We start from the raw sequence: 98,961 nt of genomic DNA, 5'->3' as shown, positions 1-98,961 counted from the left end.
CACGTCAGACGGGTAATGCCGAATTTAAAGTGGCAGATTTACTGCGCGACCAGGCGATGATCCCGGAAGTTCAGCGCCTGGCGCGACATATTCATGAACGTTACCCACAGCAGGCAAAAGCCCTGATAGAACGCTGGATGCCAGAGACTGAACGTTACTCGAATGCGTAAAAGGCGGCGGTGAGAAGACCGCCGTTTCAGGTTGATCTACCTTCCTGCCGGATGCGGCGTGAGCGCCTTATCCGGCCTACAGAAACTTACGAACTCAATAAATTGTGAATCAATATGTAGGCCTGATAAGCGAAGCTCATCAGGCATTTGTCTTTGTTGAAGCGGCGCTTACACCGCCGCTTCATCGGTTACCCCGCAAAAATCGGCAACATCAAATACAGCTTAATCACCAGGGCGTTAACGATATCGATAAAGAACGCACCGACCATCGGCACGACCAGGAACGCCATATGCGACGGGCCAAAGCGTTCAGTAATCGCCTGCATGTTGGCGATTGCGGTTGGTGTTGCACCAAGACCAAAGCCGCAGTGACCCGCAGCCAGCACCGCCGCATCGTAGTTTTTGCCCATCATGCGCCAGGTGACGAAGATGGCATACAACGCCATGAAAATGGTCTGTACCACCAGTATCGCCAGCATCGGCAGCGCCAGCGAAGCCAGCTCCCACAGCTTCAGGCCCATCAGCGCCATCGCCAGGAACAACGACAGACTTACGTTACCCAGCACCGATACCGCACGTTCAAAGACGCGATAAAAGCCCATCATTGACAGACCGTTGCTCAGAATCACGCCTACAAACAGCACACAAACAAAGGTTGGTAATTCAAAAGCAGTGCCAGCCAAAAGTTGCGCAACAATTTTCCCCACCGTCAGGCAGATAGCAATTAGCGCGATGGTTTCAATCAGTACCAGCGAAGTGATCATGCGTCCTACATCTGGCTTTTCGAACGCCGTCGGGACTTCCTGATCATCCGGAATACCGTTCGGTGTAGTGGAGTGTTTCACCAGATAACGCGCCACCGGGCCACCAATCAGCCCGCCCAGCACCAGACCGAACGTTGCACAGGCCATTGCGACTTCCGTCGCATTAGTAAAGCCGTAACGTTCAATGAACAATTTACTCCACGCCGCGCCAGTCCCATGACCGCCAGAAAGCGTAATAGACCCAGCTAACAGCCCCATCAGCGGATCAAGACCTAACAGACTGGCCATACCAATACCGATGGCGTTTTGCATCACCAACAGGCCAACAACCACAATCAGGAAAATACCCACCACACGGCCACCGGCACGTAAGCTGGCAATGTTGGCGTTCAGACCGATGGTGGCAAAGAAAGCCAGCATCAACGGATCGCGCAGGGACATATCAAAATTGACTTCCCAGCCCATGGTTTTTTTCAGCACCAGCAGCGCCAGCGCCACCAGCAAACCACCCGCAACAGGTTCCGGTATGGTGTATTTCTTCAAAAAGGAGACAGAGTGAACTAATTTGCGCCCGAGCAGCAACGTCAACGTTGCTGCAACAAGCGTTGCTAAAGTGTCGAGATGAAACATAGATAGCTCCTTTGTATCCGCACCACTCTTTCATACTCGTCATACTGCATCGCACATGTACTGTAAGGTGCACTATGACGAGTTTCGAGTCATGCTTTCCCGGTTCGAATTCTTAGCTGAAAATAAAAAAATGGCATGGATTTTAAGCAGAAAACAACCAAAAGTTATATAAAAAAGTGCATTTATCGCATTTAAATATTTAGAAGAATGCATAGCAAACGTTTGCTTTTGCCCTTCGGTCAGCTAAAATGCCCGCTTTGCTACCACGGGATTGTTTTCGATGTCTGTTTCCACTCTCGAGTCAGAAAATGCGCAACCGGTTGCGCAGACTCAAAACAGCGAACTGATTTATCGTCTTGAAGATCGTCCACCGCTTGCTCAAACTCTGTTTGCCGCCTGTCAGCACCTGCTGGCGATGTTTGTCGCGGTGATCACCCCTGCGCTTCTCATCTGCCAGGCGCTAGGTTTACCGGCACAGGACACACAACACATTATTAGTATGTCGCTGTTTGCCTCCGGTGTGGCATCGATTATTCAGATTAAAGCCTGGGGGCCGGTAGGTTCCGGGTTGTTGTCGATTCAGGGGACCAGTTTCAACTTCGTTGCCCCGCTGATTATGGGCGGCACGGCGCTGAAGACCGGTGGTGCTGATGTTCCCACCATGATGGCGGCACTGTTCGGTACGCTGATGTTAGCAAGCTGCACGGAGATGGTGATCTCTCGAGTTCTGCATCTGGCGCGCCGCATTATTACGCCGCTGGTTTCTGGCGTCGTGGTGATGATTATCGGCCTGTCACTAATTCAGGTTGGGTTAACGTCCATTGGTGGCGGCTATGCGGCCATGAGCGACAACACCTTTGGCGCACCGAAAAACCTGCTGCTGGCGGGTGTGGTCTTAGCCTTAATTATCCTGCTTAACCGCCAACGTAACCCTTACTTACGCGTGGCCTCGCTGGTGATTGCGATGGCGGCCGGATATGCGCTGGCGTGGTTTATGGGTATGTTGCCAGAAAGCAACGAACCGATGACGCAAGAACTGATTATGGTACCAACGCCGCTCTATTACGGTCTTGGTATTGAATGGAGCCTACTGCTGCCGCTGATGCTGGTCTTTATGATCACCTCACTGGAAACCATTGGCGATATCACCGCGACCTCTGACGTTTCCGAACAGCCGGTTTCCGGCCCGCTGTACATGAAACGTCTGAAAGGCGGCGTGCTGGCAAACGGCCTGAACTCGTTTGTCTCGGCAGTATTTAACACCTTCCCGAACTCCTGCTTCGGACAGAACAACGGTGTAATTCAGTTAACGGGTGTTGCCAGCCGTTATGTCGGTTTGTGGTGGCGCTGATGTTGATCGTGCTGGGCCTGTTCCCGGCAGTGAGTGGTTTCGTGCAACACATCCCAGAGCCAGTTCTGGGCGGCGCTACGCTTGTGATGTTTGGCACCATCGCCGCATCCGGTGTACGCATCGTTTCCCGGGAGCCGCTGAACCGTCGGGCAATTCTGATTATTGCACTGTCGCTGGCCGTCGGTCTTGGCGTTTCTCAGCAGCCGCTGATTTTGCAATTTGCCCCTGACTGGCTGAAAAACCTGCTCTCTTCAGGTATTGCCGCTGGCGGTATTACTGCCATTGTGCTGAACCTGATTTTCCCGCCGGAAAAACCGTAATTCACTTAGCGGCGGTAAGTTTCTTTACCGCCGCAGCGCCCCTCTTTCACCATTCCCGCCTTGAGGAATGCGCGTAAATCGTGCATAACTCCCTTATGTGTATTTCGCGGGATGGAAGACTATGAAATTTATTGGGAAGCTGCTTCTCTACATTTTCGTCGCGCTACTCGTAGTGATAACTGGCCTCTATTTTCTTCTGCAAACCCGTTGGGGTGCGGAGCATATCAGCGCATGGATTTCCGAAAATAGCGACTACCATTTGGTCTTCGGGGCAATGGATCACCGCTTTTCCGCGCCGTCTCATATCATACTGGAGAACGTCACGTTTGGTCGTGATGGACAGCCCGCTACCCTGGTGGCAAAAAGTGTTGATATCGCCTTGAGTAGTCGGCAACTGACCGAACCGCGCCATGTCGATTCCATTCTGCTGGAAAACGGGACGCTGAATCTCACCGACCAGACCGCCCCGCTACCGTTCAAAGCCGATCGCCTGCAACTGCGCGATATGGCATTTAATAGCCCAAATAGCGAGTGGAAATTAAGTGCTCAGCGGGTAAATGGCGGCGTCATTCCGTGGTCGCCAGAAGCCGGTAAAGTGTTGGGAACGAAAGCGCAGATTCAGTTCAGTGCTGGCTCCCTGTCGCTCAATGATGTTCCTGCCACCAATGTGTTGGTTGAAGGCAGTATTGATAACGATCGCGTTACGCTGACCAATCTGGGTGCCGATATCGCGCGCGGTACATTAACCGGAAACGCGCAGCGTAACGCCGACGGTAGCTGGCAGGTGGAAAACCTGCGCATGGCGGATATCCGTCTGCAAAGCGAAAAATCGCTGACTGATTTCTTTGCACCATTGCGCTCTGTGCCTTCGTTACAGATTGGTCGCCTGGAAGTGATAGATGCTCGCCTGCAAGGCCCGGACTGGGCGGTGACCGATCTCGATCTCAGCTTACGCAACATGACCTTCAGTAAAGATGACTGGCAGACACAGGAAGGAAAGCTGTCGATGAATGCCAGCGAGTTTATTTATGGTTCGCTGCATTTGTTTGACCCGATTATGAACGCAGAATTTTCCCCGCAGGGCGTGGCGCTGCGCCAGTTTACCAGCCGTTGGGAAGGTGGCATGGTGAGAACGTCAGGAAACTGGCAACGCGACGGGAAAACGCTGATCCTCGATGATGCGGCAATTGTCGGGCTGGAATATACCCTGCCAAAAAACTGGCAACAGTTATGGAGGGAAACAACACCCGGCTGGTTAAACAGTCTGCAACTGAAGAGATTTAGCGCCAGCCGCAACCTGATCATTGATATCGACCCTGACTTCCATGGCAACTCACCGCGCTCGATGGCTATGGCGCGAATCTGACACTGGTTGCCAATCACCAATGGGGCGTCTGGAGTGGCACAGCGAATCTGAATGCCGCCGCCGCGACGTTCAATCGTGTTGATGTTCGCCGTCCGTCGCTGGCACTGGCCGCCAACAGCAGCACGGTGAATATCAGCGAACTTAGCGCGTTTACCGAGAAAGGCATTCTGGAAGCCACTGCCAGTGTTTCGCAAACGCCGCAGCGCCAGACTCATATCAGCCTGAATGGACGCGGTGTGCCGGTGAATATTTTGCAACAGTGGGGATGGCCTGAATTACCGTTGACTGGCGACGGCAATATTCAGCTCACCGCCAGCGGCAATATTCAGGCTGATGCACCGCTAAAACCCACGGTTAACGGGCAACTCCATGCTGTGAACGCTGAAAAGCAGCAGGTAACCCAAACCATGAATGCTGGCGTAGTTTCCAGTGGCGAAGTTACGTCAACGGAGCCAGTGCAGTAAAAATCAATCTCACCGGGTACGACACAGCCGTACCCGGCATTTTTTCAATAAATAACAAACAGTAGAGTATCCAATTACCATGTTCGTTCCCGCTCATTGCACGGCGTAAACCATCCTTAAGAATACGGATAGTGCTATTTTTTGTTATCAACTTACGTTTCTTTTTTCTGGGAGCGCGGTTGTGCCAAAGTGTAACTTATGGATTTGCCGAGAGTTTCTGTGAATAGGATCATGGCAAGGCGAAACGAAGCGGAAAAAAGTGTGATGGGGGATGTGATAAGGCGAGGAAGTAGCTATAATGCGCCCCGCCTCCATGTAGCAATCGAGGCGCGGAAGATCGTCGTCTCCGGTGAGGCGGCTGGACTTCAAATCCAGTTGGGGCCGCCAGCGGTCCCGGGCAGGTTCGACTCCTGTGATCTTCCGCCAAAATGCCTCTTCTGACGTTCACCAATCCCTTGTAATACCGTTTAAAGCAGATAATTTCTTCCGTTCATGATTCAACCTGCTTTACCGAAGTTGTTCTTAATATTTATTACAGCGGAAGCGAGATGTCAGACAAACGCTTAACCCAATCCCCGACAGGCGAATTTAACGAATCAACAGCAGGCAGGAGAGATCGTCCCCGGCATTGATCATGTCGATCGCTTTATCCATCCGCTGGTTAATCGTTGACGAATGCAAGGTTTTCTCGGCAAGGCTCGCCACAATTTTCAGTACCGTTGCCTCATCCAGAGTTGCTTCCAGCGATGTCAGACTCAACAAATGCTTAATATAGAAATAGTCGAGAATTAAACGGTAAACCTGGCGCATGACCGTTGAGAAATCAGCATCCGGAAAATGGCAGTGGTATATTTTGTAGGTCAGTAAATTGCGCAATACATGCGGAGCACTGAGGATAGAATCCTGGCAAAGCTGCTGCCACTGTTTATTCAGGACAGCAAACTTGTCAGCCAGAACCTGCTTATCCGGGCTGTTTGCTACGTCTAAATACACCGCCATCTTTCGATGCGCGTCAGCAATAATACGATCCCTGCTGCTCTTATTCGCGACAAGCGACCCCAATACCGTCAGCGCACGCACCTTCAATCCCACCGACTCCGTAGGCGTTGATTGGCTCATCAGGCTAATACCTGCCGCCAGCTCGCTTAATAGCTCCTGATGGTACTGTTCAGCCTGCGCAAAATGGTTGTGCAGATCGAACTCAATGCGCTGCAGGTAAACCATAAACTGTGCCAACGCCATCAGGTTTTCTTCAACGTTCAACGATGGCGCCTGCAGGAGGTGCCAGGCAAAGAGATGCACAATCTGGTGGATCTGATTAACCGGCTGCCTGGCGGTGAAGGTGTTTTTCGCCTTCGCCAACAGATCATCCTGTTCGTGCACTAACATGCTGTCGGCATCAAACAATACCAGTCGGGCTACTTCTGGACATGAGAGCACCATCGAATGGCGAGTTGTATCGGCGTAGTACTTTTTGCTACGTGGATAAGTAGAACAGGTTTCTGAAAGTGCTTTTTCTCCCAGATCGCGATGGACCAGGCAGAATTTATTTTCATCGAGAAACGGACACTGACCCTGCGCGTCCAGTTTGATTATCGAATAGCGGCTTTTACCATTTCTCACCCGTAATAAATTCTCTTTCGCCAACAGGGCAATTTTCGGGTGTTGTTCGTTGAGGTAAGTATGATGGGTTTTCTTGTCGATGTGTATCTGCCATCCCTGACAGCAGGAAATCAGGCAGCTGGGGCCGACGCAGGCAAACTTCTTCACAAACTCGGGGGTTACTACTTTATGGATTTGCATAACATTCATCGCGTTTAAAAAGCGAACAGTAGCACGCTGTCAGAACAAAATGATAACGTCATAACCTGACGGTTTAACAAGTATTTCACTCGTTTCATAAATGCTCGCCCCATCAAATGACGGGTTTACCTGAAGGGGTCATTCTCACCATTTTTGCTATCATGCCTGCATACATAAACGACAAAACAGTATGCAGAGGGAAAAATGGGTTCCACCAGAAAGGGGATGATAAACGTTCTGATTGCCGCCGTATTATGGGGAAGTTCAGGCGTTTGCGCGCAATACATCATGGAACAAAGTCAGATGTCATCGCAGTTTCTGACCATGACGCGACTGATATTTGCCGGATTTATTCTACTGACGCTCTCTTTTGTCCACGGCGATAAAGTCTTCTCAATCATTAAGAATCATAAAGATGCCATCAGCCTGCTTATTTTTTCCATTGTTGGCGCCCTGACCGTCCAGCTAACTTTCTTACTGACGATTGAAAAATCCAATGCAGCTACAGCAACGGTGCTGCAATTTTTATCACCAACGATTATCGTGGCCTGGTTCTCACTGGTACGAAAATCGCGCCCCGGTATTCTGGTATTTACCGCGATTTTGACCTCCCTGATAGGCACATTTTTGCTGGTCACCCACGGTAATCCAACATCGTTGTCGATCTCTCCTGCTGCGCTGTTCTGGGGGGTTGCTTCAGCCTTTGCTGCTGCATTCTATACGACATACCCCTCAACGCTCATTGCCCGTTACGGCACGCTGCCCGTCGTCGGCTGGAGTATGCTCATTGGTGGGCTGGTCCTGCTGCCCTTTTATGCCGGGCAAGGAACAAATTTCGTGGTTAATGGCAGCCTGATTCTGGCTTTTTTCTATCTGGTGGTAATTGGAACTTCGCTGACCTTTAGTCTGTATCTGAAAGGCGCACAGTTAATTGGCGGGCCGAAAGCCAGTATTTTGAGTTGTGCAGAACCATTAAGTAGCGCACTGCTCTCTTTGCTGTTGCTGGGGATCACCTTCACATTACCAGATTGGCTGGGAACGCTGCTGATTCTGTCATCGGTGATTTTGATTTCAATGGATTCCCGCCGCCGCGCCAGAAAAATGTAATCGTCCGGCGCGGTACGGTTGATCATTACCAGCCAGGCACCGCGCCACCGTTAAAGAGGGTTTCTGCCGCTTTAGCAACTTCTGGTGACTGATAAGATTGCAGAAACTCCTTCACGTTTTCTGCATCCTTATTATCTTCCCGCGCCACCAGAATGTTCACATACGGTGAATTTTTATCTTCAATAAATACGCTGTCGTGCACCGGAGAAAGTCCTGTTTGCTGGATGTAAGTGGTGCTGATAATCGCTACATCCACTTTCGGGTCGTCCAGTACACGTGGCAACTGTGCCCCTTCCAGCTCCATTATCTGCAAATGGCGTGGATTCTCAGTAATATCCAACGCCGTTGGCAGTAAACCTTTCCCCTCTTTTAAGGTAATAAGTTTCTCTTTTTGCAACAGTAACAGCGCACGCCCCAGATTGGTCGGATCATTCGGAATCGCTACTGTCGCTCCTTCTTTTAGCTGATCGACTGTTTTAATTTTTTTCGAATAGCCAGCCATGGGGAAGACAAAGGTATTTCCTACCGCCACCAGTTTGTAACCGTGCGCCTGATTATCCTGTTCAAGGAAAGGACGATGCTGGAAGACATTGGCATCCAGTTCACCCTGATTAGTTGCATCGTTCGGCAACAACGAACCACTAAATCCAACCAATTCAACTTCAAGGCCATACTTCTCTTTGGCCACTTTTTTAGCGACTTCTGCCACATCCTGTTCGGCACCGTTAATGACGCCAACTTTAATGTGTTTTGCATCGCTGTTTTGCTGGTCGCAGCCTGCCAGCAGGATCCCCGCCAGAAATAATGCTGCCCCTGTCCGTAGATGATGTGTTGTCAGTTTCATTTTTTTATCCTTTTATTAATGATTACCTGACTATAGCGGTAAGGTCGCTGCGGTTTAAAAAACGAAACGCTATCGATAAGAATAAAAAGGAATAAAAGTGGAATATAAGGTCTGGCACTTCTTACTGACCACGCAAGCGCGTTTCGTACAGCATGATGAGAGCGATGAAAGCAAACTACACTTATGCTTCATTTGATACACATTTGTAAAAGGTTGAATCCATGAAACCAACGACACTACTGCTTATTTTCACTTTTTCTCGCTATGCCAGGCATCGTATACGCCGAGTCGCCTTTTAGCTCACTGCAGTCCGCAAAAGAGAAAAATACGGTATTAGAGGATTTGCGGAAAATTTGCACCCCGAAGGCATCGTTGTCAGATGAAGCGTGGGAAAAGTTAATGTTGTCAGATGAAAACAATAAACAACATATACGCGAGGCCATCGTGGCGATGGAACGTAATAATCAGAGCAATTATTGGGAAGCGTTGGGTAAGGTAGAATGCCCGGATATGTAAGAACGGCAACAACCACTGACCAACGCTTCTTTACCTGACATCAGGATTTCTTCATTTTCACCTTGGCAGTAACCAACAATGCAGTCAGCAACATCAATGTGCCGGACAACATCAGCGGCGAAGTCAGACCAATGTTATCCAACGCATAACCGCCGATTGCCGCACCGCAGGTATTGGCAAGCTGAATAACGGCCACCTGAATAGACCCAGCCTTTTCTGCCTGATCGGCCAATGAGCGAGTGATCCACGTTGACCAGCCAACGGGAATTAAAGCAAAGGTCAGCCCCCAGATAATCGCCACACCGGTAGCAACAATTTTATCGCTTCCCCACAGTGTCAGTACCAGCGCGCTCAGGGCGAGCACAAACGGTGCGCCCGCTAAGGCCAGTTTCACCGAACGTTTGAGAATGAACGACGAAAGCGATGTCCCAACAAAACTGGCGATACCAAAACTCAACAGCACCAGCGTTAAGCCATCAACGCCGAATCCCGCCAGATTCATATACACTGGGCGAATATAAGTAAAAAAAGCAAACTGCCCGGCAAAGGACATAAAGATGGCGATCATCCCGGCCATCACCCCCGGACGCTGCAACAGGCGAAAGGTATTTTGTTTCTGATGTGACGGTTCGCCAGGCAGAGAAGGCAATGATTTGATAATCCAGATAATACACAGCACGCCCATCACCGCCGCCGCATTAAAGACATTGCGCCAACCGATAAGCTCGCCTAAAAAACTGCCCAATGGCGCGGCAATTACCAGCGTAATGGACACCGCGCCGAAGATCACCGACAACGCCTTCGGCACCGTACGAGGCGGTACCAGGCGCATGGTCAGCGACGCCGACATCGCCCAGAATCCGCCCAGTGCCAGCCCCAGACAGGCGCGACCGATTAACAGCAGACTGAATGAGTTGGCAAAGGAAACCAGTAAGCAGGAAAGCGTCAGCAAAATGGCGAACAGAATGACAACGTAGCGGCGGTCAGTGGCCTGAATGGTCTGGGTAATAAACAAACTGGCAAACATCGCCACAAAAGCGGTTACGGTCACCGATTGCCCGGCACCCCCTTCCGAAATGCCTAAATCGTGCGCCATCGGCGTCAACAAACTGACGGGCAAAAACTCAACGATAATCAGACAGGCGACGCAAAACGCCACCGAGAAAACGGCTGACCAGTTCGGTCGGGTAATGGCGTCCGCGCCGCGGTTTTCTGCAATAAATTCACTCATGGTGTTACCCGTGGCATGTTTCAGGGGAAAAGCCGACCAGTCTAACATTGAAATGTGTGATGCATTTAACGTTTTTTGCAACTTTTACGATGTTGTGGGAAAAATTCGAGGCTGCTCGAGGAAATAAAAATCATATGGCAAGGTGATATGCATTGACGCGATTTCGTTGGAAACAAGGGATAAAGTATCGCACTTAGTGATATGCTTTAATAACAGGACATCAACGATATGCGTGTGTTTAAAACCAAATGGTTTGCAAGGGAAGCCAAGTCTCATGCAATAACAGATGAAGAGTTATGCCGGGCCATTTTAGAAACAGATCAGGGTAAAGCTGATGCGCTTGGTGGTGGCGTTTTTAAAAAGCGCCTTCACCAAAATCGTGAGCGTGCGATTATTCTGGCGAAAGGGGGTAGCAATTGGTTTTACACGTTTTTATATGCAAAACAGGATATGTCGAACATCAATAGTCAGGAACTGTCTGGATTTCGTGAACTCGCAAAGCATTATGCCTTCCTGACGAAAGCCCAACTGACAGCAATGATTAACAGTAAAGAACTGACAGAGATCTGCTATGACTGCAAAAACTAAATTCAAAAGCCCTGCATTTGAGGCCATTCACAGCGCGGCTGCTGGATTGTCCAGTGTTGATGCCATTTCTGCCGAAACAATGCGTACTTTTGACAAAGCCTGCCTGTCCAGCGTGCCAGACTTACAACCTGTTGAGATAAAAGCACTACGGGAAAAATTAAAAGTGAGTCAACCCGTCTTCGCTCACTATCTCAATACCAGCGTTTCAACTGTACAAAAATGGGAAAGTGGCGCTAAACGCCCCAGCGGCATGTCATTAAAACTACTTAGTATTGTGCAAAAACACGGGCTAGAGGTGCTGCTGTAAATAGAACGTAGAGAATGCGTCCGTCTACTGTCAGATCCGATAGCGGATGCGGCGTGAACGCCTTATCCGTACTCGGTCTGTAGGCCTGATAAGACGCGCCAGCGTCGCATCAGGCAAAGCGGTTTTAATGCAGCCAGTAAACGCCCTCAGCAGGCTGAAAAAAACGCGTTGTAGCGCATCTGGAATGCATTAATCTCCTGCATTTCAGGCTCTATTTCGCGCAGAAAACCCAGCGCCAGCCTGACCTGAGCATCGGTAATCGGCACGGCAAGGCGGGCTTTTTGTAAAATCCGATGCCATTGCAGCAGGTTCTGTTCGCTGCCATCGACAATGACAACCTGCCAGATAAGCAACACCTGCACGGCATTTTGCAGGTGCGACTCATCCGGGCGATGCAGATAACGTAAAAATTCGTCACCGGCTGACTTTCCCATTTGATCAACCATTGACTCAACGGGTACAACATCAATATTCAGCCGATCGCTGAGGCGGCGAATCGCTTTTCTGGCCCCGGATGTCAGCACCCGAAAACCAACCACAAACACCACCGCCAGCGTAGCGAGCATTATCCAGATCATGAGTTCTCCTGCGTAACCGGCACTCATGATATCTGGAAACGCTTATCAGATACTAATCCACCAGGATGATTTTCAGCGCAAACAATGCCGCTACAACCACCACACACAGATTCAGATCGCGCCAGCGACCCGTACACACTTTCATGATGCAGTAAGACATAAAGCCAAGCGCAATCCCTTCAGTGATCGAGAACGTAAAGGGCATCATCACCGTGGTGATAAATGCGGGTACCGATTCGGTAAAATCATCCCAGTTAACGCGTGCCAGGCTCGATGTCATCAATACGCCAACGAAGATTAAGGCCCCGGCGGTGGCGTAAGGTGGAACCATCGCCACCAGCGGTGAGAAGAACATAACCAGCAGGAACATAACGCCAACAACAACCGCAGTCAGCCCCGTGCGACCGCCGACCGCCACGCCAGAAGTACTTTCAATATAGGCGGTAACAGAGGAAGTTCCGATAAACGCGCCAGCCACCGAACTCACGCTATCAACATATAGCGCCTTATTCATGTTAGGGAATTTACCGTTACTATCTATTAAGCCAGCTTTATCAGTTACACCAATTAATGTTCCTGATGAATCAAATAGGTTGATCAACATAAAGGAGAAAATGATACCGGCAAGCTCAAGCGATAATGCCCCGCTCAAATCAACCTCGCCAATAACACCGCTAATATCAGGTGGAATAGAATAGATTCCGCTGAAATGAACATCTCCGAAAAATAATCCACAGCAGGAAGTGACGACGATAGAAACCAACACCGCCGCATGAAAATTACGCGATGACAACACGGTTATAATAAAAAACCCTAAAATACCTAACAACACGCCGTGGGAACTTAAATCACCAATCATCACCAGCGTGTCTTTATTGGCGACAATAACACCGGTATTTTTTAATCCCATTAAGGCAATAAATAGCCCGATACCACTGGTGATACCAATACGTAAACTTAACGGAATGTTGGAGATCATCCAGTAACGGATACGAAAAAGAGTCAGCAAAAATAGCCCAATTGCGCCCCAGAAAATAGCGCCCATTCCCGTCTGCCAGGTGATACCCATCGCCCCCACCACCACGAAGGCGAAAAACGCATTCAGCCCCATCGCAGGCGCCAGCGCGACGGGAAGATTAGCAAAAACTCCCATCGCAATACTGCCAATGCCCGCAATCAAACAGGTAGTAACAAACACCACCTTTGGGTCCATTTGCGCTGCGCCAAGAATTTGTGGGTTAACAAAAACGATGTACACCATAGTTAAAAAAGTAGTCATACCCGCAATCAATTCTGTGCGAACGGTTGTCCCGTGTTGCGGTAGTTTAAATAATCGCGAAAGCGTCCCTGATTCATTACTCACGTAATCGGTATTGTCATTATTCATTTTTTTGTCCATTGGAGGAGATTTAATCCTTTGCTTTTGTAAAACAAATGACAACAACGGTTCAGTGATAATTATCACATTTCAATTGCACATTAATGGATATTCTTTAATAATCTCGCGACGTTTCTTTATGATAAATAATAATCAAATTGATAAAATCAAAATGAGAAAAAATATGAACAATTCTATTAGCCATAAATTTCATCACATTAGTCGGGTAGAATACCAGGAATTGTTAGCCGTTTCCCGTGGCGAAGCCGCTGCCGATTATATTATTGATAATGTCTCTATTCTGGATCTGATCAATGGCGGAGAAATTCCCGGCCCAATCGTGATTAAAGGACGTTACATTGCCGGTGTCGGCGCAGAATACGCTGATGCTCCGGCTTCGCGCCGAATTGACGCCCACGGCGCAACGGCAGTACCGGGGTTTATTGATGCTCACCTGCATATTGAATCCAGCATGATGACCCCAGTCACCTTTGAAACCGCCACTCTGCCACGCGGCCTGACGACTGTTATTTGCGATCCTCATGAAATCGTCAACGTGATGGGCGAAGCCGGGTTTGCCTGGTTTGCTCGCTGTGCCGAACAGGCAAAGCAAAACCAGTATTTGCAGGTCAGCTCTTGCGTACCCGCCCTGGAAGGCTGCGATGTTAACGGTGCCAGTTTTACCCTCGAACAGATGCTCGCCTGGCGCGACCATCCGCAGGTTACCGGCCTTGCAGAAATGATGGACTACCCTGGCGTAATTAGCGGACAAAACGCGCTGCTCGATAAACTGGACGCCTTTCGCCATCTGACTCTGGATGGTCACTGCCCCGGTCTAAGCGGTAAAGAACTTAACGCCTATATTGCCGCGGGTATTGAAAACTGCCACGAAAGTTATCAGCTGGAAGAAGGCCGTCGGAAATTACAACTCGGCATGTCGTTGATGATCCGCGAAGGGTCCGCTGCCCGCAATCTCAACGCGCTGGCTCCGTTGATCACCGAATTTAACAGCCCACAGTGCATGCTTTGTACTGATGACCGTAACCCGTGGGAAATCGCTCACGAAGGGCATATCGACGCCTTAATTCGCCGCCTGATTGAACAACACAATGTGCCGCTGCATGTGGCATATCGCGTCGCCAGCTGGTCGACGGCACGCCATTTTGGTCTGAATCACCTCGGTTTACTGGCTCCCGGCAAGCAGGCCGACATTGTCCTGTTAAGTGACGCGCGTAAAGTCACAGTGCAACAGGTACTGGTGAAAGGCGAACCGATTGACGCACAAACCTTACAGGCAGAAGAGTCGGCGAGACTGGCACAATCCGCCCCGCCATATGGCAATACCATTGATCGCCAGCCAGTTTCCGCCAGCGACTTTGCCCTGCAATTTACCCCCGGAAAACGCTATCGCGTCATTGATGTCATCCATAACGAACTGATCACGCACTCCCGCTCCAGCGTCTACAGCGAAAATGGTTTTGATCGCGATGATGTGTGCTTTATTGCCGTACTTGAGCGTTACGGGCAACGTCTGGCTCCGGCCTGTGGTTTGCTCGGCGGCTTTGGCCTGAATGAAGGCGCGCTGGCGGCGACAGTCAGCCATGACAGCCATAATATTGTGGTGATCGGTCGTAGCGCAGAAGAGATGGCGCTGGCGGTCAATCAGGTGATTCAGGATGGCGGCGGGCTGTGCGTGGTCCGTAACGGCCAGGTACAGAGTCATCTGCCGTTGCCCATTGCCGGGCTGATGAGTACCGACACGGCGCAGTCGCTGGCAGAGCAAATTGACGCGTTAAAAGTCGCTGCCCGTGAATGTGGTCCGTTACCCGACGAACCGTTTATTCAGATGGCGTTTCTTTCCCTGCCGGTGATCCCCGCATTGAAACTGACCAGTCAGGGGCTATTTGATGGCGAGAAGTTTGCCTTCACCACCCTGGAAGTCACGGAATAATAAAAAAAAGCCCGGCGTCATGCCGGGCAAAAGTCACCAGTTACGTTTATGCCACTGTCAACTGCTGAATTTTTTTCTCGCGGCGGATTTTTCGTTCTTCCATCACCGCGACTATCGCCATCAGGCAGATACAGCCAATAGCGGCGATATCCAGTGCGGCGAAGGTGCCAGCCCAGCCGGTGAGGCCGAACACTGGCGTACCATCGGCAATCATTCCCAGACCTAATTTGGCAAAGCTGTCACCAATCAGGTAGGCGAAAGTGCCTTTAATCCCATCGGCAGCGCCGATCGCTTTTTTCGGTACGAAGCCAACAGCCGCCACGCCAATCAACAGTTGCGGACCAAATACCAGGAAACCTAATGCAAAGAGAGAAGCCAGATAGATATATTGGTTGCTGGCGTGTTGATACACACCAAGCGTGGCGATAATCAGCGCCAGTGCAACACACGCCACCAGGCCACGGCGCCCGTTCGCCAGGTCAGAGAGCCAGCCCCACAGCAGCGTGCCAACCAGAGCACCGGCTTCAAACAGCGTAAAGCCCTGAATCGCCACCGATTTAGAAAGTTTCAGTTCCTGAAAAGCGTACACGGTTGACCACTGGTCGATACCAATGCGTACCACGTACAGGAAGATGTTGGCGAAGCACAGCAGCCAGATCACTTTGTTTTTCAAAACATATTCGACAAAGATCTGCCACTTGGTCATGTCGGTGGATTCCGTCTCTTTGTCCTCTTCGCTGATCTCTTCACCGAATAGTTCTTCAGCTTTGCCAAGACCATACGCTTCAGGGGAGTCGCTGCCGTAACGCAGACCGATAAAACCGACAATCAACGCGATAATCGACGGGAAGATAAACATGCCGATCACGTGACCGTCGAACAGGTAATTTGCGCCGAATAGCGCCACACCCGCCGCCCCCGCGCCGCCGAGGTTGTGGGAAATGTTCCAGAAACCGAGGAAGGTCCCGCGCTTACGACGCGGCGTCCATTTGGTAATCGTGGAGTAACTGCACGAACCGCCGGTACTCTGGAAAAAGCCGCTTAAGGCGTAGAAGGCAATCATCAGGAACAGGCTAACCGAGCCGCTGCCCATGCTGGCGCTGAAGCCCAGCATACAAATAGCAGACAGGATCAGCATGAACGGCAGGAATTGTTTGGTATTTTTGCCGTCGGCGTAGTAGGAAACCAGCGTTTTACCCACGCCGTAAGTGATGGAGAAGCCCAGGCCAATCATCCCCAGCTGCGTCATGCTCAACCCGTAGGTCGAGATCATGTCATTCTGTGCGATGTTGAAGTTCTTGCGAATCAGGTACATCGTCAGGTAGCCAATAAAGACCACCAGATAGGATTGCATGAACGGTTTGAACCACATTTTGCGCCGCACTTCGAGCGGAAGATCCAGGGTCGGCTTGCGAACCTGGTTTAAGAAAGCCAGCATGGGTTACTCCTGATTTCCCTTCATACTTCAGGCCGCAGGTGCCTTAGCTGCTCGCGCTCCTGCAACTTGAATTATTTGGGGAAAGAATTAACGAATGATGGCATTGTAAAAACCTGCAGCAAATCAGGCTTGAGATAGCGTCCAGGCAAAACCAGGAAAATTTCTTAGTTTTGCCGGATATGAGGTAGAAAAGTGAGATGCATCACGCTTCGCGTGGAGCCTGGGCGTTCAAAAAGGGCAGTAACAACAGTGCCGAGACCCCGGCGGCAATGGCGATAACCACGAAAAACCACTCCAGTGCCAGGTATCCAGCACTTTCGCCAGCGGCCAACCGGCAAGCGACGCCCCCAGATAAGCAAACAAGCCGACAAACCCCGTCGCCGCACCTGCCGCCTCTTTGTGGGAACACTCTGCCGCTGCCATACCGATTAACATCTGCGGGCCAAAGACAAAAAACCAATGGTGAAGAAGCAGGTTGCCTGCATCACGTAGCTGGCAAATGGCATCAACCACAGCGAGCCGACGGAAAGCAAAATCCCCGCAGCAAAAATCAAATTCATCGGCCCACGGTTGCCGTTAAACAGTTTGTCCGAGCCCCAACCTGCAACCAGCGCACCGATAAACCCACCCAGTTCAAACATCGTTACTGCCGTATTCGCCGTGACCAGATCGACGCCCAGCGTCTCGGACATATACAGGTTGCCCCAGTCATTGATCGCCGCACGAACCACATAGACCAGCACATAACAGAACGAAAGCAGCCAGATATACGGATTCAGCAACACATATTTGGTGAGGATCTCTTTACGCGTCAGCCCCGCCCCTTCTTGTTGTTGGGCGATTTCCAGCGCATCGTGCCGCCATTCTCCGACCGCCGGTAAACCTAACGCCTGCGGGCGATCGCGCAGCCGCCAACAAAGAAAAATCCCCACGACTATCGCCATACAACCGGCAATCATCATCCCGGCACGCCAGCCATAATGCACTGCAGCAGCGGCCATCACGATGGGGATCAATGCGCCGCCGACGTTATGCGCCGTATTCCATAGCGCCCACCAACCGCCGCGCTCGGTACGAGAATACCAGGCAGTCAACAGACGCGCACAAACCGGCGAACCCCAGCCCTGGAAAAAGGCGTTCAGCACCCACAGCACGGCAAACGCCCACAACGAGGTGGAGAAGCCAAACAGAATGTTGATGATGCCAGTGGCGATAAGCCCAATCCCCATAAAATAACGGGCATTAGAGCGGTCACTGACAATGCCGGAGACAAATTTCGATACGCCGTAGGTAATGTAAAACAGCGTTGCTAACAGGCCGATGTCGCTACGACTGAGCACGCCGTTGGCAAGGATTTCTGGTACGGCGGCGTTAAAACTTTTACGCGTGAAGTAAAACAGCGCATAGCCCAGCCAGATGGTCAGCAAAATATGCCGACGCCAGTAGCGGTAGCGAGCATCAATTTCACTTTTATCGCTGATCAGCGGTGCGTCGGCAGGCGCTTTCAGAAACGGCAACATCATCAAGCCTTAAACATAACGTTGAGGTAGAGAGACACTGACACGCGTGCCGTGCAGGCAGGAGATGGTCAAGGTGCCGCCCAGCGCGGTGACGCGCTCGCGCATTCCGGTGAGGCCAAAACCTTGCTGCCCGGAACCTGGCGGCAGACCACTACCATCGTCTTCAATCACCAGCATTAAACGCTCATCCTGCTGCCAGCCTTGCAGGATAACCGCACTGGCATCTGCATGTTTCACAATGTTGTTCAGCCCCTCCTGACAGATACGAAATAGGGTTACGCGCTGGTTCTCACTTAGCGCTGATTCATCTATCCGCCATTCGAGATGACTGACAATGCCGCGCCCTTCCAGCTCCATTTCCCGCATCAATGAACGGATGGCCTGCTCCAGGGTCAGATCATCCAACTGGCGCGGACGTAACCGCCCTAACAAGCGGCGAACCGCGTCGTAAACGCCCAGCGACAGTTGTTCGATGAGCTGTCCGCTCTGTTTCACACTGGCGTTATCCGCCGCCAGCCGCTGGACAATGCCAGCCTGAGTACGAATGGCAGTGATGGTCTGGCCGATATCATCGTGCAGTTCACGCGCTACGTCGCGACGCACACTCTCTTCGGTTTCAAGCAACCGCTCGGCAAGATGTTGATTACGCGCCAGTTCCTTTTGCAGCGACTGGTTAAGTTCACGCAACCGCTGGATGCCTGCGCCCAGTAACAGGCCAGTGAGGCTTTGCACCAGCAGCGAAAGCAATAAATCGACCGGATGATCGCGCCAGGTTTGACTGGCGATCAGCGCGATGGCGTTCATCAGCGTCGCAATCAGCGCCCCTTGCCAGCCATAGTGCCAGGCCAGGGCGATAATCGGCAGCGCCAGACAAAACGGGGTAAAGCGCGAAAGTTCGTTCGGCAGCCCCAGTTGCAACCACAGGCTGATAACAAACAACAGCAAATACCAGACCAGATGCCGCCCACGCCAGTTGATCGGCTGGGAAACCAGCGATGGCCCCAGCGGCAGCCAGGTGTTATTCGCCAGATAGTGCCAGAACACCAGGCAAATGGGGGCCAGCGTCAGGCCGCCGGTTAAGGTCATCAGTAGGGCGTTCCAGGGCTCGTTTCCGTACCCATGCCAAAGCCAGGGTGACGACTGTAATAACGCCGCCGCCGTCAGTGCCGCGCCCTGTAACAGCAACGTGCGCCAGTCGCGCTGGTGGCGATAACGGGAAATCAACGCCACAGGAAGTAACGTCAGCAAACTACCGATCATCAATAACGGTTCATGCGTTAACCCAACCGCCTGCGTCAGCCAGTAAATCAGCAGCCATTCTGCGCCCATCAGCACCAGCCAGTATCTGCGCGGGCATTGCAACATCAGCCCCAGTCGCAGACCGAACGGAAACAGCAATACCGCCAGATCCGGTCGTTCAACCAGGTGCAGGCTGATACTCCACAGGCAAAACCATGCGGCAGAGAAGATAAAAAAGCAGGAAACTACAGTATTTAAGCGGGAGAAAAATGTCTTCATCACCAGCCATCAAACATGCGGCGCGCCAGTTCAACGTCGTTGCTGACGCCCAGTTTTTCCATCAGATTGGCACGATGTACATGCACAGTTTTTGGCGACAACCCCAGTTCGGCGGCAATCTCTTTCACCGCCATCCCTTGCGCCAGTTTTTCTGCCACCTGGCGTTCACGTTTGGTTAGCGGGTCCTGACGACCAGATGCCAGTTTAATAGCGATATCCGGCGTCAGATAACAGCCGCCAGTTGCAACCGTATGCACGGCAGCGATCAGCTCGTCCGGGCTACAGCGTTTAGAGAGAAAGCCGCGCGCCCCCGCGTTAAGCGCCTGTTCAACCAGCGCCGGACTGTCGTGAACGGAGAGCATAATTGTCGCCATACCTTTCGGTAGCTGGCTTAACAGCTCCAGCCCAGAAATATCCGGCATTGAGATATCGCAAATACACACCTGAACACCGCGCCCAGGCAAGCCAGTCAGCGCCTCACGCCCGGAACCAAACTCGGCAACTACCTGCAAATCAGGTTCCAGCCCCAGCAGCTGCGCAAAGCCGGAGCGGACGATAAGGTGATCGTCTATAAGGGCAACGGTTATCATGGTCTTGTCCTGGCGGGTAAAAAAAAACGCGCTTACCTTAACGATAAGCGCGCCGCTGTTCAAGCCTTGAGCGGTTACTGAAAAAATACGGCTATCTTGTTAAACATTGTCGGGTCAGACTGATTACGCTGCACTTTCACCACATCCTCCAGTTTGTCGATTTGGCTTATCATTTGTTCCAGTCGCTGGTCGTCATTGACCAGGAGCCAAATGTGGCTTTTATCACTGTTCTGAATCGGCAGACAAAGAATGCCTTCGACGTTAAAAGCGCGACGGGCAAAAAGCCCACAAACGTGGGTCATTACGCCCGGATGGTTGCGAACGGTGAGTTCCAGAATCACGTTGTCATGAGTTGTGTTTTGCATGGCTTATTCCCCCACCATTTCAGTATTTGCCGCGCCTGGCGGCACCATTGGGTACACTTTTTCTTCGGCATCAATGCGTACGTGGATCAGCGCCGGACCAGGGCGATTGATAATTTCCTGTAATGCCGCCTGCGGATCGGTTTCATTATTCAAATCGCAGGTTTCGAGGCCGAACCCGGCAGCGATTTGCATAAAGTTGATTTTTCCCGGATAGGTAGCGGCAAAAACCCCCTGCTTGTAGAACAGACTCTGTTGCTGATGCACCAGTCCCAGTGCTTCGTTATTCATCAGGATGATTTTGACATCCAGCTGGTTTTCACTGGCGGTCGCCATCTCCTGAATATTCATCATCAGGCTACCGTCGCCGGAAAAACACAACACTTTGCGATCCGGGTTAGCCAGCGCCGCACCTATCGCTGCGGGTAAACCGAAGCCCATCGTTCCCAGCCCACCAGAAGTCAGCCACTGACGTGGTCGATTGAGCGGATAAGCCTGCGCTGTCCACATCTGATGCTGACCCACGTCGGTGGTGATAATCGCGTTGTCATCGACACAGGCGGCAACGGCATTAATCAGCCCGTAATGTGTTAATGGATCGCACGCTTTCGGAATAGGACACGGGAACTCGCGCTGCAAATCCGCCACCAGTTGGTGCCACTCTGTACGCGGCTGGGCTTCCACCTGCGGGATCAGCTGCGCCAGCACATCATCAACATCCGCCTGAATCGCCACGTGCGGTTGCTTAACTTTACCCAGCTCCGCGCGGTCGATATCCACATGAATAATTTTGGCATTCGGGCAGAACTCTTCAGTTTTGCCAATTGCCCGGTCATCAAAACGCGCACCGAGAACAATCAGCAGGTCCGCCTCCTGCAAGATATAGTTGGTGCTGCGCACGCCGTGCATCCCCAGCATGCCCAGCGACAGCGGATGTGCTTTTGGCAACATGCCCAGCGCCATTAAGGTCATGGTGGTGGGCAGCTGCGCTTTCTCAGCCAGTTCACGCACCCGCGCGGGCGCGTTAATGACACCGCCCCCCAGATAAAGCACCGGGCGTTTGGCGGCGTTAATCATTGCCGCAGCGTCACGAATGCTTTCTTCGCTAAAGGCGGGCGCGGCGGCTTTTTCTGCCGCCGCGGGCTGTTCTTCAATTTCAAAAACCGCCGTTTGTACATCCTTAGGAATGTCTATCCACACCGGGCCAGGGCGGCCTGATTGCGCAATGCGGAAGGCATCGCTCATGACCTGCGGGAGTTCTTCGATATGTCTGACCAGATAGTTGTGTTTGGTGATGGGGATAGAGATGCCGTAGGTGTCCACTTCCTGGAAGGCGTCGGTGCCGATCATCGAGGCGGGAACCTGGCCGGTGATGCAAATCAGCGGAATGGAGTCCAGCCGCGCATCGGCAATGGCAGTCACCAGGTTAGTCGCACCCGGCCCGCTACAGGCCATACAGACCGCCGGTTTGCCGTCGGTACGCGCCATTCCCTGGGCGATAAAGCCCGCGCCCTGTTCATGACGGGCCAGAATATGGCGGATTTGCGTGCTTTGGCTTAAGGCGTCGTAAACAGGGAGAATCGAACCGCCCGGAATCCCCGTCACAATCTTAATGCCCTGCTGTTCCAGGAAATGAACGATAAATTCTGCGCCGGTAAAGCGCTTACGTGTCGATGTTGTGCCCGAACTTGCCATGCTCCAGTCCTTTTCTTCTGGGCCGACTTTCCGGGAGGTGTTTAAACGAAAAAACCCGCCCGGTTTGCGCCGGCGGGGTTTTGGAATCGTGTGTTGTTCCAGTCCCTACGGCGCATTGCCGACGACCACCACCACACGCACGACGACCACTGCGGCGGATGGCGCAGTTGGTAGTAGTTTCGCGTTGAGCATGGAAGTAATCATTGGGGACCTTGTTGGTTTTGTGTTTAACAATATTTATACAAGCACAGCTTTACAGGGGAGACAATGGAAAATTTTTCATCAAGGAATAATTGGGGAGTCGATCACGTTTTGTACTGAAACGCAGGTAACAAAAAACCCCGCCGGAGCGAGGTTTTGTCAGTCGCCCGCGGCTGGTAACCGCAAAGCACACTGTGTTATGTCAACACTGAAAGTATACGTGTTCCGCGCAGAACGCGCAATTTCGGCACGAATTTTGACTTATTTAGCGCATAATTGAGTATCGATCACAGTTTTGATTTTGTCTAATTTTTACTGTTTATTTATACAGTATAATTCTATAATATCACTGTACGCAATGTGTTATGCGGGGCCGCATCGTTACCCGGCGCACTAAGTCCTGGCTGAAACGGGTGGTGCCGTCAGCGCCTTAACCCCGCGTGAGCACACTGTGTTATGTCAACAAGCACAACGTTTCTTCTTAAGAAGCTGCGTGCGCAACAGCTGGCAACAGGCAGCGGAAAGGTACGTCAGCTGGCAGTGCTCCTGAACCACAGGAGACGCGTATGAGCCTGGTGGATATTGCCATTCTTATCCTCAAACTCATTGTTGCTGCACTGCAACTGCTTGATGCTGTTCTGAAATACCTGAAGTGATTCAGATTCAAGCCGCACTAAAGGGGAGCGGGAAACCGCTCCCCTTTCATATTCTGCTGGCAGATTGGTGTCGTATGCGATGCTGACGCATCTTATCCGGCCCACAGTATTTATTTAAGCCAAAGTCCTTCCGGCAACATTTATTGCCGCTGTTGTTTATATTTTCTGCCGTTTTGTTATTCATCATTCCGTATATATATCTGGCTAACATTTATCAATGTGATAGATTCCTCTCCTGCATTTATTCGAATGCGTAGTAACTTATTCTAAATATATTTTTAAAAGCGTCCGTGATAATGAAAAGGCATAGAAACGTCAATTTATTATTGATGTTGGTATTACTCGTGGCCGTCGGTCAGATGGCACAAACTATTTATATTCCTGCTATTGCCGATATGGCACAAGATCTCAACGTCCGTGAAGGGGCGGTGCAGAGCGTAATGGGCGCTTATCTGCTGACCTACGGTATCTCACAACTATTTTATGGCCCAATTTCCGACAGAGTGGGACGCCGCCCGGTGATCCTCGTCGGAATGTCCATTTTTATGTTGGCGACACTGGTGGCAGTCACCACTTCCAGCCTGACGGTGTTAATTGCCGCCAGTGCGATTCAGGGGATGGGGACCGGGGTCGGCGGCGTAATGGCGCGTACATTGCCGCGTGATTTATATGAACGGACACAGCTTCGTCACGCTAATAGCATGTTAAATATGGGGATTCTCGTAAGTCCGTTGCTCGCACCACTCATTGGCGGCCTGCTGAATACCCTGTGGAGCTGGCGGGCCTGTTATCTGTTTTTACTGGTGCTTTGTGCCAGTGTGACGTTCAGCATGGCGCGCTGGATGCCGGAAACACGCCCTGTCGATGCGCCGCGTACGCGCCTGCTCACCAGTTATAAAACACTCTTTGGCAATGGCAGCTTTAACTGCTATTTGCTGATGTTAATTGGTGGTCTGGCAGGGATTGCCGCTTTCGAAGCCTGTTCCGGTGTGTTGATGGGTGCAGTGTTAGGGTTAAGCAGTATGACAGTCAGTATTTTGTTTATTCTGCCAATTCCAGCGGCATTCTTCGGCGCATGGTTTGCTGGTCGACCGAATAAACGCTTCTCTACGTTAATGTGGCAGTCGGTTATCTGCTGCCTGTTGGCAGGAATGATGATGTGGATCCCCGGCTGGTTTAGCGTGATGAATGTCTGGACGTTGCTCGTTCCCGCCGCGCTGTTCTTTTTCGGTGCCGGGATGCTGTTTCCGCTCGCAACCAGTGGCGCAATGGAGCCATTCCCCTTCCTGGCTGGCACGGCTGGTGCGCTGGTCGGCGGCCTGCAAAACATTGGTTCCGGCGTGCTGGCGTCGCTCTCCGCGATGCTGCCGCAAACCGGTCAGAGCAGCCTGGGGTTGTTGATGACCTTAATGGGATTGTTGATCGTGCTGTGCTGGCTACCGCTGGCGACGCGGATGTCGCATCAGGGGCAGCCTGTTTAAGCTCACGTCACCGCAGCATCGTCATCAACTCCATGGGAGAACGATGCTGCTTTATCAGGTCACGCATCACCCGCATGTGCGGCGCAGAGTGGGAATAAAAAGCTTGATAGCCAACACAAAGCACGTTGCCAGGAGAATCCTCCTGGGAATGCCGGCACAAGCGATGCCAGTCGCACACCTGACACTCCCGCCGAAGTTGTACGTTTTCGCTCCCGCACCATTTTTGCAGCGTGGCGTCAAAAAGTTCGACTGATATACGACCAATATCTGCACGCACCCAATGCTCGAACAGAGCGATTAAAAATTGCCCCCACAGTTCAGCCGTCACCGAAGAAGCTGTCAGCTCGCCCCGGTCATCAAATTCTATATGGGGAATAATTTGCACGGAGCGAAGACCCCGCTGTTTGAAATTCTGATAAAAATCGGCAGGTTGTAGCGCATCTTTATACTCTACAACCAGTTTATGCCTGTCCTCTTCAGCATTTACAACCTGACTTCCTGTCATGCGACTCTCTCAATCAATACGATTAGTTGATGTATATGCGTTACAGCAAACAGTATTGCAAGAGATAACACCGCGAGGGAGATCATAAATTTGTCACGGATTACGTTAAATTGAGAAAAATCACTATTAGTCACATCCATTAAATTACGATTACGGGTATAGCGCCAAAGTATTAATGCCACAATGGCGAGGATGCCAATAGAAATCCAGAACAACGCGCCGGCCTGATGCCAGTTGTGTTTAATTGCCAGCGCCATCAGCGCGCCATAGCCCAGCATGGTGCGAAACCACGCCAACGATGTCCGTTCTGGCTGAAGTCCGGGATCAGCAATGCGTCTGGCTTTGCGACTATCCGGCATACAGCACCAGCCCCATGACTATTACCGCTACGATCATCAATATTAAACTGATGATTAATAAGCTGTTGGTATAGGGTAAGTCCTCTTTCAGACGCATCGCTTTTTCATTGCGTAACCAGCGCAGATAGCCATACATCGCTAATCCGCCGGAAAACAGGCACAACAATAACGCCAGCAGCTCACGAATGACGGGCGTGGCGAAGTCTGGCGCAAGTTGATCCAACCCGACGCCCGCCGCCAGAAATCCCAACGCGGTACGGATCCATGCCAGAAATGTACGTTCATTAGCCAACGAAAAGCGGTAATCAGGCGCTTCTCCAAGGCGAGAAATTTTCATTGTTGCTCCTTTGCACTTTCACTAACGCTCTGCCTTTAGCGGTTATTTTTAAGAATTTTCGTCCACCCGTTTCCTGATATGCTTTTGCCATCCACTACAAGGAGGTCTGATGGGTATCATAGCGCAAAATAAAAGCAGTTCACTGGGCATGCTGTTCGGTGCTATCGCTTTATTGATGGGTATTATCCACTTTTCATTCGGCCCTTTTGCCGCGCCACCACCAACGCTGGAAAGCATCGTGGCAGACAAAACGGCTGAAATTAAAAGAGGTCTTCTCGCCGGAATAAAAGGTGAAAAAATTACTACGGTAGAGAAAAAAGAGACGGTTGATGTCGATAAAATCCTCGATCAAGGCGGTATCGCACTGGCCATTGCCGCGCTACTCTGCGCATTTGTTGGCGGTATGCGTAAGGAAAATCGCTGGGGCATTCGAGGCGCATTGGTATTTGGCGGCGGGACGCTGGCTTTCCATACCTTGCTTTTTGGTATCGGCATCGTGTGCAGCATTTTGCTGATATTCCTTATCTTTTCCTTCCTGACCGGCGGTTCACTGGTTTAAGCAACGCGGTAATGTTCAGAAATGCATTGTGAATACCTGGTGGAGTACCATTGACGGTAACTCCACCCAAAAAGGAGTTAGCCGATACTCCAGAAAAGCACCGCCAGTAACTGCGGTGTGATAATGCGCAGGAACATGACTAACGGATACACCGTGGCGTAAGAGAGCGCTGCCGCACCACTGGTAGGATGAAGATTATTGGCAAACGCCAGCGCCGGAGGATCGGTCATTGAGCCCGCGAGCATCCCGCACATCGTGAGATAATTCATTTTGACTAACATCCGCGCCAGAATGCCGGCCGTGATCAGCGGAATTGCAGTAATCAATGCGCCATAGCCTATCCAGCTTAACCCTTCGCCATCCACCAGTGTATGGATAAAATCGCCGCCGGATTTCAGGCCAACTACCGAGAGAAACAGTACGATACCCAGTTCGCGCAGCGCCAGGTTGGCACTTGGCGGCATAAACCAGTAAAGCTTACCAATGCTGCCGATACGCCCGAGGATCAGCGCCATAATCAGCGGACCACCCGCCAGCCCCAACTTCAACGCAGCCGGGAATCCAGGCACAAACACCGGAATGGAGCCCAACAATACGCCAAGCCCAATACCAATAAACACCGGTAACATTTGTACCTGTTGCAATTTTTGCTGCGCATTACCTAATACATTAGCAACGGCATCAATCGCGGACGGGCGTCCAACCAGGTTGAGAATATCGCCAAATTGCAGGCTAATATCGCTACTTGCAACTAATTCAACGCCAGCACGGTTCAGGCGCGAAATAACGACGTCATAGCGCTCCTTAAAGTGCAGGTCGCGAATACGTTTACCAAGCACATTCTCATTGGTGACCACCACGCGTTCGACACGCAGATCGGTGCCTTTCGTCGACAGCGAGGTATCCACTTCCTGACCAATCACCAATTGCGCATTATGTAAATCCGCAGGCTGTCCCACCAGATGAAGCAAATCGCCCAACTGAATAATGGTTTCCGGAGAAGGTACTTTGAGGGTTTCCTCTCGTTTCAATCGCGAGCAGATAACTTTATCGCCATTGAGAATCGGTACATCTTTAATCGCTAAATTATGTAAGTTAGGGTTATCAACACGGATGTTAATGGTCCTGATCAGCACGCTACCGTTAGTCCGCGTGGACTCGTGTTGCAACGCCTCAGTCTCAACATTGACGCGGAAAATAACCCGCAGCATCCACATAGTGAACAAAATGCCGCAAATCCCAAATGGATACGCCATCGCATAGCTCATCCCCATTTGATCGACCATCTCCATCGGTGTCCCCAGGTCACGCAAGATCTGCTGCCCTGCCCCCAGCGCAGGCGTATTGGTGACCGCGCCGGAGAAAATCCCCAGTACCACGGGAAGTGGAATATCGAAAAGTTTATGCAGGATGGCGGTGACCAGACCACCGAGGATGACAACCAAAACAGCAAACAAATTGAGGCGTAATCCGGAGACACGCAACGAGGCAAAGAAGCCCGGCCCCACCTGAATACCGATAGTATAAACGAACAGGATCAGACCAAATTCCTGGATAACATGCAGCATGTCGCTGCTTAATGTCATCCCCGCCTGTGAAACAAAATGGCCGACGATGATCCCACCGAACAGCACGCCGCCAATGCCCAATCCAACACCGCGAAACTTGACGTTGCCGATAAACAACCCGACGACCGCCACCAAAGCCAGAATACTGACCGTTAATGCTATATCACTCATCGTCCATTTCTCTTGAAATAACATTTTAATTGCTATGGATTATGGCTGAATCGGTGAAGCAGATTTGCCTTATGGCGCACATTATCACGGTAAAGAAAGTGCCGGAACATCTTAAATTGGCGAAAATTAAAACATTGTTGAAGATTGCAGGCAAAAAAAGCCCCACCAAACTGGCGGGGGCAAAGAGAATAGCTAATTAGCTATTTAACGCGGGACGTTCGCTGATAGCGATACGCTGCGCTGCGATGGGTTCAGGCTCATTACGAATTAAATCAATATGCAGTAAACCATTAACGAAGGTTGCGCCAGAGACTTCCATATTTTCAGCCAGTGTAAAGCTCAGGCTAAACGGCTGATTCATAAGCCCTTGGTGCAGCCATTTCTTCTCTTCTTTTGGCTGCTCCGGCGTGCCTTTTACGCTCAGGCGCGTTCCTTCCAGTTGAATCTCTAAATCTTCCTGACGAAAACCTGCCAGCGCAAGGGTAATGCGGTAGTGGTTATCGTCGCTTTTCTCAATGTTGTACGGCGGGAAGCTCTGGCCTTCACCGGCGTTTTGCAGTGCGTTGGCCAGTTTGTCAAAACCGATCCATTGACGCATCAGTGGGGATAAATCGAAGTTACGCATAGTCATTTCTCCTTCTAAGAAGCGAGTAAGTACCTGCAAATCCGAAGATTCGCATATGCTCCCTGACGGCGAGCATCAAATGTCAGGCCGCGCACTGCGGCCTTAGGGAATTAGTTGATTTCGATACGGCGCGGTTTTTTCGCTTCCGGAATCACGCGTTCGAGATCGATATACAGCAGACCGTTCACCAGGTTAGCGCCACGAACATGAATGTTCTCAGCTAACTGGAATTTACGTTCAAAGTTGCGTTCAGCGATGCCCTGGTACAGATAGGTGCGCTCTTTTTGTTCGTCGGCGTGAGCACCTTTCACCACCAGCAGATTGTCCTGGGCGGTAATTTCCAGTTCACTTTCGGCAAAGCCAGCCACCGCGATAGCAATGCGGTAATGGTTTTCGTCTACCAGTTCAACATTGTACGGAGGGTAGCCGCCATTACTCTGGCTCTGGTTGTTTTCTAAGTGGTTAAACAAACGATCAAATCCAATAGCAGAACGGTAAAGCGGGGATAAATCAAAGTTACGCATAATTAATAGCTCCTGAAATCAGCGAGAATGTAAGACCTTCCACAATGGACAGGTCGGATAGCCAGAACACCCATCAGGCGTGTTCTCATTGGCTACGGTATAAAAATGGGTCTGGATATGCACTTTTCAAGTCTTTTTCGACGGACTTTTTTTTTGCAGTTTGTGGTCTATTGCATAGACTGGGGGGCAGCACGAAACGTTAAAGTGCGATAGCCGCCACAGTGCGACGTAATGATGATGTTATTTTCAGCAAGGGATCGCTATAACACATCATGCCAACACCCACGATCAACAGATGAATTTATTATGATAAGAAATGTGTTGTTAGCGTTCATGATATGCAGCGGAATGGCATTACTCGGAGGATGCTCCAGCGTAATGTCCCATACCGGGGGGAAGGAGGGAACGTATCCCGGCACCCGCGCCAGTGCCACCATGATTGGTGATGACACAACAAACTGGGGAACCAAATCGCTGGCAATTCTCGATATGCCATTTACCGCAGTCATGGATACGCTACTTCTGCCATGGGATGCGTTCCGCAAAGACAGTTCAGTGCGCTCGCGCGTGGAAAAAAGCGAAGCCGACGCGCAAGCCATCAATGCCGTCATTCCACCAGCCAGAATGCCCGTGAACTGATTTAGCGGCCAGTTTTGGTTATCCACAACTGGCCGGCTTCCATCCACGCCAGCCATTGACCATCCGGCGAGAAGACCACCGCGTCCGCCGAAGGTGGGTTGGCGTGATTTTCGGTTAAATACTCAACTTCACCGCTTTGCGCGTGTACGCAGGCAATACGGTTATCCAGCACAACGCCCAGCCATTCTCCCGATGGATGCCAGTTGAATGCTGACGGAATATCCGTTTTGTTATGGGTTAACTGGCGCGGTTCGCCGCCCTGTGGCGAGATAAGCCACAGTTGCACAATGCCGTTATCATCACGCATTAAAAACGCGATTTGCGTTCCTTGCGGGTTACACCGCACCCAGTGGCGCGGGACGTTGACTAACCCCGGATAAGCCCGATGGTGGGTAAAGGTTAAACGTCGCTGCACGACGCCACGCGGTGGCGCGGGCAGAGTTGATTCCGTTCCGCTTAACGGCGCGTCGCCCGGCAATTTCCAGCCGTTTTCATCTTGCGGCAATTCAACAATATACAGCTCCGGCACTTTCTCGCCCTTTTGCGAAAGCGTATCGCCAATAAACGCCAGAGCGTGGTTTCCTACCCATCCTTCTTCATAAGCACGATTGATTTCATCGCTGCCCGGCTGCGGCGTGGGCGTTGTTTTACTCACCAGCACGCACCAGTGGCTACCGCTGTATTCACGCGGATGCTGCTTTTGCACATTGACCGGACCAAACGGCGCTGCCACCCCGACGTTTCGCAAATCCAGCGCTGGATCGCGTTCATGCAGCACGTGGTCGTTATAGGTAAAACTCACCCTTTCACCGTTTGGGCTAAAGACATGTACATGACTGCCGCCGCGTAACGCCCCTGGAGTGTACGGAACGGTAATATCCATTGCATCGAGATTGCTCATCTTGCCGCCTTCAACAACCACGCCGCGTCGATGATGGAAATCGTAATGCCATGTTTCATCAGGATTTTCAGGGCCGTGGATGAAGACATACTTCTCTGACTTCGGATGAACGGTCACCACGCCGACGTGCGCGCCCTGTGACGCGCGGTAGATAACCTCGACCTCGCCGGTATGGATATTCACACGCTCAATGGTCTCACCGGTAAACGACGCGCCAGAAGGACGCACGTCAAACACCAGCCACTGGCTGTCGGGCGTCCAGGTATTGGTATTGGTGAGCAGGTGATTACGGGGAGCAAAGGTTATCTGTTTCATGGCGCGGTCCTGATACAAAACGGTTCCCGCCATCATACTTCACAAGGACTTCACTTTCAGACATTAGTCTTTTGCCATCGTGATGAATGTGAGTGAAAAGATGGAACATTTTGACGTGGCGATTATTGGCCTCGGCCCGGCAGGGTCGGCGTTGGCGCGAAAGTTAGCAGGCAAAATGCAGGTGATCGCGCTGGATAAAAAGCACCAGCATGGTACTGAAGGTTTCAGCAAACCTTGTGGCGGTCTGCTGGCACCGGACGCGCAGCGTTCTTTTATTCGCGATGGACTGACGCTTCCTGTCGATGTGATCGCCAACCCGCAGATTTTCAGCGTCAAAACCGTCGACGTCGCCGCATCGCTCACGCGTAACTACCAGCGAAGCTATATCAATATTAATCGCCATGCTTTCGACTTGTGGATGAAATCGCTGATCCCCGCCAGTGTTGAGGTTTATCACGATAGCCTGTGTCGAAAAATCTGGCGTGAGGATGATAAATGGCATGTCATTTTTCGTGCAGACGGCTGGGAGCAGCATATTACCGCCCGCTTTCTGGTCGGTGCCGATGGTGCCAACTCGATGGTACGGCGACATCTCTACCCGGACCATCAAATTCGTAAATATGTCGCTATCCAGCAGTGGTTCGCAGAGAAACATCCGGTGCCGTTCTACTCCTGCATCTTTGATAATGCGATAACTGACTGTTACTCATGGAGTATTAGCAAAGATGGTTATTTTATCTTTGGCGGCGCCTATCCGATGAAAGATGGCCAGGCGCGTTTCACAGCACTGAAAGAGAAAATGAGCGCCTTTCAGTTCCAGTTTGGTAAGGCGGTGAAAAGCGAGAAATGTACCGTGTTGTTTCCCTCACGCTGGCAGGATTTTGTCTGCGGTAAGGACAATGCCTTTCTGATTGGTGAAGCGGCGGGATTTATCAGCGCCAGCTCGCTGGAGGGAATTAGCTATGCGCTGGATAGTGCAGAGATTCTGCGTTCGGTGTTACTGAAGCAGCCGGAGAAGAGCAACGCCGCCTACTGGCGCGCCACCCGCAAACTGCGTTTAAAACTCTTCGGCAAGATAGTAAAAAGCCGATGCCTGACCGCACCGGCTTTAAGAAAGTGGATTATGCGCAGTGGTATGGCGCATATTCCACAGTTGAAAGATTAGCCAACGCGCTTCACATCGCCCACCAGCAGGATGTAAGAGAGCGCGCCAATCAACGCGACGGCGGAGATATAAACCAGTGCAGGTGCGAAACCGTAACCCTGCGCCAGGTACCCCACCACCAGCGGAACGGTGATGCCGCCCAGACCACCAGCGAAGTTAAACACGCCGCCGGTTAAACCAATCAGGCGCATCGGTGCCAGAGAAGAAACCAGCGACCAGGTAATCGAAGCAAAACCGTTGCCAAAGAATGCCAGCGCCATCAGGCACATAATCATCATCGGATCGTTGGTGTAGTTAGCGCCCATAATGCAGGTGGAGATCAGCAAGCCGCAGATAATCGGCGTTTTACGCGCAAAGCCCAGTGAAAAGCCCTTACGTACCAGCAGATCCGCGACCCAGCCAGAGAGCAGGACGCCGACAAATGCCGCAAGGAATGGCACCGTGGTCATAAAGCCTGCTTTCAGCGCGGTGATTCCTTTTTCCTGGGTTAAATAGTTCGGGAACCAGGTTAAGAAAAACCACAGTGTAGAAGCCACCGCAAATTGCCCAAGATAGACGCCGATCAGTTTACGGTGGAACACCAGTTTCCAGTCTTTGGCTGTTAACGGCTGACGTGCCTCTTTTTTCACCGGCGCATCACCATCCACCAGACCGCCGCCATCACGAATGTAATCCAGTTCAGCTTTGCTGATACCTTTGGTCAGGCGCGGCGGCTGATAAACCTTAAACCAAATCAGCGACCAGATAATGCCGATACCACCAGTGACAATGAACACCCAGTGCCAGCTCAACATTTCCTGAATCCAGATCAGCAGCGGAGTCAAAAACGCCAGACCGACAAACTGACCAGAAGTATAAAAACCAACGGCGGAAGCGCGTTCATGTTCCGGGAACCAGCTGGTCACCATCCGGTTATTGGTCGGAAAAGCGGGCGCTTCGAAAATACCGGTTATCGCGCGCAGACCAATTAATGACATTAATCCCGTGGCAAAGCCTGGAATAAAGTCGCCACTGACCAACCAAATATCGCAATAAAGTAAGTCACGCGTGAACCTACGCGATCTAAAAACCAACCGCCGGGGATCTGACATAAAGTATAAAGCCAGGCGAAGGCCGAAAATACATAGCCCATTTGCGCTTTCGTAATGCCGAACTCTTCCTGAATATGGGCGGAAGCCACGGCCAGGTTAGCGCGGTCAACATAACAAATGACCACCGTAATAAAGATCATCACCAGCGTCAGATAACGCCGACGCCCCGGCTTTGCTGCATTAACGGGAATATCCATAGCGAGCTGTCTCCAGATTTTGGGCATAGCGAAGCCGCTCACCATGCCCTGTAATGTACAGAGGGTTATATTTTTGTATTGCTGTTTTAGTGCCCGATGAGGGGCTTACGTGGCAGGAATTACCACTCTGCTACGCTGTTATCTTCATGACGCCAGAGCGGATTACGCCAGTCCGGGGCATTTTTACTGAACTCAATAACTTTAGCTTCGTCGATTTCCACGCCTAAGCCCGGTTTCGTTAGCGGTTTAAAGAAGCCGCCAACCATGCTGAAGTCCTCTTTGTTTTTCACAAAGTCGAGTAACTCCGCGCCTTTGTTGTAATGAATGCCCATACTTTGTTCCTGAAGTACGGCGTTATAGGAAACAAAGTCGATATGCAGGCAAGCAGCCAGTGCAATCGGTCCGAGCGGACAGTGCGGCGCAAGGGTCACATCATAAGCTTCCGCCATTCCGGCAATTTTGTAGCATTCGGTAATACCGCCTGCATGGGAGAGATCCGGTTGCAGAATCGAAATACCGCCCGCCTCCAGCACGCGTTTAAAATCGAAGCGTGAGAACATGCGCTCACCCGCCGCCAGTGGAATATGCGTTTGTGCCGCCAGTTTCGGGTAGTATTCGGCTTGTTCCGCCAGCACCGGCTCTTCAATAAACAGCGGGCGATACGGTTCCAGTTCTTTAATCAGCACTTTCGCCATCGGCGCGCTGACGCGACCGTGGAAATCAAGACCAAACTCAATCTGATTGCCAAAAGCTTCACGAATTTGTGCCACGGTGTTGACTGCCGCATCTATCGCGCGGGAGTTATCAATTAGCCCCAGTTCTTCACAACCGTTCAGTTTGAAGGTATCGAAGCCGATTTCGCGTAGCGTTTTAATGCCGTCGATAACATCCGCCGGACGATCGCCACCGACCCAACTGTAGGCTTTGATTTTGTCACGGACCAGGCCGCCCATCAGTTGCCAGACTGGCGCATTCAGCACTTTGCCTTTGATATCCCATAACGCCTGGTCAATCCCGGCAATGGCGCTCATCAGGATCGGACCGCCACGATAAAATCCGGCGCGATACATCACTTGCCATAAATCGTTGATGCGCGATGGATCCTGACCAATCAAATAGTCACCCAGCTCGTGAACTGCCGCTTCAACCGTACGGGCGCGGCCTTCGATCACGGGCTCGCCCCAACCGACCACGCCTTCATCGGTTTCAATTTTCAGGAACATCCAACGGGGAGGTAAACGATACGTGGTAATTTTGGTGATTTTCATTGCACTGCCTCTCGATACGCCTTAACAAATGCTGCTGCCTGCTACGTGGTACGTTCTACGAATTGCCCGGTGCCTGCGCGCCGTGCAATTGGGTTTCTTCACCACGCATATCATTGTGGTTATCGTCATGAGAGAGGCACACGCTGGGGATTATAGAGATATTCCCCAGTCAATTGCGATGTAGCACACTGTCATGTGATTTCCTTTAACCTTCGTGTCGAGCTGGCGATCATGGTAAGCGCCGCCTGCTCTGCCGCATCGCCGTCCTGATGCCGTATCGCATCGAACAGCGCCTTATGTTCCTGGAGCGTTTGCGGCATGTTGGCCTCATCGCCCATCCAGGTTCGTTCAAAAACCGCCCGCTGCAGCGAACTGATCGCGATGCTAAGTTGCTGTAACACCGGGTTATGCACCGATTGCAGTACCGCCTCGTGATAGCGAATATCCGCTTCGTTAAACGCTTCGCGATCCTGATTGTTGGCTATCATCTCGTTCAGCGCCGATTCAATCTGCGCCAGATCGCTGGAAGTCGCGCGCTCCGCCGCCCAGCGGGCAATCGCAGGTTCCACCAGATTTCGTACTTCGCTCATTGCACTGATAAGCCGTGGGTCGTAGTCGTTTTCCAGCACCCATTGCAGTACGTCAGTGTCGAGGTAATTCCACTGGTTACGCGGTGCTACAAACGCCCCGCGATAACGTTTCATTTCAATCAGTCGCTTCGCCATCAGCGAACGGAACACTTCACGGATGATGTTGCGCGAGGTTGCAAACTCCTCACAGAGTTCCGCCTCAGCCGGAAGCGGCGAGCCTGGCACGTATTTGCCGTGAACGATCTGTTTACCCAGCGTAATGACAATGCGATCGGTTTTATTGAGAGTCATGGAGAGTCCTTGTGCTCTGTATGTTCTTCTCTACTTTACCCCGATCGATGCATAACGCGGCAATTTTGTAGTACCAGCGTGATGACATTCGCGTTTGCCGTGCGCGTAATGTAGTACAAACTTATATTGTTGTACTACAATTTAGATCACAAAAAGAACAATGCATAAAAAATGACATGCGCCGGGCAGAAATCTGAAAAGGGGTATCAGGCGCTAAACAGGAGGGAAATAAGAGTATGCTTTCAACGGCTTAGCACTCTTGTTTAAAGGATTAATCATGAAGTTGAATTTTAAAGGATTTTTTAAGGCTGCCGGTTTGTGTTCTTTGGCATTCGCGTTGACCGGATGCATCACCTGGGGATTGGTTTCCAATACCGCAAGCCCTTCACATGCCGAGCAATGGCGGTCAGACACGATTAAGGGTTTATCGCTGGCAGAGGATAGTAATGGTACGAAAGGCTTTGTTTTTGTAGGAGAATCGCTGGACTACCTGTTGACCAACGGCGGCGATGAGGTGGTTAAAATGCTGAACGATCCGGCAATTCATGGCGAAAGAATCACCGTTTCTGAGAACGCGAAATTTATTTTAAGCGGCAGTAATAAGAAATTCTCTGGTGCTATTACGCTCTATTACGACTGGAACAACGAAGAAGATAAGGCACTGGCAACACAATATGGTTTTATTTGTGATACCCGGCGTTGTACCTGGGCACTTGACGGCTTGAAAGGCTCTATCCACCAGAAAAATAAAAAAGCGGATTACTCAAACGTGATGGTTTTCCATCAACCTTTACGGTGGGATTTTATGAGTACAAAGCAACAGATGGCGTCCCGCGCGGCCTCGTTAATGCGCTGCTACCAGTCACTCTTACGCTGGATATAGTAACGTCACCACTCCAGTTCCTGATTTTATGCACTACCAGAAATTGTTAATCGCTGCGGGCAAACGCATTTATGCTGTTTGCCCGCCCACTGATTAATTCAGCACATACTTTTCAATAGCAAACGCCACGCCATCTTCAAGGTTGGATTTGGTGACAAAGTTCGCCACTTCTTTCACCGAAGGAATAGCGTTATCCATTGCCACACCAACACCTGCATATTCAATCATTGCGATGTCGTTTTCCTGATCGCCAATCGCCATAATTTCTTCCGGTTTAATGCCCAACACGTCGGCCAATGATTTCACACCAGTGCCTTTGTTAACGCGTTTATCGAGGATTTCGAGGAAGTACGGCGCACTTTTCAGCACGGTGTATTTCTCTTTCACTTCCTGTGGAATGCGCGCGATGGCCTGGTCGAGGATGGCGGGTTCATCAATCATCATCACTTTCAGGAGCTGTATATTGGGGTCCATTCTTTCCGCTTCGCAGAACACCAGCGGAATGGTGGCAACGAAGGATTCATGCACCGTGTAGTAGCTGATATCACGGTTGGCGGTGTACAGCGTGGTGCGGTCCAGCGCGTGGAAATGAGAACCGACTTCGCGAGAGAGTTTTTCCAGGAAACGATAGTCGTCATAGCTCAATGCTGTTTGCGCCACGGTGCTGCCATCAGCAGCCTTCTGTACCAGCGCGCCGTTGTAAGTAATGCAGTAGTCGCCGGGCTGTTCCATGTGCAGTTCTTTCAGGTAGTTGTGAACGCCTGCATAAGGGCGACCCGTCGTTAGCACGACATTCACGCCACGGGCGCGCGCTGCGGCAATCGCATTTTTAACGGCGGGTGAAATGGTGTGATCGGGCAGCAGAAGGGTGCCATCCATATCGATAGCAATGAGTTTGATAGCCATGAGTTCCCCAGGTAGATTGTTTCCTGACCCATGCTAACGCGATTGCGCTCAAAAATCAGTACAACACCTGAGGAAAACGGGGATGCAACGCGCGTTGCGTGCTCCCCTTTTGCTTAGCGGAAAAGTTTTCCTTTCAGCAATTCCATGCCTGCGGAAAGCAAATCGTTATTGGCTTGCGGCGAAACTTCGCCCTGCGGCGATAGAGCATCAATAATCTTCGGCAATTGTTCCGCCAGCATGTTGGAAGCAGCACTGGTATCAACACCGAGTTTTTGTCCAAGATCGGACACCGCATTTGTGCCGAGCGCCGACTCCAGTTGTTCTCCGCTCACCGGTTGATTACTTTGTTGGTTACTCAACCAGGATGTGAGAATGGCACCTAAGCCGCCACTTTGCAGTTTTTCAAGCAGCACCTGAATGCCGCCCTGCTCCTCAACCCAACTTAAAATCGCCTGATATTTCCCCGCATCGCCTTTCAGAAAGGCACCGACAACTTCATCAAAAAGCCCCATGATAATCACCTGTAAAGCGTTACGTGTTGACTCAAAAAGTATAGTTCTGTGGGATGATAATTGCGGATTGCAGAAATAAAAAGGGCGGAGATAATATCCGCCCTTTTCTTATAGCTTCTTGCCGGATGCGGCGTTAACGCCTTATTCGGCCTACAAAATCATGAAAATTCAATACATTGCATAAGTCTTGTAGGCCTGATAAGCGTAGCGCATCAGGCACGCTCGCATTGTTAACGCCATTAAATATCGATATTCGCCGCTTTCAGGGCGTTCTCTTCAATAAATGCACGACGCGGTTCAACGGCGTCGCCCATCAGCGTGGTGAACAGCTGGTCGGCGGCAATCGCATCTTTAACGGTAACGCGCAGCATACGACGGCTTTCCGGGTCCATGGTGGTTTCCCACAGCTGTTCCGGGTTCATCTCGCCCAGACCTTTATAACGCTGGATGGAAAGGCCGCGACGGGACTCTTTCACCAGCCAGTCCAGCGCCTGCTCGAAGCTGGCTACCGGCTGACGACGCTCACCACGTTCGATAAACGCATCTTCTTCCAGCAAGCCACGCAGTTTCTCACCCAGCGTGCAGATACGACGATATTCGCCGCCAGTGATGAACTCGTGATCCAGCGGGTAGTCAGTATCCACGCCGTGGGTACGCACGCGAACAATCGGCTCGAACAGGTTTTTCTCGGCATTGGTGTGGACATCAAACTTCCACTGGCTGCCGTGTTGCTCTTTGTCGTTCAGTTCGCTGACCAGCGCGTTCACCCAGCGGGTAACGGTCTGCTCATCAGAGAGGTCGGCTTCCGTCAGCGTTGGCTGATAGATAAGCTCTTTCAGCATTGCTTTCGGATAACGACGCTCCATACGCACGATCATTTTCTGCGCCGCATTGTACTCAGACACCAGTTTTTCTAACGCTTCGCCCGCTAAAGCTGGTGCGCTGGCGTTGGTATGTAAGGAAGCACCATCGAGTGCGATGGAGATTTGGTACTGATCCATCGCTTCATCGTCTTTAATGTACTGTTCTTGCTTACCTTTCTTCACTTTGTACAGCGGCGGCTGGGCAATGTAAACGTGACCGCGTTCGATGATTTCCGGCATCTGACGATAGAAGAAGGTCAACAGCAGCGTACGAATGTGCGAACCGTCGACGTCCGCATCGGTCATGATGATGATGCTGTGATAACGCAGTTTGTCCGGGTTGTACTCGTCACGACCAATCCCGCAGCCAAGCGCGGTGATCAGCGTCGCCACTTCCTGGGAAGCCAGCATCTTATCGAAGCGGGCTTTCTCGACGTTGAGGATTTTACCTTTCAACGGCAGAATCGCCTGGTTCTTGCGGTTACGCCCCTGTTTTGCAGAGCCGCCCGCAGAGTCCCCTTCCACAAGGTACAATTCGGAGAGCGCCGGATCGCGTTCCTGACAGTCCGCCAGTTTGCCCGGCAGGCCTGCTAAGTCCAGCGCACCTTTACGACGGGTCATTTCACGAGCGCGACGCGCAGCTTCACGGGCGCGGGCAGCATCGATAATTTTGCCAACCACGATTTTCGCGTCGGTCGGATTTTCCAGCAGGTATTCTGCCAGCAGTTCGTTCATCTGCTGTTCAACCGCCGATTTCACCTCAGAAGAAACCAGTTTGTCTTTGGTCTGGGAGGAGAATTTCGGGTCCGGCACTTTCACGGAGACAACGGCAATCAGGCCTTCACGCGCATCATCGCCAGTGGCGCTGACTTTCGCTTTTTTGCTGTAGCCTTCTTTGTCCATGTAGGCGTTCAGGGTACGGGTCATCGCCGCACGGAAGCCTGCCAGGTGAGTACCGCCGTCACGCTGCGGAATGTTGTTGGTAAAGCAGTAGATGTTTTCCTGGAAGCCATCGTTCCACTGCAGCGCCACTTCAACGCCGATACCGTCTTTTTCGGTGGAGAAGTAGAAGATATTCGGGTGGATCGGCGTTTTGTTCTTGTTCAGATACTCAACGAACGCCTTGATACCGCCTTCATAGTGGAAGTGGTCTTCTTTACCATCACGCTTGTCTTTCAGACGAATGGAGACGCCGGAGTTGAGGAACGACAACTCACGCAGACGTTTCGCCAGAATTTCATATTCGAACTCGGTCACATTGGTGAAGGTTTCGAGGCTGGGCCAGAAACGCACCATCGTGCCGGTTTTATCGGTGTCGCCGGTAACCGCCAGCGGAGCCTGTGGTACACCGTGTTCGTAGATCTGACGGTGAATTTTACCCTCGCGCTGGATAACCAGCTCCAGTTTTTGCGACAGGGCGTTTACTACCGAAACACCAACGCCGTGCAGACCGCCGGACACTTTATAGGAGTTATCGTCAAATTTACCGCCTGCGTGCAGGACGGTCATGATCACCTCCGCCGCCGATACGCCCTCTTCCGGGTGAATACCGGTCGGAATACCGCGCCCGTCGTCCTGTACAGAGACAGAGTTATCGGCGTGAATGGTGACGATAATTTCTTTACAGTGACCCGCGAGCGCTTCGTCGATAGCGTTATCTACCACCTCGAATACCATGTGGTGCAGACCGGTGCCGTCATCCGTGTCGCCGATATACATACCCGGGCGCTTACGCACCGCATCCAGCCCTTTCAGGACTTTGATACTGGAGGAGTCATAAGAATTCGACATCAACGTTTCTCGCTCATTTATACTTGGGTTAATCCGTTATTTTACCCTTTTCCACGGTAAACATCTTCGAATTTTCGTCCGACATGTCTATAACGTGTTCAGCACTGATCGCGCTGACAAAGACCTGTGATTGCGTCGCTTTTAAGCGGCTGGCAAGCAACCCGCGACGCTCATCATCAAGCTCAGAGGCAAAATCATCTATCAGGTAGAGACACCGCCGCCCGCTTTCACGGGTGAGGAACTCTCCTTGCGCCAGACGTAAGGCGCACATCAGCAGTTTAAGCTGCCCACGCGATAAGGTATCTTCCACCGGCGCACCGTCGGCGCGAATGCGTAAGTCCGCTTTATGCGGGCCGTGCGCGGTGTAGGTTAGCTGGCGATCGCGTTCAAAATTACGTTCCAGCACCTCAGCGTACTCTGTCTCTTTCTCCCAGCCGCGCTGGAAAGAGAAAGTCAGAGAAAACTCAGGGAGAAATTGCTTACAGGTATCGGCCATATCAGCCGCGATACCGGCGCTATACTCCGCGCGCCAGGTGCTGATTTGCTCCGCCAACGGGATCAATTCTTTATCCCACGGGCGTAGCTGTTCGTAACGTGTCACCTGGCGCAGCGCCGCATTACGCTGCTTGAGCAACCGCTTGAGATTGCTCCAGGCGGTGAAAAATCCAGGTTCGTTGTGAAAGCATCCCCAGTCGAGGAATGCTCTTCTGTATTTGGGGCCGCCGTTGAGTAAAGTAAACCCTTCTGGCGTTATCAGCTGCATCGGCATCAGGTGCGCCAGCTCCGCGACTTTATGCCCGTCAGTACCGTCGATGCGGACTTTGCTGTCGCCCTGTTTGTCTTTGGTTAAGCCAATCGCCGTCTCGCGCTCTTCGCCCTGTAATCGCCCATGGAGAACAAACGCCTCCTGCTCATGGCGAATGACGCGACCAATCTGCAAACTGCGAAACGCCCGACCATGGCCGAGCGTATAGATGGCTTCCAGCACGCTGGTTTTGCCACTGCCGTTGGCACCTACCAGAAAGTTAAAGCCGGGAGATAAAGCGAGATCCGCGGTTTCGATATTGCGGAAATCGCGGATCAACAAGCGGGTGAGGGACATTACAGTCTCATTGGCATGACAACATAGGCAGCCGACTGTGATGCGGCATCTTCAATCTGCACGCTGGAAACCGAATCGGTCAGCATCATGCGCACGTTTTCGCATTTCAGCGCGTTCAGGACATCCAGCACATAGCTGACGTTGAAGCCGATTTCCATCTCCGCACCGCTATAGGTAACGTCTAGGATCTCTTCCGCTTCTTCCTGTTCTGGGTTATTGGCGGTGATTTTCAGCTGGTTTTCGCTGACATACAGACGCACACCGCGGAATTTCTCGTTAGAGAGAATTGCCGCACGAGCAAACGCCTGCTTGAGAAGATCGCAGCCAGCTTCCAGATGCTTGTCTGGGTTCTTCGGCAGAACGCGGCGGTAATCCGGGAAGCGACCATCCACCAGTTTCGAGGTGAAGATAAAGTCGCCAACGTGAGCGCGAATGTTGTTGCTGCCAATCTGTACACGCAGCGGATTGTCGCCGCCGTCGAGCATACGCATCAGTTCAATCACGCCTTTACGCGGCACGATCACCGAATGGCTTGGCAAAGATTGACCAATTGGCATTGAACAGACCGCCAGACGGTGACCGTCGGTCGCCACAGTGCGCAGTTCTTCACCTTCGGTTTCAAACAGCATACCGTTTAAGTAATAACGAACGTCCTGATGCGCCATAGAAAACTGGGTCGCTTCAATCAGACGCTTCATCGTCGCCTGTGGCAGGGTAAATTCGACTTCGCTCTGCCAGTCATCGAGGTTCGGGAAATCCGCCGCTGGCAGGGTTGACAGCGAAAAACGGCTGCGCCCGGAGCGCACCAGCATCCGCTCACCTTCCAGCTGCACGGCAATTTCCGCGCCTTCAGGCAGACCACGGCAGATATCAAAGAATTTGCGCGCCGGAACGGTCGTCGCCCCTGGTTCGTGCGGCTGAACCAGCGCAACGCGTGCCACCATTTCCATCTCGAGATCAGTACCGGTCAGCGACAACGTACCGTCAGCAACCTGTAACAGCAGATTACCGAGAATCGGTAGCGTAGGACGACCACCTAACGGACCGCTCACCTGTTGTAGCGGTTTTAATAAATGCTCACGTTCTACGGTAAATTTCATAGGTTTACGATGACAATGTTCTGATTAAATTAGAGAAATCTTCTTTGATATCGTGGCTCTCTTCACGCAATTGCTCGATCTTACGGCAGGCATGAAGCACCGTCGTGTGGTCACGACCACCAAACGCATCGCCAATCTCCGGCAGACTGTGGTTAGTCAGTTCTTTCGCCAGCGCCATCGCCATCTGACGTGGACGCGCTACCGAGCGGGATCGACGTTTGGAAAGGAGATCCGCGACTTTGATCTTGTAGTACTCTGCCACCGTCTTCTGAATATTGTCGATAGTGACCAGTTTTTCCTGCAAAGCCAGTAAGTCGCGCAGCGCCTCACGTACGAAGTCAATCGTGATCGCCCGTCCGGTAAAGTTGGCGTTAGCAATGACGCGGTTCAGTGCCCCTTCCAGCTCACGTACGTTAGATCGTAGACGCTTGGCGATAAAGAACGCCACTTCGCCCGGCAAACGAATGTCGTTTTCGTCGGCCTTTTTCATCAGGATCGCCACGCGGGTTTCCAGCTCTGGCGGTTCGATCGCCACAGTCAGCCCCCAGCCGAAGCGAGATTTCAAACGATCCTCAACACCGTTGATCTCTTTCGGATAGCGATCCGACGTGAGGATGATCTGCTGATTACCTTCAAGCAGGGCGTTAAAGGTATGGAAAAACTCTTCCTGGGATCGTTCTTTATTGGCGAAAAACTGAATATCGTCGATCAGCAGCGCATCAACGGAACGGTAGTAGCGTTTAAACTCTTCGATCGCATTGTTTTGCAGGGCTTTTACCATGTCCTGAACAAAGCGTTCGGAGTGCATATAAACCACTTTGGCATTCGGCTTGCGCGCCATAATGCCATTACCCACCGCATGCAGCAGGTGAGTTTTACCCAGCCCCGTGCCGCCATAAAGGAACAGCGGGTTATAGGCGCCGCCCGGGTTGTCTGCCACCTGGCGAGCCGCCGCGCGCGCCAGCTGGTTAGATTTACCTTCGACGAAGTTATCAAACGTATGTTTAACGTTGACGTTGGAACGATAGGTCGGTTCTGCCGGAGCCGGAACGTTATCCCAGCCTGAGCGCGTAGAAGGCGCAGCACGTTGCGGCTGCACCTGCGCTGCCTGAGCGGGTGCAACTGTATTGCTGGCAGGGACTTTCAGCGTTTGTGTCACGGGCTTTGTGCCCACTTCAAAACGCAGCTGTGGGGCATCCGCTCCACAGAAACTGGTTAGCAGTCCATTGATATTATTGAGGTACTTGTCCCTTACCCAATCGAGGACAAAACGGTTTGGCGCGTACAAGGCCAGCGTGTTATCGCTCAGTTCCGCCTGCAATGGGCGTATCCACATACTGAATTCTGTGGCTGGTAACTCATCCTGCAATCGGGCAAGACACTGCTGCCAAAGCGAAAGTGACACGGCGGACTCCACTCGAACAAAAGTCGATTATGACTAAGGCTGAAACATTCATGATTGTTGACGCACGTCGAAAAGACCCTGCATGAGGGTGACGCACGAACCGCTGTCTGCGGTTATATGCCCGATCAAGATCCTGCAAAACGATCGGGACCGCGGATCATAGCCTAAACTGCGCAAGAGATCTTCTGTTTCTCACAGATTTTCCCGATTTATCCACAGGGCTTTCCAGAACTCGCTAAGTGTAAACGATCCTGCCGCAAGGCGGGCACGATTTACGCCGCATATTGGAAAATTTAATGACCTTAGACAAAATTAGGCTTAATCGATCTAATAAAGATCCTGGACGATCCTTGCGCTTTACCCGGTAGCCCGTATAATCCTCGCCCCGGCGCGCCATGCTGGTTTTCACTGGTGTGAAGCCGTACATTTTCCCAGCGAAAAGGTGCGGAAAAGCGCGGTAAATAAGGAAAGAGAATTGACTCCGGAGTGTACAATTATTACAATCCGGCCTCTTTAATCACCCATGGCTTCGGTGTCCATCGTTTCATTTTTCGGCGGATATCCAATAAAGCCATTGAATTTATTCAAGTTTAGGTAGAAATCGCCATGAAACGCACTTTTCAACCGTCTGTACTGAAGCGCAACCGTTCTCACGGCTTCCGTGCTCGTATGGCTACTAAAAATGGTCGTCAGGTTCTGGCACGTCGTCGTGCTAAAGGCCGCGCTCGTCTGACCGTTTCTAAGTAATATAGCTAACCCCTGCGTGGTTAAGCTCGCATTTCCCAGGGAGTTACGTTTGTTAACTCCCAGTCAATTCACATTCGTCTTCCAGCAGCCACAACGGGCTGGCACGCCGCAAATTACCATTCTCGGCCGCCTGAATTCGCTGGGGCATCCCCGTATCGGTCTTACTGTCGCCAAGAAAAACGTTCGACGCGCGCATGAACGCAATCGGATTAAACGTCTGACGCGTGAAAGCTTCCGTCTGCGCCAACATGAACTCCCGGCTATGGATTTCGTGGTGGTGGCGAAAAAAGGGGTTGCCGACCTCGATAACCGTGCTCTCTCGGAAGCGTTGGAAAATTATGGCGCCGCCACTGTCGCCTGGCTCGCGGGTCCTGATAGCCCTCATTCGGGTCTATCAACGCCTGATTAGTCCGCTACTCGGGCCGCATTGTCGTTTCACTCCAACCTGTTCAAGCTACGGAATTGAGGCATTGCGCAGGTTTGGAGTGATAAAAGGCAGTTGGTTGACGGTGAAACGCGTATTAAAATGCCACCCTTTACACCCTGGTGGTGACGATCCCGTCCCGCCCGGACCATTTGATACCAGAGAACACTAACGATGGATTCGCAACGCAATCTTTTAGTCATCGCTTTGCTGTTCGTGTCTTTCATGATCTGGCAAGCCTGGGAGCAGGATAAAAACCCGCAACCTCAGGCCCAACAGACCACGCAGACAACGACCACCGCAGCGGGTAGCGCCGCCGACCAGGGCGTACCGGCCAGTGGCCAGGGGAAACTGATTTCGGTTAAGACCGACGTGCTTGATCTGACCATCAACACCCGTGGTGGTGATGTTGAACAGGCTCTGCTCCCGGCTTACCCGAAAGAGCTGAACTCTACCCAGCCGTTCCAGCTGCTGGAAACTTCACCGCAGTTTATTTATCAGGCACAGAGCGGTCTGACCGGTCGTGATGGCCCGGATAACCCGGCTAACGGCCCGCGTCCGCTGTATAACGTTGAAAAAGACGCTTATGTGCTGGCTGAAGGTCAAAACGAACTGCAGGTGCCGATGACGTATACCGACGCGGCAGGCAACACGTTTACCAAAACGTTTGTCCTGAAACGTGGTGATTACGCTGTCAACGTCAACTACAACGTGCAGAACGCTGGCGAAAAACCGCTGGAGATCTCCACCTTTGGTCAGTTGAAGCAATCCATCAATCTGCCACCGCATCTCGACACTGGAAGCAGCAACTTCGCACTGCATACTTTCCGTGGCGCGGCGTACTCCACGCCTGACGAGAAGTACGAGAAATACAAGTTCGATACCATTGCCGATAACGAAAACCTGAACATCTCTTCGAAAGGTGGTTGGGTGGCGATGCTGCAACAGTATTTCGCGACGGCGTGGATCCCGCATAACGACGGCACCAACAACTTCTACACCGCTAATCTGGGTAACGGCATCGCCGCTATCGGCTATAAATCTCAGCCGGTACTGGTTCAGCCAGGTCAGACTGGCGCGATGAACAGCACCCTGTGGGTTGGCCCGGAAATCCAGGACAAAATGGCAGCTGTTGCTCCGCACCTGGATCTGACCGTTGATTACGGTTGGTTGTGGTTCATCTCTCAGCCGCTGTTCAAACTGCTGAAATGGATCCATAGCTTTGTGGGTAACTGGGGCTTCTCCATTATCATCATCACCTTTATCGTTCGTGGCATCATGTACCCGCTGACCAAAGCGCAGTACACCTCCATGGCGAAGATGCGTATGCTGCAGCCGAAGATTCAGGCTATGCGTGAGCGTCTGGGCGATGACAAACAGCGTATCAGCCAGGAAATGATGGCGCTGTACAAAGCTGAGAAGGTTAACCCGCTGGGCGGCTGCTTCCCGCTGATTATCCAGATGCCAATCTTCCTGGCGTTGTACTACATGCTGATGGGTTCCGTTGAACTGCGTCAGGCGCCGTTTGCACTGTGGATCCACGACCTGTCTGCACAGGACCCGTACTACATCCTGCCGATCCTGATGGGCGTAACGATGTTCTTCATTCAGAAGATGTCGCCGACCACTGTGACCGACCCGATGCAGCAGAAGATCATGACCTTTATGCCGGTCATCTTCACCGTGTTCTTCCTGTGGTTCCCGTCAGGTCTGGTGCTGTACTATATCGTCAGCAACCTGGTTACCATTATTCAGCAGCAGCTGATTTACCGTGGTCTGGAAAAAACGTGGCCTGCATAGCCGCGAGAAGAAAAAATCCTGATTCGGTGAGTTTTCGCTAAAATAAGGGCGGTCAGTTGACCGCCTTTTTTCTTTTCGTAGGGCGGATAAGCACCGCGCATCCGCCACACAAAGCAACAGGAACATCATGAGCGATAATGACACTATCGTAGCCCAGGCCACGCCTCCGGGACGTGGCGGCGTTGGCATCCTGCGCATCTCCGGCCTCAAAGCCCGTAAAGTTGCCGAAACCGTGCTGGGTAAACTGCCTAAGCCGCGCTACGCCGATTATCTTCCGTTTAAAGACGCCGACGGCAGCGTGCTCGATCAGGGGATTGCGCTATGGTTCCCTGGCCCGAACTCGTTCACCGGCGAAGATGTGCTGGAACTGCAAGGTCATGGCGGTCCGGTGATCCTCGACCTGCTGTTAAAACGTATTCTGACCATTCCCGGCCTGCGAATTGCCCGCCCTGGCGAGTTTTCCGAACGCGCGTTTCTTAACGATAAACTCGACTTAGCCCAGGCAGAAGCGATTGCCGATCTGATCGATGCCAGTTCGGAACAGGCAGCCCGTTCGGCACTTAACTCGCTGCAAGGCGCGTTCTCCGCACGGGTTAACCATCTGGTGGAAGCCCTCACCCACTTGCGTATTTACGTCGAAGCGGCAATTGATTTCCCTGATGAAGAGATCGATTTCCTCTCCGACGGCAAAATTGAAGCCCAGCTCAATGACGTAATTGCCGATCTTGATGCAGTGCGTGCTGAAGCACGTCAGGGCAGCCTGTTGCGCGAAGGGATGAAGGTGGTGATTGCCGGACGTCCTAACGCCGGTAAATCGAGCCTGCTGAACGCGCTGGCTGGCCGTGAAGCGGCGATCGTAACCGATATCGCCGGAACCACACGTGACGTGCTGCGTGAGCATATCCACATTGACGGAATGCCGCTGCATATCATCGACACCGCCGGGTTACGTGAAGCCAGTGACGAAGTGGAACGTATTGGTATCGAGCGTGCGTGGCAGGAAATTGAACAGGCCGACCGCGTGCTGTTTATGGTCGATGGCACCACGACAGACGCTGTTGATCCGGTAGAGATCTGGCCGGAATTTATCGCCCGTCTGCCTGCGAAACTACCGATCACCGTGGTGCGCAATAAAGCCGATATCACCGGCGAAACGCTGGGAATGAGCGAAGTGAACGGTCATGCGTTGATTCGTCTCTCTGCAAGAACTGGCGAAGGCGTGGACGTGCTGCGTAACCATCTCAAACAGAGCATGGGCTTTGACACCAACATGGAAGGCGGCTTCCTGGCGCGCCGTCGTCACCTACAGGCGCTGGAACAGGCGGCGGAGCATTTGCAGCAAGGTAAAGCACAGCTGTTGGGCGCATGGGCGGGCGAATTGCTGGCGGAAGAGCTACGCCTGGCGCAGCAGAACTTGAGCGAGATTACCGGGGAGTTTACCTCTGACGACCTACTGGGGCGGATTTTCTCCAGCTTCTGTATCGGTAAGTAACCGCACTTACGAAGTCGCATCTGGTAATCAGGATGCGGCTTTGTTTTCCTGTTTGCATACTTTTTATTAATCAATTCATCTTATAAACATTAAAATTTTAATGCAGCGTATTTTTCTGAAAAAAAACATTTAATAATGCATCTCGAACGATTGTGATTCGATTCACATTTAATAAACTTAGGAATAGATATAAAAATCTTAATGTAATAGTGTAGCAACATGTCTTTCGAGGATAAGTGCATTATGAATATCTTACATATATGTGTGACCTCAAAGTGGTTCAATATTGACAACAGGATTGTCGATCACCGCCCTTAATTTGCCCTTCTGTAGCCATCACCAGAGCCAAACCAATTAGATTCAATGTGATCTATTAGTTTGCCATGCCTTAATTTTACCTTTTAGACAAGCCATTATTGCTTTATCTATTTGCTCGTCTAAATAAATGTACTCGTATACATAAATATGGTGAATTAATGGTTATTGCAGACGCAATATTCACAGGGATCACTGTAATTAAAATAAATGAAGGATTATGCAATGGAAAACTTTAAACATCTCCCTGAACCGTTCCGCATTCGTGTTATTGAGCCAGTAAAACGTACGACTCGCGCTTACCGTGAAGAAGCGATTATTAAATCTGGTATGAACCCGTTCCTGCTGGATAGCGAAGATGTGTTTATCGATTTACTGACCGACAGCGGCACCGGGGCGGTAACCCAAAGTATGCAAGCAGCGATGATGCGCGGCGACGAAGCCTACAGTGGCAGCCGCAGCTACTATGCGTTAGCCGAGTCAGTGAAAAATATCTTTGGTTATCAATACACTATTCCGACTCACCAGGGCCGTGGCGCAGAGCAAATCTATATTCCAGTACTGATTAAAAAACGCGAGCAGGAAAAAGGTCTGGATCGCAGCAAAATGGTGGCGTTCTCTAACTATTTCTTCGATACCACTCAGGGCCATAGCCAGATTAACGGCTGTACCGTGCGTAACGTCTATATCAAAGAAGCCTTCGATACTGGCGTACGTTACGACTTTAAAGGCAACTTTGACCTCGAAGGATTAGAACGCGGTATTGAAGAAGTTGGCCCGAATAACGTGCCGTATATCGTTGCGACCATTACCAGCAACTCCGCAGGCGGCCAGCCGGTTTCACTGGCAAATATGAAAGCGATGTACAGCATTGCGAAGAAATACGATATTCCGGTAGTGATGGACTCCGCGCGCTTTGCTGAAAACGCCTATTTCATCAAACAGCGTGAAGCGGAATATAAAGACTGGACTATCGAGCAGATCACTCGCGAAACCTATAAATATGCCGATATGCTGGCGATGTCCGCCAAGAAAGATGCGATGGTGCCGATGGGCGGCCTGCTGTGCGTGAAAGACGACAGCTTCTTCGATGTCTACACCGAATGCAGAACGCTGTGCGTAGTGCAGGAAGGCTTCCCGACTTATGGTGGTCTGGAAGGCGGTGCGATGGAGCGTCTGGCGGTGGGTCTGTATGACGGCATGAACCATGACTGGCTGGCTTATCGTATTGCGCAGGTGCAGTATCTGGTCGATGGTCTGGAAGAGATTGGCGTAGTATGCCAGCAGGCGGGCGGTCATGCGGCGTTCGTTGATGCCGGTAAACTGTTGCCACATATCCCGGCAGATCAATTCCCGGCACAGGCGCTGGCGTGCGAGCTGTATAAAGTTGCCGGTATCCGTGCGGTAGAAATTGGTTCCTTCCTGTTAGGTCGCGATCCGAAAACCGGTAAACAACTGCCTTGCCCGGCAGAACTGCTGCGTTTAACCATTCCACGCGCAACATATACCCAAACACATATGGACTTCATTATTGAAGCCTTCAAACATGTGAAAGAGAACGCGACAAATATTAAAGGATTAACCTTTACCTACGAACCAAAAGTATTGCGTCACTTCACCGCAAAACTGAAAGAAGTTTAATTAACACTACAGAGTGGCTATAAGGATGTTAGCCACTCTATTTCCCCTACATCCTCAATAACAAAAATAGCCTTCCTCTAAAGGTGGCATCATGACTGATCAATCAGAAAAAAAGCACTCTGCATTTTGGGGTGTAATGGTTATAGCCGGTACAGTAATTGGCGGTGGGATGTTTGCTTTACCTGTTGACCTTGCCGGTGCCTGGTTTTTTTGGGGCGCTTTTATTCTTATTATCGCCTGGTTTTCAATGTTACATTCAGGCCTATTATTATTAGAAGCGAACTTAAATTATCCCGTCGGCTCCAGTTTTAACACCATCACCAAAGATTTAATTGGCAACACCTGGAACATTATTAGCGGTATTACCGTTGCCTTCGTTCTCTATATTCTCACTTATGCTTATATCTCTGCTAACGGCGCAATCATTAGCGAAACGATATCGATGAATTTGGGCTATCACGCTAATCCACGCATTGTCGGGATCTGTACGGCCATTTTCGTTGCCAGCGTATTGTGGATAAGCTCTTTAGCCGCCAGTCGTATTACCTCGTTGTTCCTCGGGCTGAAGATTATCTCCTTTGTGATCGTGTTTGGTTCTTTCTTCTTCCAGGTCGATTATTCCATTCTGCGCGATTCCACCAGCACGACTGCGGGGACGTCTTACTTCCCGTATATCTTTATGGCTTTGCCGGTGTGTCTGGCGTCATTTGGTTTCCACGGCAATATTCCCAGTCTGATTATTTGCTATGGCAAAAAGAAAGATAAACTAATCAAAAGCGTAGTTTTCGGCTCGCTGCTGGCACTGGTGATTTATCTCTTCTGGCTTTATTGCACGATGGGGAATATCTCGCGAGAAAGTTTTAAAGCGATTATCTCCTCGGGCGGCAACGTTGATTCACTGGTAAAAACGTTCCTCGGCACCAAACAGCATGGCATTATCGAATTTTGCCTGCTGGTGTTCTCCAACTTAGCTGTCGCCAGTTCGTTCTTTGGCGTCACGCTTGGGCTGTTCGATTACCTGGCGGATCTGTTTAAGATTGATAACTCCCACGGCGGACGTTTCAAAACCGTGCTGTTAACCTTCCTGCCACCCGCTTTGTTGTATCTCGTCTTCCCGAATGGCTTTATTTACGGGATTGGCGGTGCCGGACTGTGCGCCACCATCTGGGCGGTCATTATCCCCGCGGTGCTGGCAATCAAAGCTCGCAAGAAGTTTCCCAATCAGATATTTACGGTCTGGGGCGGCAATCTTATTCCGGCGATTGTCATTCTCTTTGGTATCACCGTGATTTTGTGCTGGTTCGGCAACGTCTTTAACGTGTTACCTAAATTTGGCTAATCCCTTAAAGAAGCCAGCGGTCATTCGCTGGCTTCTTGCCTGAAAGGAAATCTCTTTTGTCCAAATGGCAACTCGCCTGATTCTCCTTCACCACGTATGCTTTGCGTCACCTTCCCGTCAGGACGCTTTATCCCATGTCCCGCTTTTTAATTTGTAGTTTTGCTCTGGTTTTACTCTATCCCGCAGGTATTGATATGTACCTGGTCGGCTTACCGCGCATCGCCGCCGATCTCAATGCCAGCGAAGCGCAGTTGCATATTGCGTTCTCCGTTTACCTTGCGGGGATGGCAGCAGCAATGTTATTTGCCGGTAAAGTGGCCGACCGTTCAGGGAGAAAACCTGTCGCCATCCCCGGCGCGGCGCTATTTATTATCGCCTCTGTGCTCTGTTCACTGGCTGAAACCAGTGCGTTATTTCTTGCAGGGCGCTTTCTGCAGGGACTCGGCGCGGGCTGTTGTTACGTGGTGGCATTCGCGATTTTACGCGACACGCTGGATGATCGACGTCGGGCAAAAGTGCTGTCATTACTCAACGGCATTACCTGCATCATTCCGGTGTTAGCGCCAGTGCTTGGCCACCTGATTATGCTTAAGTTCCCGTGGCAGAGCCTGTTCTGGGTAATGGCGCTGATGGGTGTCGCGGTACTCATGTTGTCATTGTTTATTTTAAAAGAAACCCGCCCTGCGGCACCTGCCGCTTCGGGCAAAACACGAGAAAATACCGAGTCGTTGCTTAACCGCTTTTTCCTCAGCCGAGTGCTTATCACCACCCTCAGCGTCTCAGTCATACTTACCTTCGTGAATACGTCGCCAGTATTGCTGATGGAAATCATGGGCTTTGCGCGCGGAGAATACGCCACCATTATGGCGTTGACCGCAGGTGTCAGCATGACCGTATCATTCTCCACGCCATTTGCGTTGGGGATTTTTAAGCCACGTACGTTGATGATCACCTCGCAGGTGTTATTTCTGGCGGCGGGAATCATTCTTGCGTTTTCGCCTTCCCATGCAGTTTCGCTGTTTGGCATCACGTTGATTTGCGCTGGTTTTTCAGTGGGATTCGGCGTGGCAATGAGTCAGGCGTTAGGGCCGTTTTCATTACGCGCGGGCGTAGCCAGTTCGACATTAGGCATTGCACAGGTTTGCGGTTCATCACTGTGGATTTGGCTAGCGGCGGTAGTCGGCGTAGGCGCATGGAATATGCTGATCGGGATTCTGATTGCCTGTAGCATAGTGAGCCTGTTGCTGATTATGCTCGTCGCGCCTGGACGCCCCGTTACCGCTCATGAAGAAATCCATCACCACACTTGATCTGAATTTGCTGCTCTGCCTGCAACTGCTGATGCAGGAGCGCAGCGTGACCAAAGCGGCGAAGCGGATGAACGTGACGCCTTCGGCGGTGAGCAAATCTCTGGCAAAGCTTCGGATATGGTTTGATGACCTGCTCTTTGTGAACTCACCGCTGGGCCTGACGCCAACGCCGCTGATGGTCAGCATGGAGCAAAATCTGGCGGAGTGGATGCAAATGAGCAATCTGCTGCTGGATAAACCGCACCACCAAACGCCACGTGGTCTGAAGTTTAAGCTGGCAGCAGAATCGCCGCTGATGATGATTATGTTTAATGCGCTGTCGAAACATATTTACCAGCGTTACCCACAGGCGACGATTAAACTGCGCAACTGGGATTATGACTCGTTGGATGCAATTATTCGTGGCGAAGTGGATATCGGTTTTACCGGACGAGAAAGCCACCCACGCTCGCGAGAACAGCTTAGTCTTCTGCCGTTGTCTATTGATTATGACGTATTATTTACAGACTTACCGTGCGTCTGGTTGCGCAAAGATCATCCGGCGCTGCGTGAAGAATGGGATCTGGATACTTTTTTACGTTATCCACATATCAGCATTTGCTGGGAACAGAGCGATACCTGGGCGCTGGACAATGTGTTGCAGGAATCAGGACGCGAACGCACGATTGCCATGAGTCTGCCAGAATTCGAGCAGTCACTGTTTATGGCGGCGCAGCCCGACAATCTGCTACTGGCGACCGCACCGCGCTACTGTCAGTACTACAACCAACTCCACCAGCTTCCACTGGTTGCACTCCCTCTCCCGTTTGACGAAATCCAGCAAAAAAAGCTGGAAGTGCCGTTTACTCTGCTGTGGCACAAACGGAACAGCCATAACCCGAAGATCGTCTGGTTACGGGAAACCATTAAAAATCTTTACGCCTCGATGACATAATTAAATCGTATAAAATGCGACCATATTTCGCGATAAAATGTAAAAAACATGTAATAAATTTGTCTGAATCGAACTTTTCGCCGCTTTAGTCTGTCCATAATTTCAGTAAATGATTACTCTGTATTCATAATGGACCATTAAGCATGGAGCGAAAAATGGCGACTCACTTTGCCCGAGGGATTTTAACGGAAGGACACCTGATATCTGTTCGTCTACCCTCCCAGTGTCATCAAGAAGCCCTAAATCTTCCCCCTCATCGTCAAAGTCGTTTCCTGGCGTCCAGAGGTTTACTCGCAGAACTGATGTTCTTGCTGTACGGCATTAGTGAATTGCCGGAAATCGTCACCCAGGCTAAAGGAAAGCCGGTTTTCCACGATAGAAATTTACCATCATTTTCAATAGCCTATGCCGGAAACATGGTCGGAGTGGCGTTAACAACTGAAGGTGAATGTGGCCTCGATATGGAACTACAGCGCGCGACTCGTGGGTTTCATAGCCCTCACGCGCCCGATAACCATGCTTTTTCCAGCAATGAATCACTATGGATCAGTAAGCAAAACGATCCTAACGAAGCGCGAGCGCAGCTCATCACGCTGCGCCGAAGCGTGCTAAAACTTACCGGTGATGTTTTGAATGACGACCCGCGAAATCTGCAGTTGATGCCCATTGCGGGACGCCTGAAATGTGCCCATGTAAATCATGTAGAAGCGATATGCGACGCAGAGGAAGTGCTGGTATGGTCCGTGGCGGTCAGCCCAGCGATTGAAAAGCTCAATGTCTGGGAGTTTGATGGCAAGCAAGGCTGGAAAAGCCTGCCGGATATTCACAGCCGCGCCAATAATCCTACCAGCCGGATGATGCGTTTTGCCCAGCTCTCTACCGTGAAGTCATTTTTGCCAAATTGATAGACAACCACAGGAGTCATCATGTCTGAAAAATTGAAGGTGGTTACGTTATTGGGAAGCCTGCGTAAAGGTTCATTTAATGGCATGGTTGCACGTACGCTGCCGAAAATTGCCCCAGCGGGTATGGAAGTTAACGCGTTGCCATCTATTGCTGACATTCCCTTATATGACGCAGACGTACAGCAGGAAGACGGTTTTCCAGCAACGGTTGAAGCTCTGGCGGAACAGATTCGTCAGGCGGATGGTGTGGTGATCGTGACGCCGGAATATAACTACTCGGTGCCGGGTGGACTGAAAAATGCCATCGACTGGCTTTCCCGCCTGCCCGATCAGCCATTGGCCGGTAAACCGGTGTTGATTCAGACCAGCTCAATGGGCGTAATTGGCGGCGCACGCTGTCAGTATCATCTGCGCCAGATTCTGGTCTTCCTGGATGCAATGGTAATGAACAAACCAGAGTTTATGGGCGGCGTGATTCAGAACAAAGTCGATCCACAGACTGGAGAAGTGATTGATCCGGGAACGCTGGACCACCTGACCGGGCAGTTGACCGCATTTGGCGAGTTTATTCAACGCGTTAAGATCTAAATAAAAAACCCGCCAGCAATCATGCATGGCGGGTTTTTAACGCGCTATCGATTTTAGTGGGCGTCGATAAAGACAATTTTCAGCACAAACAGCAGCGCCACGATAATCACGCACGGGCTAAGGTCGCGCAGACGGCCTGTACCGATTTTCATCACGCAGTAGGAGATAAAGCCCAGCGCAATACCTTCGGTAATCGAGAAGCTAAACGGCATCATCACGGCAGTAATAAACGCCGGAACGGATTCGGTGAGATCCTGCCATTTCACACGCGCAAGACTTGAGGTCATCAGTACGCCAACGTAAATGAGCGCGCCAGCCGCGGCGTAGCCAGGCACCATCCCCGCCAGCGGCGACAGGAAGATAACCAGCAGGAACAGCAAACCAACAACCACTGCCGTCAGACCAGTACGCCCACCAACGGAAACACCGGAGGAGGACTCAATATACGCTGTAACAGAAGAAGTACCGATAAACGAACCGGTCACGGAAGAGATACTGTCGACATACAGCGCCTGCTTCATGCGCGGGAATTTACCTTTCTCATCCGCCAGACCTGCTTTATCAGTCACGCCAATCAGCGTACCGGAGGAGTCAAACAGGTTAACCAGCATGAAAGAGAAAATCACGCCAGCCAGTCCGAGATTAAACGACCCAGCTAAATCCACATGCCCCACCACGGTCATCACGCTCGGCGGCGCGGAGACAATGCCGTTGTAGTGCACATCACCCAACATCCAGCCCAGCAGCGTTGTCACCACGATAGAAACCAGCACCGCTGCGTGAATGTTACGTGAAGCCAGAATGGCGATGATGAAGAAGCCGAGGATACCCAGCAGCACACTGTGAGAAGTCAGATTACCGATACTCACCAGCGTTTCCGGATTAGCGACAATCACACCTGCGTTTTTCAGCCCCATCATGCCGATGAACAGGCCGATACCGCTGGTGATCCCCACACGCAGACTCACCGGAATGTTGGCAATCATCCAGTAGCGAACGCGGAAGATTGTCAGTAACAGCAGACCAATAGCGCCCCAGAAGATTGCGCCCATCCCGACCTGCCACGGTAAGCCCATCGCCTGCACAACGACAAAGGCGAAGAATGCGTTCAGGCCCATAGCGGGTGCTAGCGCAACTGGAAGATTAGCAAACAGCCCCATCAGAATACTGCCGAACGCAGCAATCAGACAGGTGGTGACGAAGACGGCGCTGGTGTCCATGCCAGCAACGCCGAGAATTTGCGGGTTAACAAAAACGATGTAAACCATCGTCAGGAAGGTGGTAAAACCGGCGATCACTTCGGTCCGTGCCGTCGTGCCATGTTCGCGCAGTTTAAACACGCGTTCCAGCATCCCCTGGCCAGAAGCCTGGGTTGTGTGTTGTTGACTCATTATCTATTTCCGAACAAGGAGGGAAAATACGTCGCTATCGTATACCAAAATGAGACAATATGGACGGCTGAAGATAACTTTTTTTCATTGTATTTGCTTATACGGCAACGATTGCGTCATGCGAATATGCCTGACGAAAACGTTAAACTAACGATAAAGGAAAGACATGTCCCAGATAGAAGCGGTATTTTTCGACTGCGACGGTACGCTGGTCGACAGTGAGGTTATTTGCTCTCGAGCCTATGTCACGATGTTCAGGGAATTTGGCATTAACGTTGACCTTGAAGAAATTTTTACCCGCTTTAAAGGCGTAAAACTCTACGAAATCATCGACATCATTAGCAAAGAACAGGGCGTAGAAATGGTCCGTGCCGATGCCGAACACGTTTACCGTGCGGAAGTGGCGCGCCTGTTTGATAGCGAGCTTGAGGTGATTGCAGGAGCGAACGAATTGCTGGCTAGTGTGAAAGTGCCGATGTGCGTCGTCTCTAACGGCCCGGTCAGCAAGATGCAGCATTCGCTTGGTAAGCTCAACATGCTGCACTATTTCCCGGAAAAACTGTTCAGCGGTTACGACATTCAGCGTTGGAAGCCCGACCCGGCATTAATGTTCCATGCGGCAAAAGCGATGAATGTGAACGTTGAAAACTGCATTCTGGTCGATGACTCCAGCGCCGGTGCGCAGTCAGGAATCGATGCCGGTATGGAAGTGTTTTACTTCTGCGCTGACCCGCACAATAAGCCGATCGTTCATCCGAAAGTCACCACCTTTACCGAGTTGGCGCAGTTACCTGCGCTCTGGAAGGCACGAGGCTGGAATATTACGCGATAAATAAAGAAAACCGGTGAGCATTTCTCCGGGCTGATTTCGTACTCGCAGATTGCCGGATGCGGCGTAAACGCCTTATCCGGCCTACAGTTTGCGTTACGCTTTCGAATCTTTCTCTGCCAGCAATTTATCCAACTCATCGCCGCCGACGTGACGGAAATCCTGCCCCTTCACGTAGTAGAAGATGTATTCGCAGATATTCTGGCAGCGGTCGCCGATACGTTCGATTGAACGCGCGCAAAACAGCGCGGTAAGTACGCTCGGAATGGTGCGCGAATCTTCCATCATGTAGGTCATCAACTGACGAACAATCCCTTCGTACTCCTGATCGACTTTTTTATCTTCACGATAAATACGCACCGCTTCGTCAATATCCATGCGCGCAAACGCGTCCAGCACGTCGTGCAACATCTGGATAGTGTGACGCCCCAGTGATTCCAGGCTTACCAGCAACGGCTGATGCTGCTGGGAGAATTTCTCCAGTGCAGTGCGACAGATTTTATCCGCCACGTCGCCAATACGCTCCAGCTCGGAAATGGTTTTGCTGATCACCATCACCAGACGCAGGTCGCTCGCCGTCGGCTGACGTTTGGCAATAATGCGCACGCAGGCTTCATCGATTGCCACTTCCATCATATTGACGTTCTTGTCGCCTTCGATCACGCGTTTTGCCAGATCGCTATCCTGGTTGTGCATCGCGGTGATTGCATCAGAAAGCTGCTGCTCCACCATGCCGCCCATGGTCATCACCTGCGTGCGGATGCTTTCCAGTTCGGCGTTGAACTGGCCGGAAATATGTTTATTAAGATTGAGACTGTCCATAACGCACTCCTGAATCAACCGTAACGACCGGTGATGTAGTCTTCTGTTTGTTTCTTCGCTGGCTTGGTGAACAGATCGTCCGTGTTGCTGAACTCAATCAATTCGCCCAGATACATAAACGCCGTGTGGTCGGAACAACGCGCAGCCTGCTGCATGTTGTGGGTTACAATCACCACGGTGTAATCCTGCTTCAGTTCGGTGATCAGCTCTTCAATACGCCCGGTAGAGATGGGGTCGAGCGCCGAACACGGTTCGTCGAGCAGCAGCACTTCCGGGCGAATGGCGATACCACGCGCAATACACAGACGCTGTTGCTGACCGCCAGAGAGAGAGTAACCGCTCTGGTGCAATTTATCTTTGGTTTCGTTCCACAATGCGGCTTTGGTCAATGCCCACTGCACGCGCTCGTCCATGTCAGCACGGGAGAGCTTCTCAAACAGACGCACGCCAAAGGCGATGTTGTCGTAAATGGACATCGGGAACGGCGTCGGTTTCTGGAACACCATGCCCACTTTCGCACGCAGCAGAGCGATATCCTGAGTGTTGGTCAGGATGTTGTCGCCATCGAGCAGAATTTCACCTTCCGCGCGCTGCTCTGGATACAGTTCAAACATTTTGTTGAAGGTACGCAGCAGCGTCGATTTACCGCAGCCGGACGGCCCGATAAACGCCGTAACCTGGTTTTTAGCGATATCCAGGTTGATGTTTTTCAGGGCATGGAATTTGCCGTAGTAGAAGTTCAAATTACGAACCTGAATTTTACTCGGGGCAGTTTCAACCATACTCATTGCAATCTTTTCCTCATCGTGCCTGATGCACTTCGCTAATCAGGCTTACCGTAGGCCGGATAAGGCGTTCACGCCGCATCCGGCAAAGTGTTAACCGTGTTTATTCTTCGCAAAAACAACGCGCGCCAGAATGTTCAGCAGCAGTACGCACAGGGTAATGATCAACACCCCGGCCCAGGCCAGTTGCTGCCATTCCGCAAACGGACTCATCGCAAACTTAAAGATCGTTACCGGCAGGTTGGCGATCGGCTGCATCATGTCCGTGCTCCAGAACTGGTTGGAGAGCGCGGTAAACAGCAGCGGCGCGGTTTCACCAGCAATACGGGCAATCGCCAGCAGAATACCGGTCATAATCCCGGACACCGACGCTTTCAGCGTAATCGCGGAGATCATCTTCCACTTCGGTGTACCCAGCGCATAAGCCGCTTCACGCAGGCTGTCCGGCACCAGTTTCAGCATGTTCTCGGTGGTGCGGATAACAATCGGCACCTGTAACAGCGCCAGTGCAATCACACCCGCCCAGCCGGAGAAGTGCTCCATCTGCGCCACCACGATGGTGTAAACAAACAGACCAACCACAATCGACGGCGCGGAGAGCAGAATGTCGTTAATAAAGCGAATCACTTCTGCCAGCCAGGATTTACGACCATATTCCGCCAGATAAATCCCCGCCATAATGCCCAGCGGCGTACCGAATACCGTGGCCCACAAAATTAACAGCCCGCTGCCCGCCAGGCGTTCGCCAGACCACCGCCTGCTGTATTTGGCGGCGGCGTCATTTCGGTGAACAGCGCCAGCGACATACCGTCGATACCGCGAGTGATGGTGGACATTAAAATCCAGATCAGCCAGAACAGACCGAAGGCCATCGTCGCCATCGAGAGCGTCAGTGCAATACGGTTTTTGAGGCGGCGACGCGCCTGCATTTTGCGGCGGGATTCAGCCAGTGCCGCAGTGGTTTGCATTTCAACCATAGCCATTAGCGTGCCCCCTCATTCTTAGCCAGGCGCATAATCATAAACTTCGATGCGGCGAGGACGATGAAGGTAATCACAAACAGGATCAGGCCCAGTTCCATCAGTGCGGCAACGTGCAGACCGGATTCCGCTTCGGCAAATTCGTTGGCCAGCGCAGAGGTGATACTGTTGCCCGGCATGTACAGCGAGGCGCTGTCGAGCTGGTAGGTGTTACCGATGATAAAGGTCACCGCCATGGTTTCACCGAGCGCGCGCCCCAGACCCAGCATAATGCCGCCGATTACCCCATTTTTGGTGAACGGAAGAACAATACGCCAGATAACTTCCCAGGTGGTGCAGCCAATACCGTAGGCCGACTCTTTCATCATCACCGGGGTTTGTTCGAACACATCGCGCATTACCGCCGCAATGTACGGAATAATCATGATGGCGAGGATCACGCCTGCCGCGAGGATACCGATACCAAAGGCCGGGCCGGAAAACAGCGCGCCGACAATCGGGATATTCGACATGATATTGCCGACCGGCTCCTGGAAGTAAACGGCGAACAGCGGCGCGAAGATAAACAGGCCCCACATGCCGTAAACGATACTTGGAATGGCAGCCAGCAACTCAATGGCGATACCCAGCGGGCGTTTCAGCCAGCCAGGCGCAAGCTCGGTCAGGAACAGGGCGATACCGAAACTCACCGGGACGGCGATCAGCAGCGCGATAAACGAAGTTACCAACGTACCGTAGATCGGCACCAGCGCCCCGTAGATATCGTTCGGTGCATCCCACTCTTTGGTCCACAGGAAAGCCAGACCAAATTTCTGAATGCTCGGCCAGGAGGAGATGATCAGAGAGACAATAATGCCACCCAACATCAATAGCACAATCAGCGCCGCCAGTTTTACCAGCACGCTGAAAATTATGTCGCCCTTTTTACCCGGTGGGTTAAAAGCAGGCTTGGTTGCAGCCATAAGTTACTCTTCAGTTAAACGCGTTTACAAAGTCATTTTGTAATGCCGGATGCGGCGTAAAACACCGTACCCGGCCTGGAGTTTTATTAGTACAGCGGCTTACCGCTACTGTCTTTAATATTGGTCTTCCACGCAGCGCGAACCTGTTCAACTACGCTATCCGGCAGGCTGGCATAATCCAGGTCGTTCGCCTGTTTAGCCCCGGTTTTGTACGCCCAGTCGAAGAACTTCAGCACTTCTGTGCCTTGTTCTGGTTTCTTCTGATCTTTGTGGATCAGAATGAACGTGGTAGAGGTAATAGGCCACGCATCTTCGCCTTTCTGGTTGGTCAGATCCTGAGCGAATGTTTTGCTCCAGTCTGCACCTTTTGCTGCATTAGCGAAGTTTTCTTCGGTCGGACTAACCGGTTTACCGTCAGCGGAGATCAGTTTGGTGTACGCCAGGTTGTTCTGCTTCGCGTAAGCATATTCAACGTAACCAATTGCACCCGGCAGACGCTGAACGAACGCGGCAATACCGTCGTTACCTTTACCACCCAGACCAATCGGCCATTTTACGGTAGAGCCAGTACCAACGTTGTTTTTCCACTCTTCGTTCACTTTCGCCAGGTAGCTGGTGAAGACGAAGGAAGTCCCGGAGCCATCTGCACGGCGCACTACAGCGATATTCTGTGAAGGCAGTTTCAGACCCGGATTCAATTTGGCGATGGCTTCATCATCCCACTTTTTAATTTTGCCCAGGTAGATATCGCCGAGGGTTTTACCATCCAGCACCAGTTCGCCAGATTTCAGACCCGGTAAGTTAACCGCCAGTACCACGCCGCCAATTACGGTCGGGAACTGGAACAGGCCTTCCTGAGCCAGTTTTTCGTCAGGCAGCGGCGCGTCAGAAGCACCAAAATCAACGGTATTGGCGATAATCTGTTTTACGCCGCCGGAAGAACCGATACCCTGGTAGTTAACTTTATTACCGGTTTCTTTCTGGTAAGTGTCAGCCCATTTGGCATACACCGGCGCAGGGAAGGTTGCACCTGCACCTGTCAGGCTTGCTTCTGCAAACACAGAGAAAGCGCTCATCGATAAGGTCGCGGCGACAACAGTTGCGACGGTGGTACGCATAACTTTCATAATGTCTCCTGGGAGGATTCATAAAGCATTGTTTGTTGGCTACGAGAAGCAAAATAGGACAAACAGGTGACAGTTATATGTAAGGAATATGACAGTTTTATGACAAAGCAAGTTTATTGATTAACTTATTGATTTTCATGGCCAACAAAAAGAAAAACGATGTCATCTTTTTGTCATGTCATGTTAAAGAATAGCGGGAAAAATGCGTAAGATGGCAACGGCGAGTGGAAGCGCCGTTGTCCAGTTAGTTTAGCGAACAATCTCAACCGTTATCGTTGCAGTAGCGGTAAATGTTCCTGGTGCGGGGCGAGCCCCCGTGAGGCTTGCAGGAGCAGCAGAAAAAGTGACGCTACCGTCTTTTTCACCAAGGACGGTTGATTTACCCATATCTGTCGGCAGTTCACCACCGTTAACGTTGATTTCCTTATTATTTTTATCATAAATTTTTTATCCCAACGTTCGGGTTTGATGTCACGACCATTGAGTTGTCAGTACTGGGTTCGGTAGCATAAAAAGAGGTACTGATATCATCAGTATTCAATACGCCTAAATTTTCACATTCAATAGTGACCGTTTTAGTAATTTTATGCGTTGTTACTGTACTCCCGACAACAGATGAAAAATCTGCTGCTGGAATTTCTCTAAAATCAAAATTAATCGTCTGTAAGTTATTAATTTCACAACTCTGCGGCGCGGTGATATCACCACGAATATAAATATCAGCCATCGGTTGCGAATAGTCAACCGGCGTATCATTACTTATAGTTCCGTACAATTTCGCCACAAGCGTTTGAGGAACAATCAATTTTCCCGCAAATGTTTTCTTGACATAAAAATAAATTCTCGCTTTTGCCCCGCTGGAAGCATTTAATGGTTCAGTGCGATCACATTTGTATTTACCGGAAGGCCTGTTGGCCTGATATTCAAAAGGGGCGTTAATATACCCTACACCAAGAATGTCTATTGATATCCCTACATCAAGGTTAGGATTCAGGTCATAGTATTTTACATTAGAGTGAACCCCCGCATAACTTAAGGCATCGTTTATTCTTGCTGTATAATATATATAAGGAAACTCTCCCACTGTTCCTGTATCACAATGACAATGTGCAGGATAAGAGTCTCCGTTTGTCACTACGGTATTAAATGTCGTTCCGACTCTGTTCTCGTTTGCCGTAATCAGAAAACCTGAAAAATCAAGTAAACTATGAAATACACCATTATCAGGGGTACAAATACCTTTCGGGGCTGCAAGTGCCACGCCACTAAAGGAGAAGATAAAGACAGCAAAGCACCACTGTATAATATACTTATTCATAAAAATCCTTTTAATGACATGTCACACCTTGTTCAATTAAGCCGCTCTCACTTTCTGGTATTGAAAGGGAATAATCGAAGGTGCATTTAGTGACGGCATTTTCACCCCAGGAGAGCATCACCTGCCCCTTTTCAGGAAGGCCCGAGAGATAAAGTTCTCCCTGGTCACCGACAATTCCTGAATCAGCGGAGCTTGTATTTTGTACAGAAGCAATAGCGCCAAAAGGCGCTGGCTTACCTTTTGCATTCATTACTCTGAAAAGAACGCGATAGCCCACGTGGGTAACAAATTCTGCTTTAACCACCGCGCCACGGGTGGGAACCATCGTAACGACGGTATTATCAAGTTCTATATTCGACTTCGAGAAATAGTTATCGCTGATTGCTACCCGGTTTTCATCATAAGGGTTTAGCTGTGTCTTGACCGTATAGCCACGCCAGTCCGTTGCTGCACCACGCATATTATCGATTTCCAAACCGGCGGCCCCTGGCGCTTTAACGAGAGCGATTGTTTCACCCAATTCCTGGCTTAACGTTACTCCTTCACTGTGCGCCAGAATGCCTCCCCTGATACCATAATTAAGTCGCTGGGAATTTTGGCTGTAGTTATAACTGCCGTTCACTGTGCCGTAAGTTCCGTCATAGGTCAGTGACATATTACCGCCGACTTCATCATCACGGCTGTTATAGGACTGCATTAAATTCCAGGAAAGATTATTTCTCTCCAGAGCCGTACCACTGAGTCCAAGTTGATGTGAGCTACCGGAATTATCGTTTTGTGAAACAGAATAGGTGGCGTAACTATTTCCCCACCAGCCCGATAAAGGAACAGAAAAAGAGAGCATGTAGATCTGCTCACTGGTGTTATCACTGGCATGGTTGTTACCCGTCCCCTGCCGGGCAGTATTGGAATAACTCCAGGAGACGTTCCACGAGAGACGCTTCCAGCTACTGCTGTAGCCAAATTGCATTAATCGTTCAACATCATCGGTATGCCAGTACTGTTGGCGACTTAATGTCAGATATAAGTTGCCATAATCTCTGCCCAGTGATTGCGTTAGCGTTCCTTCCACACGGCTGCGGCGGTTACCGGTTTCCCAAAAATCTTCAGGATTATTACGCCGGGACGCCCATTCATTGAGGGTATAATAGCCTTCGGTGGAGTAACGATAGCCAACCAGGCGCAAGCTGGTATCCGTATCATCAAAACGTTTCGAATACAGAAAGCGATAAGACTGACCGGTTTCCGTATCATCATGACTAAATTTCGCGCGGGCATGTGTCACATCAAAAGAAATTGCGCCCAGAGAACCTAGATCTTTACCCACGCCCAGAGCGGCAGAACCATAATTTTCAGCAGCCTGTATGCCACCATACAATGTAAAACCATGGGGAAAACCATGAAGGATCTGTGCCTGAAGAACATCAGGGGTAAAGCCATCTTCATCGCGCAATTCCCCCACACTGACATCAACATCGGTCTGACCTTCACGTTTGAGGATCGCCAAAGAGGCATAAGGTTGAGTGAATCGTTGTTCGCTACCATCTTCTTCTTTGATAGTCACGTCCAGATCGCCACCTGTGCTGGCAGTGTTGAGGTCGGTGATTTCAAAGGCACCTTGTGGAACGGCAGATTGATAAATCACGTAGCCATTCTGGCGAATGATGACAGTGGCATTGGATTTTGCAATTCCCCGAACTACTGGCGCAAACCCATTCTGGCTGGCAGGTAACATGTCGTTGTCGGTATACAGGCGTGCTCCGCGGATTTGTGTACTGTCAAAAATATCGCTCGCCGTCCACGTATCGCCGATCATAATCTGGCTTCTTAATGCCGCAATATCACGCTGTATCCAGGTGCTGATAGAGTTGTATTCCGCCCGACCATCAGTGGTGTTTAAGGTACTGTAATTACGTAGCCGCCATGACCCAATATTCAGCCCGTTGCGCAAATTGAGATAACTGGTATCTGTCTCCTCAGAACCATAATCCGAACGCAGGGTATGTGAACCAGAAAAATCGTAGTTGATAGTGAGCGCGTTAATCCCCTCATCCCAACGCGTGGGGCTTATGTAATCAAAAGCCATCGCGTCCATGTAGATTTGGGGAATGGATATATTCAGTTGTAATTTATCACTGTCGAACTGCCAGGATGAGCCTTCAATACGTGGCGCAGGATCAAGGCAGGTCGTTTCATCCACGTTATTGAGCGACTTCAAGGCATCAACTTTTACGCCAAAAGAGGCCAGCGTTTTTTTAATGGCAATAAAGCAGGCGTGTAGATCGGCATCGGGGTTATCCTGAACAAAAGTAACATCCTGACGTTCAAACATTTTCCCATTAATAAAAATATCAACGCTATAAACGCCAGGAGGCATCATATTTGCCCGGTTAAACTGACGAATATCGACTTCGGATTTATGGTCGATTTCCAGAAGCGCCGGATTGAATACACTGACCTCGGCCATCAGGCTTTGCGAGAAAATCAGACACGTCCCTGCCGTGAGGCCAACCACTATTCTGGTCGTCATCATAATACGCCTATCCTTATCCCTTGCTTACAGCATCATTTTTATCGGGTCACTGACTGCGCCGTAATCATTAATAAATCGCCAGGTCATTTGGCCTCCCGCAGAATTAGCAGGTAAAGGTAACGTGAGCGTTTCAAAAGGACGGATCATGTTGAGAGGCACATCATGACCATCAACGATGACATCCATCACACTGATATGAATTGGGTTGGGATTCTCTGCTATGAGATTTCGCCCTTCCCGGCGCCACTTCACCTTCGGTGCAGCCTCTTCGGGAATAAGGCGGATATTTGCAGGTCGCCAGAACAGCTTGATACGCGTTTTGACTGCGATTTCTAGCGAGTTCGCCGCTTTGTTGCTCGCAGAGGGCGGAATATTTTTAATATTCAGCCAGAAGACTGACTCGCGATCATCAGGCAATGACACACCTTTGGTGTGAATAATGCGTAATACTTTTTCTTGCGCGGGTTCTAATCGTGATACCGGAGGAATAACGGTAAACGGCGCTTTACTTTTATCCTCTTTATTAAACGGATCTACCCAAGCCTGGATGAGGTAAGGTATTTTTTCTTCTTTGCTAAATACAGAAATAGATTTATCGGCATTATTACTTAAGTAAACTACCCGCGTACCGCCAATGACAACACCTGCATAGGTTAATGCTGACTGGCCTAGAAAAAGGCTTAGTATAATAGCGATAAATAACTTACATGAAACTGTTGTTTTAAAGAGCCTGATTAAACAACTTTTTCTGGACATAACGACTCCCTGGCCAAAGCCAACTGAATAAAAAGGCCCTTGATAAATTATTTCTTATATTCGACGGTAAATTGTGAATCAGCGTTCGCCGTACCCGCCGTTACGGTCACATTGGTTGCCACATAGCGTGCAATAAACTTCATTTCTGCCTTGCCTTCAGCGTCGATAGCGGTATAAGCAGAGTCGTTATAAAGTTTAACCTGCGAATTATCGGACTGGTTAAAAATACGGATGCCGACGCCAGTAGCAACTATTGCAGCTCCTGTGCCAGTATAATCACCCGGATCGCTCGCAGTAATTGGTGTACCTACTTTCAGGTCACCGTCTCCGCCAGGCGCTTCGGTACCATCAAAACGAACGGCTGCCTGAGTGTAGGTTGCCGGGCACTTTTCAAGTTTAATACTGAACTGCTGTGGTGACGCCAGACTACCTACACCTGAAATGCGCTTTTGCTGACTTTACCCAGTGGAACGGTTTGATCGGCTGTATCGGAGGTAACTTCACAAGTAGTGTCGACAATTTCACCGACAAAATGAACAACACCATCCTCTGCCAGTGCATGCCCGGCCAACATTAAAGAAGCCAGAGTGAGTGCACTACCTATAATATTACGTTTCATAGAAACTCCATTGATATAATATATCCTTTAACCTGAATCATCACTTATATTAATAAGTGTGTTTATGATTCGCGGACATACTACATCAACGAAATAAAATTAGCTAAAAATAATATTAATTATTTGAATTTGAATATAAATTTATTATTTAAATATTATAAAAAATTGTATAAAATCAAGTGTGCAATCAGACATTAAAAACAAATCAGAATATATTCATATTGCCTAATATATAAATCATAATTTTATTAATGTTATTTATGAAAAAAAAGGGCCGCCAGATGGCAACCCTTTCATTATGCGTGTTCTGTTTTACTCAACCGTTACCGATTTTGCCAGGTTACGCGGCTGGTCAACGTCGGTGCCTTTGATCAGCGCGACATGATAAGCCAGCAACTGCAGCGGAACGGTGTAGAAGATCGGTGCAATAACCTCTTCCACATGCGGCATCTCGATGATGTGCATGTTATCGCTACCGACAAAACCAGCATCCTGATCGGCGAAGACGTACAACTGACCGCCACGCGCACGAACTTCTTCAATGTTGGATTTCAGTTTTTCCAGCAGTTCGTTGTTCGGTGCAACGACGATAACCGGCATATCGGCATCAATCAGCGCCAGCGGGCCGTGTTTCAGTTCGCCTGCAGCGTAGGCTTCAGCGTGAATGTAAGAGATCTCTTTCAGCTTCAATGCGCCTTCCAGCGCGATTGGGTACTGATCGCCACGGCCCAGGAACAGCGCATGATGCTTGTCAGAGAAATCTTCCGCCAGGGCTTCAATTCGTTTGTCCTGAGACAGCATCTGCTCAATACGGTTCGGCAGCGCCTGCAGACCATGCACGATATCATGCTCAATGGAGGCATCCAGACCTTTCAGGCGAGACAGTTTCGCCACCAGCATCAACAACACGGTTAACTGGGTGGTGAATGCTTTGGTGGACGCCACGCCGATTTCAGTACCGGCATTAGTCATCAGCGCCAGATCGGATTCACGTACCAGAGAAGAGCCTGCAACGTTACAGATTGCCAGCGAACCAAGATAACCCAGTTCTTTCGACAGACGCAGGCCCGCCAGGGTATCCGCGGTTTCGCCAGACTGCGACAGGGTGATCATCAGGCTGTTACGGCGCACGGCAGATTTGCGATAGCGGAATTCAGAAGCGATTTCGACGTCGCACGGAATACCTGCCAGCGATTCAAACCAGTAACGGGAAACCATACCGGAGTTGTAAGAAGTACCACAGGCGAGGATCTGAATATGCTCAACCTTCGACAGCAGTTCGTCGGCGTTCGGCCCCAGCTCGCTTAAATCCACCTGGCCGTGGCTGATGCGCCCGGTAAGGGTGTTTTTGATCGCGTTAGGCTGTTCGTATATCTCTTTCTGCATGTAGTGACGGTAAATACCTTTATCGCCCGCGTCATATTGCAGATTGGATTCGATATCCTGACGTTTCACTTCCGCGCCAGATTTATCGAAGATGGTTACCGAACGGCGAGTCACTTCGGCAATATCGCCCTCTTCGAGGAAGATAAAGCGACGGGTCACCGGCAGCAGCGCCAGCTGGTCAGAAGCGATAAAGTTTTCGCCCATACCGAGGCCAATAACCAACGGACTACCAGAACGTGCCGCCAGCAGGGTATCCGGGTGACGGGTATCCATAATTACCGTGCCATAAGCGCCACGCAGCTGTGGAATAGCACGCAGAACAGCTTCACGCAGAGTGCCACCCTGTTTCAGTTCCCAGTTCACCAGGTGCGCAATCACTTCGGTGTCGGTTTCAGAAACGAAGGTATAGCCACGGGCTTTTAACTCTTCACGCAGCGGTTCATGGTTTTCGATGATGCCGTTATGCACCACCACAATGTGTTCAGAAACATGCGGATGCGCATTCACTTCTGAAGGTTCGCCGTGCGTCGCCCAGCGAGTATGAGCAATACCCGTACCGCCATGCAGAGGATGTTCTTCCGCTGCCTGAGCCAGCATCTGGACTTTACCGAGACGACGTAGACGGGTCATATGACCTTCTGCGTCAACAACGGCCAGACCAGCAGAGTCATAACCGCGGTATTCCAGACGACGTAAACCTTCAAGAAGGATTTCTGCTACATCACGTTGCGCGATCGCGCCAACAATTCCACACATAGTTTTTGATTCCGGTTTATATCGTTGTCGGTCAACCTGTATGCCCGTTTTTTCGGGCGCCCCGAGCCTTGTAGAGAGTGGGGTTATTTTTATAGTTACTGCTTGTGGGAGGGAGATTATGTTATCTCCTCATCCCTGGAGGCCGGATTTACCCAGCCAGAATTACTTTTTCTTTGCCGGACGACGCCAGCCTTCTTTTTGCGACTGCGGCACGCGGCTGATAGCTAATGCGTTTTCGCCAACATTACGCGTCACAGTTGTACCGGCAGCAATCGTTGCACCTTTACCCACCGTTACAGGAGCCACCAGCTGGGTGTCGGAACCGACAAATACATCATCGCCGATAATGGTTTTGAATTTATTCGCTCCATCATAGTTGCAGGTAATGGTTCCCGCACCGATGTTAACGTTATCGCCGATCTCCGCATCGCCCAGGTAAGTCAGATGACCGGCTTTCGAACCTTTACCCAGACGCGCTTTTTTCATCTCAACGAAGTTACCGACGTGTGCGCCTTCCAGCAACTCAGCACCGGGGCGCAAGCGGGCAAACGGGCCGATGGTACAGGCCGCTGCCAGATTAGCATCTTCCACTACGGTATACGGGCTAATTTCGCAATCATCGCCAATCACGCTGTTTTTAATCACGCATCCGGTGCCGATTTTCACGCGATTACCGAGAGTAACGTTGCCCTCGATGATAACGTTAGTATCAATTTCAACATCGCGCCCGTGAGTTAGCGTACCGCGCAGATCAAAACGGGCTGGATCGCGCAACATAACGCCTGCTAACAACAGTTTTTCAGCCTGTTCGGACTGGTAAACGCGCTCCAGACGAGAGAGTTGCAGGCGGTTATTCACGCCTTCAACTTCGCTTAAACGTTGCGGGTGAACGGCAACGATTTCACGTCCTTCCTGATACGCCAGCGAAATAATATCGGTGATGTAGTATTCGCCCTGAGCGTTATTGTTGGTCAGCTTCGCCAACCAGCGTTTCATATCTGCGCCGTTGGCGATCAGAATGCCAGTGTTGATTTCCTGAATTTGACGCTGCTCGTCAGTGGCATCTTTATGCTCAACAATGCCAGTAACTTTGCCGTTTTCGCGGGTAATACGACCATAACCGGTCGGATCATCCAGTTTCACTGTCAGCAGGCCAATGCCGCCCTGCGGTTTAGCATCACGCAGGCGCTGGAGTGTTTCAACAGAGATCAGCGGCACGTCGCCATAGAGCATTAAAATGTCTTCATCATCGGCAAAGAAAGGTGCGGCCTGCTGCATTGCATGACCCGTACCCAGCTGTTCTGCCTGAAGCACCCAGTTAAGGTTGTCATCTTTCAGCGCCTGTTTAAGCAGATCGCCGCCGTGGCCGTAAACCAGGTGAACGTGCGCTGCGCCTAATTCATTTGCAGCATCAATGACATGCTGAACCATCGCTTTCCCGGCAAGGGTATGCAGCACTTTCGGAAGATCGGAATACATGCGAGTGCCTTTGCCTGCTGCAAGGATCACTACGCTCATAGCATTATTCAACATACGCGTCCTGACTGTAATTTGAGAACGAATTTAAACCGCTTCACATTGAAAAAACTACATTTTTTTCATCGTGAAATGGACAGGGGATAAATTGCTCAATAACGGATTATCCCCGCTGGCGAAAGAGCCATTTTCGACCATCGTCACGCCTTTTGTCTTCATAAAAGTAAGACACCACCTTCATTTAAGCGTCAGGCTGATGTTTTTGCTCTTATTTCGATCAATGAATAAACAGGAAAATCAGCGAAGGATTTCGCGTAATTATAAAAATGAGTTTAATTGCGGGATATAAAAATGCGCAGGATATAGCAGAACCAATCTCGCTGCGGCGCGCGAAAAAAAAAGCCAGCCTGTTTCCAGACTGGCTTTTGTGCTTTTCAAGCCGGTGTTACATCGCTTTTTTGGTCAACTCGATAACGCGCAGCTGCGCGATCGCTTTGGCCAGTTCCGCAGACGCCTGAGCGTAATCTACGTCGCCGTGAGAGCTGCTAATGTGCTCTTCAGCCTTACGTTTCGCTTCCATGGCTCGCGCTTCGTCGAGATCCTGGCCGCGAATTGCGGTGTCGGCCAGAACGGTCACGTTGCCAGGCTGCACTTCAAGAATGCCGCCAGACAGATAGATAAACTCTTCGTGACCGTGCTGTTTCACGATGCGAATCATACCAGGCTTAATGGCGGTGAGCAGCGGTGCGTGGCCCGGGTAAATTCCCAGTTCACCTTCGCTACCCGTTACCTGGATTTTCTCGACCAGACCAGAGAACATTTGTTGCTCTGCGCTGACGACGTCCAGGTGGTAAGTCATTGCCATATCACCCTCCGATTAAGGCGTTAAAGTTTTTTGGCTTTTTCCACAGCTTCTTCGATGGAACCGACCATGTAGAACGCCTGCTCCGGCAGGTGATCGTATTCGCCTTCCATGATGCCTTTAAAGCCACGGATGGTGTCTTTCAGGGAGACGTATTTACCCGGAGAACCGGTGAATACTTCTGCCACGAAGAACGGCTGGGACAGGAAGCGCTGGATCTTACGAGCACGCGCTACCACCAGTTTGTCTTCTTCAGACAGTTCATCCATACCCAGGATGGCGATAATGTCTTTCAGTTCCTGATAACGTTGCAGGATGGACTGAACGCCACGCGCAGTGTCGTAGTGTTCCTGGCCAACCACCAGCGGGTCCAGCTGACGGCTGGTGGAGTCCAGCGGGTCAACGGCCGGGTAGATACCCAGAGACGCGATCTGACGGCTCAGTACCACGGTTGCGTCAAGGTGCGCAAAGGTGGTTGCCGGAGACGGGTCAGTCAAGTCATCCGCAGGTACGTATACTGCCTGTACGGAGGTGATAGAACCGGTTTTGGTGGAGGTGATACGTTCCTGCAGAACGCCCATCTCTTCCGCCAGGGTCGGCTGATAACCTACCGCTGAAGGCATACGACCCAGCAGTGCGGATACTTCCGTACCGGCCAGGGTGTAACGATAGATGTTGTCAACGAACAGCAGTACGTCACGACCTTCGTCACGGAATTTCTCAGCCATGGTCAGACCGGTCAGAGCAACGCGCAGACGGTTTCCCGGCGGCTCGTTCATCTGGCCATACACCAGGGATACTTTGTCGATAACGTTGGAGTCGGTCATTTCGTGGTAGAAGTCGTTACCCTCACGAGTACGTTCACCTACGCCCGCAAACACAGAGTAACCGGAGTGCTCGATCGCGATGTTACGAATAAGCTCCATCATGTTTACGGTTTTACCTACACCCGCACCACCGAACAGACCAACTTTACCGCCCTTAGCGAACGGACACATCAGGTCGATAACTTTGATACCGGTTTCCAGCAGTTCCTGAGAGTTTGACAGCTCTTCGTAGGAAGGTGCTGCGCGGTGAATCGCCCAACGCTCTTCTTCACCGATCTCGCCTTTCATGTCGACCGGTTCGCCCAGTACGTTCATGATACGGCCCAGAGTCGCTTTACCTACCGGGACTTCGATCGGGTGTTCGAGGTCTTTTACATCCAGACCGCGACGCAGACCGTCGGAGGAACCCATTGCGATGGTACGCACGATACCGCCGCCGAGCTGCTGCTGAACTTCCAGCACCAGACGCTCATTACCATTTGCACCTCAAGAGCATCGTACACGCGCGGTACGGCATCCTGAGGGAATTCGACGTCAACTACGGCGCCGATTACCTGGACAATCTTTCCAGTAGCCATCTTAAATCCTCTACGAAATAACCTGTTTAAACCGCGGCGGCCCCCGAGACGATCTCGGTGAGTTCCTGAGTAATGCTGGCCTGACGAGCTTTGTTGTATACCAACTGCAGCTCTTTAATCAGGCTGCCGCCATTGTCGGTCGCGGCTTTCATCGCCACCATACGGGCGGCCTGCTCGCTGGCCAGGTTTTCTACCACGCCCTGATAAACCTGAGATTCGACATAACGACGCAGCAGGGTATCCAGCAACGCCTTCGGATCGGGTTCGTACAGGTAATCCCAGGATTTATGCTTCAGATCATCATCATCTGATGCCGGTAACGGCAGCAGCTGGCTGATGGTCGGAACCTGAGACATGGTGTTAATAAATTTGTTGCTGACAATGTAAAGCTTGTCCAGACGGCCTTCGTCGTAGGCCTGCAACATCACTTTTACCGGACCGATCAGTTCGGACAGGGAAGGGTTATCTCCCATGCCTGTAACCTGGGCAACAACATTGCCGCCCACGGAACTGAAGAACGACACACCTTTCGAGCCGATCATTGCGAGGTCGCATTGAACGCCTTTGTCGGTCCAGGTCTTCATTTCCGCCAGCAGTTTTTTGAACAGGTTAATGTTCAAACCACCGCACAAACCACGGTCGGTCGACACCACCAGGTAGCCCACGCGTTTAACGTCGCGTTCTTCCAGGTATGGGTGCTTATATTCCAGATTACCGTGCGCAAGGTGACCAATCACTTTGCGCATGGTTTCTGCATAAGGACGGCTGGCCGCCATGCGATCCTGCGATTTACGCATTTTGGAAGCGGCGACCATCTCCATCGCTTTAGTGATCTTTTGCGTGTTCTGGACGCTTGCGATCTTACTACGTATCTCTTTTGCGCCGGCCATGAGCTTCTCCTCAATGCCTTGCGGCCTGCCCTAAGGCAAGCCGCCAGACGTTACCAGGATTGGGTTGCTTTGAAGGAATCGAGGATGCCTTTCAGCTTGCCTTCGATTTCGTCGTTGTAGCCACCGGTCTGGTTGATCTCTTGCATCAACGGAGCGTGATCACGGTCGACGTAAGCCAGCAGAGCGGCTTCGAAGCTGCCGATTTTCGACAGTTCAACATCCGCCAGGTAACCACGTTCTGCTGCGAACAGAACCAGAGACTGTTGCGCAACAGACATCGGCGCATACTGTTTCTGTTTCAGCAGTTCGGTCACTTTCTGACCGTGGTCAAGCTGCTTACGAGTTGCATCGTCAAGGTCGGATGCAAACTGAGAGAACGCTGCCAGTTCACGATACTGTGCCAGAGCGGTACGGATACCACCGGACAGTTTTTTCATGATCTTGGTCTGTGCTGCACCACCAACACGGGATACGGAGATACCCGGGTTAACCGCAGGACGAATACCGGCGTTGAACAGGTTGGTTTCCAGGAAGATCTGACCATCGGTAATGGAGATTACGTTGGTCGGAACGAACGCAGAAACGTCACCCGCCTGAGTTTCGATAATCGGCAGTGCGGTCAGAGAACCGGTTTTCCCTTTCACTTCACCTTTGGTGAAGGCTTCAACGTATTCGGCGTTAACACGCGCAGCACGCTCCAGCAGACGAGAGTGGAGGTAGAATACGTCGCCCGGGAATGCTTCACGTCCTGGCGGACGACGGAGCAACAGGGAGATCTGACGGTAAGCAACAGCCTGTTTAGACAGGTCATCGTAAATGATCAGCGCATCTTCACCGCGGTCACGGAAGTATTCGCCCATTGCGCAACCGGCATACGGTGCCAGGTATTGCAGTGCAGCGGATTCAGACGCGGTTGCTACCACAACGATGGTGTTAGCCAGTGCGCCGTGCTCTTCCAGTTTACGTACCACGTTAGAAATGGTGGACGCTTTCTGGCCGATAGCGACATAGATACATTTGATACCGGAATCGCGCTGGTTGATGATGGCATCAATAGCCAGTGCGGTTTTACCGGTCTGACGGTCACCGATGATCAATTCACGCTGACCACGACCGATTGGGATCATGGAGTCAACGGCTTTATAACCGGTCTGTACCGGCTGATCTACGGACTGACGTTCGATAACGCCCGGAGCGATTGCTTCTACAGCAGAGAAGCCGTCGTGATCCAGCGGACCTTTACCGTCGATTGGTGCACCCAGAGTGTTAACCACACGGCCCAGCAGGCCACGGCCAACAGGAACTTCCAGGATACGGCCAGTACACTTAACTTTCATGCCTTCGGCAAGGTCAGCGTACGGACCCATAACAACCGCACCTACAGAGTCGCGCTCGAGGTTCAGTGCGATAGCGTAACGGTTACCCGGCAGGGAGATCATTTCACCCTGCATACAATCGGCCAGGCCGTGAATGCGGATAACACCGTCACTTACAGAAACAATAGTACCTTCGTTGTGAGCTTCACTCACAACATTGAACTGAGCAATGCGCTGCTTGATCAGTTCGCTGATTTCGGTGGAATTCAGTTGCATGCTCCAGTCCCCTTAAGACTGCAAGACGTCTGCAAGGCGCTCAAGACGACCGCGTACGCTGCCATCAATGACCATATCACCCGCTCGGATGATAACGCCTGCCATTACAGACTTATCGATTTTGCAATTCAGCTTAACTTTGCGTGACAGACGTTTTTCCATCGCAGCAGAAATTTTCGCGAGCTGTTGTTCACTCAATGCAGCAGCGGAAATGACGTCTACCTCAGCGGTAGCCTCACTCACGGCACGCAGGTGAATAAACTGCTCCAGAACATCCGGGAGCGCGTTAAGACGACCATTTTCAGCCATAACCCGAATCAGGTTCTGACCGTTTTCGTCCAGTTGCTCACCACAAACTGCGATAAACGACTCGGCGAGCGTTTCTGGCGCCAGTGCACCAGAGAGAAGCTCTGCCATCTGTTCGTTTTTGGTTACCTCGGCGGCAAACGCCAGCATGTCCTGCCAGCGTTCTACACTTTGGTGTTCGACGGCAAAGTCAAAAGCTGCTTTGGCGTAGGGGCGAGCTACCGTAATAAATTCAGACATCAGCCCCTCCCTCCTTACAGTTCAGCGACAAGTTTATCCACGATGTCGCTGTTAGCAGCTTCATCCACGGAACGTTCGATGATCTTCTCGGCGCCAGCAACAGCCAGGATAGCAACTTGCTTACGCAGCTCTTCACGGGCACGTTTACGCTCGGCTTCAATTTCCGCCTGCGCCTGGGCCACGATTTTAGTACGTTCCTGTTCTGCCTCAGCTTTCGCTTCGTCCAGAATCTGCGAGCGGCGTTTGTTCGCCTGCTCGATGATTACCTGGGCTTCCGCTTTCGCTTTTTTCAGCTGGTCGGTCGCGCTGGCCTTTGCAAGGTCAAGGTCCTTATGTGCTCGTTCTGCAGAAGCAAGGCCGTCAGCAATTTCTTTTTGACGTTTTTCGATGGCTGCCATTAATGGCGGCCATACGTACTTCATGCAGAACAGAACGAACAGGACAAACGCGATGGCCTGGCCGAGGATTGTTGCGTTAAGATTCACAGCACAATGCCTCTATTTAGTTAACGTTCTGATATTGCTCTTTAAATAAAAGCAACGCTTACTACGCGACAGCGAACATCACGTACAGACCCAGACCTACAGCGATCATCGGGATAGCATCCACCAGACCCATAACGATAAAGAACTGAGTACGCAGCAGAGGAATCAGATCAGGTTGACGCGCTGCGCCTTCCAGGAATTTACCCCCGAGGATGCCGATACCGATCGCAGCACCGATTGCCGCCAGACCCATCATCACAGCGGCAGCCATGTACAGCAGATCCATATTCAGGTTTTCCATGACAGTCTCCAGTTTGTTTCAGTTAAAACGTAGTAGTGTTGGTAAATTAATGTTCTTCAGACGCCATCGACAGATAGACGATCGTCAGAACCATGAAGATGAAGGCTTGCAGCGTAATGATCAGGATGTGGAAAATGGCCCACGGCACATTCAGGATCCACTGTGACCACCACGGCAACAGACCAGCAATCAGAATGAAAATCAGCTCACCGGCATACATGTTACCGAACAGTCGCAAACCGAGTGAAACTGGTTTGGACAGCAGGCTTACCCCTTCAAGGATTAAGTTGACAGGAATGAACGCCCAGTGATTGAACGGCTGCAGCGTCAACTCTTTCGTGAAGCCGCCGATGCCTTTCATTTTGATGCTGTAGAACAGAATCAGGATAAATACGCCCAGTGCCATAGACAGCGTTACGTTCACGTCCGCAGACGGAACCACACGCAGTGCAGGCAGACCCAGTACATGTTCAGCAATGTACGGCAGCAGGTCGATAGGCAGTAAATCCATCAGGTTCATCAGGAATACCCAGACGAAGATCGTCAGGGCCAGCGGAGCAATCAGCTTGCTTTTGCCATGGTACATGTCTTTCACGCTACCATTAACAAAGCCGATCACCAGCTCAATCGCGGTCTGAAACTTACCTGGCACACCGCTGGTCGCCTTTTTGGCTACGCTACGGAATAAAACCAGGAACAACAGACCCAGCACCACCGAGAAGAACATGGAGTCAATATTAATTGTCCAGAAGGTGGCTGGGGGGTTATGCGGATCCACCAGCGAGAATGTACGCAGGTCCAGCTGAAGGTTATTCAGGTGGTGTCCTATGTAATCCTGCGGCGTCATATTTTCTGAAGCCATGATGCCTTTTACCCTTTGTTGTTAATTACAGCCGGTGCCAGTATCTGAACCACCAGCACCAAAACCCACGTAACGATCAGCGGCAAGAATACCGCCTTTAAAACAGCCAACGCCACCACCAGTAACACCAACATCGCCAGAACTTTGAAAGCTTCGCCAAATGCGAACGTCCAGGCCACCCGGCCTTTCGCTGGTGTATGCGCCTGGTGACGCCAGGCAAATATCATAAAAAAAAACGTTAGGCAGAAAGACTGCCAGGCCTCCACTTAACGCAGAGACGCCCCAGAAGGGGTCTTTGAGGCTGAACAGCAATCCACTTGCTATCACCACCAGTAACTGAACGAGCAGAAGCTTCCGAGCAACGTTTCGACTCAAGAGCGACACAGACATCACGTTTTTCACTCCTGCTCCCTTCGAGGTATGCCGCGTGTCGTATAAAACTTTCTTTAAGGCTTAGAGTCAAGCATCAAAAAGCGGTCAAATTATACGGTGCGCCCCCGTGATTTCAAACAATAAGTAGCCAAAAGGTGAATAAATGTTTAAATATTTTTCCAGTGCATACAATTGCGACTTTTCTGCTAACCGTGGTGGATCATGAAAAACTGTAAATAACGCGTAAACACTAGTGGTAAAGCGTGCTTCAGATCACATATCGAGCATGTTCACCCGTAGCATATTTATTTACTTGGCAAATGATGCCTTTGCAAGCTTCTGATATTTCAGTCTAAAAACAGATACTCTTTTCACAAATAGCATTTACACAACAAAAACCACCCATTGACATTCTTAATAAAACTTTAACAGACAATTATGGTTCTTAGCGCTAATTTTTAGCAGCCTGATATTTTCACTAATGACTTATTTTCTGCTTACCAAAAAAGCCACGTTACTTTGTTGATGCAAAATAGTGAACGTGGCGTTAAATGTAACCAGTTATATCAGTAGAAAACCTGGTTGTTGTTAACAGTCTAACCGGTCAATTTTTTATTATTTTTTTGATAAAAATTAAATTTTATTTGCTTTAATCACCACCAGATGACGTTCGCCATCCAGAGCGGGAACCTGAAGTTTAACCACTGATTCGACCTGATATTCTTCAGGCAACAAAGCGATTTCATCTTCCGGCATTTGACCTTTCAACGCATAAAAACGGCCTTGCTCACCAGGAAGATGATGGCACCAGCTCACCATATCGTTCAAAGACGCAAAAGCGCGGCTAATTACGCCATCAAACGGCGGCTCTGACGGAAACTCTTCTACCCTGCTCTGTACTGGTTCAATGTTTTCCAGTTTCAGTTCATGTTGCACCTGACGGAGGAAACGCACGCGTTTACCAAGGCTATCCAGCAGCGTGAAATGGGCTTCAGGACGCACGATGGAAAGCGGTATGCCAGGCAACCCCGGTCCGGTTCCCACATCGATAAAACGCTCACCTTGCAAATATGGAGCAACGACAATGCTGTCGAGAATATGGCGTACCAGCATCTCGTTAGGATCGCGGACCGAGGTCAGGTTGTACGCCTTATTCCATTTATGCAGCATATTTACGTAGGCAATAAGCTGATTTTTCTGGTGATCGGTAAGCGAAATTCCTGCGTCTTTCAGCAGTGAAGAGAGTTTGTTGAGCACGGTGATTACCTGTTCTTGATGCGTTGCCAGGTAAGCGGGTGCTTACCTGGCATTTTTAATGCGTTATGCGCTACGACGCAGCATACCCTGTTTTTTCAGCCACACCAGCAGAATGGAGATGGCCGCAGGTGTGACGCCAGAAATACGCGAAGCCTGACCGATAGAGGCCGGTTTGTGATCGTTAAGTTTGGCGATCACTTCGTTAGACAGACCGGATACCTGGCGGTAATCCAGCGTCGCAGGCAGCAGCGTGTTCTCGTTACGCTGTTGCTTTTCGATCTCATCTTGCTGGCGCGCAATATAACCTTCGTATTTAACCTGAATCTCAACCTGTTCCGCCGCCTGTTCGTCTGTCAACGCAGGGGAAAACGGCGTCAGCGTGGTTAATTTTTCATACGTCATTTCCGGACGACGCAGCAGATCTTCACCGCTGGCTTCACGGGAAAGCGGCGCAGTCAGGTGAGCATTCACTTCGCTGCAGCTTCCGCCGACGGGGTTACCCAGGTCGATTTCAGACGCTGACGCTCACGCTCGATGTTCTCAAGCTTCTCGTTAAAGCGCGCCCAGCGTTCGTCATCTACCAGACCCAGTTCACGACCGATTTCAGTCAAACGCAGATCCGCGTTATCTTCGCGCAGCATCAGACGATATTCTGCGCGGGAGGTAAACATACGGTACGGTTCTTTGGTACCCAGCGTGCAGAGGTCGTCCACCAGCACACCAAGATAAGCCTGAGAACGCGCAGGCGCCCAACCTTCTTTGTCTGCGGACAGACGGGCAGCGTTAAGACCGGCCAGCAAACCTTGCGCAGCGGCTTCTTCATAACCGGTAGTGCCGTTAATCTGACCAGCAAAGAACAGCCCCTGGATAAACTTACTCTCCAGCGTTGGTTTCAGGTCACGCGGATCGAAGAAGTCATATTCGATGGCATAACCAGGACGCACGATCTTCGCATTTTCCATCCCCTGCATGGAGCGGACGATTTGCATCTGCACATCGAACGGCAGGCTGGTGGAGATACCGTTCGGATAAATTTCGTTAGACGTCAGCCCTTCCGGTTCAAGGAAGATCTGATGCTGATTTCTGTCGGCAAAGCGCATGACTTTGTCTTCGATCGACGGGCAGTAGCGTGGGCCGACACCTTCGATCACCCCTGCGTACATTGGGCTACGATCGAGGTTACTGCGGATCACATCATGGGTTTTCTCGTTGGTATGGGTGATATAACACGGCACCTGCTGGGGGTGCTGGGCCGCATTGCCCATGAACGAGAATACCGGCATTGGGTTATCGCCATGCTGTTGCGCCAGCACGCTGAAGTCGATAGTGCGCGCATCGATACGCGGCGGCGTCCCGGTTTTCAGACGACCAACGCGCAGCGGCAGTTCACGCAAACGGCGAGAAAGCGGAATGGATGGCGGATCACCAGCACGGCCACCGCTGTAATTATCCAGACCGATATGAATTTTACCGTCGAGGAACGTCCCAACGGTGAGCACGACGGCTTTGGCACGGAACTTCAGTCCCATTTGGGTGACAGCACCAACCACGCGATCGTTTTCGACAATAAGATCCTCAACTGCCTGCTGGAAGATCATCAGATTCGGTTGGTTCTCCAGCGCCGTGCGTACCGCCTGACGATAGAGCACACGATCCGCCTGAGCGCGAGTAGCGCGAACCGCCGGCCCTTTGCTGGCGTTTAGTATCCTAAACTGGATACCTGCCTGATCGATCGCTTTCGCCATCAGACCGCCGAGTGCATCCACTTCTTTTACCAGATGTCCCTTCCCAATACCGCCGATCGCCGGGTTGCAGCTCATCTGCCCCAGAGTGTCGATATTGTGTGTCAAAAGCAGAGTCTGTTGACCCATACGCGCCGCGGCCATCGCAGCCTCGGTGCCTGCATGACCCCCGCCAATGATGATGACGTCAAAAGGATCCGGATAAAACATGGTGATTGCCTCGCATAACGCGGTATGAAAATGGATTGAAGCCCGGGCCGTGGATTCTACTCAACTTTGTCGGCTTGAGAAAGACCCGGGATCCTGGGTATTAAAAAGAAGATCTATTTATTTAGAGATCTGTTCTATTGTGATCTCTTATTAGGATCGCACTGCCCTGTGGATAACAAGGATCCGGCTTTTAAGATCAACAACCTGGAAAGGATCATTAACTGTGAATGATCGGTGATCCTGGACAGTATAAGCTGGGATCAGAATGAGGGGTTATACACAACTCAAAAACTGAACAACAGTTGTTCTTTGGATAACTACCGGTTGATCCAAGCTTCCTGACAGAGTTATCCACAGTAGATCGCACGATCTGTATACTTATTTGAGTAAATTAATCCACGATCCCAGCCATTCTTCTGCCGGATCTTCCGGAATGTCGTGATCAAGGATGTTGATCTTCAGTGTTTCACCAATCTGTTTTGCACCGGAATTTTTGAGTTCTGCCTCGAGTTTATCGATGGCCCCACAAAAAGTGTCGTATTCACGACTGCCAATACCGATTGCGCCAAAGCGCACCGCAGAAAGATCGGGCTTTTGTTCCTGCAATGCTTCATAGAAAGGAGAAAGGTTGTCCGGAATGTCTCCGGCACCGTGGGTTGAACTGATAACCAGCCAGATCCCAGAGGCAGATAAATCTTCTAACAGCGGACCGTGCAGCGTTTCGGTGGTAAAACCCGCCTCTTCCAGCTTTTCAGCCAGGTGTTCTGCTACATATTCGGCACCGCCCAGGGTGCTGCCGCTGATAAGAGTGATATCTGCCATAAACCGCCACCTTTATTAAGAGTGGCGTATTGTACGCTGTGAACGCGCTGGGATCTACCTGTGGAAAAGTATGGGATTAAAAAAGCTGATCAGGGCTTAATGGTACGCATGATCGGGTTCTGCAGGACGATCAATGTCTCGGTGGACTGAATTTCATCAATTGTTTGGATCTTGTTGATAAGTACATGCTGGAGAGCATCGATCGAACGGCACATCACTTTTATAAAGATGCTGTAGTGGCCGGTGGTGTAATAGGCTTCGGTGACTTCGTCGAGACTTTCCAGCTTTGCCAGCGCGGAAGGATAGTCTTTTGCGCTCTTCAGGATAATGCCGATAAAACAGCCTACGTCATAACCGAGCTGTTTTGGGCTGACGTCGATACGGGCGCCGGTAATGATCCCCGCCTGCTTCATTTTCTCTACACGAACGTGAATCGTCCCCGGGCTTACGCCAAATTGTTTCGCCAGTTCGGCGTAAGCGGTGCGTGCATTGCCCATTAACGCTTCCAGGATGCCGCGGTCCAGATTGTCGATCAGATAATTTTCCATAGGATTTTCTTATGTGTATTGATGATTTATTCTATTTTAGCCTTCTTTTTTAACGAATCAAAAGTGAGTTAGGCTTTTTATTGAATGATTATTGCATGTGTGTCGGTTTTTGTTGCTTAATCATAAGCAACAGGACGCAGGAGTATAAAAAATGAAAACCGCTTACATTGCCAAACAACGTCAAATTAGCTTCGTGAAATCTCACTTTTCTCGTCAACTGGAAGAACGCTTAGGGCTGATTGAAGTCCAGGCGCCGATTCTTAGCCGTGTGGGGGATGGCACGCAGGATAACTTGTCGGGCTGTGAAAAAGCGGTACAGGTAAAAGTGAAAGCTCTGCCTGATGCCCAGTTCGAAGTGGTTCATTCACTGGCGAAGTGGAAACGTCAGACATTAGGGCAACACGACTTCAGCGTGGGCGAAGGGCTGTACACGCACATGAAAGCCCTTCGCCCCGATGAAGACCGTCTTTCCCCGCTGCACTCGGTCTATGTTGACCAGTGGGACTGGGAACGTGTAATGGGCGACGGTGAGCGTCAATTCTCCACTCTGAAAAGCACAGTAGAGGCGATCTGGGCGGGAATTAAAGCAACCGAAGCTGCTGTTAGCGAAGAGTTTGGTCTGGCACCGTTCCTGCCGGATCAGATCCACTTCGTACACAGCCAGGAGTTACTGGCTCGTTATCCGGATCTCGATGCCAAAGGGCGTGAGCGGGCGATTGCGAAAGATCTTGGCGCGGTATTCCTCGTCGGGATTGGTGGCAAGCTGAGTGATGGTCATCGCCACGACGTGCGCGCACCGGATTATGATGACTGGAGCACCCCGTCAGAGCTGGGGCATGCGGGTCTGAACGGCGATATTCTGGTATGGAACCCGGTACTGGAAGATGCGTTTGAGCTTTCTTCCATGGGGATCCGCGTGGATGCCGACACACTGAAGCATCAACTGGCGCTGACCGGTGATGAAGATCGTCTGCAGCTGGAATGGCATCAGGCGCTGCTGCGTGGTGAAATGCCGCAGACCATCGGCGGCGGTATCGGCCAGTCTCGTTTGACTATGCTGCTGCTGCAACTGCCGCATATCGGCCAGGTTCAGTGTGGTGTATGGCCGGCAGCCGTTCGCGAGAGCGTCCCTTCTCTGCTGTAATCGTTTATCGCCGCCAGCGTCTGAGCAGGCGGCTTCGCATCCCGGTATCAAAGCGCCAGATATGATCGAAAATGCGCATGATGCCGGGTTTGCCGTGTGCCGACATCGCCACGGCATGAAAGCGATGCTGATGTACCCGCTGCAACTCTTTCACTTTACTCGTCACATCGTCAGGCAACCGCTGGGCGATAAAATCAGAAATCACCACCGCATCAGCGTCAAACCATTCCCGACTTTGTAAGCGTTCCATAATGGCGCGAAAGCAACTGGCCAGATCGGTGCCGCCACGAAACTGCTGACTTAAAAAGCGGATCGCTTGTTCAAGACCTTGTGGGCCTGAAAGCTCGTAACGGACGATCTCGGTGGAAAATAACATAATATAGCAGCGTCTATTTTCAGCGAGGGCTATGCGCATCAAGGCCAGGCAGAACGCTTTCGCACACTGCTCATTAAAACCGCCCATTGAGCCGGAAGTATCTACGCAGACAATAAACGGTCCACGCGGTTGTTCGTCGTAATCTTTATGTACCACCGGGCGTTCGATCACTTTTTCACGCCATGATTCACCGTGCAGACGATAGGTGAGCAACTGTTTTTCCACCAGCCGACGATAAAATTCATATTCCAGTTCAGTGATGCCCAGTGTCGCCAGTTCCGGCGGCAGAAGGCGTAAAATATCATCGCTTTGTTGCAGGCCATCAACCTGCTCAGGAACGGTTGCCGGTTCGCGCACCATGGTGCGGAAGGTTTCCATCTGCGCATCGTTGCGGGGGATTGATTTGGCCTCCCGCGAACGTCCCAGCTGTTCCGCCAGACGTTTCAGTTCCGGCTGTTCGTTAAGAAATTCCCCGTATTTCACAATCAACTGATAGTCGCCGCGTTTAAGCTGACCGGCGCTCATATCCCACAGACGACCGGCTGCGGTGTTGTTATCTGCCAGAACTGGTTCGAGCTGTCCGCTTAATGTCATGCGTTCCTGAACTTCGCTCAACAGTTGTTCGCGTTCTTCTTCTAATAACTGCTGATTCAGGGTCGTCGCTTGCACAATCAGGCTTAAGCGCCAACGCTGGAGAAAAAGCGTATGCAATGACGGAGTGATAGTGCTGTTAGCATCAACCAGCTGTCGGGCTTGTTCGGCCCACGGGGAATTCAGACGATGCAGTAAGTCCAGAATCTGGGGTAGCTGCACAATAAACTGCGGCGTGGAGAGAAGCTGGCTTTGCTGATAGCACATGACCTCTTCAGTGAGTTCCGGCGGGACACGCGCATCTTTCAGGCGGCTATGCAGCACCTCACGCCAGCGGGGAATATCATCGGTGATTGCCGCCTTGAGGCGCGGGAATTTTTCAAAGAATACCGCCAGCTGCGGTGAGGCCAGCAGCGCGATGATCATCTCTTCGATCAATCCCTCTTCGCTGACGGCCAGCATCACATTGAGCGTATCCAGTGTTAGCATTGTTGCGCCTGGCGAATCTGGGCGCCGACATCCTGTAGGCTGGCTTCAATGCGACCTAACCAGTCGCCAGGGATAAACAGACATTTTTGCTGTTCGCTGAATAAAACGTGTTGCTTACGCCAGTCGCTTTCAAGCTCTTCCAGCTGTTGTTTTATTTCACCTGGTAGACCTTCAGCCGATGAACCGGGGAGCGCCAGCATACTGCCTTGTAAACTTACATCGCGTACAACCAGATGTTGGGCGCTATCAACTTCCAGATTCAGTTTCTGGGCAAAGCCGATACCGTTCAGTTTGCCACGAATTTCACCACCTTTGCTCAGCCACTGTTCCAGCGCGCTACGCTCAAAGGAGATATGAACTACTTCCATATCATGCAGTTTTAACGGTTTTTGCAGCAGCAGAGTCAGATTGGAATCAGTAACGTTGACAGGAAGCTGATACTGCTGACGACGGCTGAAAATGCCGCCCAGACGAATTACCGTTAAGGCTGTTTTATCGCTTTGTTGCTGCTGGAGTTGCAGACGACGTTGCACAATCGCGCCCAGGCGGGTCAACATCCCTTGCTGTTGCCAGGCGTGACCGGTCATCAATACATCAATTTGTTGTTGAATCAAATTCAGGCTTTGCGCGTCATACCACAGGCAATCTTTCAGCAAGATAAGATCAACCGGGGCAACAGCACTGCGACCACTAAAAAAAGCGCTGGCCTGCAATAAGCGGATCGCTTTTTTCCAGCGGCGATCGGAGACGTAAGGCGCATCCGGTAATTTATCCAGTTGCTGGCGCAGCATAAAAATTAGCTCAAATACATGATCGGGCAGCGTAATTTCACTAATCTCTTTCTGCCAGCGTTCATATTCTTCATCAGTGACCTGCAAGGCGGCAGGAACCGGATTGTTATTTTCATCTTGTTGGCTGGTCAGCATGGAGCGGAAATTTGCTTTATCCTGCACTTTATCTAACCACAGACGAATCAGCATGCGGTCATATAATGCTTCCAGACTGCTGTCTGCTTCCGGCAGTTCGTTGGAGGCCGCCACGAGCAAGCGCATCGGGATTTTTTCGACATGAGCACCGTTACGGAATTGACGTTCGTTAATGGCGGTGAGCAGGGTATTAAGAATCGCCGGGCCAGCTTTCCAGATTTCATCCAGAAAGACGATTTCTGCTTCCGGCAGGTAACCGCTGGTTAAGCGTTCATAGCGTCCCTCATCTTTTAACGCCTGAATGGAAAGGGGGCCAAAAACTTCTTCCGGGGTGGAGAAGCGGGTCATCAGATATTCAAAATCGCGCGCATTCTGGAAGGCGAATTTTAAGCGACGGGCGATCAGACTTTTAGCAATACCTGGGGGGCCAAGCAGGAACACGCTTTCACCACTTAATGCCGCTAACAAACACAGGCGGATGGCGTGGCTACGTTCATAAAGCCCCTTTTCCAGGGCGCTGCTCAGGCGGGAAATTCTTTCCGCTAATAAATGAGGGTGAGCCATAATGAAGTGGCGTCCTTTCGTCAAAAGTTCTGCGTAAATTGCGAGTATAGACGTTTCTTGCTGGTGGCAAAAATAAGTCTCAAAGAAGGGATATTTTTCTTTGAGCCAGGTTAATGTGGCCGCATTTAGGAGTACGATTTTGCCGTTAATCGTGCATACTGAGCGCTTTTTTGTGGGCCAAGGGACTACGCACACATTTCATATTTCAACGAAAGACTAGTCTATGAGCACTGATAATAAGCAATCGTTGCCCGCGATAACCCTCGCGGCGATTGGAGTTGTCTACGGCGATATTGGTACCAGCCCGTTATATACACTTCGTGAATGTTTGTCCGGCCAGTTTGGTTTTGGCGTTGAACGCGATGCCGTGTTTGGCTTTTTATCGCTGATCTTCTGGCTGCTAATCTTTGTGGTTTCCATCAAATACCTTACCTTCGTGATGCGCGCGGATAACGCCGGTGAAGGGGGGATCCTGACGTTGATGTCGCTTGCCGGGCGTAATACGTCGGCGCGAACCACATCAATGTTGGTGATTATGGGGCTAATCGGTGGCAGCTTTTTCTATGGCGAAGTCGTCATAACACCCGCCATTTCGGTGATGTCTGCCATTGAAGGTCTGGAAATCGTCGCCCCGCAACTGGATACCTGGATAGTTCCCCTCTCAATCATCGTTCTTACTTTACTGTTTATGATTCAAAAACATGGCACTGCTATGGTCGGTAAGCTGTTTGCGCCGATCATGCTGACCTGGTTTTTGATTCTGGCAGGGCTGGGGTTACGTAGCATTATTGCTAACCCGGAAGTGCTGCATGCACTGAATCCGATGTGGGCGGTGCATTTCTTCCTTGAATACAAAACGGTTTCTTTTATTGCATTAGGGGCGGTGGTGCTGTCGATTACCGGTGTCGAGGCGCTGTATGCCGATATGGGGCATTTTGGTAAGTTCCCGATTCGCCTGGCGTGGTTCACCGTCGTATTGCCTTCCTTAACCCTTAATTACTTCGGCCAGGGAGCGCTGTTGTTAAAGAACCCGGAAGCGATTAAGAACCCGTTCTTCCTGTTAGCACCGGATTGGGCGCTAATCCCGCTGCTGATCATCGCTGCACTGGCAACGGTGATTGCCTCGCAGGCAGTTATCTCTGGCGTTTTCTCATTGACGCGTCAGGCGGTACGTCTGGGATATTTGTCGCCGATGCGCATTATTCACACCTCCGAAATGGAGTCAGGGCAAATCTATATTCCGTTTGTGAACTGGATGCTCTATGTCGCGGTCGTGATTGTGATTGTTAGCTTTGAGCACTCCAGTAACCTGGCGGCGGCGTATGGGATTGCGGTAACCGGAACGATGGTGCTGACGTCTATTCTTTCGACTACCGTGGCGCGTCAGAACTGGCACTGGAATAAGTATTTTGTTGCGCTGATCCTGATAGCCTTCCTTTGTGTCGATATTCCATTGTTCACCGCTAACCTCGATAAACTGCTCTCCGGCGGCTGGTTGCCATTGAGCCTCGGTACGGTGATGTTTATCGTGATGACCACCTGGAAGAGCGAGCGTTTCCGCCTGCTGCGACGGATGCATGAGCATGGTAATTCTCTGGAAGCGATGATTGCTTCGCTGGAGAAATCTCCGCCCGTTCGCGTTCCCGGAACCGCGGTGTATATGTCGCGTGCAATCAACGTCATTCCCTTTGCGCTGATGCATAACCTGAAACATAACAAGGTATTGCATGAGCGGGTGATTCTGTTAACTCTGCGTACCGAAGACGCGCCATATGTCCATAACGTCCGTCGGGTACAGATTGAACAACTGTCGCCCACTTTCTGGCGCGTGGTGGCAAGTTACGGCTGGCGAGAAACGCCAAACGTGGAAGAAGTCTTCCACCGCTGTGGCCTGGAAGGCTTAAGTTGCCGGATGATGGAAACCTCCTTCTTTATGTCCCATGAGTCGTTGATCCTCGGCAAACGCCCGTGGTACTTACGTTTGCGTGGCAAACTGTACTTGTTGTTGCAGCGTAATGCACTGCGTGCACCAGATCAGTTTGAAATCCCACCAAACAGGGTTATTGAACTAGGAACTCAGGTCGAAATCTAACGCCAGACGCCTCCTTTCTCCATAAAGGGGGCGTTTTTTGTTTTTCATGCTTAATCACGATGTAAAACGTTTCGATGTTGATCACATTTCAGTAACGTTGCGATGGTTTTCTCTGTTCAGTCAGGATTAAACTGCTGGTCAGCGAAACGTTTCGCTGATGGAGAAAAAAATGAAAAAAGGCACCGTTCTTAATTCTGATATTTCGTCGGTGATCTCCCGTCTGGGGCATACCGATACGCTGGTGGTGTGTGATGCTGGTTTACCCATCCCAAAAAGTACAACGCGTATCGATGTGGCATTAACCCAGGGCGTACCTTCTTTTATGCAGGTACTGGGAGTTGTTACGAGTGAAATGCAGGTTGAGGCAGCCATTATCGCGGAAGAGATCAAACAACATAATCCGCAACTCCACGAAACGTTGCTCACTCACCTTGAGCAGCTGCAACAACACCAGGGAAACACCATTGAAATTCGTTACACCACGCATGAACAATTCAAACAACTAACCGCAGAAAGTCAGGCGGTAATTCGCAGCGGAGAATGTTCTCCGTATGCGAATATCATTCTCTGTGCTGGCGTGACGTTCTGAGGTCGTCATGGAAGCATTACTACAGCTTAAAGGCATTGATAAAGCCTTTCCGGGCGTAAAAGCCCTCTCGGGCGCCGCGTTAAATGTCTATCCGGGCCGTGTGATGGCGCTGGTAGGCGAAAACGGCGCGGGTAAATCCACCATGATGAAAGTGCTTACTGGTATCTATACTCGCGATGCCGGTACGCTTTTATGGCTGGGGAAAGAAACGACATTTACCGGGCCGAAATCTTCCCAGGAAGCCGGGATTGGGATTATCCACCAGGAGCTGAACCTGATCCCGCAGTTGACCATTGCCGAAAACATTTTCCTCGGTCGTGAGTTTGTTAATCGCTTTGGCAAAATTGACTGGAAAACCATGTATGCCGAAGCGGATAAATTGCTGGCTAAACTTAACCTGCGCTTTAAAAGCGACAAGCTGGTGGGCGATCTTTCCATCGGTGACCAGCAAATGGTTGAAATTGCCAAAGTGCTGAGCTTTGAGTCGAAAGTCATCATTATGGATGAACCGACAGATGCGCTGACTGATACCGAAACCGAATCCCTGTTCCGCGTCATTCGCGAGCTGAAATCGCAAGGGCGCGGCATTGTCTATATTTCCCACCGCATGAAAGAAATCTTCGAGATTTGCGATGACGTTACCATTTTTCGTGACGGGCAATTTATTGCCGAGCGTGAAGTGGCATCACTGACCGAAGATTCGCTGATTGAGATGATGGTGGGCCGCAAGCTGGAAGAGCAGTATCCACACCTGGACAAAGCGCCGGGAGATATCCGCCTGAAAGTCGATAATCTCTGCGGACCTGGTGTTAACAACGTCTCTTTTACCCTACGCAATGGCGAAATCCTTGGCGTCTCTGGTTTGATGGGCGCGGGGCGTACCGAATTAATGAAAGTGCTCTATGGCGCACTGCCGCGCACCAGCGGTTATGTCACGCTGGATGGACATGAAGTTATTACTCGTTCACCGCAGGATGGTCTGGCAAACGGCATTGTGTATATCTCTGAAGACCGTAAACGCGACGGTTTAGTACTGGGCATGTCAGTAAAAGAAAATATGTCGCTGACTGCGCTGCGCTACTTCAGCCGTACTGGCGGCAGTTTGAAGCATGCCGATGAACAACAGGCAGTGAGTGATTTTATTCGCCTGTTCAATGTGAAAACGCCATCAATGGAACAGGCAATTGGCCTGCTCTCCGGTGGCAATCAGCAAAAAGTGGCGATTGCCCGCGGTCTGATGACGCGCCCGAAAGTACTTATCCTTGATGAACCTACCCGTGGTGTAGATGTCGGCGCGAAAAAAGAGATCTATCAACTGATTAACCAGTTCAAAGCCGATGGCTTGAGCATCATTCTGGTGTCATCGGAGATGCCAGAAGTATTAGGCATGAGCGATCGCATCATCGTCATGCATGAAGGGCATCTCAGCGGGGAATTTACTCGTGAGCAAGCCACCCAGGAAGTGTTAATGGCTGCCGCTGTGGGCAAGCTTAATCGCGTGAATCAGGAGTAAAAAAATGACAACCCAGACTGTCTCTGGTCGCCGTTATTTCACGAAAGCGTGGCTGATGGAGCAGAAATCGCTTATCGCTCTGCTGGTGCTGATCGCGATTGTCTCGACGTTAAGCCCGAACTTTTTCACCATCAATAACTTATTCAATATTCTCCAGCAAACCTCGGTGAACGCCATTATGGCGGTCGGGATGACGCTGGTGATCCTGACGTCGGGCATCGACTTGTCGGTAGGTTCTCTGTTGGCGCTGACTGGCGCAGTTGCTGCGTCTATCGTCGGCATTGAAGTCAATGCGCTGGTGGCTGTCGCTGCCGCACTGGCATTAGGTGCCGCAATTGGTGCGGTAACCGGGGTGATTGTAGCGAAAGGTCGCGTCCAGGCGTTTATCGCTACGCTGGTTATGATGCTTTTACTGCGCGGCGTGACCATGGTTTATACCAACGGAAGCCCAGTGAATACCGGCTTTACTGAGAACGCCGATCTGTTTGGCTGGTTTGGTATTGGTCGTCCGCTGGGCGTACCGACGCCAGTCTGGATCATGGGGATTGTCTTCCTCGCGGCCTGGTACATGCTGCATCACACGCGTCTGGGGCGTTACATCTACGCGCTGGGTGGCAACGAAGCGGCAACGCGTCTTTCTGGTATCAACGTCAATAAAATCAAAATCATCGTCTATTCTCTTTGTGGTCTGCTGGCATCGCTGGCCGGGATCATTGAAGTGGCGCGTCTCTCCTCTGCACAACCCACGGCGGGGACTGGCTATGAGCTGGATGCTATTGCGGCAGTGGTTCTGGGCGGTACGAGCCTGGCGGGCGGAAAAGGTCGCATTGTTGGGACGTTGATCGGCGCATTAATTCTTGGCTTCCTTAATAATGGATTGAATTTGTTAGGTGTTTCCTCCTATTACCAGATGATCGTCAAAGCTGTGGTGATTTTGCTGGCGGTGCTGGTAGACAACAAAAAGCAGTAATAACGACTACAGGACATCTTGAATATGAACATGAAAAAACTGGCTACCCTGGTTTCTGCTGTTGCGCTAAGCGCCACCGTTAGTGCGAATGCAATGGCAAAAGACACCATTGCGCTGGTGGTTTCCACACTCAATAACCCGTTCTTTGTATCGCTGAAAGATGGCGCGCAGAAAGAGGCGGATAAACTCGGCTATAACCTGGTGGTGCTGGACTCCCAGAACAACCCGGCGAAAGAGCTGGCGAACGTGCAGGACTTAACCGTTCGCGGCACCAAAATTCTGCTGATTAACCCGACTGACTCCGATGCGGTGGGGAACGCCGTGAAGATGGCAAACCAGGCGAACATCCCGGTTATCACCCTTGACCGTCAGGCCACGAAAGGCGAAGTGGTGAGCCACATTGCTTCTGATAACGTACTGGGTGGCAAAATCGCCGGTGATTACATCGCGAAGAAAGCGGGCGAAGGTGCCAAAGTTATCGAGCTGCAAGGCATTGCCGGTACATCCGCAGCCCGTGAACGTGGCGAAGGCTTCCAGCAGGCTGTTGCTGCTCACAAATTTAACGTCCTTGCCAGCCAGCCGGCGGACTTCGACCGTACCAAAGGTTTGAACGTAATGCAGAACCTGTTGACCGCTCATCCGGATGTGCAGGCAGTGTTTGCGCAGAACGATGAAATGGCGCTGGGCGCACTGCGTGCGCTGCAAACTGCTGGTAAATCGGATGTGATGGTCGTCGGATTTGACGGTACACCTGATGGCGAAAAAGCAGTAAATGATGGCAAACTGGCAGCGACTATCGCTCAGTTACCCGATCAGATTGGCGCGAAAGGTGTCGAAACTGCGGATAAAGTTCTGAAAGGCGAAAAAGTTCAGGCGAAATATCCGGTTGATCTGAAACTGGTTGTTAAGCAGTAGTCTTGGTCAGGTTTTATAACCTGATAGTGGCATCAATACGTCATCGACAGATGAACGTGTAATATAAAGAAAAGCAGGGCACGCGCCACCCTAACCCGGTGGCGCATTTTATGGACATCCCGAATATGCAAAACGCAGGCAGCCTCGTTGTTCTTGGCAGCATTAATGCTGACCATATCCTTAATCTTCAATCTTTTCCTACTCCAGGCGAAACCGTAACCGGTAACCACTATCAAGTCGCATTTGGCGGCAAAGGTGCGAATCAGGCGGTGGCAGCAGGGCGTAGCGGTGCGAATATCGCGTTTATAGCCTGCACGGGCGATGACAGTATTGGCGAGAGCGTACGTCAGCAGCTCGCTACTGATAACATTGATATTTCTCCGGTCAGCGTGATCAAAGGCGAATCAACAGGTGTGGCGCTGATTTTTGTTAATAGTGAAGGCGAGAACGTCATCGGTATTCACTCCGGCGCTAACGCTGCCCTTTCCCCTGTGCTGGTAGAAGCACAACGCGAGCGTATTGCGAATGCCTCAGCATTATTAATGCAGCTGGAATCACCACTCGAAAGTGTGATGGCAGCGGCGAAAATTGCCCATCAAAATAAGACTATCGTTGCGCTTAACCCGGCTCCGGCTCGCGAACTTCCTGACGAACTGTTGGCGCTGGTGGACATTATTACGCCAAACGAAACGGAAGCAGAAAAGCTCACCGGTATTCGTGTTGAAAGTGATGAAGATGCAGCGAAGGCGGCGCAGGTACTGCATGAAAAAGGTATCCGAACTGTACTGATTACTTTAGGAAGTCGTGGTGTATGGGCTAGCGTGAATGGTGAAGGTCAGCGCGTTCCTGGATTCCGGGTGCAGGCTGTCGATACCATTGCTGCCGGAGATACCTTTAACGGCGCGTTAATCACGGCGTTGCTGGAAGAAAAACCATTGCCAGAGGCGATTCGTTTTGCCCATGCCGCAGCTGCGATTGTCGTAACACGTAAAGGCGCACAACCTTCCGTACCGTGGCGTGAAGAGATCGACGCATTTTTAGACAGGCAGAGGTGACGCTTGGCTACAATGAAAGATGTTGCCCGCCTGGCGGGCGTTTCTACCTCAACAGTTTCTCACGTCATCAATAAAGATCGCTTCGTCAGTGAAGCGATTACCGCCAAAGTTGAAGCGGCGATTAAAGAACTCAATTACGCGCCATCAGCTCTGGCGCGTAGTCTCAAGCTTAATCAAACACATACCATTGGCATGTTGATCACCGCCAGTACTAATCCTTTCTATTCTGAACTGGTGCGTGGTGTTGAACGCAGTTGCTTCGAACGCGGCTATAGTCTTGTCCTTTGTAATACCGAAGGCGATGAGCAGCGAATGAATCGTAATCTGGAAACGTTGATGCAAAAACGCGTTGATGGCTTGCTGTTACTGTGCACCGAAACGCATCAGCCTTCGCGTGAAATCATGCAACGTTATCCGACAGTGCCAACCGTGATGATGGACTGGGCGCCGTTCGATGGCGACAGCGATCTCATTCAGGATAACTCGTTGCTGGGCGGAGATTTAGCGACGCAATATCTGATCGACAAAGGTCATACTCGTATCGCCTGTATTACCGGACCTCTGGATAAAACGCCTGCACGTTTGCGACTGGAAGGTTATCGGGCAGCGATGAAACGTGCTGGCCTCGACATTCCTGATGGTTATGAAGTGACTGGCGATTTTGAATTTAACGGCGGGTTTGACGCTATGCGACAGCTGTTATCACATTCGCTGCGTCCTCAGGCGGTCTTTACCGGAAATGACGCAATGGCAGTGGGTGTTTACCAGGCGTTGTACCAGGCTGGATTGCATGTCCCGCAGGATATCGCGGTGATTGGTTATGACGATATTGAACTGGCACGTTATATGACGCCACCGCTCACCACTATCCATCAACCGAAAGATGAATTGGGAGAGCTGGCGATTGATGTACTCATCCATCGAATGGCGCAGCCAACCTTACAGCAACAACGATTACAACTTACTCCGATTCTGATGGCGCGCGGCTCGGCTTAGATTTTTGCTGGCGTTTAATCAAATTATTACCATCAGTTGCCTTCAGGAGCATGAACATCGCTGCTGAAGCAACCGTAATAATCCCCATCGTAATAAACGTATAGTGGAATTGTTCAACAATCGTCGTACCTTCCATCCCTTCGTAAACGCGAAGAACGGCTGCGCTTACGGCTACACCTAAACTGATCGACAACTGTTGCGTGACCGCCAGGACGCTGTTACCACTGCTGGCGTTGTCATCGGTCAGATCGGCAAGTGTTATGGTATTCATCGCGGTAAATTGCGTTGACATCGCCATCCCTAAAATAAACAACGGCAAAATTAGCATCCAGATCGCCATTGCCGGAGATTGCAATGAGAACTGGGCGATCATCAAACCAATAATCACCGTAATTCCCACTAACGTATGGCGATAGCCCAGACGCCGTAAAACCTGCGTAACCATCGATTTCGCAATAATGGAGCCTAACGCTATCGGTGCCATCATGCAGCCGGCAATAAACGCCTGATAACCAAATCCTACCTGTAACATCAATGGCATAAGGAACGGTACACAGCCGGTCCCCAGACGGGTTGCAATATTGCCTACGATACCGATCGAGAAAGTGCGGGTTTTAAATAAATTTAATGAAATTAATGGGTTTGGCGTTCGTCGCGCATGGAGAATATAGAGAAGCAGTAACACTATGCTGGCCACAATGACCGTTAAGGCAATCCAGGTTTCAACAATTTTCTCACCAAACAGTTCTATTCCACTTGAGAAGAGCACAAGGCTAAGACCAAACAGTAAAAAACCAGTGATATCAAATTTTCGACGTGCTGTGGTGAAGTTGGGCATATGTTTGCGAGCGTAAAGAAGGCCCGCAATACCAATGGGAATATTGATTAAAAAGATCCAGTGCCATGTTGCCCACGAGACTAACATGCCCCCAAGAACGGGCCCTAAAATCGGCCCTACCAGACCCGGCATGGCGACAAAATTCAGTACCGGGAGGAGTTCATTGCGTGGGTATGCGCGCAGTAACGCCAGGCGAGCGACCGGCATCATCATTGCGCCGCCTATCCCCTGAATAACACGGAAGATAACCAGTTGTGGCAGCGAGTTTGAGAGTGCGCAGGCCAGAGAACCCAACGTGAACAAGCTAACGGCAATGGTAAAAAACGCGGCGTGTGCCGAAGCGATCGGCCAGCCATCCGCTGACCGGAATAAGCATCGCCACCGTCAGCGTGTAACTGATGATGGCCGATTGCATAGCGAGGGGGGAGCGATTAAGACTATGAGCGATATCGGGTAGGGCTGTATTCAGGATGGTGGCATCAAGTGCCTGCATGAAGAAAGCCATCGCCGCAATCCATGGCAAACCCGCCATACTGCGCTTCTTTTTCTCGCTCATTCAATGTCCCTTTGTCTGGTTATTATCACTTATCCGGAGTGTGTAGTAGCGCCTGACAAGCTTTAAATGCCGCGTTGCCATCGCTTTGGATAATCGCATCGACGATCGCCTGGTGCAGATCCAGCTTTATCACTGTGTCACTGGTTATTGACGTGAAGTAAGTGTGATAAACCGAATGGAATAGCGAAGCGAAAGAGGTCAAAAACGGATTGGCGCTCATTTCATAGATGTGCTCATGCCAGGCCATATCGACCTCAACCCAACGTTCTCGGCGAAAGTTATCTTTTAATGCGACCATTTCGGCCATTAGCGTGTTGAGATGCGCCTTCTGTTCTGCTGTTCCTACCGTTGCAGCCAGTAAACAGGCTTGCGGCTCCAGACAGATACGCATAACCAAAAAGTGATCAATGACCTGATGAAAGTTCTCTTCTGTCATCCACCAGGTGAGTAATTCCTGATCAAGAAAGTTCCAGTTGGATTGTGGCATGACCCGAGTACCAATTCGTGGACGCGGTAAAACCATCCCCTTTGCCGTTAACGTCTTGACCGCTTCGCGTACCGCAGTACGACTCACACCAAATTGCTCACCCAGTTCAATTTCACCCGGCAAAATGGTGCCAGGTGCGTATTCACCTTTTAAGATTCGTTGTGCCAGCTTCTCAGCCAGAACATATGAAAGGTTTTTCTGTGCAGCTAACTGTTGTGCGCTTAAAGGCATTACTTATCTTCCTTTTTCTTTTTATTCCTCTTTAGTATGCCACCTGGAAGTGTGATTGCGGTTGCAAAAACGGCAAATTGCTTGTTTTATGGCACGCTTACAGGTGTTTTGCTGAAAAAACGCGCATTCGGAAAATTATTTTAAATTTCCTCTTGTCAGCTCAGAATAACTCCCTATAATGCGCCACCACTGACACGGAACAACGGCAAACACGCCGCCGGGTCAGCGGGGATTCTCCTGAGAATTCCGGCAGAGAAAAGCAAAAAAATGCTTGACTCTGTAGCGGGAAAGCGTATTATGCACACCCCGCGCCGCTGAGAAAAAGCGAAGTGGCACTGCTCTTTAACAATTTATCAGACAATCTGTGTGGGCACTCGAAGATACGGATTCTTAACGTCGAAAGACGATAAATGAATACCAAGTCTCAAGAGTGAACACGTAATTCATTACGAAGTTTAATTCTTTGAGCATCAAACTTTTAAATTGAAGAGTTTGATCATGGCTCAGATTGAACGCTGGCGGCAGGCCTAACACATGCAAGTCGAACGGTAACAGGAAACAGCTTGCTGTTTCGCTGACGAGTGGCGGACGGGTGAGTAATGTCTGGGAAACTGCCTGATGGAGGGGGATAACTACTGGAAACGGTAGCTAATACCGCATAACGTCGCAAGACCAAAGAGGGGGACCTTCGGGCCTCTTGCCATCGGATGTGCCCAGATGGGATTAGCTAGTAGGTGGGGTAATGGCTCACCTAGGCGACGATCCCTAGCTGGTCTGAGAGGATGACCAGCCACACTGGAACTGAGACACGGTCCAGACTCCTACGGGAGGCAGCAGTGGGGAAGTATTGCACAATGGGCGCAAGCCTGATGCAGCCATGCCGCGTGTATGAAGAAGGCCTTCGGGTTGTAAAGTACTTTCAGCGGGGAGGAAGGGAGTAAAGTTAATACCTTTGCTCATTGACGTTACCCGCAGAAGAAGCACCGGCTAACTCCGTGCCAGCA

The 98,961-nt window shown here is 50.9% G+C and carries 77 protein-coding genes, 1 tRNA gene, 1 rRNA gene, 18 pseudogenes and 1 other annotated feature; of the genes and pseudogenes, 38 read left to right on the top strand and 59 right to left on the bottom strand.

Annotated elements, in window-relative coordinates:
• The coding region (locus tag CRI63_RS24390; RefSeq protein ID WP_167852311.1) for a hypothetical protein at nucleotides 1-170 on the top strand (170 nt) is incomplete at its 5' end.
• Nucleotides 171-358: 188 nt separating this feature from the next.
• Here CRI63_RS24390 and gltS read toward each other — a convergent pair.
• On the bottom strand, nucleotides 359-1,564 hold the full coding sequence (gene gltS / locus CRI63_RS11995; protein ID WP_064526038.1) for a sodium/glutamate symporter: 1,206 nt from the start codon (nucleotides 1,562-1,564) through the stop codon (nucleotides 359-361).
• 280 nt (nucleotides 1,565-1,844) lie between these two features.
• Between gltS and xanP the strand changes: the two are divergent.
• From xanP to CRI63_RS11980, 3 genes and pseudogenes are all read left to right on the top strand, one after another.
• Nucleotides 1,845-3,235: pseudogene (xanP, locus tag CRI63_RS11990) on the top strand (xanthine/proton symporter XanP).
• Between the two features lie 121 nt (nucleotides 3,236-3,356).
• A pseudogene (locus tag CRI63_RS11985) lies at nucleotides 3,357-5,065 on the top strand (AsmA family protein).
• A gap of 331 nt (nucleotides 5,066-5,396) precedes the next feature.
• Nucleotides 5,397-5,491 (top strand) — tRNA-Sec (locus CRI63_RS11980).
• 162 nt (nucleotides 5,492-5,653) lie between these two features.
• Here the strand turns inward: CRI63_RS11980 and fliB are convergent.
• A complete protein-coding gene (fliB, locus tag CRI63_RS11975) occupies nucleotides 5,654-6,868 on the bottom strand; it encodes a flagellin lysine-N-methylase (RefSeq protein WP_135486997.1) in 1,215 nt (404 codons plus the stop codon).
• 204 nt (nucleotides 6,869-7,072) lie between these two features.
• Between fliB and CRI63_RS11970 the strand changes: the two are divergent.
• Nucleotides 7,073-7,997 (top strand): annotated as a pseudogene (locus CRI63_RS11970) (carboxylate/amino acid/amine transporter).
• Between the two features lie 3 nt (nucleotides 7,998-8,000).
• Here CRI63_RS11970 and nlpA read toward each other — a convergent pair.
• Nucleotides 8,001-8,819 carry a lipoprotein NlpA gene (gene nlpA, locus CRI63_RS11965; RefSeq protein ID WP_130222484.1) on the bottom strand — a complete coding sequence of 273 codons (819 nt, stop codon included), beginning with the start codon at nucleotides 8,817-8,819 and terminating at the stop codon, nucleotides 8,001-8,003.
• A gap of 221 nt (nucleotides 8,820-9,040) precedes the next feature.
• On the opposite strand from nlpA, the pseudogene yicS reads away from it, so the two are divergent.
• A pseudogene (gene yicS, locus CRI63_RS11960) lies at nucleotides 9,041-9,335 on the top strand (protein YicS).
• 40 nt (nucleotides 9,336-9,375) lie between these two features.
• On the opposite strand, the gene nepI reads toward yicS, so the two are convergent.
• Nucleotides 9,376-10,566 (bottom strand): purine ribonucleoside efflux pump NepI, encoded by a 1,191-nt coding sequence (gene nepI, locus CRI63_RS11955; RefSeq protein ID WP_135519636.1) that lies wholly within the window; start codon nucleotides 10,564-10,566, stop codon nucleotides 9,376-9,378.
• A gap of 234 nt (nucleotides 10,567-10,800) precedes the next feature.
• On the opposite strand from nepI, the gene CRI63_RS11945 reads away from it, so the two are divergent.
• Both CRI63_RS11945 and CRI63_RS11940 read left to right on the top strand, forming a co-directional pair.
• Complete coding sequence (locus CRI63_RS11945; protein ID WP_135493162.1) at nucleotides 10,801-11,154, top strand: type II toxin-antitoxin system RelE/ParE family toxin; 354 nt, start codon at nucleotides 10,801-10,803, stop codon at nucleotides 11,152-11,154.
• A complete protein-coding gene (locus CRI63_RS11940; protein ID WP_000125641.1) occupies nucleotides 11,138-11,461 on the top strand; it encodes a DNA-binding transcriptional regulator in 324 nt (107 codons plus the stop codon). Before CRI63_RS11945 ends, CRI63_RS11940 begins: the two co-directional genes overlap by 17 nt.
• A 124-nt stretch (nucleotides 11,462-11,585) precedes the next feature.
• On the opposite strand, the pseudogene CRI63_RS11935 reads toward CRI63_RS11940, so the two are convergent.
• Nucleotides 11,586-12,039, bottom strand: a pseudogene (locus CRI63_RS11935) (DUF1198 domain-containing protein).
• 52 nt (nucleotides 12,040-12,091) lie between these two features.
• Entirely contained in the window at nucleotides 12,092-13,426 is a 1,335-nt protein-coding gene (adeQ, locus tag CRI63_RS11930) for an adenine permease AdeQ (RefSeq protein ID WP_130235748.1), read from the bottom strand.
• A 175-nt stretch (nucleotides 13,427-13,601) separates the two neighbouring features.
• Between adeQ and adeD the strand changes: the two genes are divergently transcribed.
• Entirely contained in the window at nucleotides 13,602-15,368 is a 1,767-nt protein-coding gene (gene adeD, locus CRI63_RS11925) for an adenine deaminase (protein ID WP_135519632.1), read from the top strand.
• A 46-nt stretch (nucleotides 15,369-15,414) separates the two neighbouring features.
• On the opposite strand, the gene uhpT is transcribed toward adeD, so the two are convergent.
• From uhpT to ivbL, 7 genes and pseudogenes are all read right to left on the bottom strand, one after another.
• Nucleotides 15,415-16,806: a hexose-6-phosphate:phosphate antiporter gene (uhpT, locus tag CRI63_RS11920; RefSeq protein ID WP_130206773.1), complete on the bottom strand. Its 1,392-nt coding sequence runs from the start codon at nucleotides 16,804-16,806 to the stop codon at nucleotides 15,415-15,417.
• A gap of 202 nt (nucleotides 16,807-17,008) precedes the next feature.
• Nucleotides 17,009-18,326 (bottom strand): annotated as a pseudogene (gene uhpC, locus CRI63_RS11915) (MFS transporter family glucose-6-phosphate receptor UhpC).
• A 9-nt stretch (nucleotides 18,327-18,335) separates the two neighbouring features.
• Nucleotides 18,336-19,844: a signal transduction histidine-protein kinase/phosphatase UhpB gene (uhpB, locus tag CRI63_RS11910; protein WP_130222490.1), complete on the bottom strand. Its 1,509-nt coding sequence runs from the start codon at nucleotides 19,842-19,844 to the stop codon at nucleotides 18,336-18,338.
• Entirely contained in the window at nucleotides 19,844-20,434 is a 591-nt protein-coding gene (gene uhpA, locus CRI63_RS11905; protein ID WP_047612689.1) for a transcriptional regulator UhpA, read from the bottom strand. Before uhpA ends, uhpB begins: the two co-directional genes overlap by 1 nt.
• Nucleotides 20,435-20,508: 74 nt before the next feature.
• A complete protein-coding gene (gene ilvN, locus CRI63_RS11900; RefSeq protein WP_104920000.1) occupies nucleotides 20,509-20,799 on the bottom strand; it encodes an acetolactate synthase small subunit in 291 nt (96 codons plus the stop codon).
• Nucleotides 20,800-20,802: 3 nt separating this feature from the next.
• The gene (gene ilvB, locus CRI63_RS11895; RefSeq protein WP_135519629.1) at nucleotides 20,803-22,491 is read right to left on the bottom strand and encodes an acetolactate synthase large subunit; all 1,689 of its coding nucleotides are present in this window, start codon (nucleotides 22,489-22,491) and stop codon (nucleotides 20,803-20,805) included.
• Nucleotides 22,492-22,596: 105 nt separating this feature from the next.
• A complete protein-coding gene (gene ivbL / locus CRI63_RS11890; protein ID WP_130215122.1) occupies nucleotides 22,597-22,695 on the bottom strand; it encodes an ilvB operon leader peptide IvbL in 99 nt (32 codons plus the stop codon).
• Between the two features lie 563 nt (nucleotides 22,696-23,258).
• Here ivbL and tisB point away from each other — a divergent pair.
• Both tisB and emrD read left to right on the top strand, forming a co-directional pair.
• Nucleotides 23,259-23,348, top strand: coding sequence for a type I toxin-antitoxin system toxin TisB (gene tisB, locus CRI63_RS11885; RefSeq protein WP_000060506.1), 90 nt, complete (start codon nucleotides 23,259-23,261; stop codon nucleotides 23,346-23,348).
• A gap of 296 nt (nucleotides 23,349-23,644) precedes the next feature.
• A complete protein-coding gene (emrD, locus tag CRI63_RS11880; RefSeq protein ID WP_130215120.1) occupies nucleotides 23,645-24,829 on the top strand; it encodes a multidrug efflux MFS transporter EmrD in 1,185 nt (394 codons plus the stop codon).
• Nucleotides 24,830-24,836: 7 nt separating this feature from the next.
• Here the strand turns inward: emrD and CRI63_RS11875 are convergent, their stop codons facing one another.
• Genes CRI63_RS11875 through CRI63_RS11865 form a run of 3 tightly spaced genes read right to left on the bottom strand, consistent with a single transcriptional unit; the run spans nucleotide 24,837 to nucleotide 26,030 of the window.
• Nucleotides 24,837-25,334 (bottom strand): radical SAM protein, encoded by a 498-nt coding sequence (locus tag CRI63_RS11875; RefSeq protein ID WP_135403715.1) that lies wholly within the window; start codon nucleotides 25,332-25,334, stop codon nucleotides 24,837-24,839.
• Entirely contained in the window at nucleotides 25,331-25,693 is a 363-nt protein-coding gene (locus CRI63_RS11870) for a DUF202 domain-containing protein (protein ID WP_130206779.1), read from the bottom strand. The genes CRI63_RS11875 and CRI63_RS11870 overlap by 4 nt, the downstream gene beginning before the upstream one ends.
• Complete coding sequence (locus tag CRI63_RS11865) at nucleotides 25,683-26,030, bottom strand: YidH family protein (RefSeq protein ID WP_000703955.1); 348 nt, start codon at nucleotides 26,028-26,030, stop codon at nucleotides 25,683-25,685. The genes CRI63_RS11870 and CRI63_RS11865 overlap by 11 nt, the downstream gene beginning before the upstream one ends.
• 109 nt (nucleotides 26,031-26,139) lie before the next feature.
• On the opposite strand from CRI63_RS11865, the gene yidI reads away from it, so the two are divergent.
• The gene (yidI, locus tag CRI63_RS11860) at nucleotides 26,140-26,589 is read left to right on the top strand and encodes a protein YidI (RefSeq protein WP_130206780.1); all 450 of its coding nucleotides are present in this window, start codon (nucleotides 26,140-26,142) and stop codon (nucleotides 26,587-26,589) included.
• Nucleotides 26,590-26,666: 77 nt separating this feature from the next.
• Here the strand turns inward: yidI and CRI63_RS11855 are convergent, their stop codons facing one another.
• From CRI63_RS11855 to ibpA, 3 genes are all read right to left on the bottom strand, one after another.
• The gene (locus tag CRI63_RS11855; RefSeq protein ID WP_130206782.1) at nucleotides 26,667-28,328 is read right to left on the bottom strand and encodes a putative transporter; all 1,662 of its coding nucleotides are present in this window, start codon (nucleotides 28,326-28,328) and stop codon (nucleotides 26,667-26,669) included.
• A gap of 196 nt (nucleotides 28,329-28,524) precedes the next feature.
• Nucleotides 28,525-28,953, bottom strand: coding sequence for a small heat shock chaperone IbpB (ibpB, locus tag CRI63_RS11850; RefSeq protein WP_001243425.1), 429 nt, complete (start codon nucleotides 28,951-28,953; stop codon nucleotides 28,525-28,527).
• A 110-nt stretch (nucleotides 28,954-29,063) separates the two neighbouring features.
• Entirely contained in the window at nucleotides 29,064-29,477 is a 414-nt protein-coding gene (gene ibpA / locus CRI63_RS11845; RefSeq protein ID WP_001243437.1) for a small heat shock chaperone IbpA, read from the bottom strand.
• Nucleotides 29,471-29,543 (bottom strand) — a sequence feature (ROSE (Repression Of Heat Shock gene Expression) occurs in the 5'-region of heat shock genes and acts as an RNA thermometer to modulate expression.). Its footprint overlaps the gene before it by 7 nt.
• Nucleotides 29,544-29,783: 240 nt before the next feature.
• On the opposite strand from ibpA, the gene CRI63_RS11840 reads away from it, so the two are divergent.
• Nucleotides 29,784-30,116: a YceK/YidQ family lipoprotein gene (locus CRI63_RS11840; protein ID WP_130215114.1), complete on the top strand. Its 333-nt coding sequence runs from the start codon at nucleotides 29,784-29,786 to the stop codon at nucleotides 30,114-30,116.
• Nucleotide 30,117: 1 nt separating this feature from the next.
• On the opposite strand, the gene CRI63_RS11835 is transcribed toward CRI63_RS11840, so the two are convergent.
• Entirely contained in the window at nucleotides 30,118-31,332 is a 1,215-nt protein-coding gene (locus CRI63_RS11835) for a DUF3748 domain-containing protein (protein WP_205713411.1), read from the bottom strand.
• A gap of 100 nt (nucleotides 31,333-31,432) precedes the next feature.
• Between CRI63_RS11835 and cbrA the strand changes: the two genes are divergently transcribed.
• A complete protein-coding gene (gene cbrA, locus CRI63_RS11830; protein ID WP_135519627.1) occupies nucleotides 31,433-32,497 on the top strand; it encodes a colicin M resistance lipid reductase CbrA in 1,065 nt (354 codons plus the stop codon).
• Here the strand turns inward: cbrA and CRI63_RS11825 are convergent.
• The 4 genes and pseudogenes from CRI63_RS11825 to dgoR all read right to left on the bottom strand — a co-directional run bounded on the left by CRI63_RS11825 (nucleotide 32,494) and on the right by dgoR (nucleotide 35,934).
• Nucleotides 32,494-33,830: pseudogene (locus CRI63_RS11825) on the bottom strand (MFS transporter). The gene cbrA and the pseudogene CRI63_RS11825 sit on opposite strands and share 4 nt — an antisense overlap.
• A gap of 74 nt (nucleotides 33,831-33,904) precedes the next feature.
• Nucleotides 33,905-35,053 (bottom strand): galactonate dehydratase, encoded by a 1,149-nt coding sequence (gene dgoD, locus CRI63_RS11820; RefSeq protein WP_016262709.1) that lies wholly within the window; start codon nucleotides 35,051-35,053, stop codon nucleotides 33,905-33,907.
• A gap of 61 nt (nucleotides 35,054-35,114) precedes the next feature.
• A pseudogene (locus CRI63_RS11815) lies at nucleotides 35,115-35,216 on the bottom strand (2-oxo-3-deoxygalactonate kinase); the annotation flags it as partial.
• A 28-nt stretch (nucleotides 35,217-35,244) separates the two neighbouring features.
• Nucleotides 35,245-35,934 carry a D-galactonate utilization transcriptional regulator DgoR gene (dgoR, locus tag CRI63_RS11810; protein WP_000174305.1) on the bottom strand — a complete coding sequence of 230 codons (690 nt, stop codon included), beginning with the start codon at nucleotides 35,932-35,934 and terminating at the stop codon, nucleotides 35,245-35,247.
• Between the two features lie 277 nt (nucleotides 35,935-36,211).
• Here dgoR and CRI63_RS11805 point away from each other — a divergent pair.
• A pseudogene (locus CRI63_RS11805) lies at nucleotides 36,212-36,867 on the top strand (hypothetical protein).
• Nucleotides 36,868-36,910: 43 nt separating this feature from the next.
• On the opposite strand, the gene yidA reads toward CRI63_RS11805, so the two are convergent.
• From yidA to dnaA, 6 genes are all read right to left on the bottom strand, one after another.
• On the bottom strand, nucleotides 36,911-37,723 hold the full coding sequence (gene yidA, locus CRI63_RS11800; RefSeq protein WP_130215106.1) for a sugar-phosphatase: 813 nt from the start codon (nucleotides 37,721-37,723) through the stop codon (nucleotides 36,911-36,913).
• 113 nt (nucleotides 37,724-37,836) lie between these two features.
• On the bottom strand, nucleotides 37,837-38,235 hold the full coding sequence (locus tag CRI63_RS11795) for a YidB family protein (RefSeq protein WP_205712847.1): 399 nt from the start codon (nucleotides 38,233-38,235) through the stop codon (nucleotides 37,837-37,839).
• A gap of 239 nt (nucleotides 38,236-38,474) precedes the next feature.
• Nucleotides 38,475-40,889: a DNA topoisomerase (ATP-hydrolyzing) subunit B gene (gyrB, locus tag CRI63_RS11790; protein ID WP_130206798.1), complete on the bottom strand. Its 2,415-nt coding sequence runs from the start codon at nucleotides 40,887-40,889 to the stop codon at nucleotides 38,475-38,477.
• Between the two features lie 28 nt (nucleotides 40,890-40,917).
• Entirely contained in the window at nucleotides 40,918-41,991 is a 1,074-nt protein-coding gene (recF, locus tag CRI63_RS11785) for a DNA replication/repair protein RecF (RefSeq protein WP_000060112.1), read from the bottom strand.
• Nucleotides 41,991-43,091 carry a DNA polymerase III subunit beta gene (gene dnaN, locus CRI63_RS11780; RefSeq protein WP_000673464.1) on the bottom strand — a complete coding sequence of 367 codons (1,101 nt, stop codon included), beginning with the start codon at nucleotides 43,089-43,091 and terminating at the stop codon, nucleotides 41,991-41,993. The genes recF and dnaN overlap by 1 nt, the downstream gene beginning before the upstream one ends.
• 4 nt (nucleotides 43,092-43,095) lie before the next feature.
• A complete protein-coding gene (dnaA, locus tag CRI63_RS11775) occupies nucleotides 43,096-44,496 on the bottom strand; it encodes a chromosomal replication initiator protein DnaA (protein WP_000059100.1) in 1,401 nt (466 codons plus the stop codon).
• A 296-nt stretch (nucleotides 44,497-44,792) separates the two neighbouring features.
• On the opposite strand from dnaA, the gene CRI63_RS11770 reads away from it, so the two are divergent.
• The 13 genes and pseudogenes from CRI63_RS11770 to yieF all read left to right on the top strand — a co-directional run bounded on the left by CRI63_RS11770 (nucleotide 44,793) and on the right by yieF (nucleotide 55,991).
• A complete protein-coding gene (locus tag CRI63_RS11770; protein WP_123057980.1) occupies nucleotides 44,793-44,864 on the top strand; it encodes a hypothetical protein in 72 nt (23 codons plus the stop codon).
• A gap of 238 nt (nucleotides 44,865-45,102) precedes the next feature.
• Nucleotides 45,103-45,243 (top strand): 50S ribosomal protein L34, encoded by a 141-nt coding sequence (rpmH, locus tag CRI63_RS11765; RefSeq protein ID WP_000831330.1) that lies wholly within the window; start codon nucleotides 45,103-45,105, stop codon nucleotides 45,241-45,243.
• A gap of 16 nt (nucleotides 45,244-45,259) precedes the next feature.
• A pseudogene (gene rnpA, locus CRI63_RS11760) lies at nucleotides 45,260-45,618 on the top strand (ribonuclease P protein component).
• Nucleotides 45,582-45,839: a membrane protein insertion efficiency factor YidD gene (gene yidD / locus CRI63_RS11755; RefSeq protein WP_001307474.1), complete on the top strand. Its 258-nt coding sequence runs from the start codon at nucleotides 45,582-45,584 to the stop codon at nucleotides 45,837-45,839. The pseudogene rnpA and the gene yidD overlap by 37 nt, the downstream one beginning before the upstream one ends.
• A 2-nt stretch (nucleotides 45,840-45,841) precedes the next feature.
• Nucleotides 45,842-47,489, top strand: a pseudogene (gene yidC, locus CRI63_RS11750) (membrane protein insertase YidC).
• Nucleotides 47,490-47,594: 105 nt separating this feature from the next.
• Complete coding sequence (gene mnmE, locus CRI63_RS11745; RefSeq protein ID WP_135519625.1) at nucleotides 47,595-48,959, top strand: tRNA uridine-5-carboxymethylaminomethyl(34) synthesis GTPase MnmE; 1,365 nt, start codon at nucleotides 47,595-47,597, stop codon at nucleotides 48,957-48,959.
• 243 nt (nucleotides 48,960-49,202) lie between these two features.
• A complete protein-coding gene (gene tnaC, locus CRI63_RS11740) occupies nucleotides 49,203-49,277 on the top strand; it encodes a tryptophanase leader peptide (protein ID WP_127447239.1) in 75 nt (24 codons plus the stop codon).
• Between the two features lie 222 nt (nucleotides 49,278-49,499).
• Nucleotides 49,500-50,915: a tryptophanase gene (gene tnaA, locus CRI63_RS11735; RefSeq protein ID WP_130206804.1), complete on the top strand. Its 1,416-nt coding sequence runs from the start codon at nucleotides 49,500-49,502 to the stop codon at nucleotides 50,913-50,915.
• 91 nt (nucleotides 50,916-51,006) lie between these two features.
• A complete protein-coding gene (tnaB, locus tag CRI63_RS11730; protein ID WP_130215102.1) occupies nucleotides 51,007-52,254 on the top strand; it encodes a low affinity tryptophan permease TnaB in 1,248 nt (415 codons plus the stop codon).
• 134 nt (nucleotides 52,255-52,388) lie between these two features.
• On the top strand, nucleotides 52,389-53,564 hold the full coding sequence (mdtL, locus tag CRI63_RS11725) for a multidrug efflux MFS transporter MdtL (protein WP_135519623.1): 1,176 nt from the start codon (nucleotides 52,389-52,391) through the stop codon (nucleotides 53,562-53,564).
• Nucleotides 53,539-54,498, top strand: coding sequence for an HTH-type transcriptional regulator YidZ (gene yidZ / locus CRI63_RS11720; RefSeq protein WP_135519621.1), 960 nt, complete (start codon nucleotides 53,539-53,541; stop codon nucleotides 54,496-54,498). The genes mdtL and yidZ overlap by 26 nt, the downstream gene beginning before the upstream one ends.
• Nucleotides 54,499-54,653: 155 nt before the next feature.
• Nucleotides 54,654-55,403 (top strand): 4'-phosphopantetheinyl transferase superfamily protein, encoded by a 750-nt coding sequence (locus tag CRI63_RS11715; RefSeq protein ID WP_130258394.1) that lies wholly within the window; start codon nucleotides 54,654-54,656, stop codon nucleotides 55,401-55,403.
• 21 nt (nucleotides 55,404-55,424) lie between these two features.
• Nucleotides 55,425-55,991 (top strand): class I chromate reductase YieF, encoded by a 567-nt coding sequence (gene yieF, locus CRI63_RS11710; protein WP_130215096.1) that lies wholly within the window; start codon nucleotides 55,425-55,427, stop codon nucleotides 55,989-55,991.
• A 53-nt stretch (nucleotides 55,992-56,044) separates the two neighbouring features.
• On the opposite strand, the gene adeP is transcribed toward yieF, so the two are convergent.
• Nucleotides 56,045-57,382 carry an adenine permease AdeP gene (adeP, locus tag CRI63_RS11705; protein WP_064525932.1) on the bottom strand — a complete coding sequence of 446 codons (1,338 nt, stop codon included), beginning with the start codon at nucleotides 57,380-57,382 and terminating at the stop codon, nucleotides 56,045-56,047.
• 166 nt (nucleotides 57,383-57,548) lie between these two features.
• On the opposite strand from adeP, the gene yieH reads away from it, so the two are divergent.
• Complete coding sequence (yieH, locus tag CRI63_RS11700) at nucleotides 57,549-58,214, top strand: 6-phosphogluconate phosphatase (protein WP_135519619.1); 666 nt, start codon at nucleotides 57,549-57,551, stop codon at nucleotides 58,212-58,214.
• A 93-nt stretch (nucleotides 58,215-58,307) separates the two neighbouring features.
• Here yieH and phoU read toward each other — a convergent pair whose 3' ends face one another.
• From phoU to asnC, 24 genes and pseudogenes are all read right to left on the bottom strand, one after another.
• The gene (gene phoU, locus CRI63_RS11690) at nucleotides 58,308-59,033 is read right to left on the bottom strand and encodes a phosphate signaling complex protein PhoU (protein ID WP_130206818.1); all 726 of its coding nucleotides are present in this window, start codon (nucleotides 59,031-59,033) and stop codon (nucleotides 58,308-58,310) included.
• A gap of 14 nt (nucleotides 59,034-59,047) precedes the next feature.
• The gene (gene pstB / locus CRI63_RS11685) at nucleotides 59,048-59,821 is read right to left on the bottom strand and encodes a phosphate ABC transporter ATP-binding protein PstB (RefSeq protein WP_000063126.1); all 774 of its coding nucleotides are present in this window, start codon (nucleotides 59,819-59,821) and stop codon (nucleotides 59,048-59,050) included.
• Between the two features lie 90 nt (nucleotides 59,822-59,911).
• A pseudogene (gene pstA / locus CRI63_RS11680) lies at nucleotides 59,912-60,801 on the bottom strand (phosphate ABC transporter permease PstA).
• The gene (gene pstC / locus CRI63_RS11675; protein WP_000741620.1) at nucleotides 60,801-61,760 is read right to left on the bottom strand and encodes a phosphate ABC transporter permease PstC; all 960 of its coding nucleotides are present in this window, start codon (nucleotides 61,758-61,760) and stop codon (nucleotides 60,801-60,803) included. Before pstC ends, pstA begins: the two are co-directional and overlap by 1 nt.
• 86 nt (nucleotides 61,761-61,846) lie before the next feature.
• Entirely contained in the window at nucleotides 61,847-62,887 is a 1,041-nt protein-coding gene (gene pstS, locus CRI63_RS11670) for a phosphate ABC transporter substrate-binding protein PstS (RefSeq protein WP_135519615.1), read from the bottom strand.
• Between the two features lie 249 nt (nucleotides 62,888-63,136).
• Nucleotides 63,137-64,205: pseudogene (locus tag CRI63_RS11665) on the bottom strand (fimbrial protein).
• 10 nt (nucleotides 64,206-64,215) lie between these two features.
• Complete coding sequence (lpfC-O113, locus tag CRI63_RS11660; protein WP_135519613.1) at nucleotides 64,216-66,738, bottom strand: long polar fimbrial usher protein LpfC-O113; 2,523 nt, start codon at nucleotides 66,736-66,738, stop codon at nucleotides 64,216-64,218.
• Nucleotides 66,739-66,762: 24 nt separating this feature from the next.
• Nucleotides 66,763-67,494 carry a long polar fimbrial chaperone LpfB-O113 gene (lpfB-O113, locus tag CRI63_RS11655; protein WP_130222521.1) on the bottom strand — a complete coding sequence of 244 codons (732 nt, stop codon included), beginning with the start codon at nucleotides 67,492-67,494 and terminating at the stop codon, nucleotides 66,763-66,765.
• 47 nt (nucleotides 67,495-67,541) lie between these two features.
• Nucleotides 67,542-68,113 (bottom strand): annotated as a pseudogene (gene lpfA-O113 / locus CRI63_RS11650) (long polar fimbria major subunit LpfA-O113).
• A 312-nt stretch (nucleotides 68,114-68,425) separates the two neighbouring features.
• On the bottom strand, nucleotides 68,426-70,255 hold the full coding sequence (gene glmS, locus CRI63_RS11645; RefSeq protein WP_130258401.1) for a glutamine--fructose-6-phosphate transaminase (isomerizing): 1,830 nt from the start codon (nucleotides 70,253-70,255) through the stop codon (nucleotides 68,426-68,428).
• Between the two features lie 162 nt (nucleotides 70,256-70,417).
• Entirely contained in the window at nucleotides 70,418-71,788 is a 1,371-nt protein-coding gene (gene glmU, locus CRI63_RS11640; protein ID WP_130222525.1) for a bifunctional UDP-N-acetylglucosamine diphosphorylase/glucosamine-1-phosphate N-acetyltransferase GlmU, read from the bottom strand.
• A gap of 388 nt (nucleotides 71,789-72,176) precedes the next feature.
• Complete coding sequence (locus tag CRI63_RS11635) at nucleotides 72,177-72,596, bottom strand: F0F1 ATP synthase subunit epsilon (RefSeq protein ID WP_001251965.1); 420 nt, start codon at nucleotides 72,594-72,596, stop codon at nucleotides 72,177-72,179.
• 20 nt (nucleotides 72,597-72,616) lie between these two features.
• A pseudogene (atpD, locus tag CRI63_RS11630) lies at nucleotides 72,617-73,998 on the bottom strand (F0F1 ATP synthase subunit beta).
• Between the two features lie 26 nt (nucleotides 73,999-74,024).
• Nucleotides 74,025-74,888 carry a F0F1 ATP synthase subunit gamma gene (gene atpG, locus CRI63_RS11620; RefSeq protein ID WP_130215078.1) on the bottom strand — a complete coding sequence of 288 codons (864 nt, stop codon included), beginning with the start codon at nucleotides 74,886-74,888 and terminating at the stop codon, nucleotides 74,025-74,027.
• Between the two features lie 50 nt (nucleotides 74,889-74,938).
• Nucleotides 74,939-76,480 (bottom strand): F0F1 ATP synthase subunit alpha, encoded by a 1,542-nt coding sequence (gene atpA / locus CRI63_RS11615; RefSeq protein WP_001176745.1) that lies wholly within the window; start codon nucleotides 76,478-76,480, stop codon nucleotides 74,939-74,941.
• Between the two features lie 12 nt (nucleotides 76,481-76,492).
• Nucleotides 76,493-77,026, bottom strand: coding sequence for a F0F1 ATP synthase subunit delta (atpH, locus tag CRI63_RS11610; RefSeq protein ID WP_001288587.1), 534 nt, complete (start codon nucleotides 77,024-77,026; stop codon nucleotides 76,493-76,495).
• 14 nt (nucleotides 77,027-77,040) lie between these two features.
• On the bottom strand, nucleotides 77,041-77,511 hold the full coding sequence (gene atpF, locus CRI63_RS11605; protein WP_001052219.1) for a F0F1 ATP synthase subunit B: 471 nt from the start codon (nucleotides 77,509-77,511) through the stop codon (nucleotides 77,041-77,043).
• A gap of 61 nt (nucleotides 77,512-77,572) precedes the next feature.
• Nucleotides 77,573-77,812 carry a F0F1 ATP synthase subunit C gene (gene atpE / locus CRI63_RS11600; RefSeq protein WP_000429386.1) on the bottom strand — a complete coding sequence of 80 codons (240 nt, stop codon included), beginning with the start codon at nucleotides 77,810-77,812 and terminating at the stop codon, nucleotides 77,573-77,575.
• A 46-nt stretch (nucleotides 77,813-77,858) separates the two neighbouring features.
• Nucleotides 77,859-78,674 (bottom strand): F0F1 ATP synthase subunit A, encoded by an 816-nt coding sequence (gene atpB / locus CRI63_RS11595; RefSeq protein WP_000135618.1) that lies wholly within the window; start codon nucleotides 78,672-78,674, stop codon nucleotides 77,859-77,861.
• An 8-nt stretch (nucleotides 78,675-78,682) separates the two neighbouring features.
• Nucleotides 78,683-79,064 (bottom strand): annotated as a pseudogene (gene atpI / locus CRI63_RS11590) (F0F1 ATP synthase subunit I).
• 615 nt (nucleotides 79,065-79,679) lie between these two features.
• Nucleotides 79,680-80,303: a 16S rRNA (guanine(527)-N(7))-methyltransferase RsmG gene (rsmG, locus tag CRI63_RS11585; RefSeq protein WP_033804388.1), complete on the bottom strand. Its 624-nt coding sequence runs from the start codon at nucleotides 80,301-80,303 to the stop codon at nucleotides 79,680-79,682.
• Nucleotides 80,304-80,366: 63 nt separating this feature from the next.
• Nucleotides 80,367-82,255: pseudogene (mnmG, locus tag CRI63_RS11580) on the bottom strand (tRNA uridine-5-carboxymethylaminomethyl(34) synthesis enzyme MnmG).
• Between the two features lie 378 nt (nucleotides 82,256-82,633).
• Nucleotides 82,634-83,077 carry an FMN-binding protein MioC gene (gene mioC / locus CRI63_RS11575; protein ID WP_130206832.1) on the bottom strand — a complete coding sequence of 148 codons (444 nt, stop codon included), beginning with the start codon at nucleotides 83,075-83,077 and terminating at the stop codon, nucleotides 82,634-82,636.
• Nucleotides 83,078-83,166: 89 nt separating this feature from the next.
• A complete protein-coding gene (asnC, locus tag CRI63_RS11570) occupies nucleotides 83,167-83,625 on the bottom strand; it encodes a transcriptional regulator AsnC (protein WP_000432970.1) in 459 nt (152 codons plus the stop codon).
• A 151-nt stretch (nucleotides 83,626-83,776) separates the two neighbouring features.
• Here asnC and asnA point away from each other — a divergent pair, with 151 nt between their 5' ends.
• Nucleotides 83,777-84,769: an aspartate--ammonia ligase gene (gene asnA, locus CRI63_RS11565; RefSeq protein WP_046081397.1), complete on the top strand. Its 993-nt coding sequence runs from the start codon at nucleotides 83,777-83,779 to the stop codon at nucleotides 84,767-84,769.
• A 4-nt stretch (nucleotides 84,770-84,773) separates the two neighbouring features.
• On the opposite strand, the gene viaA is transcribed toward asnA, so the two are convergent.
• Entirely contained in the window at nucleotides 84,774-86,225 is a 1,452-nt protein-coding gene (gene viaA / locus CRI63_RS11560; RefSeq protein ID WP_130215076.1) for an ATPase RavA stimulator ViaA, read from the bottom strand.
• Nucleotides 86,219-87,715 carry an ATPase RavA gene (gene ravA / locus CRI63_RS11555; RefSeq protein WP_135519611.1) on the bottom strand — a complete coding sequence of 499 codons (1,497 nt, stop codon included), beginning with the start codon at nucleotides 87,713-87,715 and terminating at the stop codon, nucleotides 86,219-86,221. The genes viaA and ravA overlap by 7 nt, the downstream gene beginning before the upstream one ends.
• Nucleotides 87,716-87,938: 223 nt before the next feature.
• On the opposite strand from ravA, the gene kup reads away from it, so the two are divergent.
• The 7 genes from kup (at nucleotide 87,939) to rbsR (ending at nucleotide 95,845) form a co-directional block, all read left to right on the top strand.
• A complete protein-coding gene (kup, locus tag CRI63_RS11550) occupies nucleotides 87,939-89,807 on the top strand; it encodes a low affinity potassium transporter Kup (protein WP_000102319.1) in 1,869 nt (622 codons plus the stop codon).
• A 169-nt stretch (nucleotides 89,808-89,976) separates the two neighbouring features.
• The gene (gene rbsD, locus CRI63_RS11545) at nucleotides 89,977-90,396 is read left to right on the top strand and encodes a D-ribose pyranase (RefSeq protein WP_130206840.1); all 420 of its coding nucleotides are present in this window, start codon (nucleotides 89,977-89,979) and stop codon (nucleotides 90,394-90,396) included.
• Nucleotides 90,397-90,403: 7 nt separating this feature from the next.
• Complete coding sequence (rbsA, locus tag CRI63_RS11540; RefSeq protein WP_130206842.1) at nucleotides 90,404-91,909, top strand: ribose ABC transporter ATP-binding protein RbsA; 1,506 nt, start codon at nucleotides 90,404-90,406, stop codon at nucleotides 91,907-91,909.
• A 4-nt stretch (nucleotides 91,910-91,913) separates the two neighbouring features.
• Nucleotides 91,914-92,879, top strand: coding sequence for a ribose ABC transporter permease (rbsC, locus tag CRI63_RS11535; RefSeq protein ID WP_000211858.1), 966 nt, complete (start codon nucleotides 91,914-91,916; stop codon nucleotides 92,877-92,879).
• A gap of 24 nt (nucleotides 92,880-92,903) precedes the next feature.
• The gene (rbsB, locus tag CRI63_RS11530; RefSeq protein WP_001056273.1) at nucleotides 92,904-93,794 is read left to right on the top strand and encodes a ribose ABC transporter substrate-binding protein RbsB; all 891 of its coding nucleotides are present in this window, start codon (nucleotides 92,904-92,906) and stop codon (nucleotides 93,792-93,794) included.
• A 125-nt stretch (nucleotides 93,795-93,919) separates the two neighbouring features.
• Nucleotides 93,920-94,849, top strand: coding sequence for a ribokinase (gene rbsK, locus CRI63_RS11525; RefSeq protein WP_135519640.1), 930 nt, complete (start codon nucleotides 93,920-93,922; stop codon nucleotides 94,847-94,849).
• A 3-nt stretch (nucleotides 94,850-94,852) separates the two neighbouring features.
• A complete protein-coding gene (gene rbsR, locus CRI63_RS11520) occupies nucleotides 94,853-95,845 on the top strand; it encodes a ribose operon transcriptional repressor RbsR (RefSeq protein ID WP_130215068.1) in 993 nt (330 codons plus the stop codon).
• On the opposite strand, the pseudogene mdtD reads toward rbsR, so the two are convergent.
• Nucleotides 95,811-97,239, bottom strand: a pseudogene (gene mdtD, locus CRI63_RS11515) (multidrug transporter subunit MdtD). The gene rbsR and the pseudogene mdtD sit on opposite strands and share 35 nt — an antisense overlap.
• Nucleotides 97,240-97,264: 25 nt before the next feature.
• Entirely contained in the window at nucleotides 97,265-97,957 is a 693-nt protein-coding gene (locus CRI63_RS11510; protein WP_130222537.1) for a FadR/GntR family transcriptional regulator, read from the bottom strand.
• Nucleotides 97,958-98,437: 480 nt separating this feature from the next.
• Here CRI63_RS11510 and CRI63_RS11505 point away from each other — a divergent pair.
• Nucleotides 98,438-98,961, top strand: a 16S ribosomal RNA gene (locus CRI63_RS11505); the annotation flags it as partial.

It is taken from the genome of Escherichia sp. E2661 (assembly GCF_004745185.1).
Taxonomy (GTDB): Bacteria; Pseudomonadota; Gammaproteobacteria; order Enterobacterales; family Enterobacteriaceae; genus Escherichia.
Note: the sequence above shows the minus strand (reverse complement) of the source record. Positions and strands in the feature narration are given on the sequence as shown.

What these genes read in the sequence shown, in the direction of transcription:
- yidZ (WP_135519621.1), top strand. Translation starts at nt 53,539, where the DNA reads ATGAAGAAATCCATCACCACACTTGATCTGAATTTGCTGCTCTGCCTG.
- CRI63_RS11840 (WP_130215114.1), top strand. Translation starts at nt 29,784, where the DNA reads ATGATAAGAAATGTGTTGTTAGCGTTCATGATATGCAGCGGAATGGCA.
- kup (WP_000102319.1), top strand. Translation starts at nt 87,939, where the DNA reads ATGAGCACTGATAATAAGCAATCGTTGCCCGCGATAACCCTCGCGGCG.
- atpH (WP_001288587.1), bottom strand. Translation starts at nt 77,026, where the DNA reads ATGTCTGAATTTATTACGGTAGCTCGCCCCTACGCCAAAGCAGCTTTT.
- rbsK (WP_135519640.1), top strand. Translation starts at nt 93,920, where the DNA reads ATGCAAAACGCAGGCAGCCTCGTTGTTCTTGGCAGCATTAATGCTGAC.
- ravA (WP_135519611.1), bottom strand. Translation starts at nt 87,715, where the DNA reads ATGGCTCACCCTCATTTATTAGCGGAAAGAATTTCCCGCCTGAGCAGC.
- pstS (WP_135519615.1), bottom strand. Translation starts at nt 62,887, where the DNA reads ATGAAAGTTATGCGTACCACCGTCGCAACTGTTGTCGCCGCGACCTTA.
- ilvN (WP_104920000.1), bottom strand. Translation starts at nt 20,799, where the DNA reads ATGCAAAACACAACTCATGACAACGTGATTCTGGAACTCACCGTTCGC.
- gyrB (WP_130206798.1), bottom strand. Translation starts at nt 40,889, where the DNA reads ATGTCGAATTCTTATGACTCCTCCAGTATCAAAGTCCTGAAAGGGCTG.
- tisB (WP_000060506.1), top strand. Translation starts at nt 23,259, where the DNA reads ATGAGCCTGGTGGATATTGCCATTCTTATCCTCAAACTCATTGTTGCT.
- asnC (WP_000432970.1), bottom strand. Translation starts at nt 83,625, where the DNA reads ATGGAAAATTATCTGATCGACAATCTGGACCGCGGCATCCTGGAAGCG.
- ibpA (WP_001243437.1), bottom strand. Translation starts at nt 29,477, where the DNA reads ATGCGTAACTTTGATTTATCCCCGCTTTACCGTTCTGCTATTGGATTT.
- glmU (WP_130222525.1), bottom strand. Translation starts at nt 71,788, where the DNA reads ATGTTGAATAATGCTATGAGCGTAGTGATCCTTGCAGCAGGCAAAGGC.
- atpA (WP_001176745.1), bottom strand. Translation starts at nt 76,480, where the DNA reads ATGCAACTGAATTCCACCGAAATCAGCGAACTGATCAAGCAGCGCATT.
- CRI63_RS11865 (WP_000703955.1), bottom strand. Translation starts at nt 26,030, where the DNA reads ATGAAAATTTCTCGCCTTGGAGAAGCGCCTGATTACCGCTTTTCGTTG.
- ibpB (WP_001243425.1), bottom strand. Translation starts at nt 28,953, where the DNA reads ATGCGTAACTTCGATTTATCCCCACTGATGCGTCAATGGATCGGTTTT.
- uhpT (WP_130206773.1), bottom strand. Translation starts at nt 16,806, where the DNA reads ATGCTGGCTTTCTTAAACCAGGTTCGCAAGCCGACCCTGGATCTTCCG.
- CRI63_RS11715 (WP_130258394.1), top strand. Translation starts at nt 54,654, where the DNA reads ATGGCGACTCACTTTGCCCGAGGGATTTTAACGGAAGGACACCTGATA.
- tnaA (WP_130206804.1), top strand. Translation starts at nt 49,500, where the DNA reads ATGGAAAACTTTAAACATCTCCCTGAACCGTTCCGCATTCGTGTTATT.
- uhpA (WP_047612689.1), bottom strand. Translation starts at nt 20,434, where the DNA reads ATGATAACCGTTGCCCTTATAGACGATCACCTTATCGTCCGCTCCGGC.
- CRI63_RS11635 (WP_001251965.1), bottom strand. Translation starts at nt 72,596, where the DNA reads ATGGCAATGACTTACCACCTGGACGTCGTCAGCGCAGAGCAACAAATG.
- adeP (WP_064525932.1), bottom strand. Translation starts at nt 57,382, where the DNA reads ATGAGTCAACAACACACAACCCAGGCTTCTGGCCAGGGGATGCTGGAA.
- mdtL (WP_135519623.1), top strand. Translation starts at nt 52,389, where the DNA reads ATGTCCCGCTTTTTAATTTGTAGTTTTGCTCTGGTTTTACTCTATCCC.
- gltS (WP_064526038.1), bottom strand. Translation starts at nt 1,564, where the DNA reads ATGTTTCATCTCGACACTTTAGCAACGCTTGTTGCAGCAACGTTGACG.
- cbrA (WP_135519627.1), top strand. Translation starts at nt 31,433, where the DNA reads ATGGAACATTTTGACGTGGCGATTATTGGCCTCGGCCCGGCAGGGTCG.
- CRI63_RS11835 (WP_205713411.1), bottom strand. Translation starts at nt 31,332, where the DNA reads ATGAAACAGATAACCTTTGCTCCCCGTAATCACCTGCTCACCAATACC.
- phoU (WP_130206818.1), bottom strand. Translation starts at nt 59,033, where the DNA reads ATGGACAGTCTCAATCTTAATAAACATATTTCCGGCCAGTTCAACGCC.
- CRI63_RS11855 (WP_130206782.1), bottom strand. Translation starts at nt 28,328, where the DNA reads ATGAGTGATATAGCATTAACGGTCAGTATTCTGGCTTTGGTGGCGGTC.
- rbsA (WP_130206842.1), top strand. Translation starts at nt 90,404, where the DNA reads ATGGAAGCATTACTACAGCTTAAAGGCATTGATAAAGCCTTTCCGGGC.
- rbsD (WP_130206840.1), top strand. Translation starts at nt 89,977, where the DNA reads ATGAAAAAAGGCACCGTTCTTAATTCTGATATTTCGTCGGTGATCTCC.
- CRI63_RS11795 (WP_205712847.1), bottom strand. Translation starts at nt 38,235, where the DNA reads ATGGGGCTTTTTGATGAAGTTGTCGGTGCCTTTCTGAAAGGCGATGCG.
- nepI (WP_135519636.1), bottom strand. Translation starts at nt 10,566, where the DNA reads ATGAGTGAATTTATTGCAGAAAACCGCGGCGCGGACGCCATTACCCGA.
- yieF (WP_130215096.1), top strand. Translation starts at nt 55,425, where the DNA reads ATGTCTGAAAAATTGAAGGTGGTTACGTTATTGGGAAGCCTGCGTAAA.
- yidD (WP_001307474.1), top strand. Translation starts at nt 45,582, where the DNA reads ATGGCGCCGCCACTGTCGCCTGGCTCGCGGGTCCTGATAGCCCTCATT.
- rpmH (WP_000831330.1), top strand. Translation starts at nt 45,103, where the DNA reads ATGAAACGCACTTTTCAACCGTCTGTACTGAAGCGCAACCGTTCTCAC.
- tnaB (WP_130215102.1), top strand. Translation starts at nt 51,007, where the DNA reads ATGACTGATCAATCAGAAAAAAAGCACTCTGCATTTTGGGGTGTAATG.
- adeD (WP_135519632.1), top strand. Translation starts at nt 13,602, where the DNA reads ATGAACAATTCTATTAGCCATAAATTTCATCACATTAGTCGGGTAGAA.
- emrD (WP_130215120.1), top strand. Translation starts at nt 23,645, where the DNA reads ATGAAAAGGCATAGAAACGTCAATTTATTATTGATGTTGGTATTACTC.
- rbsC (WP_000211858.1), top strand. Translation starts at nt 91,914, where the DNA reads ATGACAACCCAGACTGTCTCTGGTCGCCGTTATTTCACGAAAGCGTGG.
- CRI63_RS11510 (WP_130222537.1), bottom strand. Translation starts at nt 97,957, where the DNA reads ATGCCTTTAAGCGCACAACAGTTAGCTGCACAGAAAAACCTTTCATAT.
- pstC (WP_000741620.1), bottom strand. Translation starts at nt 61,760, where the DNA reads ATGGCTGCAACCAAGCCTGCTTTTAACCCACCGGGTAAAAAGGGCGAC.
- uhpB (WP_130222490.1), bottom strand. Translation starts at nt 19,844, where the DNA reads ATGAAGACATTTTTCTCCCGCTTAAATACTGTAGTTTCCTGCTTTTTT.
- CRI63_RS11870 (WP_130206779.1), bottom strand. Translation starts at nt 25,693, where the DNA reads ATGCCGGATAGTCGCAAAGCCAGACGCATTGCTGATCCCGGACTTCAG.
- recF (WP_000060112.1), bottom strand. Translation starts at nt 41,991, where the DNA reads ATGTCCCTCACCCGCTTGTTGATCCGCGATTTCCGCAATATCGAAACC.
- glmS (WP_130258401.1), bottom strand. Translation starts at nt 70,255, where the DNA reads ATGTGTGGAATTGTTGGCGCGATCGCGCAACGTGATGTAGCAGAAATC.
- yidI (WP_130206780.1), top strand. Translation starts at nt 26,140, where the DNA reads ATGGGTATCATAGCGCAAAATAAAAGCAGTTCACTGGGCATGCTGTTC.
- asnA (WP_046081397.1), top strand. Translation starts at nt 83,777, where the DNA reads ATGAAAACCGCTTACATTGCCAAACAACGTCAAATTAGCTTCGTGAAA.
- atpE (WP_000429386.1), bottom strand. Translation starts at nt 77,812, where the DNA reads ATGGAAAACCTGAATATGGATCTGCTGTACATGGCTGCCGCTGTGATG.
- viaA (WP_130215076.1), bottom strand. Translation starts at nt 86,225, where the DNA reads ATGCTAACACTGGATACGCTCAATGTGATGCTGGCCGTCAGCGAAGAG.
- dgoR (WP_000174305.1), bottom strand. Translation starts at nt 35,934, where the DNA reads ATGACTCTCAATAAAACCGATCGCATTGTCATTACGCTGGGTAAACAG.
- lpfC-O113 (WP_135519613.1), bottom strand. Translation starts at nt 66,738, where the DNA reads ATGATGACGACCAGAATAGTGGTTGGCCTCACGGCAGGGACGTGTCTG.
- atpB (WP_000135618.1), bottom strand. Translation starts at nt 78,674, where the DNA reads ATGGCTTCAGAAAATATGACGCCGCAGGATTACATAGGACACCACCTG.
- dnaN (WP_000673464.1), bottom strand. Translation starts at nt 43,091, where the DNA reads ATGAAATTTACCGTAGAACGTGAGCATTTATTAAAACCGCTACAACAG.
- fliB (WP_135486997.1), bottom strand. Translation starts at nt 6,868, where the DNA reads ATGCAAATCCATAAAGTAGTAACCCCCGAGTTTGTGAAGAAGTTTGCC.
- ilvB (WP_135519629.1), bottom strand. Translation starts at nt 22,491, where the DNA reads ATGGCAAGTTCGGGCACAACATCGACACGTAAGCGCTTTACCGGCGCA.
- yidA (WP_130215106.1), bottom strand. Translation starts at nt 37,723, where the DNA reads ATGGCTATCAAACTCATTGCTATCGATATGGATGGCACCCTTCTGCTG.
- dgoD (WP_016262709.1), bottom strand. Translation starts at nt 35,053, where the DNA reads ATGAAAATCACCAAAATTACCACGTATCGTTTACCTCCCCGTTGGATG.
- ivbL (WP_130215122.1), bottom strand. Translation starts at nt 22,695, where the DNA reads ATGATTACTTCCATGCTCAACGCGAAACTACTACCAACTGCGCCATCC.
- atpG (WP_130215078.1), bottom strand. Translation starts at nt 74,888, where the DNA reads ATGGCCGGCGCAAAAGAGATACGTAGTAAGATCGCAAGCGTCCAGAAC.
- pstB (WP_000063126.1), bottom strand. Translation starts at nt 59,821, where the DNA reads ATGAGTATGGTTGAAACTGCCCCGAGTAAAATTCAGGTTCGTAATTTG.
- rbsB (WP_001056273.1), top strand. Translation starts at nt 92,904, where the DNA reads ATGAACATGAAAAAACTGGCTACCCTGGTTTCTGCTGTTGCGCTAAGC.
- CRI63_RS11875 (WP_135403715.1), bottom strand. Translation starts at nt 25,334, where the DNA reads ATGACAGGAAGTCAGGTTGTAAATGCTGAAGAGGACAGGCATAAACTG.
- CRI63_RS11940 (WP_000125641.1), top strand. Translation starts at nt 11,138, where the DNA reads ATGACTGCAAAAACTAAATTCAAAAGCCCTGCATTTGAGGCCATTCAC.
- mioC (WP_130206832.1), bottom strand. Translation starts at nt 83,077, where the DNA reads ATGGCAGATATCACTCTTATCAGCGGCAGCACCCTGGGCGGTGCCGAA.
- lpfB-O113 (WP_130222521.1), bottom strand. Translation starts at nt 67,494, where the DNA reads ATGTCCAGAAAAAGTTGTTTAATCAGGCTCTTTAAAACAACAGTTTCA.
- mnmE (WP_135519625.1), top strand. Translation starts at nt 47,595, where the DNA reads ATGAGCGATAATGACACTATCGTAGCCCAGGCCACGCCTCCGGGACGT.
- adeQ (WP_130235748.1), bottom strand. Translation starts at nt 13,426, where the DNA reads ATGAATAATGACAATACCGATTACGTGAGTAATGAATCAGGGACGCTT.
- yieH (WP_135519619.1), top strand. Translation starts at nt 57,549, where the DNA reads ATGTCCCAGATAGAAGCGGTATTTTTCGACTGCGACGGTACGCTGGTC.
- nlpA (WP_130222484.1), bottom strand. Translation starts at nt 8,819, where the DNA reads ATGAAACTGACAACACATCATCTACGGACAGGGGCAGCATTATTTCTG.